Source organism: Ruegeria sp. (assembly GCF_965221235.1).
Taxonomy (GTDB): domain Bacteria; phylum Pseudomonadota; class Alphaproteobacteria; order Rhodobacterales; family Rhodobacteraceae; genus Ruegeria.
The window spans coordinates 57672-173014 of the sequence record NZ_CBDCRS010000004.1; the positions used below are offsets into that span (position 1 = coordinate 57672).

Here is a 115343-nt window from a genome sequence, read left to right on the forward strand (position 1 = left end):
AAAACCGCTGGCGTGCGCAGCGGTATGGCGTGGGGGAAGGGATGATCGACTTTGGCGACCGCTCGATCAAACCGATGCCCGAGCTTATGGGCGAACTGATGGGAATGCTTGCCGAAGATGCCGAAGCGCTGGGTACCATGACCGAATTGGCGCGCCTACAGCAGATCGCGCAGAACGGAACCTCGGCCACCCGCCAACGCCGCGTTCATGCCGAAGCCACCGCGCGGGGCGACGACCCCGGTCAGGCCGTGGTAAAGCACCTGATCGAGGAATATCATCTCGATCTTTAAAGCGTCCGCACCTGATTGCTGGCCGTGCAAAATTTCTGTAAGGATTGCGAAATAAACAGTCGTTCAATTCAATCGGCAGCGTGGGAGGCAGGCCTTGGATTTCGCACTGACAGAAGAGCAAACCGCAATCTTCGACATGGCCTATGACTTCGGTCAGGACAATATCGCCCCATTCGCTCGCCAGTGGGAATCGGATGGCACTATTCCCAAAGACCTCTGGCCGCGTATCGGAGAGCTGGGTTTCGGCGGGCTCTACGTCTCAGAAGACAGCGGCGGATCAGGTCTCAGCCGTCTGGACGCGACATTGGTGTTTGAGGCTTTGTCGATGGCCTGCCCCTCGGTCGCGGCATTTCTGTCGATCCACAACATGTGCGCCAAGATGCTGGACAGCTTTGCTGATGACGACCTGAAATCCCGCATCATGCCGGACGTGCTAAACCTGAACACCGTCCTCAGCTATTGCCTGACAGAACCCGGGTCGGGTTCGGATGCCGCTGCGCTGAAGACCCGCGCGGATCGCACCAATGAAGGATATACGTTGAATGGGACCAAGGCATTCATTTCGGGTGGAGGCTATTCCGACGCCTATGTCTGCATGGTGCGCACTGGTAAGGACGGCCCCAAGGGCATCTCAACCGTCTATGTCGAGGACGGCACCCCTGGACTGAGCTTTGGTGCGTTGGAACAGAAGATGGGTTGGAAAAGCCAACCCACGGCGCAGGTTCAGTTCGATGATTGCCATATACCGGCGGGCAATCTTGTGGGTGCCGAGGGCGACGGGTTCAAATACGCCATGATGGGTCTGGATGGCGGGCGCCTGAACATCGCCTCTTGTTCTTTGGGCGCGGCGCAGACCGGGCTGAACATGACGCTGCAATACATGTCGGAGCGCAAGGCGTTTGGCCAATCCATCGACCAGTTTCAGGCCCTGCAATTCCGACTGGCCGATATGGAGATTGAGTTGCAGGCCGCCCGCATCTTTCTGCGGCAGGCTGCGTGGAAACTGGACCAGGGCGCGCCGGATGCCACTAAATTCTGCGCCATGGCCAAGAAATTCGTGACCGAGACCGGATCGAAAGTTGTAGATCAATGCCTGCAATTGCACGGTGGCTACGGGTATCTGGCCGACTATGACATCGAGAAACTGGTCCGCGACCTGCGTGTCCACCAGATTCTGGAAGGCACTAACGAAATCATGCGGGTCATCGTGGCCCGCCAAATGCTCGCCGATCGCTGAGGGGCCAATGCCAGAAATCGACATCCGCATCACAGGCCGCGCCGGGCGCATCGCCCTAACCCGCCCCAAAGCGCTGAACGCGATGACCTATGACATGTGCATGGCCATCGACACCGCTCTGCGTAACTGGCGCGAAGATGATGCAGTGGATCTGGTCATCATGGATGCCGAGGGTGACAAAGCCTTTTGCGCAGGCGGAGATATTGCCGACCTCTACGCTACAGGTATCAAGGGCGACTACGACTTTGGGCGCGCCTTTTGGCGCGACGAGTACCTGCTGAATGCGCTGATCTTTGAATACCCCAAACCCGTCGTCAGTTTTCTTCAAGGGTTCACCATGGGCGGTGGCGTCGGCATAGGCTGCCACGGTAGTCATCGCATCGTAGGGGAAAGCTCGAAAATCGCCCTACCGGAATGCTCAATCGGTCTGGTCCCGGATGTTGGCAGCACCCTGATGCTGGCGCTTGCTCCCGGTCGTGTGGGCGAATTTCTGGGTACAACCGGCCACCGAATGGGACCCGGAGACGCCATCTTTTCCGGTTTTGCGGATCACTTCATTCCAATTGCGCAATGGCCTGACCTGATCGAGATGCTGGAGGCATCCGGGGATGCCGAGTTGATCGCAAAACACGCCTCGCCGCCTCCGGAAAGTCACCTTGCCGAGCTGCAACCGTTTATCGATGCCCATTTCGCCGGAGAAAGTCTGAGTGATATCCAGAACGCCCTAAGCACTTCGGATCACGCCCAGTCAGACGAAACGCTCAAGTCGATGAGCCGGAATTCACCGCTTTCGATGGCCTGCACGGTGGAAATCTTGCATCGGCTGCGCGGACCAAGCCTGACACAGCGCAAAGCATTGGAACTGGAGTATCGTTTCACCTATCGCGCCATGGAGCATGGGGATTTTCTGGAAGGCATCCGCGCCCAGATCATCGACAAAGACCGCACCCCGCGCTGGCAATTTTCCGATCGTTCCGTACCCGCCGTCGCCGTGTCAAAGATGCTGCAACCGCTGGGTTCGGACATGCTGACATTTGAGGAGAGATAAGATGAAAATCGGGTTTATCGGCCTTGGTAACATGGGCAATCCGATGGCCGCCAATTTGGCGGCAGCCGGTCATGACGTGATGGGTTTTGACATGGTCGATGTCGATATTCCAGGCGTCACCATGGCAGGCTCAGGCGCCGAGGCCGCCGCAGGCGCCGAGATCGTCATCACCATGCTGCCCAATGGTCAAATTCTGCGCAGCGTCGGCTCAGAGATCCTTCCTGCGATGCAGCCCGGCTCGGTCTGGATTGACTGCTCGACTGTGGATGTTGACAGCGCCCGGGCTGTTGCGGATCAGGCGAAACAGGCCGGTGTACTGGCCGTTGATGCCCCTGTTTCGGGCGGGATCGGCGGTGCGGCGGCAGGTACCCTGACCTTCATGGCCGGTGGCAGCGACGACGCGTTTGCCAAGGCCGCGCCTCTGTTCGACATCATGGGCCAAAAGGCCGTGCATTGCGGTGAGTCAGGCGCGGGTCAGGCCGCCAAGATTTGCAATAACATGATCCTCGGCGTCACCATGATCGCCACGTGCGAGGCCTTCGCGTTGGCAGACAAACTGGGTCTGGACCGGCAAAAGATGTTTGATGTGGTCAGCACCTCGTCGGGCTATAGCTGGACGATGAACGCCTACTGCCCCGCCCCCGGCGTTGGCCCGGAAAGCCCGGCCGATAACGACTACCAACCCGGTTTTGCCGCCGAATTGATGCTGAAAGACCTGCGTCTCAGCCAACAGGCCGCAGAAAGCTCGGATGCTGACACCCCGATGGGTCAGGCCGCAACCGCGCTGTATGAACAATTCGTTGAGGCCGAAGGTGGAATGGGCAAAGATTTCTCGGCCATGCTGCCGCGATTTGAAAAGCGCGGACGACAGTAGGCAGCTTCCTGCCCATGGGCTTGACCCTAATTCACCCGGTTGCCATCTATGGGGGAAAGAACCAAGCAATTGGGAAAAACGATGCTGCGCAGTTTGACTGTTACCACGACGATTCTGGCAATCGCCCTGAGTTCAGGCGTTGCCCTGGCCGGGAACGGCAAAGGCAAGGCAGGGCATTGCCCACCGGGGCTGGCCAAGAAATCCATCCCCTGCGTGCCACCCGGTCAGGCCAAAAAGATTTATAGATCCGGCGATTTCATCACACGGGACTATCGTTGGATTGACGATCCCTATCGCTATGGGCTGCGCCGGGATAACTACTATGTTCGGGCCGGGGACTATGTGTACCGCGTCGACCCTGAGACACGCAAAGTGCTGAACCTGATCGGTGCGGTTGCCGATATCCTGAACTGAGACAGTTAAGTCACAGACTGTCAGATTATTCCCCTCGCCTTAGAATTGCGGCAGATATTGCACGCAACCCTAAGTTTATTCCCAAATTTTGACGCAATTTAGCGTCACTACAATCCTTGTTATTGCGAGGATTGCATATGAATAACGATGGCGCGATTTTTCAGTTCCGCGGCCCTTGGAACGTCCCGATTGAATTCAGTCAAAGCCTTATTTTTCTTGTTCTGATCATCGTTGGGTTTAACTTTCATCCCGACGACCTGCCCTATATGCTTGGATTCGTTGCTATTCTTCTGGGCTCAATCCTTCTGCACGAGTTAGGTCACGCTTGGGGATGTCTGGTTCAGGGCGTGCCGGTCAACCGTGTGGTCCTGTGGGCTGGTGGCGGATTTTGTGAACACCGCCGGTCCACTTCATCCTACGAAGACGAGCTGATCGTGGCCATGGGGCCGATCGTTAACCTGACCTTGTGGGCCGTGTGCTCGTTGTTGGAGCCGATGGTCACGTCGCCCAACCTTGGATGGGTTCTGGCGGTGACTGCCGAGTTGAACTTGTGGCTGGCACTATTCAACCTGCTGCCCCTGATGCCACTGGATGGCGGACGTTTGATGCATGCGGGTCTGAACCGTATCGTTTCCCCGGGGACTGCGACCCGCCTTACCGGCCTCATTGGGTTGATCGGAGTGCTATTGTGGCTACCAATGATGGCGTTTGCCTATTTCAATTTTGGCTTTATTTTCCTGTTCTTCCCGCCTGTACTGCGCCATTGGCAGATGTTGCGCTACGCGCAATACTAAGCTCTGTTTGACGGCGGATCCTATTCCGCCGCCACTTTTTCGGGGTTCAGCATCTGTTTCAGGTAACGCCCCGTGTGGCTGCGATCTACGGCGGCCACATCCTCGGGCGTGCCGGTTGCCACGATCTCACCCCCGCCATCCCCACCTTCGGGGCCGATGTCGATGATGTGGTCGGCCGTTTTCACAACGTCTAGATTGTGTTCGATCACCACAACTGTATTGCCCTGATCGACCAGTTCATGCAGTACTTCCAATAGCTTACGCACGTCTTCGAAATGCAGTCCAGTGGTCGGCTCGTCCAGAATATACAGCGTTCGACCGGTAGATCGCTTGGACAATTCTTTCGACAATTTGACCCGCTGGGCCTCGCCGCCTGACAGTGTCGTCGCCTGCTGGCCAACTTTGATATAGCCTAAGCCCACCCGGGCCAACGCGTCCATCTTGTCCCGGATCGACGGCACGGCCTTAAAGAACTCCTGCGCATCTTCTACCGTCATATCAAGAACATCCGCGATGGACTTGCCCTTAAACTTGATCTCTAAAGTCTCGCGATTGTAGCGCGCGCCTTTGCACGTCTCGCAAGTCACATAGACATCGGGCAGGAAGTGCATCTCGATCTTGATGACACCATCGCCCTGACAGGCCTCGCATCGACCGCCCTTGACGTTAAAGCTGAACCGGCCCGGCTTATACCCACGCGCCTTCGCTTCGGGCAGGCCTGCGAACCAATCGCGGATCGGGGTGAAGGCCCCGGTGTAAGTCGCTGGATTTGAACGCGGAGTTCGACCGATGGGGCGCTGGTCAATGTCGATAACCTTGTCCAGATGCTCCAACCCTTTGATCGTCTCACACGGCGCTGGAGTTTGCCGCGCACCGTTCAAACGCATCGAGGCCGTCTTGAACAAAGTCTCAATCGTCAGCGTGGATTTGCCGCCGCCAGACACGCCCGTCACACAAACAAATTTGCCCAATGGGAAGTCGGCTGTGACATTCTTCAGGTTGTTCCCCGTCGCCTTCACAACGGAAACCTTCTTTTTGTTACCCTTTCGGCGCTCAGCTGGGACCGAAATCTCTCGTGTACCTGACAAGTACTGCCCCGTCATTGACGTGGAATCCCCTGCAATCTCGGCTGGTGTACCCTGGCTGACAACCTGCCCGCCATGCACGCCGGCACCCGGGCCTATATCAAAGACATAGTCAGCCTCACGAATGGCTTCCTCGTCATGCTCGACGACAATCACCGTGTTGCCCTGATCCCGAAGATTCTTGAGCGTCCCCAGCAAGCGGTCATTGTCGCGCTGATGCAAACCGATCGAGGGTTCGTCCAGAACGTACAGAACGCCAGTCAGGCCAGACCCGATCTGACTGGCCAGACGAATACGCTGACTTTCCCCGCCGGACAGTGTGCCGCTTGAGCGGGACAGCGTAAGGTACTCCAAACCAACGTTATTCAGAAATCCAAGTCGTTCGCGGATTTCCTTGAGGATCGCACGCGCGATCTCATTCTTTTGGACGCTCAGATGGTTCGGAGCATCTTCGACCCAAGCCAGCGCCTCTTTGATCGACATCTGTACCACCTGCCCCACATGCAGGCCGGCGATCTTGACGGCCAGAGCCTCGGGCCGCAGACGGTAGCCTTCACAAGTCCCACAGGGACGATTGTTCTGGTACCGCTCAAATTCCTCGCGAATCCAGGCGCTGTCGGTTTCGCGATAGCGGCGTTCCATGTTCGGGATAACGCCTTCAAAGCTGCGTGTTACCTGGTAGACGCGCCCACCTTCATCATAGCGGAATTGGATTTCCTCGTCGCCCGACCCGCGCAGAAACACCTGCTGCACCTTCGTGGGTAGATCCTTCCACGGCGTGTTCTTGTCGAACTCGTAATGCCGCGCGATGGCCTCGATGGTTTGCAGGAAATATGGCGACTTCCCCTTGCGCCATGGGGCCAAGGCACCGTCATACAGCTTCAGCGTCTGGTCCGGCACCACGAGGCGTTCGTCAAAGAACAGCTCAACCCCAAGACCGTCGCAATCCGGGCAGGCCCCGAAGGGTGCGTTGAACGAAAACAGTCGGGGTTCGATCTCGGGGATCGTGAAACCACTGACGGGACAGGCAAAATTCTCACTGAACGTAATGCGTTCCGGGTCCCCTTCGCGCGGGGCGGTTTCCAGAATCGCGATTCCATCCGCCAGATCCAGAGCGGTACGCAGGCTATCGGCCAGACGGGTCTCCATCCCTTCGCGGACAACCAAGCGGTCGACCACAACATCAATGTCATGGCGGAATTTCTTGTCCAGCGTCGGCGGTTCGTCCAGTTCATAGAACTCACCATCCACCTTCACTCGCTGAAAACCCTGCTTGCGCAGTTCCAGGAATTCCTTTTTGTACTCGCCCTTCCGGTCGCGAACGATAGGCGCCAGAAGATAGCCGCGCGTCCCCTCCTCCATCGCCATGATCCGGTCTACCATGTCCTGCACCTGCTGTGCTTCGATGGGATGGCCGGTTGCGGGGCTGTAAGGCGTACCCGCGCGCGCGAACAGCAGACGCATGTAGTCGTAGATCTCGGTGACCGTACCAACGGTCGAGCGTGGGTTCTTCGACGTGGTTTTCTGTTCAATCGAAATCGCCGGAGACAAGCCGCTGATGTGATCCACATCCGGCTTTTCCATCATATCGAGGAACTGACGCGCATAGGCCGAGAGGCTTTCAACATAACGGCGCTGACCTTCGGCATAGATCGTATCGAACGCCAAGGACGATTTGCCCGAACCCGACAGACCGGTGATCACCACCAGTTGATCACGCGGGATATCCACGTCGATGCCTTTGAGGTTATGCTCGCGCGCGCCGCGCACCTCGATATTCTTCAGCTCAGCCATTTTGGCCCCCAACACATAAGTGTCCTAGAAATAGGCGAGCGGCCCTGAGTCTCCAACAAAAAAGTTAGAACAAATTGTGAACGAACGGATTATTGCCGACATCTACTGACATCAAGCCCCCGAACTGACGACTGGTCCCGTGATGGGGCTGGAATTCATCGAAAAATTGGGGGAAATGGCGCGGTTGACGGGGCTCGAACCCGCGACCCCCGGCGTGACAGGCCGGTACTCTAACCAACTGAGCTACAACCGCGCATCTATTTCGTGGCCTTTTTCCTGGACCAAGGAGTGCAGCGATGGCGCGGTTGACGGGGCTCGAACCCGCGACCCCCGGCGTGACAGGCCGGTACTCTAACCAACTGAGCTACAACCGCCCGCTGCCCGTTCGTTGCTGAACGTTGGGGTGTATTATGGGTACGCCCCGGCATCGTCAAGCGGCGTTTTGAAGTTTTTTCCAAATTCGCGAATTTTCCCGGATGCAAGGCCGGAAAAGCTGCTGCTAAACCCGCACTGAATTAGCAATCCGCTTTGCACTACGGGCCATGTTGAGGGACACGTTGACTACTGCAACCCAAGAATGTGTCACACACGCAACAGCGCCATGAAATTGCCGCGACTCAATACACATTCCCGGACGAGACGCATAGTGCTGCACCTGCGAAATGGTCTCATAAAGACCCTTCCCCAAACAAAAAAGCATACGGAGCAGAAACGTGAAAAATCTGTTTATTAGCAGCGTATTAGCCACGTCTATTTCGACCGGAGCCGCATATGCGGTAGAAGTGACCGGCGGTTATCTGGATTTGGGATACTCGACCTTTACCGACAGCGACCTTGGTGACGCCTTCAACCTGAACGGGTCCGGTGAACTGGCATTCTCACGCTCGTTCAGCACGCAGTTGGATCTTGGCGGCTATCGTTTTCAGGACGCCGACGAGAATGGGACCAGCTGGACGCTGCACGGCAACTGGCACAGCAGCAGCAACGCCTCGTTCGGTGCCTACTACGGGCGCGACTATGTGGACGGTCCGGACGTTGAGTTCTACGGCATCGAAGCAGGCTTTGACGCAGGTCCAGCCGAAGTTGAGGCCTATCTTGGGCGTCAGCAAGTCGTCGACTTTTCGGACGTAGATGGCGCTCTGTTTGGCCTCGCGGTTTCGACAGAACTCGACGGTCAGTGGCAATTCACGGCCAGTTATGATCTGATCGACAACCTGTATGGCATTCTGGACTACGACCTATTCGCCATCGGTGCAGACTACTATGCTCGCGACAACGCCATCGTCTACGGCAACGTCGGCTTCGCGCACATTTCCTCCCCGATCGTTTCGGGCAGCACCAACGAAGCCTTTATCGCTGTTGGTGTTCGCATGAACTTTGGCAACCAACGCGGAACCACCTTTGGCCGCCGCGGTGTCCTGGACAAATTGCCGGGCCTCTAAAAACGGCTGCCCCGGGGCTTCAATCCCGGGGCAAACCCCCTATTCAACGATTACAGAATCCGTTGAATTCCTGTTGGCTGACCTCTTGCACAGCACATGGACTCTCTGTAAGACGCGTCCTCACGGGTGATTAGCTCAGTGGTAGAGCGCTTCGTTCACATCGAAGATGTCAGGAGTTCAAATCTCTTATCACCCACCATTCCCTTCACACCTCGCGTGACCCCTGTTTTTTCATGATCTGACAAGTGCTTGCCAGAACTTGCCCGGGCTGCGTATCCTGCTTCAACCGGCCGCAATTTCACGCGGCGCTGATGGATTGGATTTGAGCGTGGCCAGATTGAAACGGGACATCGGCCTTGTCGGGCTCACCTTCATCTCCGTCGGCGGTATAATTGGGTCGGGTTGGTTGTTTGGGCCGCTTCTGGCTGTACAACACGCCGGGCCCGCCGCGATTTTCACATGGATCATCGGTGCTACGGCCATGTTCATTCTGGCCATTACCTTTGCCGAGATTTCGGCCATGCTGCCCATCCCCGGCGGCATCGCCCGGGTGCCTCAGTTCTCACACGGCAATATCGTCTCGATGGCGATGGGTTGGACGGCCTGGATCGGCTATAACACCACGGCCCCAATTGAGGTTGAGGCGATGCTCAAATACCTCGCCCCCTACGCCCCTTGGCTTCATGCAGCAGAAACCGGAGACCTGACTGGCGCGGGCATCGCGGTTGCCCTGTTCTTCATGTTGCTGTTCGTTGCGGTCAACGCTCTGGGCGTCAAGTTTTTCACTCGGGTGAATGCCACGCTGACATGGGCCAAGATTGCGATTCCCGTAGTGCTGGCTGCGCTGCTGATCGCCAATCGCTTTGACGTCCAAAACTTCTCGCACCCGGACGGGTTCGCGCCTTACGGGCTGAAAGGAATCATGGCCGCTGTGTCGACCGGCGGTGTGATTTTTTCCTTCATCGGATTCCGCCACGTGGTCGACATGGCAGGCGAAGTCCGAAACCCAAAATTCGCCATCCCGGCCGCGCTTGTCCTATCTATCGTCCTGTGCGCGGCAATCTATCTGGGCCTGCAAATCGCGTTTATCGGGGCTTTGGACCCGGCAATGCTCAGCAACGGCTGGGCAAGTTTGAGCTTCGGAGGTCAAGGCCCGCTGGACGGTGTCATCATCTCGGTCGGTTTCATCTGGTTTCTGAGCGTCTTGAACATCGGATCCGTGATAGGTCCCTTTGGCAATGGGTTGGTTGCTACGGGTTCGAACGCACGGATCGCCATGGCCCTGGCAAAGAACGGGTTTTTGCCTCAGCGCCTGTTGATCCTGTCGTCCTTCGGCGTCCCGTTATGGGCGTTGGCACTGAACTTCCTAATCGGCATCCTTTTCCTGCTGACGGTTCCCTTCACCACAGTCATCGCCCTGAACGGCGCTGCAATTGTCCTGTCCTTTGCAGTTGGCCCCATCGCTGTCGTTTGCCTGCGCAATCTCATGCCAGATCACCCCAGGTCAATCCGCATCCCAGCTGTCAAACTGGTCGCCGGTTCAGCCTTCGCCATCGCAACCCTGGTTGTGTACTGGAGCGGTTGGGACACTGTCTGGCGGCTGGGTATCGCGCTGATCGTCGGAATGCTCCTGCTGCTTGCGCGCTTTCACAACCGACTGGATGAGATGGACGTGACCGAGGCCCTGTGGCTGGTTCCGTACCTCAGCGGTATCGGGTTGATTTCCTATCTGGGACAATTCGGAGACGGCGCGCTGCAACAAATCCCGTTCGGGTGGGACATCGCGCTCTGCGTTCTGTTCTCTGTTGTGATCTTTGGCATTGCAGTCCGCTCGGCCCTGCCCGCGCGGAAATTTGAGGAATATATTGCTGAAGAAGAGATTTTAGATCCGAAGAAACCCGTCATCGGATTGTAAAAAAGGCGGGGTCGCCCCCGCCTTTGATTTGGTTAGTGTGTTGTCGCCGAAGGTCCTGACTTTTCGGTCGATTTGGCCGCGGCGGCCGCCGCCTCTTCCGCCGCTTCGTCCCATTCGATTGGCTCAGGTTCACTGACCAGAGCCTGTTTCAGAACCTCAGACACATGTGTGACCGGGATGATCTCCAACCCTTCTTTCACGTTGTCCGGAATGTCCGCCAAATCCTTTTCGTTCTCTTCCGGGATCAGGACAGTCTTGATGCCACCTCGCAAGGCCGCCAATAGCTTCTCTTTCAGGCCGCCGATGGGCATCGCGTTGCCGCGCAGCGAAACTTCACCCGTCATCGCGATGTCCTTGCGGACCGGAATTCCGGTCAGCACTGACACGATCGACGTCACCATGGCCAGACCTGCCGATGGGCCGTCCTTGGGCGTCGCCCCATCCGGAACGTGGACGTGGATGTCCAGCGTGTCGAATTTCGGCGGTTTCACTCCGATCTGAGGCGAAATTGACCGCACATAAGACGAGGCCGCGTCGATGGATTCCTTCATCACATCGCCCAGCTTACCGGTGGTCTTCATCCGCCCCTTGCCGGGCAGTTTCAGCGCCTCGATATGAAGCAGGTCGCCGCCCACGGACGTCCACGCCAGACCGGTAACGACACCGACCTGATCGTCTTGCTCAGCCAGTCCATAGCGGAACTTGGGAACACCAAGGAAATCGTCCAGATTTTCCGGCGTCACCGTCACGGATTCGGCTTCTTTCTTGATGATCTTGGTCAGCGACTTGCGCGCCACCTTGGCGATCTCACGTTCAAGGTTTCGCACGCCAGCTTCACGAGTGTACGTGCGGATGATCGACTGCAGAGCCTCATCAGTGAGTTCAAATTCCTTGGCTTTTAGGCCATGGTTTTTGACCTGCTTGCTGATCAGGTGCTGCTTGGCGATCTCGCTCTTTTCCTCTTCGGTGTAACCGGCCAGCGGGATGATCTCCATCCGGTCCAGCAGAGGCCCAGGCATGTTGTAGCTGTTCGACGTGGTCAGGAACATCACGTTCGACAGGTCATATTCGACCTCAAGGTAGTGGTCCATGAACGTGCTGTTCTGTTCCGGGTCCAACACTTCCAGCATCGCCGAGGCCGGGTCGCCACGGAAGTCCTGACCCATCTTGTCGATCTCGTCGAGCAGGATGAGCGGGTTCGTGGTCTTCGCCTTTTTCAGCGCCTGAATGATCTTACCGGGCATCGAGCCAATGTAAGTCCGACGGTGACCCCGAATCTCGGATTCGTCGCGCACACCACCCAGCGAGATGCGAATGAACTCGCGCCCCGTGGCTTTGGCTACGGACTTACCCAGAGAGGTCTTACCAACACCCGGAGGGCCGACAAGGCACAGGATCGGGCCTTTCAGCTTCTTCGAGCGCTGCTGAACCGCCAGATACTCAACGATCCGCTCTTTGACCTTCTCAAGCCCATAGTGGTCGGCATCCAGAATGTCCTGCGCCCGACCCAGATCCTTTTTGACGCGGGATTTGGTCCCCCACGGCAGAGACAGGATCCAGTCCAGATAGTTGCGCACAACGGTAGCCTCAGCTGACATCGGGCTCATGTTGCGCAGCTTTTTCAGCTCACCTTCAGCCTTTTCGCGCGCCTCTTTCGAGAGCTTGGTCTCGGCGATCTTCTCTTCCAGCTCAGCAACTTCGTTGCTGCCGTCCTCACCGTCGCCAAGTTCCTTCTGAATGGCCTTCATCTGCTCATTCAGATAATACTCGCGCTGCGTCTTCTCCATCTGAGATTTGACGCGGGTCTTGATCTTTTTCTCGACCTGAAGGACCGACATTTCGCCCCGCATCAGGCCATAGACCTTCTCAAGCCGCTCACTAACCGAAAGCGTCTCAAGCAATTCCTGCTTTTGCTCGACCTCAATGCCCAAGTGGCCCGACACAAGGTCGGCTAGCTTTGCAGGCTCGGCGGTTTCACCGACGGCGGTCAGTGCCTCTTCGGGGATATTCTTGCGCACTTTGGCATAGCGCTCAAACTCATCCGCAACGGTGCGCAGCAGCGCTTCGGTCGTCGTCACGTCGCCGGGGATTTCGGTCAGATATTCTGCACGAGCCTCGAAAAACTCTTCGTTTTCCAGAAATTCGGTGATCTGCACGCGCGCCTGCCCTTCGACCAGCACCTTGACGGTGCCATCGGGCAGTTTCAGCAATTGCAGAACATTGGCCAGAACGCCCGAGCGGTAAATTCCGTCTTCGGCCGGGTCGTCATCGCCCGGATCAATCTGGCTGGACAGCAAAATCTGCTTGTCGTCCTGCATCACCTCTTCCAATGCACGGACGGATTTTTCCCGACCCACGAACAGCGGCACGATCATATGTGGGAACACCACAATATCGCGCAGCGGAAGTACGGGGTATGAGGAATTAAGGGGCTCTTGCATGCTCAATCCTTATCGTTGGCAAGACGGCTCCGGTCCCTTCTTGAGGCAACTCTTGGCCATCTCCTGTCTTGGGCGGTTAAGATGGGGCTGTGAAGGCCCTATTTCAACTGCACCACTTTGCCATGTCACAATGGCGCGAAGGTTTGCTGCCTGCAAGGCGATAAAGCACTCCGAACGGCAAATACCAATCACCCGCTCTATTGCAAAGACTTCAACCGATGCAACGTGGAACATCAACGACACGCCTTGCGTAAATTATGCAAAAGCGCTGCAAACCCGTCAAAATTCCTCCTACTATGGCATCCAAAACAACGAAACCAGAAAACGAATTGAGGCATCAAGCATGGACACGCGTAGCACTCCATCTGCGGCGGATGATGATTATCAGAGTTATTTAGAGGCGCGAGACTCAGATTACGCAAAACTTCTGGCATATGCTGCCAAAAGTTCCGGGCAGTCGGTTTTGCAAGTGCAGCGCGAATTCAGAAAAACGGCCAAACCACCAAGCCGTTTGAATATGGTGGAATTCGTGCGCAACGGTCTTCACCGTTCGGACCGCTATACCGACGCTGAAAAAGCAACTTACATTTCCAACGACCTGCATTGGCCAATTGCGCATAAGTGCAACCATAACGGCTGGAGCAGCGCTGCCGAAGACAAAGTTCTCGCCTCTACGTTACTTGGAGCTGCCAAAGTTCCGGTCCCCGAGACAGTCGCCGTCATTGACCAGTCAAACCGGTTTCACCCCGGCATACCAACGATAAATACGCCTGAGGCGCTGCGCGATTTGGTTCTGGCGCATCTCGATACCGGTCTGTTTGGAAAAATCACGGAAGGTATGGTCAGCTTTGGGGCCTTCCTGATCACAGATGCAGACACAAACACGATCACTTGCGAGGGCCGGGAGCCGGTTTCATTCGAATCCTTTTTGAAGGACGTCGTGGGAAAGAACTCGTATGTTTTGCAGCCTTTGCTCAAGAACCACGTGAGCATTGCACGGTACACGACGCTTCTTGAAACGAGGGGCGAAAAGGATTCGAATTGAAGATTCTTCACTACAAGGATCTTCAGGATGTTCGGATTTCTCCTCACCCCTCTGATGACAACGCTAAGCCCACATTTTGATCTGAGCAAGACGCGATTGGAGACCCTGGCCATAATGCTGATTGGTCTGGCAAACGGTCGAACTGTGAACCTTGGTCATCTGGCGAGTCAGTTCCCCGGCAGCGCTCTTCATGCATCGAGTTATCGCCGCCTTCAGCGCTTCTTCCAGCATGTTCGATTGGATGGAGATGTGGTTGCGCGGTTGATTATCTGCCTGCTTGATCTGAAGGGTCCAAAGCTCCTTGCGCTGGACCGGACCAACTGGAAGTTGGGCAAGACCGATATCAACTTTCTGGTTCTGGCGATCGTGACACGCCGCTTCAAGGTGCCTCTGATGTGGTCGCTTCTGGGTAACAGCGGTAATAGCTCAACGCGGCAACGCAAGAAGTTGATCCGACGATATCTTCGAGTGTTCGGGGCATCTTCCATTGAGGCTCTGCTGGCAGACCGGGAGTTCATTGGGGATAAGTGGTTGGATTTTCTCGCTGAAAACAACGTTCCATTCGTCGTCCGCTTACGCGAAAACATGCACATCCACACCGAAGACGGACGCCGGTTCCAGTTGCGTTCGCTGCTGCGCAAACGCCGCAAGGGCCAATGGAAAGGCTGGCTGGGCGGCATGGCGCACACGCCCAAGAACCTATTTCGCTTTCAGGGGAAACGGATCAAAGGTGGCGAGTTGATTTGGGTCGCAACAAACATCGACGCCCCAAAAAACCCACTCAAACTCTATCGCAAAAGGTGGGGCATTGAATGCCTCTTCGCAGATGCCAAAACTCGTGGCTTCAATATCGAAGACACTCACATCACCGACCCGCACAAGCTTGCGACACTCCTTACGATCGTTGCGCTGGCCATGACCTGGGCATACCGATGCGCAAGTCAGGCGATGGGCCGACAGGGGATCCCGAAAAAAGCCCACAAGCGGCGGGCAACGTCATGGTTCAGGGTCGGGTTCGACGCGCTCCGACGTTGGATCTTATATAACCCGGAAAAGGCTCTTCAGGCCTGGCGACGAACCTGCCCAAAGCGGTCGCTTTCAAGCCCCAAAATGGAGCGCGTTTGGCCATGAGTCGTGTACCATGTGAGCATTGATAAATATGCCTCAGCTCTCGCGACGGTGCGTATGGTCAACCTGGTCAGGGAAAATGACGTTTTCTGTCCAATGGCCGTTATCAAGCTACCTCAGGGTGAGAATATTGCTGATGCGTTCTGGCGCCCCGGCAATATCGCCTGCTCCATAAATGTTGAATCTGGCAAAATCGAAACAGTCACGCGACGCGCAGATATGGAAGTCGAGTTTCTAGAGGACCACCCGGAAACAGATGGTTTGATGGGCTTACAGCTTCCGTTTTGGAAAGAGTTGATTGAAATCAACGATCTTGCTGCACGCACCTTTGCGCCAATCCGCTATCAATCGACAGACATCGCGATAACCGATGCTGGACCGATCATGGTTGAGCTGAACTATGGCGGAGGATTTGATTTGCCACAATATGCAAGCGGTAAAGGAATGCTGACACCTGAAGTAAGGAAATTCTTCGAGGGGTTCGGTTATGATTTTGATGCACAACCCAAAAAGAAAGGCTGGTTCTTTGGCCGCCGATAAAGGCCAATTTTCGATCCTACCTGCCCCTATGGGCGACGAAAAGATGGGCCTAGGTCAAATAGGCTCAATATCGCCCTGCGCGCGCTTGGCGTGGAAGTCGGCCTGCCACGCCTCAAACGTTCCCGCAGCGATTGCATCGCGCATACCCTGCATGATCTCCTGGAAATAATGCAGGTTATGCCATGTCAAAAGCATGCCTGAGATCATTTCGTTGGACCGGAATACATGGTGCAGATACGCGCGAGAGTAGTTTGAGCAAGCCGGGCACGTGCAGTTCTCGTCCAGTGGGCGTGGATCATCGGCATGGCGGGCGTTCTTGATGTTTACCACGCCGTGGCGCGTGAACACCTGCCCTGTGCGACCGGAACGTGACGGCAGCACACAGTCCATCATGTCGATCCCACGCGCAACGGCGCCTACGATGTCGTCGGGTTTACCAACGCCCATCAGATAACGCGGCTTGTCGACCGGCAGGAATTCCGGCGCGTAGTCCAAGCAGCCGAACATGGCCTCCTGCCCCTCTCCCACGGCCAGACCGCCAACGGCATAGCCTTCGAAACCAATCTGCTTGAGAGCTTCGGCGCTTTCCTCGCGCAGGTCTTGCTCCAAGCCACCCTGCATGATGCCAAACAACGCGTGGCCCGGACGATCCCCGAACGCTTCACGCGAGCGCTCGGCCCATCGCATCGACAGACGCATTGACTCGGCAATGCGGTCGCGGTCCGCAGGCAAGGCCGGGCATTCGTCAAAACACATGACAATGTCGGATCCCAGCAGGCGTTGGATCTCCATCGACCGTTCAGGTGTCAATTCGTGTTTTGAGCCGTCTACGTGGGATTTGAACGTCACGCCTTTCTCGGTCAGCTTGCGCAGACCGGCCAGCGACATAACCTGAAACCCGCCAGAATCCGTCAGGATCGGTCGATCCCAGTTCATGAATTTGTGCAGACCACCAAGGCGGTCGATCCGTTCAGCCGTCGGGCGCAGCATAAGGTGATACGTATTGCCCAGCAGAATATCCGCCCCGGTTGCGCGTACGCTTTCGGGCATCATCGCCTTGACCGTCGCCGCCGTACCCACAGGCATAAAGGCAGGCGTGCGCACCTCACCCCGCGGCGTGTGGATCACGCCGGTTCTGGCCTTGCCATCGGTGGCTTTCAGTTCAAAGGAAAAACGCTCGGTCATAAGGTCGCCTCGGGGTCGCTGAACCGGGTGGGATGTGCCTGATCTGCCGGGCCTTTGCAACCCGTCAGGGCAGCGAGGCGACGCGTTCGGTGAACAAGCGTACAACCCCTGCCCCGTCAACATCCCGACAGACCCGGACCGTGGGACGGGACGGATCGGGACGGGTCGCGCCGATTTCCTCGCCTTCTGTTACGACCGTAAGGCCCGTTTCCACCATCTCGAACATGGGTTCATGCGTACAGGCGATCACGGCAGTCGAATCGTGCAGACCACACCCTTCCAGCCCACCGACTTCTTTGTAGAATTTCAGATAAAACCGAGAGATGTCGCGCAGGAAACCACCCATGTGCGGCGATTGCTCGGCCAGCGCCTGAAAATCCGCCGTTTCATACAGCGTTTTCAAAGTCACATCCAAACCCACCAAAATGGTCGGCGGAGGGGCGGCAAAGACCTCATCCGCCGCTTGCGCATCGTGATAGATGTTGGCCTCGGCATGAGGTGTGACGTTTCCCGGGCAGTAGACCGCCCCGCCCATAACCACCAGACGTTTGATGTTTTGCGCAAATTCGGAGTCCAAACGCATTGCGGCGGCGATATTCGTCAAGGGACCAACCGCGCAAACAACCAGCTCTCCCTTATGCTGGCGTGCCATATCCACAAGAAACTCGGCCGCTGGCATTGGATGGTTGCTGCCGATCTCAGGGATATCTGTGACATCGCCAAACCCTTCGGGGCCATGCACATGCTCGGACGGGGCGTGGCACTCTCGCCCAATGGCAGTCGCAGCGCCTTCGGCCACAGGTATATCCAGCCCCAATTTATGCTGCAAAAACCGTGCATTGCGGCTGGATTGGTGTACATGAGTATTGCCGAACACGGCGGTCAGACCAATCAGGTCAATTTCGGGTGCTGCGGCGGCATAGGCGATGGCCATCGCATCGTCGATGCCCGGATCTGTGTCGATGATTAGTTTCATCCCTGCCCGATACCGCAAACACCGAAGGATGCAAAGCAGTCACAATCGGGATTTTCCACGATCCATCCAGACCTTCAAAGATTTGCATCCGGGCCCAAGCGCTGCATACCAGAATTGAAATCAGACGACTCAATTCCCATATGTATACCGTCGTACACAATAAAAGAGGACAGATATGACCGAAGACCAGATTATTGGTTTACTCACATCGAACATAATTTATGTACTGGCGGCGGTACTGATCGTCGTCGTCATTTTCAAAGGCATAAAGATCGTTCCGCAATCCGAGAAATATGTAATCGAACGGTTCGGACGCCTGCACTCGGTGCTTGGCCCCGGGATCAACTTTATCGTTCCTTTTCTGGATGTTGCGCGTCACAAGATATCCATCCTTGAGCGTCAGCTTCCGAATGCAACACAGGACGCCATTACCAAGGACAACGTGTTGGTGCAGATCGACACCTCGGTCTTTTACCGCATTCTGGAACCGGAGAAGACGGTGTACCGTATCCGTGACGTAGACGGTGCGATTGCCACAACTGTGGCCGGTATCGTGCGGGCGGAAATCGGTAAAATGGATCTGGACGAGGTGCAGTCCAACCGCGCGCAGCTGATCACCCGCATTCAGGAAAGCGTCGAAACCGCTGTGGATGATTGGGGCATCGAAGTGACCCGCGCCGAGATTCTGGACGTGAACCTTGATCAGGCCACGCGTGACGCGATGTTGCAGCAGTTGAACGCTGAACGTGCCCGCAGGGCGCAAGTGACCGAGGCCGAGGGCCAGAAACGCGCCGTCGAGCTGAACGCTGATGCTGAATTGTATGCTGCCGAGCAAACTGCAAAAGCGCGCCGTATTCAGGCCGAGGCCGAAGCTTACGCGACCGGTGTGGTTGCCAAGGCCATTCAGGACAATGGCATTGAGGCCGCGCAATATCAGGTTGCGCTGAAACAGGTTGAGGCATTGAACGCGCTGGGCAACGGCAACGGCTCACAAACTATCGTCGTGCCTGCGAACGCTCTGGAAGCTTTCGGAGATGCGTTTAAGATGCTGAAAGGAGGTAAGTAATGGCCGATCCCTTCTGGCTGACCTGGTGGATCTGGCTGGCCGGAGCGCTCGCCGTCGGTATCCTTGAAATCGTGCTACCCGGCTTCATCTTTCTGGGCTTCGCGATTGGGGCCGCAGTCACCGGGCTGTTGCTGGTCATCCCCGGAGTGGCACCTTCGCTGCCGGTACTGCTGCTGATCTTCGCGGCCTTGTCGCTGATCTCGTGGTTAATTCTGCGCCGCGTCTTCGCCCTGCCGCATGGTCAGGTCAAAACGTTCCGGCACGACATTAACGAATAAACATTGCTGGCGCCCTTCTAGGGCGTCATTGCACCTCTGGACGCTACCGCAGGTGTTCCCTATATAATTGCTCAGGAACCAGACCCGAGGCACGAATGACTCATCCGAGTGAACAGTTTGAAGGCACACCGCTGATTGCGCCTTCGACCATTGAGCATCCCCTTTACGAGTCCGTGGTGGAAGCCTGCCGCACGGTCTATGACCCTGAAATCCCAGTGAATATCTACGACCTGGGTCTGATCTACACGATCGACATCTCAGGAGAAAACTCCGTCAAGGTGATCATGACGTTGACCGCGCCGGGCTGTCCGGTTGCTGGTGATATGCCCGGCTGGATCGTCGAAGCCATCGAACCCGTCCCTGGAATCAAAGAGGTTGATGTCGAGCTCACGTGGGAGCCGCCCTGGGGTATGGAGATGATGTCAGACGAAGCGCGGCTTGAGCTTGGCTTTATGTAAGCCAACGCGCACAACCCATTGTCATAAAACATTTATATTTCTGTCACCTCACCGCAGAAAAACCGTTACGGTTCTTGCGAATAGTTCCGGCGTGCTGGCATCCTATCAGGCACAATCGCAGGCTGGGCAAGCATCGCCCCCCAAAAATTCCCGGCCTTACGACACGAATAAGAGACCGCTCTTGCCCGAGAGCGGTCTTTTTTCTGGTGCGCTATTGCAGGCCGCACTTTGTTTTGATTTCCGCTTCCCGCTCTTCCAATGCCTTCACGTAGTCGCCTGATAACATGGACAACCTTTTGTGTTCAGTGCCTGTTACCAGCCCCAAAAGCGCCCCTGCGGGCGTCAGAGCGGCCACGCTTTCAACCTGCTGATCCTGCGCGTGTTTCTTTTCGGCAGCAATCGCCCGAAGATCGCCCTCAGCTGTGGCGCAGTTGACCGGATGGGTCTTTTGCGCTGTGTCAGCCATGGCGGCGGTCGAAACCACTGCAATTACAGATGCGAAAACTATGTTAATGCTTACAAAATTGCGCTTCTTCATTCTGCCTCGCCCCATTTCAAACCAAAAGAATATGTGTGTGATCAGCTAAAGTGACCTGGTTTCAAAAGGCAAGCATCAATGCCCGGGGAACCGAAATGTTAGGTAAGCATGACTGCTATGTCTTGAGCCTGCGCTCTCAGAGCACTAAATTGATATCAACGCGCGACGACGGAGATCACTATGTTCGGCATTCCCGGCAAACAGGCCGTGACGATGACGCCTAAAGCGGCAGAGCAGATTGTGCGCCTGATGACTTCAGGTGGGCATGCCGGCTTGCGCATCGGCATCAAAAAAGGTGGCTGCGCCGGCATGGAGTATACCATGGAGTATGTCGATCAGGCCGAAGCCGACGACGAAGTGGTCGAACAAGACGGCGCACGCATCATGATCGCTCCGATGGCGCAGATGTTCCTGTTCGGAACTGAAATCGACTATGAGGTCTCGCTGCTCGAAGCCGGGTTCAAGTTCCGCAACCCGAACGTCGTTGATGCCTGCGGCTGTGGCGAGTCGATCAAGTTCGACGATAGCCTGTCCTCGCAGGCCTAAAGCCTTCCCCCATTTCATCCCTGCCTGAAACCGGAATTGTCAGTGCGCGCTGGCGGTGCTATCCGGTGCCGACAACTATGAAAAACAGGGAGGTCGGGACATGCGGCGCAAGCTGGCGGCTGGCAATTGGAAGATGAACGGGACCACGGCAGCACTGACTGAGCTTGAGGCTCTGGCACGCGCTTTCCCCTCTCCGACTGTAGACGTATTGATCTGCCCTCCGGCCACGTTGCTGCATCGCGCTGCCGAAACCCTCAGCACCTCTGACATCGCCGTTGGCGGGCAGAATTGCCACGCAGCAACTTCGGGCGCGCATACTGGTGATATCAGCGCGGATATGCTGATCGATACCGGGGCCAACTCGGTCATCCTCGGCCATTCCGAGCGCCGCGAGGATCACGGTGAGCAGAACGATGACGTCCGTGCCAAAGCCCGCGTTGCGATGGATGCTGGTCTGAAGGCCATTATCTGTGTCGGTGAAAGCCTGGAACAGCGCGAGGCCGCCAACACGCTGGACATCATCGGCGGTCAGTTGTCGGGCTCGATCCCGGATCAGTCAACCGGCGAGAACCTGATCGTCGCCTACGAGCCGATCTGGGCTATTGGCACCGGCAAGGTTCCCACTTTGGATGAAATCGGAGAGGTCCACGACTTTATCCGCGCCCGGCTTGAGCGGCGTTTTGGCGAAGGCGTCGGCCGGTCGGTGCGGTTGCTTTATGGTGGGTCGGTCAAACCGGACAATGCCGCTGATATCTTTGCCGTTTCAAATGTCGACGGCGCGTTGGTCGGTGGGGCCAGCCTAAAGGCGCAGGATTTCTCGGGGATTATCGAGGCGCTGCAAAAGGTCTGAGCGAACGCTCAGGCCAGTTTCATTGTTACCAGCCCGGTCACGATCAATACCGCCGCGATGATACGCATGGCGTTGACGGATTCGCCCAACAGCATGATGCCGACCAGAAACGCCCCAACGGCGCCGATTCCGGTCCAGATCACATAGGCCGTACCCAACGGCAGTGTGCGCATCGCCATGGCCAACAGGCCAAACGACCCGATCATGGACACACCCATGATGGCAGTCGGCCAAAGCCGTGTGAACCCTGCTGATTGCTTCATCGCCACGGCCCACACGATTTCAAGCAAGCCGGCGAACAACAGAAATATCCAGGACATCAGAAAACCTCGTATCCGTTCGGGTCGTCCCGAATGATCACCCGTTGTGGTGAGGTCGTCCTCTGCCCTCGATGTGGGAACGCGAAGCGGTTCTTCAAGTGACCGGCAAAGAAAAAGGCCGGGCAGATTGCGCTGCCCGGCCTGAAACAAGGTTTACCCTCGCTAATTCGTAATGATCTCTGGCCCCATAAAGGTGTTGGGCAAGAAGGTCGATATCCAAGGGATATACGTCACCATAATCAGGAAGACGAACAGCACAGCCAGGAACGGCAGAGCCGCCTTGACCACGCCCATCATCGGCATCCCGGCCACGCCCGAAGTCACGAACAAGTTCAGGCCAACCGGAGGTGTAATCATTCCGATCTCCATGTTCACGACCATGATGATGCCAAGATGGATCGGGTCGATGCCCAGCTCTATCGCAATCGGGAAAACCAGCGGTGCGACAATGACCAGCAGACCCGAAGGCTCCATGAACTGACCGCCGATTAGCAGGATGACGTTGACCACGATCAGGAAAGTCACCGGCCCGAGACCCGCCGACAGCATGGCGCTGGCGATATGTTGCGGTACCTGCTCATCGGTCAGCACGTGTTTCAGGATCAACGCGTTGGCGATAACGAACAGAAGCGTAACGGTCAGTTTGCCAGCCTCAAACAGCGTGTGCTTGGTATCCGGGTGGAAGAAGGCCGTGACCAGCGCATAGGGCTTTTTCAACAGCGGCAGGTTCTGCGAGCCCTCCTCGGTGCTGAGTGGCCCCATATCCTTGTAGACAAAGCTGGCGATGAAGAAGGCATAGACAGCCGCCACCGCGGCAGCCTCGGTCGGCGTGAAGATGCCGCCATAGATACCGCCCAGAATGATGACGATCAGGAACAGGCCCCAACCGGCTTCGCGGGCCGAGACGAATATCTCTCCCCAGCCTTTCCAGTCACCTTTGGGCAGGTTCTTGACCTTCGCCATGACGTAGATCGTCACCATCAGCATCAGACCGGCCATCAGGCCCGGAATGACACCGGCAAGGAACATACGCCCGACCGACACCTCAACGGCTGCGGCATAAACAACCATCACAATCGACGGTGGGATAAGGATACCCAGCGTACCGGCGTTACAGATCACACCAGCGGCGAATTCCTTGGAATACCCAACCTGCCGCATTCCGGCGATGACGATGGAACCGATAGCCACAACGGTCGCCGGAGACGACCCGGACAGCGCCGCAAACAGCATACAAGCAAAGACGCCCGCAATCGCCAGACCGCCGGGCAAATGCCCCACGCAGGCAATCGAGAACCGGATGATCCGCCGCGCCACGCCGCCCGTGGTCATGAAGGACGAGGCCAGAATGAAGAACGGGATCGCCAGCAGGGTAAAGTGCCCTTCGAACGCCTCAAACAGCGTCCCCGCGACCGAGGCCAGCGAACTGTCGGAATAGATCAGCAGGAACAAGGTCGAGCTGAGACCCAGAGCCACCGCAATCGGAACCCCGATCAGCAGCAGGCCGATAACCATCGAGAAGAGAAGTACAACGTCCATCAGTTATGCTCCCCTTGCTGAGCGCGAACTTCTTCGATCTCGTCTTCAACCTCATGGCTGGCGACAAGACGGTCGGTTTCACCGCGCCAGATCTGAACGGCGACCTGTGCAAAGCGGATCACAAGCAGCAACATCGACAGTGGCAGGACGAAATACGGAACAACTTTTGGCAGTTTCTCGTAGTATTCGCCGTAATTGATCAGGTCCTCGAGGAACCGCAGCGGGGCCACCATTGGAATGTCGTCGACTTCGTAGAAACTCTGGCTGCGCGCATCGAAATTGAACCCGGTCGGGAACCAGCGACCCGACGTGGGCGGCAGGTCCGCGAACACGGCCCAATAGTCGTAAGACCCTTTCAGCAACAGCAGCGAGAACACCAGACAGCAGGCCACCGAAATCAGCGCCAGTATCCGACGCGGCGCCGGGGCTAGCATGTTCAGGATCGCGTCGACCCCAAGATGCGCGTGCTTCTTGACTGCGTAAGATGCGCCCAGCAGCACCAGCCAGCCGAACATGAACACTGTCAGCTCAAGCGCCCATAGAATGTTGGAATTAAAAAAGAACCGCGCGATCACGTTGGCAAAAGTTACGGCCGTCATCAGGCCCAGCAGCAACGCGATCAGGGTTTCTTCGATATGGTCGACCAGCCCAGCCGGGCCGGAGTTCGCACCAGACATCTCTCTGTCCCCGCATTTTTTGTGATGAGAGTGATAGCGGGCGGGCCTCTGTTTTGGGCCCGCCCGGCCAGCGCGTCGATAACTCCCCAGTCCCTGACGCGCGGCCTGATCCGAGTTTAGAACCCGGCGTTGATGGCCTGTGCGGCGTCGATCTTGTCCTGACCCACGTCGTCAGAGAACTGGTCCCAAACGGGCTTCATCGCATCGACCCAGGCCTGGCGCTGTTCTGGGTTCAGCTCGCGAATGATGCCGCCCGCGTCGGTGATCGAGGCTTTGGCCGCTTCGTTCACCGCAAAGGCTTCTTTGTTCCGGGTCTCGGTCACTTCGCTGAGGATTGTCAGGAACTGATCGCGGACTTCCGGGTCAAGGCTGTCCAGCCAGTCCACAGAGGTCACAACCAGATAGTCGATGATGCCGTGGTTGGTCTCGGTGATTCCGTCCTGCACCTCAAAGAACTTCTTGCCGTAGATGTTCGACCAGGTGTTCTCCTGCCCGTCCACAACGCCCTGTTGCAGAGCGCCGTAGACTTCCGAGAACGCCATTTTCTGCGGGCTTCCACCGATGGCTTCCATCTGCGCCACCAGCACATCCGAGGACTGAACGCGGAACTTCAGACCATCCGCATCCGACGGATCAACCAGAGGCTTGTTGGCCGACATCTGCTTCATACCATTGTGCCAGAAAGCCAATCCTTGCAGGCCACGACGCTGCATGCTGTCCTTCATTGCCTGACCATCAGCCGAGGCTTGGAACGCGTCCACAGCGTCAATGTTCTTGAACATGAACGGTAGGTCGAACAGACGGAACTGCTTGGTGAACTTCTCGAACTTCGACAGCGACGGAGCGGCCAGTTGGACGTCGCCTTGCAACATCGCCTCGAGCACCTTGTCGTCATTGTAAAGCGTCGAGTTCGGATAAACCTCCATGCACATCACGCCCTGCATCTCGTCATTGACGCGCTGCTCCAGCAACGAGGCGGCGATGCCTTTAGGGTGTTTGTCAGTGTTGGTCACGTGCGCAAACTTGACGACAATCTCACCGTCATCACAAGCAGCCATAGCTGCGCCCGCGGTCACGGTCATTGCCAGCGCTGTTGCTGCCGTTGTCAGAAATTTCATTGGTGCTGTCCTCCCAGACTTTATTTTACTTCCCCATGGCACTCGGTCAGTGCCGCATGCGGGGAGTGAACCGAATCACGGCAATTGGCTCAATCATTTGTTGAAATTTCGCAGAAGTTGCATTTTTAGTTTAAAATACAATATGTTAATAGGTTCTGCAAAGATGAGCTCTGTGCACCAGTAAACGCGCTGTGCGGAAATCCGCACACGCATTTCCCCCGCTGTGCGGATTTCCGCACTTTTCCCGAATCAGGCCCGCAGAATCACTCCCTCGCCACCTGCGCCAACCACAGCCCGCACCAGCGGGCTGCTCGGCCCAACGCCTTTAAACGCATGATAATGCGGTAAAAGGGGGCGGGAGAATTTGGGGCTATCTGCGATAATCCTCGGGCCGAATCTGATAACGCGCCAGTTTGTCATAGAAGGTCTTGCGCGGCAGTTTCAGCGCCTTGGCCGCGTCCGAGGCCTTACCGTTATGCCGCCCCAAAGCGGCAATCAGCAAGGATCGCTCAACCCGGGCCATTTGTTCGCTCAGCCCCAGATCGGTTGCCTGTGTGACCTCTTCGGGCATGCCCAGAACAAAGCGCATGGCCGCAGACATCAAAGACCGCGCGTTGCCCGGCCAGTCACTGGCCATCAGCGATGCCAGATGCTCGGATGACACCTCGGGCGCTGCAATTCCTGTCTGCTCGGCCGCCTGCGCCACATAGTGACGAAAGATCACCGGAATATCCTCGGGCCGCTCAGCCAGAGCTGGAATGCGCACACGCATGACATCCAGCCGATAGAACAGGTCCGCATGAAAGCGGCCGTCGGCGGACAACGCAGCCAGATCAGCAGTCGTCCCCGCCAGAATCCGCGCGCCCACGCCGCGTTCCAGCAACTCAAGTGCCGCATATTGCGTGGCTTCGGGCATCGCCGAGATCTCGTCCAGAAACAATGATCCTCCGGCGGCATCTTCGCAAACCAAAGCCAGTTCCTCTGGAGTCAGACCCGATGCGGGTCTTTTCACAAACGGCCCCTGCCCGTTCGGAGACATCAGGTGGACAACTTCAGCCACCTTAGAAATCCCGCTGCCCGCAGGTCCTGTGACCAGAACCTCAGCCCCGGTGGGCGCGACGGTTCGAACCCTTTCCCGCAACGCCTCAGCCTGGGCTGAATGGCCAAACAACAGCCGCGCCGCGGGATCGCCCCGCTCCAGCTCATGCTTCAGGGCACGCTGTTCCAAAACCTGTGCACGAGTGGCAAATGCCTTGCCCAGAACCTCAAGCAGATCGGCGGCGGCACATGGCTTTTCAAGAAAATCGAACGCGCCCTGCCCCATTGCACGCACAGCCATAGGGATATCCCCCTCACCGGTCAGAAGGATGACCGGCAGATCGGGGTCTACCTCATGCGCATAGGTTAAAAGGTGGAACCCGTCCCGGCCGGGCATCCGAATATCCGACACGATGACACCCGGAAAATTGGCGTGGATATGATCTTTGGCAGCCACAAACGACCCTGCCGTGACCGGCTGATAGTCGGCCAATTCCAGCGTCTGCGCCAAGGCTTCGCGCACCGCAGCGTCGTCATCCACCAATAGCACTTTGCGTGTCATGCGACCTCGTGTTCCCGATAGCGTTCAAGTTCGACTGTAAATATCGCACCAGCCTCTGCGTTGGCTCCGCGGATATTGCCACCGAAACTTTGCACAAGACCATACGAGATCGACAAGCCGAGCCCCATTCCCTCGGACGAGCCAACTGCCTTGGTGGTATAGAACGGCTCAAACAATTTTTCGGTATTCTCAATGCCCGGCCCTGTATCCCGAATGGTGACGGCCAGCCGCTCTCCGGCTTCGATGGCAATAGCGATCAGCTTGTCGTCCTGCTGGCTCATTGCGTCAGCCGCATTGTTGATCAGATTAACAAAGACCTGCACCAGCCTGACTTCTCCGCCCCACGCAAAGACCGGCGCGTCGGGCGGCACCCATTCCAGCTGCACATGATCCGCACGCAACCGCGCCTCGGTCAGTTCCACGGCGGTTTCGATGACCTGCACCAGATCAACCTTGCCCATCGGCTCACTTTCATTGCGGGCAAAGGCGCGCAGGTTTTTGATGATCCGAGCCATTCTGGCGGCCATGTCAGAAATGCGTGTCAGGTTCTCACCAGCTTTCTCCTCGCGTCCACGCGATAGAAACGCCGCGCCATTGTCGGCAAATTGCCTGATCGCCATCAGGGGCTGGTTTAGCTCGTGACTGATCCCCGCCGACATTTGCCCCAGCGCGCTGAGTTTTCCAGCCTGAATCAACTCTTCCTGCGCATGTTTCAGCGCAGTTTCTGCCTCTTGCCGCTCGCGCACCTCGCGCCGAAGGGCGGTATTAGCGGTCGTCAGGTCACGGGTTCGCTGCGCAACGCGGCTTTCCAGAATCGCATTCGCCTCGGCCAGGGTGCGCCTGCGCTCTGTGGCAAGAAATAGCAACGCCCCGAAGGCCAGACAGATCGCAGCGACCGTCGCGGCCTGCAATCCGGCCAGCCTGCGGGCCGGAGCGACGTCCACCAGCACCTCGGCTGTCATGTCAATCACCGGCAGTTCAAGCATCAGGTGCAGCGCACGTCCAGGTAGGTAACGGCCCCAGTTCAAGGTCCAAAGCTCGTGCGGACCAACACGGGTCGACCGGAAATCGACCTTTTCCCCACCCGGAGGCGTCAGCCCGCTCTGCCCTTCCTCGCGTTGCCAGAACAACAGGTCGGACCGGTTCGAGATAAAAACCACTCCATCCGCGTCGACAAAAAATACCGCCTCGGTACTGCCGCGCCAGGTTTGTTCCACGTCCTGCACGTCTGCCACCACCATCAGCGCCCCTTTGATGCGTCCCGACGGGCCAAAGGTTGGCGCTACATAGGAATAGATGCGCGCACCGCTGACAGGCGCTACGCCATGAGAGTTCCCCAACGCGCCATGCATCGCCCGTTGAAAGGCCGGATGATCGGCCATGCTGGGATCCGTAACAGACTGCGCCGAAACCAGAACTTGCCCCCTGCGGTCCAGATACATCATATTGACCGCCGCCGTCTTGTCAGTGACGTCCAACAACATTCTCTGCGCGGCCTGACGCTCCTGAGGGGTTTCAAGCGCATCAAAGGCGGGGTGGTTGGCCATCAGAACGGCCAGTTCCTGATACACCTGCATCTGCGTGCTAAGCCGGTCGGCGGCCAGCTCAAGATCGGCCTCAGCCTTTTCGCTGAGTTGCGACAGCGCCTGCCGATAGCCGTAAGACCACACCGCGGACGACAACAGCCCGACGGCAAACAGAAAACCAAGGATCACCCAAACTCTGTGCATAACATAGGGTCTTGCATTCGGCGCGCCGCATGGCAAGTCTGCCGCGCATGAAGTCAGTGATCCAATCCCCGGTCGAACCGGGTTTCGTGCAAAACCCCTATCCCTTTTATGACAAGGCCCGCGCGCATGGGGATCTTGTGTATTGGGAAGACTACAACATGGTCGCTGCGGTTTCGCACGGGGCTGTTCAAGCTCTGCTGAAAGACCGTCGCTTTGGCCGCGAAACGCCTGCCGAATTGAAACGCCCCGGACCCGCGCATCTTGCGGCATGGTTGGTCACCGAAGAAAACTCTTTGCTGGAAACCGAGGCGCCCCGGCACACGCGCATTCGGGCGCTTGTCATGCGGGCCTTCACGTCACGCGCGATTGCAGCGTTGGAACCGTCCATTCACGACCTCAGCCATCAGTTGATCGACCGCTTTCCCAAAGGGCCATTTGATCTGCTGGACGCCTATTGCACTCAGGTTCCGGTAATCACAATCTGCCGCCTTCTGGGCGTCCCTGAAGAAGTCTCACCCGATTTGTTGCATTGGTCGCACGCAATGGTCGCGATGTATCAAGCAGGCCGAACGCGACAGACCGAGGACGCAGCAGAGACCGCCGCGCGGGACTTTACCGCGTTCCTCAGCGCGTATATCGAGCAACGCCGCACTGACCCGCGCGACGATCTGATCACCCGCCTGATCTCCGCAGAGGAGGACGGCGACAAACTCTCACACGAAGAACTTATCGCGATTTGCATTCTGTTGCTGAATGCCGGGCATGAGGCCACGGTTCACTCGCTGGGGAACGGTGTAAAAACCATATTGCAACAGGGACTTGATCCAATGTCTTTCGAACTGGACGGTCTGATCGAAGAAATCCTGCGTTATGACCCGCCCCTGCATATGTTCACGCGCTACGCCTACGAAGATGTTGACTTGTTCGGCCACAGCTTCAAGCGCGGCGACGAAGTTGCGCTGCTGCTGGGTGCCGCGAACCGAGACCCCGAAGTCTGGAGCGACCCCAACCACTTTGACCCAACCCGCCCGATCGTCACAAACACCAGTTTCGGCGGTGGCATTCATTTCTGCGTCGGCGCTCCGCTGGCCCGGTTAGAGATGCGCATTGCGCTAAAGGCTCTGTTCAACCGTTGCCCGCACCTGCGTCTGAGCGCCGAACCTGAGTACTCGGACACATATCATTTTCACGGCCTGACGCGCCTGATGGTTCAGGTCTGAGGCCCTTTAGCCGTCGATGAGTGCATTTAGGGGCAGCATCGTGGTGGACTTGATCTCTTCCATCGACAGCAGCGCGGTCACGTTGTGGACGCGCACCTCAGAAATCAGGGTCTGATAGAATTCATCATACGCACGCGCGTTTTTTACCCGAACCTTGAGGATATAGTCGATGTCCCCGGCCAGCCTGTGCGCCTCTTGCACTTCTGGCCGATCCCGCAGGGCTTTGAGGAACTTGCGCTGCCATTCCGCCTCATGTTCCGAGGTGCGGATCAGCACGAAAAACGTGGCCTCGAACCCCAGTGCCTCTGCGTCCAGCAAAACGGTCTGCTGACCAATGACACCGGCCCCTTTCAGCTTGCGGATACGATTCCAAACCGGGGTCTTGGAACTGCCGACACGGGCTGCTATTTCGTCCAGCGATTGGCTGGCGTCGCGCTGTAGCTCGACCAGAATTTTCCGGTCTGTGTCATCAATCCGCACCGACATTCCAATTTTCCCTTCGATTCGAAACTCTCGTCCCAGATGAGGCCATTGACGGAACGAATGTTCTTATTTATGCGCCCATATGGCGCAATACCGGGAATATTTCCTATATTGCAGGTCAAGTCAAACCAACGGAACGAACCATGCAGCTTACGCATTCATATGATGGCACAGGACATGTCGACTTTGTCGGCGCGGGTCCGGGCGATCCGGAATTGCTGACGCTCAAGGCGCTGAACGCCTTTGAGCGGGCTGACGTCGTTCTGCATGACCGCCTGATCAGCGCTGAGGTTCTAGAATCGGCCGGCAAGACCGCTACTCTGGTTGATGTTGGCAAGGCGGGTTTTGGTCCTTCCTGGAAACAGGAAGACATTGACGCCCTGCTGGTTGAATACGCCCTGAAAGGTCAGCGCGTCGTACGCCTGAAATCTGGCGACCCAACCGTATTTGGCCGTCTGGATGAAGAGATCGAAGCGGTCGAGGCTGCGGGCATCACATGGCAGATCGTACCCGGCATCACAGCGGCGTCCGCTGCTGTTGCGGGGATTGGTCAAAGCCTGACCCGCCGCGGCCGCAACTCTTCGGTCCGTTTCCTGACCGGCCACGATATGAAGGGCTTTGCTGATCACGACTGGAACGCTCTGGCGCGTCCCGGTTCGGTGGCCGCGATCTATATGGGCAAAAAATCCGCCCGTTTCATTCAGGGCCGCCTGATCATGCACGGTGCCGACCGCGACACACCGGTGACTCTGGTCGAAAACGCCTCGCGCCCCGATCAGCGCATTCTGGCCACCAATCTGGACCAGCTGCCCAACGATCTGAACGCCGCCGAAATGGACGGCCCCACCCTGACCTTTTGCGGCCTCGCCCCGCGCCAAGCGGCCAAGGCCCTGACCGAATTCAAGAAGGAGCACGCCTGATGGCCCGCGCTTTTACTCCCAAAGTCGTCACTGCCAACGACCTGTTGGAAGGCGACGTAATCTACCTGACCGCAGATGACCGCTGGTCGCGTGAGCTGTCTGACGCCGAGTTGATCACCGATGAGGCGCACGCGCAGGTTCGCCTGCTGGATGCGTCGCGCCAGGTCGACCAGATCGTCGGTGCCTATTTGGCCGATGCGGTCGCAGGCGACAACGGCCCCGAACCCACCCATTTCCGTGAGGAGTTCCGCCGCACCGGACCCTCGAACTATGCCCATGGCAAGCAGGAAACAGAAACGCAGCCCCGGGCCTGACTTCCGGCCCTCTCTCTCCCCATAAAGGCCCCAAGGTTTCGGGGCTGCAACTAAGGACAGCTAGACATGTATCGCTACTCCGAGTTCGACACAGCATTCCTGGAAGAGCGCAACAAGCAGTTCCGCGCTCAGGTCGAGCGTCGTATTGACGGCTCGCTCACCGAAGATGAGTTCAAACCACTGCGCCTGATGAACGGCCTCTATCTGCAACTGCACGCCTACATGCTGCGCGTCGCAATCCCTTATGGCACGCTGTCCAGCGCGCAGATGCGCCAACTGGCTCTGCTGGCCGAGAAGTGGGACAAAGGCTATGGCCATTTCACCACCCGTCAGAACATCCAATACAACTGGCCGAAACTGAAAGACGTGCCGGATATGCTGGACGCGCTGGCCGAGGTCGGCATGCACGCCATCCAGACCTCGGGCAACACCATTCGCAACGTGACCGCCGACCATTTCGCCGGTGCTGCCGCGGATGAGATCGCTGACCCGCGCCCCTATGCAGAACTGCTGCGCCAGTGGTCGACCGACCACCCGGAATTCCAGTTCATGCCGCGTAAGTTCAAGATTGCCATCACCGGATCCGAAAACGACCGCGCCGTGATCAAGGCACATGACATCGGCCTGCAACTGGTCGAGCGTGACGGCGTTCTGGGTGCCCGCGTCATCGTCGGTGGCGGTCTGGGCCGCACCCCCATGATCGGCAAAGAGCTGTCCGAGTTCGTCGCCTTTGACGACCTGCTGGCCTATCTGGAAGCCACCGTTTCCGTCTGGAACCAGATCGGCCGCCGCGACAACAAGTACAAGGCGCGTATCAAGATCACCGTACACGAAAACGGCATCGACACCATCCGCGCCAAGGTCAACGAGCGCTTCCTGCAGGTCCGCCCGCAGTTCAAGGGTGCCGACATGAACCTGCTTGAAGAGATCAAGGGTCACTTTGCTGCCCCCGCCTTCCGTGAAGGGTCAGTTGCGTCGTTCGAAAGCGCCTATACCAATGATCCGGTCTTCCGCTCGTGGGTCGACACCAACATCGCGCCGCACAAGAACGCGGACCACGCGATTGTCACGATCTCAATCAAGAAGCACGGCGCAACGCCGGGTGATGCGACTGCCGAGCAGATGCGCGTGATGGCCGATCTGGCCGAAGAGTTCGCCTATGACGAGCTGCGCATCAGCCATGAGCAGAACGTGATCCTGCCGCATGTCCACAAATCAGACCTGCCCGCGATCCACGCGAAGCTGAAAGAGTACGAACTCGCCACCGCCAATATCGGCCTGATCAGCGACATCATCGCCTGCCCCGGCATGGACTACTGCGCGTTGGCGACCGCCCGCTCGATCCCGGTGGCGCAGGAAATCGCGACTCGTTTCGACGAGCTGAAGCTTGAGCATGATATTGGCCACCTGAAGATCAAGATCTCGGGCTGCATCAACGCATGTGGTCACCACCACGTGGGCCATATCGGCATTCTGGGTCTGGATCGTGCAGGCGTCGAGAACTACCAGATCACTCTGGGTGGCGACGGCACCGAGAACGCGGCCATTGGCGATCGCACCGGTCCGGGCTTTGCCTATGATGAGATCGTTCCGGCTGTGGAGCGCATCGTCGACACCTATCTGAACCAGCGGGAGAGCGCAGAAGAGACCTTCCTGGAAACTTACCGCCGTGTCGGTATGGCTCCGTTCAAGGCTGCACTCTACCCCGAGGCTCAGGCGAATGCCGCTTGACCTGATCCAGACGGAACTGGGCAAAGACCGCAGCGCACTGACCGAAAAGGTCGAGGCGCTGAACGCCCAGTTCCGCCACCACAGTGCGCATGACGTCATGCACGGCGCCATTGAAGAAATCGACAAGTTGGCTCTTGTATCCAGCTTTGGCGCGGAATCGGTTGTGTTGCTGCATATGGCAGCGGTGGTCGACAAGATGACCCCGGTGCTTTTCGTGGACACTCAGATGCTGTTTACCGAAACGCTGGAATACCAGCAGGAGGTCAGCGAACGCCTTGGGCTGCGCAACGTCCATATCATCCACGCGGATGATGAGGATATTCAGCGCGATGACCCCTATGGCGCGTTGCGCCTGCGGGACACGGATGCGTGCTGTAACCTGCGCAAGACCTTCCCGCTGCAAAAGGCCCTGACGGGCTATTGCGGCTGGATCACCGGGCGCAAACGGTTTCAGTCGGGGACCCGCGCGGCGCTCGACTTCTTCGAGGTCGAAGACGGCACAGGACGGATCAAGGTCAACCCGCTGGCCCACTGGGCGCCCGAAGATGTGCGCGCCTATATGGAAGAAAACAACCTGCCCCGGCACCCGCTGGTGGCCAAAGGATACCCTTCGATCGGTTGTGCGCCATGCACCTCGCCGGTCAAAGAGGGCGAAGACCCCCGCGCCGGACGTTGGCGCGACCAGAACAAGGAAGAATGCGGCATCCATTTTGTCGATGGCAAGATGGTGCCCGCCGGAGAGAAAACATGAACGTAATCGTATCGGATGAGGGGTTCGCCCCCGACGACTGGACCGACGGATTTGTCACGCTGGAAGACGCGGCAAATGATGTGGTCGCGCTGGATGTAGCCTCGGACACAGACCCGGATGAGTTGGTTGACCGTCTGGGCAACGCGCAAATGGTGCGCGTGGACTTTCCGTCTTCGGCAGATGGGCGAGGTTTCACAATCGCCCGGATTCTGCGCCTGAAAGGCTATACCGGCCGTCTGCGCGCCAAGGGTCACGTGCTGGCCGACCAATATGCCATGGCGCGCCGCAGCGGTTTTGACGAAGTTGAAATCGACGATGCGCTGGCCACCCGTCAGCCCGAAGACCAGTGGTTGGCCCGCGCCAACTGGAAAGACCACAGCTACCAGGCTCGCCTGCGCGGCTAAGCCCGCCATCGCCAGCTTGTGAAGAAACGGGGGCAAACTGTCCCCTTTTCTTGCCTTGTAACAATGTTTAAACGGAGATGCCGGTCACGCTGACCGACAGTGAAACCATGACAGAGATGAAGCCCGTGACCGAAGCAACCGCCGTGAAGGCCCCTGTCCTGCCGGACGCTCAGACCGTGACCGATGTGAAGCATTGGACCGACAGCCTGTTCTCGTTCAAAGTGTCGCGCCCTGCTTCACTGCGCTTCCGCTCGGGCGAGTTCGTGATGATCGGCCTGCTGGGCGACAACGGCAAACCGTTGCTGCGCGCCTATTCGATCGCCTCGCCCTCTTGGGACGAAGACCTGGAGTTTTACTCGATCAAGGTGCAGGACGGCCCGCTGACCTCAAAGCTTCAGCACATCAAACCGGGCGACCAGATCATCCTGCGGCCCAAGCCCGTCGGCACGCTGGTCCATGACGCCCTGCTGCCCGGCAAACGCCTGTGGTTCTTCGCAACCGGCACCGGCTTTGCGCCGTTTGCGTCTCTGCTGCGCGAGCCGCAGACCTATGAGGACTACGATGAGGTCATCATTACCCACACCTGCCGCGAAGTGGCAGAGCTGGAATACGGCCGTCAGCTGATTGAAAGCATCCGTAAGGATGAAATGCTGGCCGAGCTGATGGGTGAAGGCTTTGCCGACAAGATCCGCTATTACCCGACCACCACGCGGGAAGAGAGCCCTAAGATGGGCCGCATCACCGACCTGCTGAAAGACGGAACCGTGTTTGCCGATCTGGGCATCGAAGGCGGCATCAAACCGGAAACCGACCGCGCCATGGTCTGTGGGTCGCTGGCCTTTAACCTAGACATCAAAGCCATCCTGGAAGAGTTCAACCTGCGCGAAGGTGCAAACTCTGAACCCAAGGAATTCGTGATCGAAAAGGCTTTTGTCGGCTGATCGACTGGGTTGGCCGGGCCTTTCCTGACCCGGCCAGCCGATTCCCGCGTTATTTCGCGGGTAATTCGCACCTTTAAGCATTTAAGCCGCTTGAAACGCTGCCCTGCCCGGTCTAAATTCCGGGCTCGAAATTCTGCAATCATCAAAGGAATGAACCCATAGCTCGCAGACCCCACAACGCGCCGCCACAGAGAGACACCGGACCGCGCGTCAATGAAAAGATCCGTGCCCCCGAAATTCGCCTGATTGGCGCTGAAGGTGAAAACGTCGGGGTGGTTCATCCCGCCAAAGCCATGCAACTCGCCGCAGATGCCGGCCTTGACCTCGTCGAGATTTCGCCCAACGCGAACCCTCCGGTCTGCAAGATCATGGACTTCGGCAAGTTCAAATACGAACAGCAAAAACGCGAGAGCGAAGCCCGTAAGAAACAAAAAGTCATCGAGGTGAAAGAGGTCAAGTTCCGGCCCAACACCGACACCCATGACTATGACGTCAAGATGAAGAACGTCTTCAAGTTTCTGGAAAAGGGCGACAAGGTCAAAGTCACCCTGCGCTTCCGTGGCCGTGAAATGGCGCACCAGAATCTGGGTCGTGAGCTGCTGGAACGTGTGGCCGAGGACATCAAGGAACTGGGCAAGGTCGAGAACATGCCCAAGATGGAAGGTCGTCAGATGATCATGATGATCGGACCTCTGCCGCAGAAATAAGGTTCCTACAAACTGGAACGATAAAGCCTCCTCAGTTTTGAGGAGGCTTTTTCTTTTGCGGTTGGCCCGATCAGATTACCGACGAGATCGCCTTGCCAAGTTTCTCGACCAGTTCATCAATCTGCGCATCTTCAATGATGAACGGCGGCGCCAGAAGAATGTGATCGCCTAACCGACCGTCGCGCGTACCTGACATGGGGTAACAGATCAGACCTTCGGCCAAAGCGGCCTTTTTGATCTTGCCCGCCACGCCAAGCGCAGGATCGAACGGCGTCTTGGTATCCCGATCCGAGACTAGTTCAATGCCCCGGAACAAGCCCCGGCCCCGAATATCCCCGACATTAGGGTGCTGGCCCAATGCGGCTTCAAGCGCTGATTGCAGCTTGTCGCCCATCACTCCTGCGCGTGCAGGAAGGTCTCGACTAGTCAGTTCACGGACAACGGCCAAGGCCGCCGCCGTTGCCACGGGATGCCCGATGTAGGTGTGACCATGCTGGAAGAAACCCGACCCGTCACGGATCGCATCATATATCTGCCCCGTACACAGCATGGCACCGATCGGCTGATATCCGGCCCCCAACCCTTTGGCTATACACAGAATATCCGGGGCCACGCCGTCATGGTCGCAAGCAAACAGATGTCCCGTCCGCCCCATGCCGCACATCACCTCATCCAGGATCAGCAAAACGCCATACCGGTCACAGATTTCGCGGATACGCTTGAAATACCCCTCGACCGCTGGAACTGCGCCCAGAGTTGCCCCCACAACCGGCTCGGCAATAAAGGCCATTACGGTTTCGGGACCGAGCGTGAGTATCTCTGCCTCCAACTCATTGGCAACGAGCTGACCGTAATCATAGCTGCTCTCACCATCCGGCTTTTCGGCATATTCATAGCACGGCGCGATATGAGTCATGTCGATCAGCATCGGTGCGAATTGCTCCCGCCGCCACGCGTTCCCGCCAGCGGACAATGCGCCCAGAGTATTGCCGTGATAGCTTTGCCGCCGTGCAATCACGTGTCGCCGGTCCGGCTGTCCGATTTCAAGAAAGTACTGACGCGCCAACTTGATCGCGGCCTCGGTCGCCTCGGACCCACCCGAGACGAAATAGACCCGGTCCAGATCCCCCGGCGCATGTTTGATCAGCAAATCCGCCAGCGCCTCGGCCGGTTCTGATGTCATAAAGCCGGTGTGGGCAAAGGCAATTTGCTCGACCTGCTTTTGAACGGCTTCGATCACCGCTGGATTGGAATGCCCCAGACACGACACCGCCGCGTCTCCGCAATCAAGATACCGGCGGCCTTGCGCATCAATCAGGTAACACTCATCTCCGCCTGCGGCGACTGGCAGGTCTGACTTCGTGTGGCGCGGAAATACGTGGCTCATTTGAGTGCCCCCTCCAATTTGGCAACAAGCGCCGACACGGACGCTGCATTATCCTTCCAGACAGATCCGTTTTCATCCGTCAGACTGTTTTCAAAACCGACTCGGACATCCCCGCCCAGATGGGCTGCATACGCCAGGCAATCATGTTCTCGCGACCCAAAGGCACACACCATCCAAGGTGATTTGTCTGTCGGGAACAGATCCAGATCCTGCGGCACGGATTGCTGGCCCGTGGAATATCGCCCCAGCACCAGCAACCGGTCGACTTGCTCGTCCCGAACAGTGCCGTCTATTTGCCACTGCTTCAACAATGCGGCGTCTTCTGCATCATAGAGGATATGCTGAACGCGCGTTCCCTGCTCGGCACAAAGGCCGTAGACCTTTGCAGCCAGTTCGGGCGACCGCGCGATCTCACGCACAGAGACCGAGGCCCAATCGGGTCGCACCTGTTCCAGACACGTAAGTTGAGCGGGTACGTCAAATACTCCCGCCGCCTCGGTCGTGATTTGCAGCTCCAATGAGGGTACTGCCTGCTGCAAGGCCGCCAGCGTCTCCAGATACCGACCCGCGTCTAAGGAGTGCCGCCCTTCGGCATCGCGAACATGCAAATGGAGCCCGTCGGCCCCAGCCCGAAAACAGGACAGAGCGGTATCGACAATCTGATCCAGTGAAACAGGCAGTTCAGGATGATCCAAAGTACCGCGCCGCGCCCCGTTCGGAGCGGCAAGAACATAAGGCCGCCCGGCGGCTATGGTTTCCGATTGCGAATCTGACATGCGCATTCCTCAGGTTAAGCTTGCCTCATCTAATCTTCCCGTATGTGTTTTTTACTTGATAATTTCATAACATTTGTTTTTTTACAGTAATGGAGAATACACCAAACCAAATCACAGACCGCTTGCGCCAGAATATCTCGGGATTGCCTCCGGCACTTCAGGCTGCGGCCAAGTATATTATCGACCACCCTGGCGACTTTGGCCTTAATCCGATCCGTACTTCGGCAAGCCGTATCGGTGTCAGCTCAAACGTTTTGGTCCGGCTGGCTCAGCGCATGGGCTTTGATAGTTTCGAAGCATTTCGCACCCCTTTTCGTTCAGCATTAGTGACAGATCGGGAACATGATCTGGGGCAGGATTGGTTGGCAAATCTGCAATCCCAGGATGCGTTCAGCACTGCACAGGCAAAACTGGCGCAAAACGAACAAAACGTGGTCACAAGGTCGTTGCGTTTGATGAAGCCTGAGAATGTCCGTGACGCGATCCAACACATCATGTCGGCCAAACGGTGTTTCGTGACGGCCACCCGCGCCAGCTATGCACTGGCTTACTACTTTTCCTATACAGGGCGAATGGCGCATCCGGGGATCCAGCTGGTACCGCGCCATGTCGGCTCGGCCACCGACGATCTGCTAGAAGCGAACAGCCAGGACTGCCTTATAGCAATAACCGTGCAGCCCTATTCCGCAGACACCATCCAATCAATGCGCTTTGCCAAAGAACGGGGCCTGCGCCTGATCCTGATCTCGGACAGTGACGTGATCGCGCCCGGTGTCGAACCTGACATCGCTTTCACCATCAGCACCCGCGCATTGCACCCGTTTTCCTGCTTCACCGGTGCCATGGCAGTACTGGAATGCCTGCTGGGCCATCTCTTTGACGCGGGTGGAGACGCCGCCCGGCATCGCAGCGATGCCTACCAAAAAGCGCGCGAGGATACGGGGGCCTATTGGCAACCTTCCAAACCGCCCCGAGTGCGCCGTTTATGAACACACCCGAGGCTTTGCAGGTTCAGTCTACTGACAGGCTTCGACAGCCCGTTTTGTCATGACGCCGACAAGATGCGCCCTGTAGGCTTTGCTGCCATGCAGGTCGCCGATCATATTGGCCGGGTTTATACTCAAACCCATCAGCGCATCGGACCTGAACTCTTTGTTCAGCGCTTCTTCCGCCTCGGACCAACGGAAAACACCGTCTTCACTTGCGCCGGTCACGGCAACGCGCACTCCATCTGCAAACCGCGCCACATAAACTCCAACCAGTGCAAAGCGCGACGCTGGTTGCAGGAACTTTTGATAACTCGCAGCCTGCGGCACCGGGAACCGAACCGAAGTTATAACCTCCCCCTCATCCAGAGCGGTCGAAAACAGACCCTCGAAAAAATCATCCGCAGCAATGTGGCGCGCGTTTGTGACAATCGTTGCACCCGAGCCCAACGCCCCCGCAGGATAGCACGCCGCAGGATCATTGTTGGCTATCGACCCGCCAATCGTCCCGCGATTACGTACCGCCGGGTCGCCGATCTGACCGGCCAGAGCCGCCAGCGCCGGATAGCTGCCCGCGGCCTCAGCTGCCACCGCAGCGTGTGTCGTCGCGCCACCAATCGACACCGAGCCGTCATCCTCGACGCACACGCCCTTCATCTCGGCAATTCCGCTCAGCGACACCAGAGCCGACGGCGCCGCCAACCTCTGCTTTAACGTCGGGATCAGTGTCTGCCCTCCGCCCAAAGCCTGGGCATCTTCCGCGCCCAACGCGGCCACAGCATCGGCAATGGTCGAGGGTTTTTCGAACTCGAAATTGTACATTTCGTCTTCCTTTCCGAAAGGCGCGGATCCGCCCTTCATCTGGCTGTAAATATCTCGGGGGTCCGGGGGCTGGCCCCCAGTCCGCCCTCTCCATTCAGCTGTTCATTGCCGCCCAAACGCGCGACGGGCTCATCGGCATGTCGATGTGATCAACCGACTTACCACCCGAATTCAGCGCATCCAGCACCGCGTTGACGACCGCAGGCGGAGACCCGATCGCCCCGGCCTCACCGCAGCCTTTCACACCCAGTGGATTGTGCGTACAGGGCGTCTGGCTGGAATGATCCACAGCATAAAACGGAACATCATCGGCGCGCGGCATCGCGTAATCCATGAAGGACCCGCTCAGCAATTGACCGTTCTCGTCATAGGCGCAGTTCTCAAGCAGAGCCTGCCCGATGCCCTGACCAATCCCGCCATGGACCTGGCCATCGACGATCATCGGGTTGATGATGTTGCCAAAGTCATCCGCAGCCGTGAACTTTTCGATGCTGACCTGACCGGTATCGGGGTCAACCTCGACCTCACAGGCATAAGCGCCCGCCGGGAAGGTGAAATTGGCCGGGTCATAGAACGCGGTCTCTTCCAGCCCCGGCTCCACTTCCAGCGGGTAGTTGTGCGGCACATAAGCTGTCAGGGTCACATCGCCCCAGGCCACCGACTTGTCGGTACCTGCAACGCTGAACTGACCGTCCTTCAGCTCAATATCCGCCTCGGACGCCTCCAGAAGGTGTGCTGCGATCTTCTTGGCCTTCTCGATCACCTTCTCGGTCGCTTTGACCATGGCCGATCCACACACCGCCAGAGACCGAGACCCATAGGTCCCCATCCCAAACGGGATCTTGGACGTATCGCCATGCACAATCTCGACCATCGACTCGTCGATGCCAATCATGTCGGCCACAACCTGCGGAAAGGCGGTCTCGTGCCCCTGCCCGTGGCTGTGCGCGCCAACCATGACGCTGATCGAGCCGGTGGCGTTCACACGCACCGTCGCCGCATCATAGAGACCCGCGCGAGCCCCCAGCATGCCAACGATATTCGACGGGGCAATCCCGCAAGCCTCGATATAACAGTTGATGCCCAGACCACGCAGCTTGCCGTTGGCCTCGCTAGCAGACCGACGTGCCGCAAAGCCCGACAAATCGGCAGCGGCTTCAAGCTTGTCCATCGTCCCGTTGTAGTCCCCGGTGTCATAGGTCAGTGCAACCGGCGTGTCATAGGGGAACTGAGTAACAAAGTTCTGACGCCGCAACGCAATCGGATCGACCCCCAGTTCGCGTGCAGCCTTGTCAACCACGCGCTCTAGCTGGAACGTCGCCTCGGGACGACCCGCGCCGCGATAGGCATCCACCGGCACCGTGTTGGTGAACATAGCTTTCACATTCACCTGAATGACCGGCGTTTTGTAGTTGCCCGCCATCAGGGTGCCATGCAGCCAGGTCGGAACCGAGCTGGAGAAGGTCGACAAATACGCACCCAGATTGGCAAACGTATTGGTCCGAAGGCCGATAAAGTTGTTATCCGCATCCAAAGCCAGTTCGATGGTGCTGACATGGTCGCGACCATGCGCATCGGACATGAATGCCTCGGTTCGGCTGGACGACCACTTGACCGGGCGGCCACAGGCCTTGGCTGCAAAGGTACAGAACGCCTCTTCGGCGTAGTGGAAGATTTTGGTTCCAAATCCGCCGCCCACATCCGGGGCGACAACGCGGACCTTGTGCTCGGGCAGGCCCAGAACAAAGGCGCACATCAGCAAGCGGATCACGTGCGGGTTTTGCGACGTTGTGTATAGCGTATACTCTTCAGTCGCACGGGCATACTCGGCCACGGCCACGCGAGGTTCCATCGGATTGGCAACCAGTCGGTTGTTGACCAGATCCAGAGTGGTCACATGCGCCGCGTTGGCAAAGACTTCATTGACCTTTGCGTCATCGGCCTCACCCAACTGCCAGTCATAGCAGATGTTATTCTTCAGATCGTCATGGACCAGCGTCGCGCCATCCTGCGCGGCAGCTTTCATGTCCAGAACGGCAGGAAGGACCTCAATGTCGACGTCAATCGCCTCAGCCGCGTCACGAGCTTTTTCCAGACTGTCGGCCACCACGGCAGCAATCGGGTCACCCACGTGGCGGACCTTGCCTTGGGCCAATATCGGGTGCGGCGGCTCTTGCATCGGCGCGCCGTGCTTGTCGGTGACCTCCCAGCCGCAGGGCATCCCGCCCACGCCTTCAAAGTCTTTACCAGTGAAAACCCTGACCACGCCGGGCATGTTTTCCGCTGCCGAGGTGTCTACAGATTTGATCCGGCCATGCGCGATGTCAGACCGCAGGAAATGCACATAGGCCTGGCCATGCACGTTGATGTCGTCGGTATAGTTGCCTGCTCCGGTCAGAAAGCGCACGTCCTCGCGCCGTTTGGAACTGGCTCCGATGCCACTGTCTTTGGGCATTGCTTGTTCTCCTCCCATAAACGGATGCATGCGCATCCAGTCTCAACCCACGGGCGTCCTCCTCACGCCCGCAGTGGCATCATTCGGCAGCGATGCTGCTGACGTCCTGACCGGATGCGGCCATGATCGCCTTGACGATGTTGTGATATCCGGTGCAGCGGCACAGATTGCCTTCCAGGTACTTGCGGATTTCGGCCTCGGTCGGGCGCGGGTTGTCCTTGAGCAGCGCTGCCGCGCTCATCACCATGCCCGGAGTACAGAAGCCGCATTGCAGACCGTGGTGATCCTGAAACGCCTGTTGGATCACGTTCAGCGACCCGTCGGCGTTGGCCTGCCCTTCGATGGTGCCCACATCGGCTCCATCAGCCTCAAGCGCCAGCATGTTGCAGGATTTGACCGCCTCGCCGTTAACATGAACCACACACGCGCCGCATTGCGCGGTGTCGCAGCCCACATGGGTGCCGGTCAGCGACAGGTGATCGCGCAGAAAGCTGGACAGCAAAGTCCGGCCTTCGACATCACCGCTCACGGATTTTCCGTTCACGGTCATTGAGACCTGTGTCATTAGCTCCTCCCTAAATGAAATTCTCCCTGCCCCGAGTTAAACACGGGAATTTTTGTTTGAGAACAAAAATATTTAGCGAATTTACTAGGGTCTGTTGACAATCAGCGTGCGGCGACGAGCATAGCGCAGAGGTGCCAGTTAGCAGCGTAACTGATGTCGGTCTTGTCGTATCGCGTTGCTATACCTCTGAATTCCTTGATCTTTGCGAAGTAATTTTCAATCAGATGACGCCACTTGTACATGTGGGTATCGTAGTCTCTCAGCATTTTTCGGTTCGATTTTGGCGGGATAACAGCAGTAGCGCCGCGCTCATCAAGGTCTTTCAGAAGCCAATCAGAATCGAAGGCTTTGTCGGCCAGCAAAGCTCCGAAGGAGACATCCTGGATCAGGGGAGCAACTCCTTTCATGTCGTGTGCTTGCCCCGGTAGAAGCAGAAAACGGAACAAGTTGCCGAGCGCATCGACCAGGGCCACAATCTTGGTCGTCAGCCCGCCGCGAGAGCGTCCGATGGCTTGATGCTGAGTCCCCCTTTTGCGCCCGACGCCTTCTGATGGACTTGCACAATTGTTCCGTCGATCAGAGCGTATTCGAGGTCGGGCTCTCTGCTTATAGCATTGAAAAGACTCTCAAACACACCGGCTTTGGCCCATCGACGAAAGCGTTTGAAAACCGAATTCCAGTTACCGAAATCCTTGGGTAGGTCACGCCATGGCGCGCCTGTTCGTACGCGCCAAAGTACCGCTTCCATGAACCGTCGATTATCCTGACCCGTCGCCCCCGGGTCACCGGCCTTGCCGGGCAGGAGCAGCGCCATCTTCTCCCAAAGATCATCCGAAATCACAAAACGGTTTTCGTCCATTCAAACCTCCATTTTGGAAACTTGAATCAGAGTTCAGACAAATTGTGAATCCCAAATGTCAACAGACCCTAGCGCCTTACGCGGGCAGTCTTCATAGGTATAGCGCTGACGGAGAAAGGCAAATTATCTCCGGGATGCCCTTGGCTGCGGTCGCGTCGGAATTTCCTTGAGAAGTCCCCCGACGCCCATCCCGGCGATATCCGCCGCGCTTGTACTGATCCCGCAAGCGACACGAGACAGAACCCAGTCCGCCCCGTTCAGCGCCGGAGATCGCGCACATCCCGGCAGGCCGATCACCGGTTTTTGCCCCAGCGACCCGATAAACAAAAGGTTGCCCGGATCGACCGGCATGCCGAACCGGTCCACCTGCCCCCCTGCTGCGCGCACGGCCTCGGGGGCAACATCCTGCACGTCCGACGTGGCTGAACCGGTCAGAATCATCACCACATCGCCCTGCGTTTCTGAAACTGCTTTCGCAAGCGCTTCGGTCTGATGGGGAACAATCCGCACGTCAGGCATTTCCATGCCCAAGGCTTCGACACGGCCCCGAATTGCAGCGATGCCTTTTTCGTTCGGCGGCCCGCCGGGGATATCGGTCACCACAAGTCCGGCCTTGCGATAGACGGGCGCAGCCAAGCACACAGCCCTCTGCGCCAGACGAGAGACCTCCATAACATCCCCGCCCGGAACGGCGTAAGAGATGACTTTGATTGTTGCGACCATGCCGCCGGCGCTCATCTGCTGGTATTGCGGCACAGTGGCGACCGTGATCATCGGGTTGACCTGATTAAAGGCCTCTAACGCTGCGACATCCAGAACAGCTACGCCCGGCCCATCCGCCAACAAGTTAACGCGACCGGTCACCGGTTGCGTCACCCTCAACGCGGCGGCGGCGGGATCAGGCACCAGTGCGTCAGCCAGCATTTGAGCGGCTTTGTCCTCGTGGCAATCGCCCGGCTCTAACCGAGCCACTGTTATGGAACTGTACCCTGCTGAGGCCAGCTGCGCCTGATGTTCAGCCGTCAGTGTGATCCCTTTGCGCAGCTTTCGGTCACCCACTTGCACTGAATGCGCCAGAATGGTTCCGGCGGCCTGATCTACGGGAACTGGGCCGAATTTCACGCTTTGCCCCGCAATACAGCCGTCATTTGCGCCAGAATGGCCACCGCAATTTCTGACGGTCCGGCGGCACCAATATCCAGACCGATAGGGCCATGGATGCGTCCGATCTGATCGTCGGTGAAACCCGCCTCTTTCATCCGTGCCACGCGTTTGGCATGGGTGCGCGTCGATCCCAGCGCGCCGATGTAGAAAACCCCGGCCTGCAAGGCTGCCTGTAACGCCGGATCATCCAGTTTGGGATCATGCGTCAACAGCACAACGGCTGTACGCGCATCCATACCCAGTTTGGCCACCGCTTCGTCCGGCCAGTCGGTCAGGATCGTCTCGCCCGGGAAACGCTCGTTCGAGGCAAACGCCTCACGCGGGTCAACAATAGCCGGGTCATATCCGGCGATCCGTGCCATCGGCACCAGTGCCTGCGCGATATGGACCGCGCCCACGATGATCAAACGCAGCGGAGGGTTGTGGACCGCGACAAAGGTCTGGCCATCCTCCTCAAACCCGGAGCGGTCCATGCGCAGCCGCTCGGCGTAGACGTTGCGGCGCAAGGCCCGGTGGCCAGTTTCAACGTTCACTTCATAGGCGACTGGCTCGCGGTTCGCGCGCGCGGCAACCAGTTCTTGCAGCATAGGTGCAGGCAGCACGGAACCTACAGGTTCAACCAGCACACGGATTGTGCCGCCGCAGGCCAGACCCACGGCAAAGGCGTCTTCATCGCTGACGCCAAATTCCAACAACCGCGCCTCGCCTTCGTCGATCGCCTCCAGCGCTTCGACAACGACAGCGCCCTCGACGCAGCCGCCCGAGACCGAACCCTCGATCCGACCGTCACCACCGATGACCAACTGCGCCCCAACACGGCGGGGTGCGCTGCCCCAGGTCTCGACAACCGTGGCCAAGGCCGTGGGCCTGCCGTCACCATACCAGCGCAGGGCCGTTTCGGGGCTGTTGTCGAATCTGTCCATGGTATTCTCCGGGCGTGTTCCAACCCAACATAGGCAGGTTTGGCGGGATGAAAAGGAACCTGTACGTCTGACGCTTGTACGAACGTGTCCCACACCGATTTTCCGCCAGTCGCGAAAAGGATTGATTGCCAGGAAACCTGATTCCGGCCTAAACGCTTAGTCGCTGCATTCTGATATGCGCATATTTTTGATAGAGGAGACAAAACCTTGAAACGCATTTTTTCACTCGGAATGGCAATTGGCCTGTTGGCGTCAACAGCGGTCAGCGCAGATACGTTCCTGCGTTACGGTGAGGTTGAAGGTTGGAAGGTCTTCATCGACCAAGACAAGAAATCCTGCCTGATCGAGGCTGTGGACGACTCGGAAAACGTTGTGCAGATGGGTCTGACCGAAGATCGCGGTGTCGGCTATGTGGGCGTTTTCACCAAGGCCAAGACCGACATCAAGCGCGGCGAAACAGAGGCCGTGGCGATCCTGTTGGGTGACAACATTTATCTGGGCGAAGCCACCGGCATGAAGGGCAACATCACCAAGGGTTATTCCGGCGGTTACGTCCTGTCGGACGATCCGCAATTCGCGGATGACATCGCCAAGCAGAAAGTCATGGTCGTGTTTCCCGAGAAAGAGTTTGCCTTTACCGTTGATCTGACTGGCACCTACAAAGCCATGGAAATGGCGCGCAAGTGCAACGAAGAACAGTTAAGCTGAGCTTCAGCCCGAAAGCGCGGTCATCAGCCGCGCTTTCTCACCTACGTCGTCGGGCCTTGAGATGACGGCAGCCAGATCTTCGAGCGATGCAATCGAGTGACCGGCGCGGAAGCTGTCCACATGCGGCAGCATCGCAGCGACACCCTGCGCCTTGGGCGCGAAGCCATACCAGCGTAGCAGCGGATTGAGCCAGATCAGACGCCGTGCCGACAGGTGCAACCGCTCTGTCTCTTTCCCAAGTGCTTCGGGATCGCCCCGGTCCAGCCCATCCGAGATCAGCAAAACCACCGCGCCCTGCCCCATGACCCGCCGCGACCAATCGCGGTTGAAGGCGTGCAGGCATTCCCCGATGCGCGTGCCGCCTTCCCAATCCTGCGCTTCAGCTCCGGCGGCGGCCAGCGCGGCGTCGACATCGCGCTGTTGCAGGTGACGAGTGATGTTGGTCAGACGGGTGCCGAAGGTGAAGGCGTGAACCCGCGCCCATCCGGCCCCTTTGGCGTTTGAGACCGCGTGCAGGAAATGCAGGATGATCCGGCTGTATTGGCTCATTGACCCGGAAATATCGCAGAGCACCACCAGATTGGGCCAGCGCGGTTTTGGCTTAAGCCGGGCAATGTCGCGCAACTCGCCGCCTTGTCGCATCGCGGCCCTAAGGGTTCGGGCGCGGTCAATCCGGTGCCCCAGATGACTGGCCTGCCCACGGCGCGAGGCGATGGGTTTTACCGGCAACGAAAGCCGGGCCAGCATTTGTTTGGCCTGCGCGATTTCGTCCGTGCTCATCTGTTCAAAGTCAAGAGAGCGCAGACGCTCTTCGGACGATGCGGTTTGTGAGGCATCAATCTCTAGTTCGGTTTCGCCCGTTTGATCCTCGGTCTCAGGCAGGTCGCGCTCAACACCTTCCAGCAACGCCTCAGCCGCACGTTTTTCCCCCGCGTCTGCTTTGCGCTCTTCCTGCACGCCGCGAATGGCAGGCAGCATCATGGACATCATGTGCTCCAGATACCGAGGGTCGCGCCAATAGAGGCGAAAGACCTGCGCGAACACGGTGCGGTGTTCCGGGCGGTTCACGAAACAGGCATGCAGGGTCCAGTAAAAATCCCGTTTTTCGGTAAACCCTGCCGCCTCAACGGCCCGAATGGCATCGACCACTCTGCCCGTCCCGATGGGTAGGCCCGCCTTGCGCAAGGCCCGCGCAAAATGGGTGATGTTCCGGGCCAGTTTGGGATTGTCAGGGATATCCAGGGGGAGTTGCTCTGACATTAAAAAACATGGGGGCTCTGCCCCCATACCCCCGCCGTATTTGTAACAAGAAGAAGCATCAGGCGGGTTCTAAATCGGCTTTGGCTTCGTCGAGTATCCGCTTTGCCTCGGACCCTTGCAGTTTCTGGATGTCATCCTGGTATTTCAGGATTGCGCCCAGTGTGTCACCGATGACCTCGGGGCTGAGATTGATCACGTCCAACGCCAGCAGGCATTTGGCCCAGTCGATGGTTTCGGCGACGCCGGGTTTCTTGAACAAGTCCTCAGTGCGCAAGCGTTGAACAAAGGCAACCACCTCGCGACTGAGCGCCTCAGCGGCCTCGGGCGCGCGGGCGTGGAGGATTTCGATCTCGCGCTCAAAGTCGGGGTAGTCGACCCAGTGGTATAAGCAGCGCCGCTTCAAGGCGTCATGCACTTCGCGCGTACGGTTAGAGGTAACGATGACGATGGGCGGTTCCGGGGCATGGACGGTGCCCAGTTCGGGGATCGTCACCTGAAAATCGCTGAGCGCCTCAAGCAGGAAGGCCTCGAATGGTTCGTCAGTGCGGTCCAACTCATCAATCAGCAGAACCGGAGCACCGTTTTCGTCGGGGCGCATTGCCTGTAACAGAGGACGCTCGATCAGGTAGTCATCCGAGAACAGTTCGGACTGCAACGCCTGCCGGTCCGCCCCGCCCGAAGCCTCAGCCGTGCGGATCGCCACCATCTGGGCAGGAAAGTTCCATTCATAGACGGCCGACGACGCATCAAGCCCCTCGTAGCATTGCAGTCGGATCAGGCGACGATTCAGACCGGCGGCCAACGCCTTGGCGATCTCGGTTTTGCCAACGCCAGCCTCGCCCTCAAGAAAAAGCGGGCGGCCCAGTTTCAGCGACAGGAACACAACGGTGGCCAAAGCCCGACCGCAGACATAGCCCTGCGCGCCCAGCATTTTTTGAACCGCATCAATGGTATCTGGCTGTGTCATCTTCATTTCTCTCCCTCGCCACAACAGGTCACGACAACGCGCGTGCGTCAAGACCGCTGTCCTTCGGGGACTTACGGCGATCTGGTTCGTTGACAAGGGCTTTCCCGGCCGCGGCCACTGTGCTAGCGGAGGCGCCATGACCGATAGCATCACGATCCGCCGCCCCGACGATTGGCACCTGCATCTGCGCGATGGCGCCATGTTGCAGGCCGTCCTGCCCGAAACCGCGCGCCATTTTGCCCGCGCGATCATCATGCCGAACCTTGTTCCGCCCGTTGTGCGCGGCGATCAGGCCGCCGCCTATCGCGAACGCATCATGGCCGCACTACCGGACGGTATGACCTTCGAGCCGCTGATGACCCTGTATTTGACTGAAGATACCGACGCCGATGACGTGGCCGCCGCCCATGCCAGTGGTTTGGTCAAGGCGGTCAAGCTGTACCCGGCCGGAGCAACGACAAATTCGCATTCTGGCGTTCGGAATTTCGACAATGTGCGCCCGGTACTGGAGAAGATGGCCGAGATCGGCCTGCCTCTGTGCGTGCATGGTGAAGTCACTGATGCCGAGATCGACATTTTCGACCGCGAGGCCGTGTTCATCGACCGTGTGCTGGACCCAATCCGGAAAGCCACGCCGGGTCTGCGCGTGGTAATGGAGCATATCACGACCAAAGATGGCGTTGAGTATGTAAAAGCCAACGAAACCGATCTGGGGGCGACAATCACGGCCCATCACCTGATCATCAACCGCAACCATATTTTGGTCGGCGGGATCAAACCGCACTACTACTGCCTGCCCGTCGCCAAGCGCGAGGAACACCGGCTTGCTCTCCTGGCTGCCGCCACTTCGGGCGATGCGCGGTATTTCCTAGGTACGGACAGCGCGCCGCATACCGATGATAACAAGGAAATGGCCTGCGGATGCGCCGGCTGCTTCACCGCAACCAACACCATGTCTCTGGTTACCGAGATGTTCGACCGCGAAGGCGCATTGGACAAACTGGAAGGGTTTGTATCTCTGAACGGTCCTGCATTCTATGGCCTGCCGGTGAATGAAGAGACGATCACCCTGACCAAAGGCGATCCAGTCGAATACCCCAGCAAAATCGAAACCGACGATGGCCCGGTGACGGTTTTTGATGCGGGCTTTCCACTGCACTGGCGCGTGGTTTAACTCGCCAGCCTTTCAGCCAGATCGCGGGCGCGGCCTCCGGTGCGCAGCATCGACCAGATCGCGTCCGCGTCGTCACCACCAATGAGCTTGGCGGCCTTGCCGCGCACGCGATCCTCGCGGTCCGACAAGGTCATTGGGGCCATCAGATCATGTGTCGCCTCTAATCGTGCCCCGTCACGACGCAGCAGGGTCAGATGCGCCTGTGTTTCGGTCAGCGCATCATCCGCCTCGACCGTGATCCGATCCCGCAGGGACGTCAGGCGTGGGTTGGTGCAGACCTTTTCGCTGTAGCTGTCGGGCAATGCCGTATCATAGCCAAGCGCCTGCATGGCGATGACAGTGCGATAGGAAAACTTGGCCCCCAGCCCGGTGGTCGGGGACGTCTGGTTGCAAACACTCATCCAGCGCGGATGGGTCTTGACCTTGATTTCCGCCACTTCGGGCTCGGCAATGTCCAGATCACGCGCAGCTTCAAGTGCTGCGTGCAGGCCGTGACAACAGGCATGGAATTTGTGGCTGACCGTTTCGAACAGCCATTCATCACCCAACCCGTCCAAAGCAGTTTGGGCATCCCCCTCACCGCTATGGGTTGCTCCGAACCCGTATTGCCCTTCCAGCGTGTTCGGATTGGCCTCAAATCCGCGGGCAATCAGCAAGGCAGCCTCGACCCCGGCCGAAGCCGCAAGCCCCGCGTTATAAGGCTTGCCCATTGTTCCGAACTGCGCCTTTAGCCCCGCCGCGCGTGTCGCCGTCAGGCCCAACAGCATGTGCATCTGATCGGCGTCAAAGCGCAACACACGCCCCGCCGCAACCGCTGCCCCAAACGCGCCCGCAGTCGCCGTTTGATGAAACCCGGCCTGATAATGCGCACGTCCCAGCCAGAGGCCTGCACGGACCGAAACCTCCATCCCAACCAGAGCAGCCTCGAGGAAGTCGACAAGAATGCGGTCGTCCCATTCACTCAGCGCCAAGGCCGCAGGCAACACCGCCACAGATGGATGACCGATATGGGCAAAATGCGTGTCATCATAGTCCAGCGCATGCGACACGGTGCCATTCACCAAAGCCGCCCCGCGCAATGGGGCTGATCCTCCGCCGAACAAATGAGCTTGCGTGGCACCCTCTTCGCTTAGAACAAGGTCACGCACGGCCTTTGACACCGGCTCGTCAACACCGGACCGCCCTACGGCAATCCAGTCCAGAACGGACAGCGAGGTCACGACCCGCGTCTGCAATGTCGTCTCTACAGGCCCTGCGGCAAAGGCGGCCAATGATGTGGAAAAATCGCTCATGGGCGCAGTCTAACGCCCGGCAATCGCGGGTAAAGAGCTAGTCGTACAATTCCGTGGCACGAGTCTCGAACGCGTGAACGATCCGGTGCATGGCCTCGTTGAAGACAACGCCGATGATGCCTTGCAGGATGGCGTTCTTGAACTCGAAATCCACGTGGAACGACACGTCGCAACCGCCTTGGGGGGCGTCTTCAAACTGCCAATCGGATTTCATGTATTTGAACGGGCCGTCCAGATATTCAGTGTCGATCTTCATTTGATCCGGGAACAGCGTCACGCGGCTGCCAAACCGTTCACGGAACACTTTGAACGAAATGACCAGATCCGCTTCCATCACCTGCGCCTCGCCTGCGGCATAGGTTCGGCGGATACGAGCGGCAGCGCACCAAGGCAGAAACTCGGGGTATTTCGCCACATCCGCGATCAGGTCGTACATCTGCTGCGCCGTATACGGCAGGTGGCGAGTTTCCGAATGTGTGGGCATGGCGTCCGGTATTAGCAGGTGACAATAGCGCGTCATGTCGTATGTTGCGCGCCAAAGATCAAGGGGGCTGTGATGAGTGACCGCGCATATGTGATTGATGAGATGATCTCGGCCAAGGCCATTGCCGCCCGGATCGAGGAACTGTGCCGCGAGATTACGACCGAATTCTCAGGCACAGACAAGCTGGTGGTTGTTGGCCTGCTGCGCGGCAGTTTCGTCTTTATCGCCGATCTCGTGCGTGAGCTGGACCTGCCGATCGAGGTCGATTTCCTTGAGGCGTCGTCCTACGGCGACTCGATGGAAAGCAGCCGGGAAGTCCGTATTCTTAAGGACTTGCGCGGCGCAATTGAAGGGCGTGACGTCTTGGTGGTCGAGGATATCGTTGATACCGGCCACACCCTGAACCACGTGACCAACCTGCTGCACAGCCGCCAGCCAGCGCGGCTGAAATCCATCGCCCTGCTGGATAAACCCAGCCGCCGCGAGGTTGATTTTCGGTCCGATTGGATTGGTTTCGAAATTCCGGACGAGTTCGTGGTCGGCTACGGCATCGACTATGCACAGCGCAACCGCAACCTGCCCTTCATCGGCAAAGTTCGCTTTACCGAAGAGTAAGCGGCCCCAACACCTGTTGAATGGCGGCGAGGAAAATTTCGGCTCCCACCGGGATCAGGGCGTCCGGGAAATCGTAGTCCGGGTTGTGAAGTTGCGGCTGATTGGTCCCCGATCCAAGCCAGAACATCGCGGCTTTGGCCCCTTTTCCGAACTGCCCGAAATCTTCCGAGAATTTTTGCGGCCTCGGCACCAGTTCACACGACACACCGGTTTCAGCGCAGGACCTGTCTAAGATATCAACGGCCTCAGGTGCATTCACGCAAGCTTCGAACGCATCTTCATAGCTGATCTGATGCTGCAATCCCTGATCAGACGCAACCTGCGCAACCAGCGCCTCAGCTTCATCTATCAGGTGCTGCATCCGGGCATCGGCGACCGTGCGGAGCGTGACCCAAAGCTCAGCATGTCCCGGGGCGACGCCAAAGGTCGGCTCACCGAGACTGACATGCGTAACCGTCGTAAGCGCAAAATCGGCAGCTAATTCACCGCCCTTACCCAGTTCGGCCAATTGCGGCATCAGGATCGCCAGCGCCCCTGCCGGTGACACCCCATCCTGAGGCGCTGCCGCGTGCGAGGTTTTTCCGGTGAGAACAATTTTCATCCCGCGCGAGGCGCAATTGGCCGGACCTTCGCACAATTGAACTTCACCCAGCGCCAACCCCGGCAAGTTGTGTAGAGAAAAGACAAAATCGGGCGCAATATCAGGGAACTTCGGATCAGCCCGATAGGCAATGGCACCCTGCCCGGTTTCCTCAGCAGGTTGGAAAATCAAAACAACCCGGCCTGTTTCGGGGCGGTTTCGGCTCAGGTGGTCGGCGACCCCCAAAACCATCACCATATGCCCGTCGTGCCCGCACAAATGACCCTTGCCGGGTACACGCGAGGCATGGTCTGCCTCGGATAATTCCTGTATCGGCAACCCATCCAACTCGCAGCGGATGGCAACAGTCGGACCGGTTTGTCCACTGCCATAAACTGCAGCAACGCCGTGACCACCGATGCCGGTCAACACTTGATCCGCGCCGCGGCGACGCAGCTCTTCCACCATCCGGGCAGCCGTCTGCGTTTCTTGCCCTGAGAGTTCCGGTGCCTGATGCAACTCGCGGCGCAAGAGAGTCAGTTGCGCGATTGTCTCGGGCGTCACCCTTGCTGCAACTTCTTCTGGCGTGCCTCGCGCAAACGCGCAAAGTCATCCCCTGCATGGTAGGACGAACGGGTCAGAGGCGTCGCAGAGACCATCAGGAAGCCCTTGCCATAAGCCGCCTTTTCGTATGACGCGAATTCCTCAGGCGTCACAAAGCGGTCAACACCATGGTGCTTCGGGGTCGGTTGCAGGTACTGGCCGATGGTCAGAAAGTCGATGTCAGCGGCGCGCATGTCATCCATGACCTGGCGGACCTGCTGCTCGTCTTCACCCAAGCCAACCATGATGCCGGATTTGGTAAAGATCGACGGGTCCATTTCCTTAACCCGCTGCAACAGGCGCAACGAGTGGAAGTAACGCGCGCCCGGGCGTACTTCGGGGTAAAGGCCGGGAACTGTTTCGAGGTTGTGGTTGAACACGTCCGGTTTGGCCTCGACCACGGTTTCCAGAACCGCCGGATCGCATTTGAGGAAATCCGGTGTCAGAATCTCAATCGTCGTCTTGGGCGAACGATGACGCACGGCGCGGATCGTCTGCGCAAAATGCTCGGCCCCGCCATCGGTCAGGTCATCCCGGTCCACAGATGTAATGACAACGTGGTTCAGACCCAGCTTTTGCACCGCGTGCGCCACGCGTCCGGGTTCAAACGCGTCCAGATCATCCGGGCGGCCGGTAGCGATGTTGCAGAAGGTACAGCCGCGCGTACAAATCTCACCCATGATCATCATGGTGGCGTGGCCCTGGCTCCAGCATTCGCCGACATTCGGGCATCCGGCCTCTTCACAAACCGTGACCAGATTGTTCTCGCGCATGATCTTGTGCGTCTCGGCATAGCCTTTGCCACCCGGAGCCTTCACGCGAATCCATTTGGGTTTTTTTGGCTGCGCATTGTCCTGACGATGCGCCTTTTCGGGATGACGTTGCTCGGGGATCTTGAGATCACGCACGGTTGGCTTTCCTGACTTTGGGTCAAACTTACTGTGGTTTAATATAATTTGCCGTCCTTGGCTACGCCACCCATGCATAGCCGCCATGACGCCGCATTATGCTCGCGCGGAAAAACTCGACAACGACTTCATGGTTAGCATATGAAAAGCGAATATTTTTTCACCATTCAACCTATTTCGCGCACGCGGCAAAATTACCGTTGAAGCGTATTTAGAACTGTTTTAACTCACCGGAAACTCACAAGTGAATCACAGGAACTTGACTATGAAATCCGGTACAAAACTGCCTGACGTAACCTTCCACACGCGCGTGCGCGATGAGGCCGTGGAAGGCCCGAACCCGTTCCGTTGGGAAGACAAAACAACCGCGGATTACTTTGCCGGCAAGCGCGTGATCCTGTTCTCGCTGCCCGGTGCCTTTACGCCCACATGCTCGACCTACCAGCTGCCCGGTTTTGAGAACGGGTTTGCCGAGTTCAAAGCACAGGGCATTGACGAGATTTATTGCATGTCCGTGAATGACAGCTTTGTCATGAACAAATGGGCGCAGGATCAGGGTCTGAAGAACGTCAAGGTGATCCCGGATGGTTCGGGCGAGTTCACCCGCAAGATGGGCATGCTGGTCGACAAAGACAATCTGGGCTTTGGTATGCGCTCGTGGCGCTATGCGGCCATCGTCAACAACGGCGTGGTCGAGGCGTGGTTTGAAGAGCCCGGCCTGATGGACAACTGCCCCGAGGACCCCTATGGCGTCTCTGCCCCGGAAAACCTGAAAAAGCATCTGGACGAAGCAAAAGAGCCTGCACTGGCCTAAGCTTCCGTCACACGCTGATCGTGAAAGACCCGCCATTGGCGGGTCTTTTTGCGTTCAGGTGCGGGTGGCCGTGACGATGTTCTCTCCGACCTGACGGATCACGTTTGCCAGACCATCAAACCAGTCCTCACCTCCGGTTGAGGCCCGCCGCACCAGCCCCACGGTTCGCGCCGGTTGTGGCGCACCGAATCTGCGCAATTGGAGGCCGGGAACCGCAGCTGTTTCGGCCCGTGCGGCCAGTTCGGGCATCAGGGTCAAGCCGAACCCTTCGGCAACAAGCCGGGACAGGGTCGCAAGCGAGGATGCCCCCATATTGATCAACCCGCTGCTGCGATCCTGCCCACAGACCTCAAGCGCCTGATCGGTCAGACAATGTCCGTCATCCAACAGCATCAACTGCGCAGATTGCAGGTCCAAAGGCCGCAAGGCCTCGGGGTTGGTCTCCATCCCTTCCAGCCGCGAGGCGCTTCCGGCCAGAAGAAACCGGTCCTGAAACAGCGGCAACTCAAACAGTTCGCTCCCCCCTGCGGGCAACGCAACAACACCTGCATCGATCTCTCCAGCCCGTAACATAGTCAGCAGGCGCTCGGTCCTGACCTCACGGACCTGAACTCGCAACGACACATCAGACGATCGCAACCCGGCAAGCACGCCAGGCAGCAAGTATGGTGCGATTGTCGGGATAATGCCGATCGACAGCGACCTGTGCCCGCCTGACCGATCCCGTGCAAATTGATCCAAACGGTCCGCTGCCCCCAGCACCTGACGCGCATAATCCAGCACATCGCGCCCCAGCGGAGTCAGCAGAATGTCACGCGCTTGACGCTCAAACAGCGGGCCGCCGAGGCTCTCCTCCAACGCCTTGATCTGCACGGACAAGGCAGGCTGAGACACGTGGCACACCTGCGCAGCCCGGCCAAAGTTTCGTTGCTCAGCAACTGCGTTGAAGTACTGAAGTTGTCTAAGGGTAAAATTCATAACCCTTGACTATCACTTGACCCCGCATTCGCAACAAAAACATATCATCCGATCATGCGATTACGTTCCGACTGACATTCGTAATGCCGCTTTAGCCGCTGCAAGGCGATGCGCAGCACGATTTTACCGGACCGGGCCGACCATCCCATGCGTTTTTCGGCCAGCTCGAGCCCCTCCAGATAGCAACAACACCGCAGAGCCACGTCGCTCAGCCCCGGCCCGAGGTCGGACAGGGCGTTCTCGACCCGGTCCCGTGCGCCGGAGGACCCGCGCCCACCATGCGCCTCGCTGCCGAAACTGCCCCGTCCGCCTGCGGTTAGAAAATGATCCCAGTTCTGGGCGACCTGAGGTCCAATCTGGGCCAGTTCGAAATCCTCGCGCAGCCGCTCACCTGCGGCTACAAGCGCTTCGTCCAGAAACGGTTTACCATCCCGGTCGCGCCGGCGGGCCAACGCGACCAACGGGCTTTCTGCCGCGCTGTAGCGAATGCGTCTTGGACGGCTGGAACCGCCCTCTGTCCCACTTGCCGCCTGAAACGGGGTTTGCGCCTCGGCCATTCCGAATTCGCTGCGGGTCCGCGCCTTGTTTTCCGCATCGGCCACCAGTTGGCTCAGCGCTGTTCGGCCCGACGACGAAATCCGATAGCGTGAGATGCGCCCCGGATTGTCACATGAGATCCAGTCATTCAACGCCAAGGCCTGCGCAATCCTACATTCAACCACCGCTGTCCGTGTGGCGCCCCCATCGCCCGAGTCGCGAACCACGACGGCCTTATCCATCTCTTCCGCGACCGCCAGAACCGAACCCGTTTCGCAAAGGCGACGCAGAATCCGCAAAGCCTCGCGCTGGAACTCCTCCTCCTGCGCTGCGGCGCTGTCTTCTTGTGCGGCCCCAAACGAATTGGCCGCCTCGGCAACCGGATCGCCAAAATGCGTTTCGGCCAGCGATTGCAGCGCCGCATCCACCAAAGGATCGTCGCGGCGCATTTCGATACGCCTGATCTGTCTGAGTATGGTCGAAGCATGGCACCCCGCTGATCGCGCGATGTCGCGGATCGACTGGCCGGTTTCGGTGTGGGCAAGGTATCGCTGCGCCCCCTCAGGTACCCAAGCCGGAATGGTGAAAGCCATGTTGTTTTCCATATTTACTTGCCCTTGTTGACACAACAATCTGTTTCCTATCGCCCCCGACAAATTCGTTAACCAATTCTAACTAGAGGTGCTTTCGTTACTCGTTCGTTAATCCGCGAGGACAAGAAGCAGATTTGATTCAAAATCATAAACACTCATGAAGTCAGAGTTCGGCGCGATCCCATTCAAGGCAACACCCGCTTAGGTTGTGCGAGAAATTCACGGAGTTTCAATCGAGCAAAGGACCCCAGGAATGCAGGACCTGATGACCATGATTACCACCCTCCGCCGCCCTCGTCTGTTGGCACGGGCTGCAAAGCACGGGGCGCAGGACTATGACCGGGACCGGCATCTGCAACGTATCCTGGGTTATGGCACATTGCCCGGCACCGGCTCGGCGCTGGTGCGGTTGATGGAAATGGAACGAGAGATTAACGCGCAGCGGCTGGAAGAGGACGCGGCCTATTCGCTGGTCCGGCATCTGGACCTGCTGATTGCCCTGCTGGGCGAGGCGCAGCTGTTTCAGGCCAGCCGCGCCGCGCAGTATCAATGATCAGGCAAAGGCATCCGGCATGGACGCCTTCTTATTCGCCACGTATTCGTTCAACGCGGCATGGATACCCGGGTCGAGTTGCGGCTGCTGGTAGTTGGCCAGCAGATACTCGACCCGCGACGAGGCCAGTTGCTGCGTATCGCGCGCGCCCTCGTCTTCCCAGGTTTCATAGGGTTTGTAGTCCAGCAGGTCTGACTTCCAGAATGCTTCCTTGAAGTTGGCCTGCGTGTGCGCGCAACCCAGATAGTGACCGCCCGGCCCCACTTCGCGGATGGCATCCATGGCTTGGGCGTTTTCATCATAGGCAACACCTTTGGCCAGCCCGTGCAAAGCACCCAATTGGTCGGCATCCATGACAAACTTTTCAAAGTCAGCCACCAGGCCTCCTTCGAGCCAGCCGCACGAGTGCAGCATGAAGTTCACGCCAGACATCAGACCCATATTCAGCGAGTTCGCAGTCTCATATGCCGCCTGCGCGTCAGGCAGTTTTGAGCCACAGAACGAGCCCGCCGAGCGATACGGCAGGTTCAGACGACGGGCCAGCTGTCCAGCACCATAGGTGACCAAGGACGCCTCCGGCGTACCAAAGGTAGGCGCGCCCGAGTTCATGTCGATCGAAGACACAAAGGCACCAAAGATCGCAGGCGCACCCGGACGGATGATCTGGCTATAGGCGACCCCTGCCAGAACTTCGGCCAGAACCTGCGTCAACGTTCCCGCAACCGACACCGGTGCCATCGCACCGCCGACGATAAAGGGCGAGATGATGCAGGCCTGATTGTTCTTGGCGTAAACCTCAAGCGAGCCCATCATCACGTCGTCGAAAGTCATCGGCGAGTTAATATTGGTTAGCGAGGTCATGACGGTGTTGTTCTGCACGAAGTCCTTGCCGAACAGAATCTCGCACATCTCAATCGAGTCCTGCGCCCGGCTGGGATCTGTGACCGAGCCCATGAACGGTTTGTCGGACAGGGTCATATGCGCCATCAGCATATCCAGGTGACGCTTGTTAACCGGCACATCGGTCGGCTCACACACGGTCCCGCCCGAATGGTGCAGCCACTTGGACATATAGGCCAGTTTCACGAACTTATTGAAATCGTCCATGGTCGCATAGCGACGCCCACCTTGCGCATCACGCACAAACGGGGGGCCATAAACCGGGGCCAACACGAGGTTGCGGCCACCAATAACCACCGACTTCTCGGGGTTGCGGGCGTGTTGGGTAAACTCGCTGGGCGCGGTCTTGATCAGTTCGCGCGCCAACCCACGCGGAATGCGCACACGCTCGCCATCCACATCGGCACCGGCATCTTTCCAGCGCTGCAACGCGCCGGGATTGTCAATAAAGTTGACGCCGACCTCAGCCAGAACGGTTTCAGCGTTGGTCTCGATGATCTCCAGCGCTTCTTCGTTCAGAACCTCGAAGTTCGGAATGTTCCGTTCGATGTACTTTGCTGTTTCGATACGAACTGCCGTGCGCTCGGCCCGGCGGGCGGCACCGCCACCGCCTCTGGCTCTGCGTCGGGTGTTTGCCTCTGCCATGAGAATATCCCGTTAGTCATGTTCACGTTGCAATTTGTGTTATCGGAACCGCGGATCACACCAGACGTGGATTACGGCGCTCTAGGTGTAAAAGCGACATGAGCATCAATTCGAAATTGCTTTGACCGCTTTTTTTGTGACCTTCATTATGGGGCTATGGAACCAAAATCGCAAAAGACGCCTGTTCCGGCGGTCGAGCGCAAGACACTTGATGCCGCCGAAATTGGTGCTGTGGCTCATCTGTATCGCGGTGAGGTGTACCGCAGCACCATCTGGCGCACGCGGCTGGACACGACAACAAATTGGGCCGTCGTTACCCTTGGGGTCGCATTGTCGATCTCGTTTTCCTCGCCGGACGCATCGCCCCTGCCGCTTGTTCTTGTCGGTGTTCTGATCATCCTGTTTCTGATGCTCGAAGCCCGCCGGTATCGCTATTTCAACGTTTGGCGTGCGCGGGCCAGATGGTTAGAGACGCATTTCTACGCCCCTCTCCTCTATGACGGTGACCTTCACATGGAGGAGAACTGGCAAAAGGTTCTGGCCGAGGATTATCTGCGCCCGCGCTATCACGTTAGCCTGATGATCGCGATTGGCCGCCGAATCCGCAGGAACTATCTATGGATATTGCTGATCCAGAGCCTCGCATTCGGTGTCAAACTCTCGGTTCACCCTTCGCCGGTTGAAGATTTCAAACAAGCCATTGACCGCGCTGATGTTGGCCCCATCCCCGGCGAGGTACTGATTGTCACCGGCGTTCTCTATATTCTCTGCTGGTCACTGATTGCGATTTGGAGTTATCGGATGGACGGACGACGCGCATCGCACCGTGGAAGCGAAAAATCCGAGTCCATGGGCTAGGCGCAAGACTATAGTTCCTTGATCATGGCAACCGAATTCCCGGCAACCTCAGTTTCGCGCCATCCCAGATGAGCATAAATCGCGCGTGTGTCTTGCATTTGGCGATGCGTCCTTAATTCCATATGTGTGCATTCAGCCTGGCGGGCAGCATCCTCAGCCCGTTTCAGCAATTTCCCCGCAATGCCCTGCCCCTGCGCTTTGGGCGAGACAGCAAGGTTGATAACTTTCATAGCCCCGTTGGATTGAGCATAGATGATCACCCCGCCAAGATCGGCCCCAGTCCATGCCAGAACCACCTGATTTTCGGCAATCTCTTGCGGAATGCCTGCCGTAACGTCCGGAAGATCGTCGATAGATTCGCGCACTTTTGAATAGGCAGCCGCGATGCAGTCCTTGATCGCCCGTGCATCTGCCGGAACCGCATTGGCAAACCGAATTGCAGTCATTGATCCCTCCTCTCTCTGCCTTTGGCCGAAAAGCCTGTCATAACGCTTGCACATAGCCGCCGCGCGACCTAAGAGCCACTCATGAGCCAGACATCCCATGACCGCCTTCTGATCATCGACTTCGGCAGCCAGGTGACGCAGCTGATCGCACGCCGCCTGCGCGAGTTGAATGTCTATTGCGAAATCCACCCTTACCAGAAAGTGACGATGGACTTTGTGCGCGAAATGGCGCCCAAGGCTGTGATCTTCTCGGGCGGGCCGGACAGCGTGACGCGCGAGGGGTCGCCCCGCGCCCCGCAAGAGATTTTCGACTATGGCGTGCCTATTCTGGGCATCTGCTATGGCCAGCAAGTTATGATGCAACAACTGGGCGGCAAAGTCGAAAGCGGCCACGGCACCGCCGAGTTCGGTCGCGCCTTTGTCACTCCGAAAGGGCAGCTGGACATTCTGGCGGATTGGTTCGCGGACGGCGATGAGCAGGTCTGGATGAGCCACGGCGACCATGTCAGTGAAATCGCTCCGGGTTTTGAGGTTTATGGCACCTCGCCGAATGCGCCCTATGCGATCACCGCAGATACCAATCGTCACTTCTATGCGGTTCAGTTCCACCCTGAGGTGCACCACACCCCCAAGGGCGCAAAGCTGTACGAGAACTTCGTCAAACTGGCCGGGTTCAGCGGTGACTGGACCATGGGTGCCTATCGCGAGCAGATGATCGAAAAGATCCGCGAGCAGGTTGGTGACAAAAAGGTCATCTGCGGCCTGTCTGGCGGCGTCGACAGCTCGGTCGCCGCGATCCTGATCCATGAGGCCATCGGCGATCAGCTGACCTGTGTGTTCGTCGATCATGGCCTGTTGCGCAAGAACGAGGCCGAAGAAGTCGTCGGCATGTTCCGCGACAACTATAATATTCAGTTGATCCATGCTGATGAAAGCGACCTGTTCTTGGGCGAGTTGGATGGCCAGTCCGACCCCGAGACCAAGCGCAAGATCATTGGCAAGCTGTTCATCGACGTGTTCCAGAAACATGCCGACACCATTGAAGGGGCCGAGTTCCTTGCCCAAGGCACGCTCTACCCCGATGTGATCGAGTCGGTTTCCTTCTCTGGCGGCCCATCCGTCACCATCAAGTCGCACCACAATGTCGGTGGCCTGCCCGAGAAAATGGGCCTGAAACTGGTCGAACCCTTGCGCGAACTGTTCAAGGACGAGGTCCGCGCATTGGGCCGCGAACTTGGCCTGCCCGCCAGCTTCATTGGCCGCCACCCCTTCCCCGGACCGGGTCTGGCGATCCGCTGCCCCGGCGAGATCACCCGCGAAAAGTTGGAGATCCTGCGTGAAGCGGACGCGATCTATATCGACCAGATTCGCAAGCACGGCCTTTACGACGATATCTGGCAGGCCTTTGTCGCAATCCTTCCTGTTCGCACGGTCGGCGTGATGGGTGATGGTCGCACCTATGACTATGCCTGCGCGCTGCGTGCCGTGACATCGGTGGATGGCATGACCGCCGATTACTACCCGTTCAGCCACGAGTTCCTCGGTGAAACCGCCACGCGGATCATCAACGAGGTGAAGGGCATCAACAGATGCACCTACGACATAACCTCGAAACCCCCGGGAACAATCGAGTGGGAATAAAGAAAAGCCGGGCACTGTCCCGGCTTTTTTGTTCATGTCCTGCCAGAAACCCATAGGTTTCGTATGGGAAGTTCACGATTCGCGAAGGCAGGATCATGCAAAGCAGCAAACCACAAATCGGCAAAGCCGCGCTTTGGATGACCGGGGCAATCGCGTCGTTTTCCTCGATGGCCGTGGCCGGACGCGAGCTGAGCGCCACACATGATACGTTTGAAATCATGTTCTACCGCAGTCTTGTCGGTGTTTGCGTGGTTGCCCTGGTTCTGACGCTCACGGGCAAGTGGCATCAGGTCTCTGCCAAAAGACTGGACTTGCACGTATCGCGGAACTTCGTTCACTTCATCGGGCAAAATCTGTGGTTTTACGCTGTAACGGTCGTCCCATTGGCGCAGGTTTTTGCGCTTGAGTTCACCCAACCCATCTGGGTGATCCTGCTGTCTCCGCTGCTACTGGGCGAGCGTTTGACGTCCATTCGCATCATTTCCGCCCTGATCGGATTCGCCGGAATTCTGATCGTCGCCCGGCCCGGCGCCGTCCCCATGAGCGTCGGCGTCCTGAGTGCGGCGCTGACCGCCGTATTCTTTGCATTGACTACGATTTTCACGAAAAAGCTGACGCGGGTCGCCACGATCGGGTGCATCATGTTCTGGCTGACCGTCATACAGGCCATTCTCGGCTTTCTCGCCTCTGGATTAGACGGCCAGATCACCCTGCCAACCGCCAACACGGTTCCGTTCCTGTTATTGGTCGGTCTGGCGGGACTGCTGGCCCACTATTGCATCACGAACGCACTGGCGATTGCTCCGGCAACGGTGGTGGTGCCGTTCGACTTTGCCCGACTGCCCACAATCGCTGTGGTTGGCATGATCCTTTACCACGAACCAGTGGACCACTGGACGCTACTTGGGGCCCTTGTGATCTTTTCAGGTATCTTTCTGAATGTTCACGCCGAGAATCGTAACAGTTTGGCAACAGTTTCGCATCACACTCGCCAAGAATAACGCACCGTCACTGCTTGACGGTAAGATAAGCCTCAAGAAAGTATCGAGCACCACAAAACAGATCGGTCTTCATCACTCAGAATGTCGGTCTGACTATGCAGGACACCTTTAGGGAGGACACAATGAAAAAAGCGCTATTGCAGGCGTGCGCCCTTTGCGTCGGAGCGACAGGAGCTTATGCAGGCGGCCTTGACCGAAGCGGCCAGGGCATCAACCTGATCTTTGAGGAAGGATCAGTTGTGCAGTTTCGTCTGGGCTACACCAACCCGGATGTAAGCGGAACTTTGGGCGGAGTGGACTCTGGAAACGTTGCCAACAGCTTTTTCACTCCGCATCTCGGATATAAAAGAGCGCTGACCGATCAGCTGGATTTCGCAATTATGTATGATCAGCCGTTTGGCGCTGATGTCGAATACGGCGCGAACTACCCGCTGTCGGTCAACCCGACTTCACCGGTTGGCGGACGCAGCGGGGTGCTTGAAGCATCGGCACGAACAGATGCGATCACTGCCCTGTTGCGTTACAAAATCAATAACGGTTTCAGTGCAATTGGTGGTCTTCGGGTCCAGCGCCTGACCGGCGATGTAACGGTCCCGGCCGCTGCTGGCTATCAGACAGATATCGACGCGGATATTGATTATGGCTACGTGATCGGTGTTGCATGGGAAAAACCCGAAATTGCCGCCCGCGTATCACTGACCTACAACTCAAAAGTCACTCACAGCATTTCGCAAACCGAGTCTGCGAACCAGGTCCCCCCCATTCCCGCTGGATTGGTTGTTGTTGATACAGACACCGAGGTCGTTACGCCGCAGTCTGTCAACCTCGACTTCCAGACCGGCGTTGCCCCAAAGACGCTGTTGTTTGGTTCGGTGCGGTGGGTGGATTGGCCGCAATCCGTTTACGCGCCGCCGCTTTATGTTGGGATCACCAACGACAATCTGCTGGACTACGACGACGACACCTTCACCTACTCGCTGGGCTTGGGTTATCAGTTCACCGAAGAATTCGCGGGTGCGATTACAGTTGGATACGAAACCTCAACAGGATCGACCGTTTCGGATCTCGGACCAACAGACGGGTTTTGGAGCGTCGGCCTCGGTGGAACATACTCCATCGAAAAGGCGCAGATTTCTGGAGGCGTCCAATACACAGATATTGGTGATGCCACGACCAACCAAGGCGCTCAGTTCTCGGGCAACAGCGCCTGGAGCGTCGGGTTTCAGGTCACTTACGCGCTGGACTAATCCGAGCGCATTGCCAAAAAACAAACCCCGCCACTTCGGCGGGGTTTTTTCTTTTCGCAAGTTCCGGGTCGAACCGGCCAGCAAGCAATGCGAAAACCAGATATGGCTGATCAAAAACACCTTTCATCGCGCGCATGGGCCGAGCTTCTTCTTCTCGGTCTGATCTGGGGCGCATCTTTTGTGTCGATCCGTATCGCGCTGGACACAATCCCCGTAATGACTTCGGTGCTGCACCGGGTATTCTGGGCGATGCTTGTGCTGTGGCTTGTCGTGCGCTTTCAAAGGCTGGAGGTCCCGCGCGACCCGCGTATCTGGCTGGCGTTTCTGGTCATGGGGCTTCTGAACAACGCCATTCCCTTTACGCTTATGGCCTGGGGGCAGCTCTATATCGAAACTGGGCTAACCTCGATCCTGAATGCGATGACCGCCATTTTCGGAGTTATCACGGCGGCTATATTCTTTAGCGACGAACGCCTGACCCGCGCCCGCGCGATTGGGGTTGGGTTGGGTTTTCTTGGCGTTGCAACTGCTATTGGGCTGCGCAATTTCACCAGCTTTGACCTGCAAAGCATGGCTCAACTCGCCATCATTGCCGGTACAATCTCATACGCACTGGCAGGGGCTTGGGCGCGTGTCACGCTGTCCCAACTTTCTCCTGTTGTTGCGGCAGCCGGGATGCTAACCGGATCAACCGTTTTGATCCTGCCGATCACCCTGATGGTCGACGGCATTCCAACCCTTGTGCTGCCGCCAATCACCTGGGCCGCAATCGCTTTTTACGCTTTGGCTGCAACGGCCGGCGCCTATCTGCTCTATTACCGAATTCTGGCGATGGCCGGAGCTGGCAACCTGATGCTGGTCACGCTGATCATCCCTCCGGTCGCTATTGTCCTGGGCACAGTAATGAGGGACGAAGCCCTGCCCCCGCACGCCTATATAGGCTTTGCAATCCTTGCCTTCGGGCTTTTGATCCTCAACCGGTCTGGCCCACGTGATTGACGCCGCCCGCCGCCCGTTTTAGCTAGGTCGGAAAAAGGGATAGCGGACGATGATCTACGGCTCGGCAAAAGACTGGCGCGAAGCGGCGCGAAAAAAGGTGCTGTTCTTCGGCATGTCAGGTCTGGGCAAGACCTATGTGTCGAACGTCCTGCGCGATTCCGGCGACTGGTTCCACTACTCGATAGATTACCGCATCGGCACGCGCTACATGGGTGAATACATCACCGACAACGCCAAGGCCGAGGCGATGAAGGTGCCATTTCTGCGCGAGCTTTTGCTGACGGATTCGATCTTTATCGGCTCGAATATCTCGTTCGAGAACCTGACTCCGGTCTCCACCTATCTGGGCAAACCCGGCAACCCTGCCTTGGGCGGGTTGGATTTGACGGAATACCGACGTCGGCAGGAACAGTTCAAACAAGCCGAAATTCATGCCTTGTTGGATACGGAATACTTCATCGACCGCGCGCAACGGCTGTACCAGTACCCGCATTTCATCTGCGATACGGGCGGTTCAATCTGTGAATGGGTAGATCCGAATGATCCAACCGACTACGTTCTGTCCGAGCTGGCGCGTCAGACTTTGATGATCTGGATTCAGGGCGATGAGGATCACACCGCAGAACTGATCCGCCGCTTTGACAAGGCGCCAAAACCGATGTCCTATCAACCCGAATTCCTGACCCGAGTGTGGGACGATTACCTGGCCCAGCACGATTGCCGGGCCGAGGACGTGGACCCCAACGCGTTCATCCGCTGGACGTATGCGCAGGCTCTGGCCCACCGGCAGCCGCGCTATCAGGCGATGGCTGAGAATTGGGGCGTAACTGTCACCGCCGACGACATGCACAAGGTCCGCGATGCCGGTGATTTCGATGAGTTGATCGAACGCACCCTTGAGACCCGATGATTCCGCGCTTAATTACCGCCTCTACACTGTAACTCCAAAGGCTTTTGCACCTGATGCCGATCAAGATTCCCTCCGACCTGCCCGCATTTGACGTTCTCGCGAAAGAGGGCGTCATGGTCATGGCCGAGGATCAGGCAATGCGTCAGGACATTCGTCCCCTGCGGATAGGGTTGCTGAATCTGATGCCCAAGAAGATTCAGACCGAAAACCAGTTCGCACGTCTGATCGGGGCGACGCCGTTGCAGATCGACTTGTCGCTGATCCGCATGACCGAGCATCGCACCAAGAACACCGCAGCCGAGCATATGGCCGAGTTCTACCGCCCTTTTCAGGAGGTGAAGGACGAAAAATTCGACGGTCTGATCATCACCGGTGCTCCGATCGAACATCTGGACTTTGATGCCGTTACATATTGGGAAGAGCTGCGCGAGGTATTCGCGTGGACCCAGACCAATGTGCATTCCACCTTTGGTGTGTGCTGGGGCGGGATGGCGATGATCAATCACTTCCACGGTGTCAAAAAGCACATGCTGGATGCCAAGGCTTTTGGCTGTTTCCGTCACACAAACCTTGATCCAGCCTCGCCGTTCCTGCGCGGATTTTCAGACGATTGCGTCATACCGGTCAGCCGTTGGACCGAAATGAAGCAGGATGAGATCGACGCGGCGGAGGGGTTGGTGACATTGCTGGGCAGTGATGACTCCGGGCCTTGCCTGGTTGAGGACCCGGCGCATCGGGCGCTCTATATCTTCAACCATTTCGAGTATGACAGCGATACACTGAAACAGGAATACGACCGTGACATCGCAAATGGGACGCCGATCAACGTTCCGATGAACTATTACCCGGACGATGATCCCAGCCAAACACCCCAGAACCGGTGGCGCAGCCATGCGCATCTGCTCTATGGGAACTGGATCAGCGAGATTTACGGCACCACCCCCTATGACATCAATCGCATCGGTGTCGACAGAACCGATCTGAGGGCCTGATCCGATGATGCGCGTCGGCATCATAGTACTGACCCTACTGGTCATGCTCTGGGCCGTTTCGCTATGGCGCGCTTCAAGGAACGAGTCCCGAACCGAGGTCGACTTTCCCCCGGAAGGTCAGTTTGTCGATGTCGATGGCATTGCGGTTCACGCCGTAGTGATGGGTGAAGGCCCGGACGTCGTTCTGATCCACGGGTCCAGCGGCAACACGCGGGATATGACTTTTGCGCTGGCGCCGATACTGGCCAAAAACTACCGCGTCATCGTCTTTGACCGACCCGGACTGGGCTATAGCGATAGCTTCAACCCGGACGGAGAAACCATTGAACAGCAAGCGGAAATCCTGCAAAAAGCCGCCGCTAAGCTGGGGGCAGAAAAACCAATTGTTGCCGGCCAAAGCTATGGCGGGTCTGTGTCGCTGGCTTGGGCTGTCACCCGCCCCGATAACATCTCGGGCCTCGTCCTGATCGCGCCTGCCGCAATTCCATGGGAAACGCCTTTGGATCAGTTCAACAGCATGGCCGCGACGCCCATAGGCAATGCCACGGCCCTGCCCCTGATCACCGCGTTTGTGCCGGGTTGGTACGTGGAAAAAGCGCTGGATCGTGTCTTTGCGCCGCAAACGGCCCCCGAAGGCTATGCCGAACATTTCGGCCCAGGGCTGAGTATTCGACGCAGCTCGATGCACGCAAATGCCAAACAACGCGCCAACTTGCTTGAAGAGGTCCGCGCCCTTCAGCCCAAATACAAGGACATCGACGTCCCGACTGAAATCGTCCACGGCACGGCGGATGACACAGTGGGGCTTGGATGGCACTCGCATCGGCTGATCGAACAGATACCCGGTGCGAAGTTGATCGAATTGCCGGGAATCGGCCATATGCCACAGGTCGTCGCTGCACCCGAAGTTGCCGCCGCAATCGACCGCGCCGCACAACGCGCGGGTTTGCGTTAAGCCTGTCGCTAATCCATAGTAGGATATGGATTTTATGGCGAGGTGATCATGGCCCGGTCCGAAAAAGGCGCGATCGAAACCTATTTCAAGAAAGACGCCCCGAAAGAGGTACGCTCAGCCATCGAGAAGTCTGAAAAGGACGATATTCTGAACCCGACCTACCCTTACGACGAACGCATGAAGCGTAAGGATTATGAAAAGGAAATGGAGCTGCTGCAGATCGAACTGGTCAAGATGCAGTCATGGATCAAGGAAACCGATCAGCGCGTAGCTTTGATTTTCGAGGGTCGGGACGCAGCCGGAAAAGGCGGGACAATCAAGCGGTTCCGGGAAAACCTAAACCCCCGGGGCGCCCGCAACGTAGCGCTTAGCAAACCGTCGGACACAGAACGCAGCCAATGGTATTTCCAACGCTATATCACCCACCTGCCAGCAGCTGGTGAAATCGTCTTTTTTGACCGCAGCTGGTACAATCGCGGCGTTGTTGAAAACGTCTTTGGCTTTTGCACCTCTGAGGAACGCGAGCGGTTTTTCCGTCAGGTTCTTCCGCTTGAGACCGGCCTGGTGAATGACGGGATCAAGCTTTTCAAGTTCTGGCTGAACGTTGGGCGGGCCGAACAGTTGAACCGTTTTCTGGCGCGTGAGACTGACCCATTGAAACAATGGAAGCTCAGCCCGATTGACGTGGCAGGCCTGAACAAATGGGATGAATACAGCGAGTCGATCTCGGAAACTCTGACGCGCACACATTCCGAACACAGCCCCTGGACCATTGTGCGGTCGGATGACAAGAAACGCGCGCGGCTGGCGGCCATTCGCACGGTTCTGCACGCGCTGGACTATGATGAAAAGGATGAGGACGCCATCGGCTCGAACGATCCCCAAATATGTGGCGGACCAGAGATCTGGGACTCCTGACAGGTTGTGGACGAAACCTTCGTCGCGAATTATGTCATGACGTCCAAGATTTAAACAACAAAGGCAACTGAAGCAGGAATGACAAAACGCGGGTATCACCACGGGAACCTGAAACAGGCTCTGATCGAGGCTGCCCTGTCTCTGATCGAAGAGAAAGGCCCGACCGGATTCACCCTGTCAGAAGCCGCGAAAACCGCGGGTGTGACCCCCGCGGCTGTCTATAGGCATTTTCAGGGTCGCGAGGATCTGATCGCCGAGGCCGCCCGTCAGGGGTTCGAGATGTTCGCCGACCTGATGCAATACGCCTATGACAAGGGCCAGCCTTCGGCTCTGGCCGCGTTTGAGGCAACGGGCCGCGCATATCTGGCCTTTGCGCGTAAACATCCCGGTCACTACATCGCCATGTTTGAAAGCGGGATTTCGATTAACCGGACCCCAGAACTTTCATTGGCGGCAAACCGCGCCAAAGCAGTGCTTGAAAAGGCTGCCGCCGATTTGTCGCAGCATATCCCGCCAGAAAAACGTCCGCCTGCATCAATGTTCAGCGCCCATATCTGGGCCATGAGCCACGGGGTGGTCGAACTGTTTGCCCGCAATACGGGCGCAAGTTCTCCCTTCCCGCCCGAAGACCTGCTGGAAACCGGTATCGGTATTTACCTGCGCGGTCTGGGGCTGGTGCCGCAGGATGACTGACCCCTAGAACACCGGCCGGGACTGGGGTGCGCGCAGGCTTGAGGTGACGTTGATCAAGTCCATCTCACCCATGCCTTTTACATCGACGCGACCAAGGTCCGAGACCTGAAACTCGTCGATCAGCGCGTATTTCATCTCTTCGGGCGCGACAATATTCATTGGGTTTGCAAAGACTTGCAGCCTTGACGCAAGGTTTACCGCAGGCCCGAATACGTCATAAACATATTTCTGGATGCCCACGACCGACCCAACAGCAGGCCCCATACCAAGACCGATACGCGCCTGCCATTTATGCGGATGGCTTTCATTTCTACGCTCAAGATAGCGCAGGAACCGAACGGCGCAGTGGGCGACGGCTGTTGCATGATCCGGTGTTGCGTCAGGCATCCCGGACACCGCAAGATAGGCATCCCCGATGGTTTTGATCCGCTCACACCCGAACTGTTCGACGATCCGGTCAAAGGCTGTGAAAATGTCATTCAACTCGCTCAGCGTTACTGTCGGGTCCGTTTTGGCGGCAAAGTCCGTGAACCCCACGAAGTCCAGCATGACCACCGAAACCTGATCGTACAGCTGCGGAGTGACGACACCAAATGTCTTGAACTCTTCGTAGACCGCGCGCGGCATGAGGTTCAGCAACAGACGCTCGACCCGCTCTTTTTCGCGCTCCAACTCGCGCGTGTTACGCTCTACCATGGTCGAGTAGCTGTCGATCATGCTCTCCAGCTCTCGGATTCGGGTGATATTCTGGCATTCGATGACCAAGACCTGCTCGGACAGACCATTGGCCAGCGATATCGCCATCGCAAAAATTAGTGTCCTGCGCTTTGGTTTGATCTGAAGCTCGACCGAATAGCGCAGACCGGACTGTTTCACGTCCTCAAGCTCACGCAGGTCCAGGTTCGGAAACACATCCAGCAACGTCTGCCCTTCGGTCGGAGTACCGAACCATTCCGCAAACGGTCCGTTGTGGAACACGAAGCTCAGGTCCGAAGCGCGCACGACCGCAACACCAACTCCGATAGCCCTAAGAAGTTGTTCATTTATCGCCGAAATACTCATGCAGCATCTCGCGCAACGATGATTGAGCGTTTGGATTCAATGGCATCCAGCGCGATCTTGATATGGCCGTCCTCCATACCATGAATCGCCAGGGCCTCGCTAAAGAGATCGGCCATCTCATCAAAATCCGCGTGCGAGATATTCAGGTGCCGATGCACCGCTTCGATCCGCTCGTCACTGAACGACGCCGGGCCGCCAACCAGAGAGGAAACGAACTTGGTCTGATGGTCGATCAGACGCGGCATATCTATGTCTTCGAAATGCCCGCCTATCTGATCAGAGTCCAAGGCCATTTCGTAAAAGGTCATCACGATCCGGCTGATCGTTTTGAACCCACCATATCTTTCGTAAATTGTCTGCCCCACACCAAACACCCAAGCATTAACCACACACAATACGGACAGATTATATCAAATTGACAGTTTTGTTAACGCTGATGCGGGGGAACCTGTTTCCGGGGCCACGGCCAGCCATCTCTGAGCAGCGTGAAACCGGACTTGCACCTTTGGGACGCCATACGCAGAGTTGAACGCAGCACTATGTATACAGACCTGCGCATCCCGCTTAAGCTGCTTTGAACCAATAAGAAACGGAACCTTCATCATGTCATCTCACGGGTATTCAAGCGGGCGGTTGAATCTGCCTTTCGTCGGCATCTCGACCTTCGGGAAGTCACCTTACGTCGAAGATTGGGACCAGATTGACGCGGATGTTGCGGTCATGGGTGCGCCCTTTGATTTCGGCACACAATGGCGGTCCGGCGCGCGGTTCGGTCCCCGCGCGGTGCGCGAAGCGTCGACCCTGTTCAGCTTCGGTCACGCCGGAGCCTATGATCACGAGGATGACGCGACCTATCTGGATTCATCGGTTCGGATGGTTGATATCGGTGACGCCGACATCATCCATACCAAGACCGAGGAAAGTCACGCCAACATTCAGCTTGGCGTAGAAAAGATACTGGAGGCTGGCGCCCTGCCCGTCACAATTGGCGGCGACCACTCGGTCAACATCCCCTGCATTAATGCGTTCGAAAATGATTGTGCTCAGAACGGACCGGTCCATGTGGTTCAGATCGATGCCCATCTGGACTTTGTTGACGAACGGCACGGTGTGACCGCCGGACATGGCAACCCGATGCGTCGGGCGATAGAAAAATCCTACGTCTCGGGGATGACCCAACTGGGTATCCGCAACGTGTCCTCGACCGCGAAAGAGGGCTACGACGATGCCCGCACCCGCGGTTCAGATATCCTGTCGGTGCGGCAAGTGCGGAAACTCGGAACTGATGGCGTTTTGGCCCGCATTCCTGAAGGCGCGCGGTACTATGTGACCATTGATATTGATGCCTTCTGCCCTTCGATCGCATCCGGGACAGGCACCCCAAGCCATGGGGGATTTCAGTATTACGACGTGCTGGAAATCCTTCAGGGTTTGTCCAAGCGCGGTGATGTGGTCGGCATTGATCTGGTCGAGGTCGCCCCGAATTATGACCCCACTGAAAGCACTCAGATCCTGGCGGCACAACTACTTCTGAACTTTATCGGCTTCATCTTCCATGAAAGAGGCAAGAAGGGCTGAGCGCCCTTCCTGCCAATTCGATCAGGCACTGATCGTGTTGTGTTCCGGACCATAGGGGAAACCGGTGATGTTCTCAGCACCGGTTTCTTCGACAACCAGAATGTCATGCTCACGATAGCCACCCGCGCCGGGCTGGCCTTCGGGAATCCAGACCATTGGCTCGATGGACACGACCATGCCGGGCTCCAACACTGTGTCGATGTCTTCACGCAGCTCCAAGCCGGCCTCACGACCGTAATAGTGGCTGAGAATGCCGAAAGAATGGCCATAACCGAATGAGCGATATTGCAGCAGGCCCTCATCGGCGAAGAAACGGTTGATCTCTTCACAGATGCCCGAGCATGTTGCACCGGGTTTGATCAGGCTCAGACCCAGCTCATGCGCGGCGACGTTGGCCTTCCAGATGCGCAGGCTATCGGCGTCTGGTTCACCAAGGAAAAGGGTCCGTTCCAGCGCGGTGTAGTAGCCCGAGATCATCGGGAACGTGTTCAGCGACAGAATATCGCCCTTTTGCAGTGCTCGCTTGGTGACCGGATTATGTGCGCCGTCGGTGTTCAGGCCCGACTGGAACCAGACCCAAGTGTCACGATATTCGGCATCCGGATAGGCCCGCGCAATCTCAGCTTCCATCGCATCGCGCCCGGCCATGGCGATTTCGATCTCTGTCGCGCCTTCGCTGATGGCGGCGTGAATGGCTGCACCGCCTACGTCAGCTGTTCGTGCGCCGGCCTTGATAAGCTCGATCTCTTCCGCAGATTTGACCATCCGCGCGGCCATCGTATCGGGAGCGATATCCACAAGTTCGGGCCTGCCCAGCATGTCCAGCGCAGTGTCTCGCATCGCAAGCGTCAGGTGATCGCCTTCAATGCCAACCCGACGGGCCGAACCAATCAACTTGGCAACCGCACGCCAAAAGTTGTTCCGCTGCCAGTCGGTGTAGATGACGTTCTCTTCAACCGAGCGGCGCCATGGCTGACCTCCGTCGATATTCGCCGACACAGTGGTGCAAGCATCCTGCGTCACAACGCAGCCATACGGACGACCAAAGGCGCAATACAGAAAACCCGAGAAATAGGCGATGTTGTGCATCGACGTCAGCAGGACCGCCGGGATATCGCGGGCAGCCATTGTCGCACGCAGGCTGGCCAGACGCCGGTCGTATTCGGCCTTGCTGAAGGGCAAAGGCGCTTTGTCGCCATTGTGGCTGGTGAAGAACTCTGGGCGATTGTTCAGGTCAAACATTTGGTCTCTCCTCAATGCCGGACAGGCAAGGCCCGGCCACAAGCCCCGGCGTTCAGGGCAAGCGGCCTCGGGAACCGAGAGCCATGCACCCCGCGTTTCGTCACGACGCCATCGCGACCGGGGTGCACAGTGAAATCGCTAAATCAGCTTTTGAGTCGCGTCAAGCCGGGCTGAGACCGCGCAGCCGTTCCGACCGCCGCCGTAGTAGTTCGACCGTGGTCAGCAATGCGATCGAAATCACCACAAGGATCGTCGCAACCGCCAGAATGGTCGGGCTGATCTGTTCCCGCAGGCCGGTGAACATCTGCCATGGCAGAGTTTTCTGACTGGCCGAACCGACGAACAGCACAACCACCACCTCATCAAACGAAGTGATGAAGGCAAACAGACCACCCGAGATCACACCTGGCAGGATCAGTGGCATCTGAATCTTAAAGAACGTCCGCACTGGTCCTGCGCCCATATTCGCTGCTGCACGGGTCAGCGACTGATCAAACCCGACCAAAGTCGCCGTCACGGTGATGATGACGAACGGAATGCCAAGAACGGCATGAGCCAGAATAACTTTGATGTAGCCAACAAAGTTCTTGTCCATGCCCAGTGTCCCTTCGAGGAAACGTCCGATGTCGCTGTAGAAAAAGAACATACCCGTGGCCGAGATGATCAGCGGCACGATCATGGGCGAAATCAGGATGCCCATGATGGCCCGCCGCCCCGGTACGTGGCTCTGGCTTAGGCCGATGGCGGCCAGCGTTCCCAACGACACTGAAATGACAGTCGCAATCGGCGCAATGATCAGCGAGTTCTTGAAGCTCCGCTGCCATTCATTGTTGGTGAAGAAGTCGCGGTAATGTTTCAGCGAGTACCCTTCTGGGTCCAGACGCAACATTTCGGGCGTAAAGGTAAAGAAGTCCTGAGCGTTGAACGACAGCGGCAAAACCACAAGGATCGGTGTGATCAGGAAGACGAAGATCGCTCCGCAGATCACCCGGAAGGCATAGTGCCAGAACACCTGCTGGCCGGTCATATAGGGCAATAGTTTTCGCCGATACCGCCCTTCGTAAAGCCAGAAGATGAAGAAGGCAAAGAACCACCCGGCCAGAAGACCGATGATCAGCCCCGAGAACCCGGCGAAGAGAAACCCAACCGCGCCCAGTCCGAGGATCGTGATCCAGCGGGCCACACGTTCATTGTCAAGAACGGTGATGTAGAGCCATGCCAGACCGGCCATCAGGGCGGCGCCGATCAGAATGCCCAGCAGGACACTGCCCTGCCCGGCCCCGACGAACATGCCCAGGAAACCTCCGGCGATTGCGACCGACGGCAGGACCATCGACAACGGCTTGCGGGATATTGGTGTAAGTGCTGCCATGATCTTTATCCCAGTTTGACGTTATCGATGCCCACGATCTTGTCGTAGACCCAGTAGAGAAGAAGAACGACCGCCAGCAGGATCGTCCCCAGCGCCGCAGCAAGCCCCCAGTTCAGTGAGGACGAGATGTGGTAGGCAATCCGGTTCGAGATGAAGACACCCTTGGTGCCGCCGACGATTTCGGGCGTGATGTAGTAGCCGATCGCCAGAATGAACACGAGGATCGAGCCCGCACCGATACCCGGAATGGACTGGGGGAAGTAGATCCTCCAGAACGTGGTCCAGTTCGTTGCCCCCATCGACTTGGCCGCGCGTGTGTAGGATGGCGGTATTGTCTGCATCACCGAGTACATCGGCAGGATCATGAACGGCAGCAGAATATGCGTCATTGCGATGATCGTACCGATTTGGTTGTTGATGATCACAAGCCGCGCATCGTCCGCCACAAGCCCCAGCCAGACCAACGTGTCGTTGATCACGCCCTGCTGCTGCAACATCACCTTCCATGCAGAAGTTCGCACCAAAAGTGAGGTCCAGAACGGCAACAGCACCAGGATCATCAGAAGGTTCGAGACCCGCATCGGCAAGTTCGCCAGCAAATACGAAATTGGATAGGCCAACAGGATACACGAGCCCGTAATCACCAGCGACATGAACAATGTGCGCCCAAACAGCTTGATGAGGATTTGCTTGTCTTCCGGCTGCGCCTGAGCGCCCTCGGGTGTGCGCTGCATATCAATGGCATTCAGGAAGTAGCCATTGGTGATCGGCACAGCGTGCGTCTTGATGGTGCGCCACGTGTCTACGTCGCCCCAACCGTCGTGAATATCAATCAGCTTCTCTTTGAACGGCGCATCAGCTTCGACGTCCAACCGTTTGATCTTACGGCCGGATTGGCGGAACATTGATGACATGCCCGTCTGTTCATAGTTCAATCGGCTACCAAGCCTGGTATGGGCCTTCGCTTCAACGGCGGCGACCATATCCTTGGCAAAAGCTGCGTAGAGAGCTTCGTCTGGCAGTTCTCCGCTCTGGGCATCCCAGTTCTTCAGCTCAACCACCGTCAGTGGGAGCGTTTCGGCCACGATGCCGTTTTCGACCGACCGGAACAGCATCGAGACGATCGGGATCACGAAGGACAGCAAAACAAACAGTAGAAGGGGCGCAACAAGAGCCAGTGCCCGAAGTTTGCGGCGGCGTAGTGACCGCGCGAGTGATTTCTTCAGCGGCGTGCCGTCGGCGGCCAGCATCGGACCTGATTGAGTAGCGTCAGTCATCTGCGTCCCTTGGTCTTTGGTGGGTCGGGGCCAATGGCGGCCCCGACCGTGTCTTTCAAAACCGGCTTATTGTGCCAGCCACGCCTGGAATTTCGCGTCGATATCGTCGCGATAGTCAGCCCAGAACTCGTAATTATACAGGAACGTGTTCTTGGCGTTTTCCGGGTCGGTCGGCATGTGCGGTGCCATGTCGATGCCCAGATCGGCGTGCTGACCAACCAGCGGAGCCGACGAAGCACGGGCCGGGCCGTACGAGATCCACTTGGCCTGATCCGCCAGACGCTGGGTGTCGGTTGCGAACATGATATAGTCCAGCGCGCGCTGCTGACGCTCTTCGCTCAGACCGGCAGGAATGATCCAGCCGTCCAGATCGAACACCTGCGCGTCCCACAGCATAGCAACGGGCTGCTTCTGCTCTTCGATCACGCTGAACAGACGGCCGTTATAGGTCGAACCCATAATGACTTCGCCGTCAGCCAACAGCTGAGGCGTATCGGCACCGGCGGACCACCAGACAACGCTATCCTTGATGGTGTCCAGCTTGGCCAGAGCTTGGTCCTGACCTTCCGCAGTCGCTAGAACGTCATAAACGTCGTCCTTTGCAACGCCGTCACAGATCAATGCCCATTCCATGTTGTTGATCGGACGTTTTTCAAGCGAGCGTTTGCCCGGATAGGTTTCGAGATCGAAAACCGCGCAAACATCGGAGGGCGGCGTGTCACCCACCAGATCGGTGCGATAGCCGAATGTGGTCGAATAGACGATCTGCGGGATAAAGCAGTCGCTGACCAGCAAGTCGCCAAAGTCCTCGGACGCAGGCGTGCCATCGGGCGCAGCGGCCAGATGAACGTCAGGATCAATTTCCATCGCCAGACCTTCATCGCACAGACGGATCGCGTCGGCGGCAACAACATCGACCACATCCCAGGTGATGTTGCCCGCTTCGTTCATGGCGCGCAGTTTGGCAACCGCCTCGGCCGAGCTGTCATCGTTCAGGATGGTGACGCCGGTCTTTTCGGAATAGGGCTCGTGATAAGCTTTCAACTGCGACTTGGAATAGGCACCGCCCCATGAGACGATGGTCATCTCTTGGGCCATAGCGCCACCAGCAACAGCGGCAACCGCACTCGCCAAAAGAGTGGTTTTGGTAACTTTCATAGTTAACTCCCTGTTATACCCGTTACTTTTTGACTCAAAGACCGGATCACGGGGTAACCCGGCCATCCTTTTCCCTGCGCACTCGGGCAGACCACGCAGGTATTCTGTTAGGCGTCCAGCGCTCGGCAGTCGTGGGCAAGCCAGCCGATCTCGACCTCTTGGCCAGGCTGTAGCTTGACGGCGTCCGGTGCGTTCCGGGTTTTGATGATAAAATCATCATTGCCGGCAACCGACAGGCGGAAGCGGAACACGTCGCCCATGTAGATGAACTCTTTGACCGTCGCCTTCAGCGTATGCGCATCGGCGTGCAGGCGGTCTTTGTTGAACTCAACACGCTCAGGCCGGATCGACACCTTGGTACGCTCACCCGCATTGTGAACATTGACCGGCATCGCATCAATTTCGGACCCATCATCCAAAGCCACCACGCAAGAGTCACCGTCGATGGATTTAACAACGCCTTCCAACGTGTTGTTTTCACCGATGAACTGGGCAACGAAACTGTTCTCGGGCTCTTCATACAGCAGGTCTGGCGGGGCCAATTGCTGAATGCGGCCATCATCGAACACCGCAACGCGATCCGACATCGTCAACGCTTCGGTCTGGTCGTGTGTCACGTAAACAGTGGTAATTCCCAGCTCGTGCGCCAGGCGGGTGATTTCAAACTGCATATGTTCGCGCAGCTGCTTATCGAGCGCGCCCAAAGGTTCGTCCATCAGAACCAGTTCCGGCTCAAACACAAGCGCACGGGCCAGAGCGATCCTCTGCTGCTGCCCGCCCGACAACTGTGCCGGTCGACGGCTGCCAAAGGCGCCCATCTGAACCATATCCAGCGCGCGCTTGACCTTCGCTTCGCGCTCATCCTTGCCCAACTTCCGCACTTCCAGCGGGAATGAGAGGTTCTCGGCCACGGTCATGTGCGGAAACAGTGCGTAATTCTGGAACACCATCCCGATACCGCGCTTGTGCGGTGGGATGTTGTTGATCGGACGCCCGTCCAACATGATTTCGCCATGTGTGGCGGTTTCGAACCCCGCCAGCATCATCAGGCAAGTCGTCTTGCCAGACCCTGACGGCCCCAGCATTGTCAGAAACTCACCTTTTGGCATTGAGAGGTTTAGATCTTTTACAACGAGTATTTCGCCATCATAGGACTTTTGCACACGTTGAAATTCGACGAACGCTGCGTCATTGGACATATACCGACTTGGCTCCCTGTGCGGTCTGTTGGTCGCCCGGTTCATCCGGATCTCAAGGACCTGTAGGCCTCATTAAAGGCCAAGCCATGCGCGTCGCGCAACTAAAAATATGAAAAATGGATCACAATGGGATTTCGAATGCGTGATCGTCAGCGCCGGTTTAATTCCCGCATGTGCCACGCAAGGCTTTGATTGCTGGACAAAACCGGCTTTCCAAGACGCTTCTGAATTTCGGCAATTGCATCAAAAGTCCTTAAATTTGTGCAACTTATGAAGACAGCTTCAACCGCCGAATCGGCGCCTAGCTTCATGGCTGCATCTACAACGGACTGTTGCGAGATTCGAACGACCTTCGATTCTTCGGCCTCGCCGAATGAGCCAAAAACATCCATTGAAATTCCGTTTTCAGCAAAGGCGCGGCGCAGAGGATTGTTCACTTCTTCGATATAAGGGGACAATAATGCGAATTTCGCAACACCCAAACTGGCCGCACAAGCCGACGCCGCACGCAGGGGATTCGTGACCACCGCAGCATCACAAGTCCGCTGAACCATGCTCTCAACAACCTCGGATCCGATGACGGAACTGGCGGACGTACACCCGTATCCAACCACACGATATGGCCGGGCTTTGGGCAGCAAATCCGCCGCCATCGGCAAGGCATTTTCCATCTGCGCGAGGGTGTCTTTAGACACCTCTGCCCCGCTTGGGATGCGCGAGACATAGATCGGGCAAGACCGATCCGCGAAATAGGTGTTGAATTCCGGCTCGATGGTTTCGTCGGTTTGTAAGACGATCAGCCCCATCGGTGTGGCGTCGGGATCATCCTTATCCAGAGTGTAAGGCAAATAGCTCATATCTCGGGTAACTCCGCTGGGGCTTTAGGGCTTATAAAGCGCGGAGCATCATTGGTGATGACGATGTTCTCTTCGTGAACCAATATTTTATCAGCCACGGCAATGCCCGGTTCCAGCGTCAGAACCATCCCCGGCTCAAGAACTGTATGATCGGACGGGATCAGGGAAGGCCACTCTGTCAGCGACATGCCCACGCCATGCCCCAGACGTCCGGCTCCGGTGTCCCCGCTGTGACGGGAAAGAACCTGGTTCATCGCATGAAAAAGGTCGGCGGCTGTCGCGCCGGGATGGGCGATATTGAATGCTGCGTCTGAGGCCTCAATTAATACGGCATGCGCATCGCGCACGTTGGACGAGGCCGCACCGATTGACCAGTTCCGGTCAAAATCACAGAAATAGCCATCCCAGACCAAGCCGGTATCCAGCATCAGAACATCCCCTGACCGCAGCGGGATCGGGCGCGCCGGAGAAATCACATCTGTATAGCCGCCCCGCTCGGCCCCTCCGGCCAAGTAGGGCACCCAGTCCGCGCCCTCTTCAAGACACAACATCTGAAACCGGCGGAACACCTCATCCAGTGTTACGCCCTCATTCGCAATCTCAGAGACGCGATGAAAGGCCCGCCCGGCGATGGCACAGGCGGTTTCGATCTTTTCGATTTCGGCCGGGGATTTGATCATCCGCAAGGCCCGCAATATTCCGTTATCACTGCCCAGCCGCCGATTTCCCAATCCGTCCTGCACCCGCTTGAGGTCAGCCAGCGGCATTCGAACGTGAGTTTCATGCCCATCCGGCACACCGATCAGGGTCCCATCGGGACACACGTCCCGCAGGGTCTCAGCCAGCAGGCTGACGCCGTCATCGGCTAAATCCGGTGCGCTCCAGGTGCGGATGTCCTCAATCCACGTTTGGCCCATCAAGGCAGCCCCGATCGACGGGATGACCGCAACCGGCTTGCCCGAGGCTGGCACGATCAGAAACCATGGTCGCGTCGGGCTTTCCCAGAACCGGGTCAGGTAGCCGGTGAAATAACGCAGTTCAGGTTCCGTTGTCAGCAACAAGGCTGCCAGACCGGCCTTGTCCATCAGGCTCTGCGCGCGTTCCGTGCGTGATTGGAACTCAGAGTCGTCAAACCCCCTCATTCCGCGATCTCGGACAGGAAACACAGCACCCGAGCGTCTGGTCCGATGCCTAAGGCGCTGCGGACCTCTGGGGTCATGACAGCAGCGACCCCTGCCCCACCAGATGCCGTGGTCGCGATACCAGCGGCGTCCATCGCGGCAAGATGGTCGATGACCTGTTGGTCGGACAGGGTGAGAAAGGCATCGGCATCGCGCGCCAAACCGTTCAACGCGATCAGGGAAGGTTCTTTGCAATCAAGCCGCCCCATAACGCTGTCGGGACCATCAGCAAAGACGCAGGCCCCTGCCTCGATACTGGCTTGCAACGCCGGAGCCGCTTCGGGTTCGACCACGATGATCCGCGGCGCGTCACCCCAGACCTGCCGAGCATAGGCCGCGACAGCACCCGCAAGTCCGCCGACGCCTGCTTGCAGCATGATATGTGTGGGTGCTTGGGGGCATTGTCGTGCGGCCTCGGCAGCCATTTGCAAATACCCTTCCATCAATATGTAAGGCAGATCGAAATACCCGTCCCAAGAACTGTCCGAGAGCAATGTCCAGCCGTTCTCGTCCGCGGCTTTGCTGGCACCCTCCATGCTGGCTGCGTAACCGGCACCATGCCGCACGACCTGCGCATTTTGTGCGCGCAACCGATCAGCAAAGCTCTCAGGGACGGTATCTGCAATGTAAACAACCGCTTTCGCGCCGAAGATTCGGGTACCTGCAGCTACGCTCATCCCGTGATTGCCCGCACTTGCCGTGACATAAGTACGGCCGGACAACGTATCCTTTCCCGGGCGCGCATTCAGGTCAGCCGCGTGGCGTGCGATGACATAAGCCGCGCCCAATGCCTTGAATGAGCCGAGGTTCATCCTGCCTCGCTCATCCTTTACCCACAGTGCGTTAACGTCGGCCAATCCTTCGACCGTCAGCAATGGCGTCTCAGCGGCTGCCGGGCAGAGCTGTAGCAGATCGGCCACCCGTTTGGCGTCTGTAGACGGGAATGGCGCAGCTTCGATCAGCTTCGGGCCGCCGCGATGAGGGTTGGATGTGATTTTCAAATGAGTGTCTTTCCTGAGTTGCCCATTGACGTGATCGGATTCGTCAAGTTCTGTCAACAAAACTCGGTCCTCACAGGAGCAGCCCATGGCACACGCCAACCCGGCCTTCAGCCCCACTGAATATGATCGCCGACTGGCAAAAACGCGCGCCGCGATGGCCGCCGCCGGATTGGAGGCGCTGTTTGTCGAGGACCCGTCGAACATGGCGTGGCTGACCGGTTATGAGGGCTGGTCCTTTTATGTGCATCAGGGCGTTCTGGTCCTGCATGATCGTGACCCGATCTGGTGGGGGCGCAGTCAGGATGCCAACGGCGCACGGCGCACGGTCTGGATGGCAGATGACTGCATCTATGGCTACGCGGATCACTATGTGCAATCGACGGTTCGCCATCCAATGCAGGATCTTGCCGCCCTGATCCGTGATATCGGGCTGGCGACGGGCCGGATCGGCGTTGAGCTGGACAACTATTATTACTCTGCCAAGGCCCATCTGACTTTGGTGGCAGAGTTGCCGCAGGCCGAACTGGTTGACGCAAACGCGCTGGTGAATTGGCAGAGAGCAGTAAAATCCGATGAGGAGATCGCCTTGATGCGCAAGGCCGCGCGGATCTCTGAACATGTGATCGACGGTGTGCTGGACCGGGTTGAGCCTGGGGTGCGCAAGAATGAACTGGTTGCACAGATTTATCACGATGCCGTTTCGGGTGTCGGCGAAGACTGGGGGGATTATGCGGCCATTGTGCCCCTGCTGCCCTCTGGCCCCGAAGCGTCGGCCCCACATCTGACATGGGACGGTGCGCCCTTCAAATCCGGTGAGTGTACGTTCTTTGAATTGTCCGGCTGCTATCGCCGCTATCACACCCCATTCTGCCGGTCCGTCTTCCTCGGCCAGCCGCCCGACCACTTGTTACGGGCCGAGGCCGCCTTGGTCGAGGGGCTTGAGGCCGGTCTCGACGCCGCCCGCGCGGGCAATCAGGCGCGCGATATCGCACTGGCACTGGCCGCCCCGCTGGAACGCGCCGGGATCGAACGCGGCGCGCGGTGTGGGTATCCGGTGGGCCTCAGCTATCCGCCGGACTGGGGTGAGCGCACCATATCGTTGCGCCCCGAGGACGAGACGGTTCTTGAACCCGGCATGACCTTTCATTTCATGCCCGGCCTCTGGATGGATGACTGGGGCCTTGAGATCACCGAATCCATTCTGATCACCGAAACCGGACCCGCTGAGTGTTTCTGCAACCGGCCCCGCAAACTGTTCGTGAAACCATGACCCTGCTCAGAACCAAAGACATCCTCGCAGACCTGATCGCTTTTGAAACGGTGTCCGCCGACAGCAACCTTGAGATCATCCGCTATCTGACCGAACGGCTTGAGGCGTTGGGCGCGCGGTGCATAGAAACGCGGGACGCGACCGGAGCCAAGGCCAACGTTTTTGCTACGCTGGGGCCTGACATGCCCGGCGGCATCTTGCTGTCCGGCCATACAGACGTGGTTCCCGTAGCCGATCAGGACTGGACCACCGATCCGTTTCAAATGAACGAGCAGGACGGAAAGCTCTACGGTCGCGGTACCTGCGACATGAAGGGCTTCATCGCCGCGTCGCTGGCTTTTGCCGAAACGCTGGATGTCAGCAAACTGACTCAACCGTTGCATTTTGCCTTTACATATGATGAGGAAACCGGCTGTTTGGGGGCGCAAAATTTGGTTAACGACCTGTCCGAACGCGGCATTGTCCCGGATATCGCCATCATCGGTGAACCCACCGAGATGCGTGTGATCGAAGGACACAAGGGTTGCTTTGAGTACACCACCAGCTTTGTGGGCCTCGAAGGACACAGCTCAGCCCCCGACGACGGCGTGAACGCGGCGGAATACGCTGCGCGCTATATCAGCAAGCTACTGGAACTGCGCCATATCCTGAAATCCCGCGCCCCGAAAGGCAGCGCGTTTGAACCCCCTTGGACCACGGTCAATGTCGGTCGAATTTCGGGTGGCGTCGCTCATAACGTAATCGCAAGCAAAGCCGAGGTCGCGTGGGAAATGCGCCCGGTTCAGTCCAGCGACGCTGATCTGGTACGCGATACCCTGACGGACTATGTGAAACACACCCTGCTGCCCGAGATGCAGGCTGTTCACCCCGAAGCCAGCATCACTCAGGAAGCGGTGGCCGAGGTTGAGGGCCTTGAGCCTATGGACGAAAACGCCGCTCGTGAGCTTGTGGCCGAACTGACAGGGGCCAACGGCACCGGGGTGGTCGCCTTCGCGACCGAGGCCGGATTGTTCCAGCAACTGGGTGTTCACGCGATTGTCTGTGGGCCCGGTTCGATCACGCAGGCCCACAAGGCGGATGAGTATGTCGAGATCGAGCAGCTTGATCTGTGTTGCCGGATGCTGGACCGGTTGGGCCGCCGTTTGATCGCCTAACCGGTTCCGTGCGTGCGATCGTAGGCCGAGCGTGCGGGCTCAACATGCGCTGCGCGCGCTGCCTCGCCGGGATCATAGACCTCCATCATCAGCGGATAACAAGCGGCAACGTCCGAGGAGTGCTCGGACGAACAGTCCCCTCCGGGACAGGCGGATAGGCCAACGATCAGATCAATCTCTGCATAGAATTCGAGGTAGTCGCCGGGACGTACTGGGCTGGCCTTCATAAAGTACTGCCCGGTGTCGCGGGTGAACCCGGTGCACATGAAAACGTTTAGCACGTCATGCACCAGCATCTCGGCCTCATGCAGCGGCAGGTCACAGTGGCTGGCGAGCGCTCGGGTCAGGTTGGAGTGGCAGCAATAATGATAGTCACCACCCGTCAGCAAACGCCCGGTATAAGGATCGCAGCGCGTCCCGATCACGTCATGGACCGAGCCGCCGAAATCGTCGAACCCGTACCAGTCAAGTGTATCATCAACCACGGTCGCCATCGGGCGCATGTTGGGAAAGCTGGACCACATGCGGTCCCCGGTCGACAGATGAGTGCCGTGCAGCGCGCGGGTTTTGCCAGAATAGAACCGCTCGGACAGGTCATGCTTGTTCCACATATTCAGATCCCCGACCTGCGGACCATCAACGGAAGTGACACGAATGAAGGCACCGGCCGGTACGTCGATGCAGGCCGCATCACGCGGTGCCGCCACAGCCTCGGCGATTTTTACTGCGTTCTTCCGCAACTGTGTCAGAGCGGTCAGGTCAGGCTGGTCCAAAGTCTCAGGCGGGTAGCAAATAACCGGCGTTACCGCCTTGCGATCTTCTCCATCTTCAGGCGCCGCGAAATTCGGATGTTTCAGTTTCATGCTCGCTCTCCCTCCCTGCGTCCCAACACGCTTAGCGCATTGTGAACGGGCGCGCCATTGGCTCTTATCAGGGTGCGGGATCGGACTGAGAAGCAGGCCCAAAGTCTGATTCAGACAAGTCCATGTCGCATCTGAGGATATCAAAACGCCTTCATTTGGTGAATTGTTCCGAAAAAAGGTCTGAGTCATGCGATATTCCGGCTTCCGAGTCATCAAAGAGGCGCTCACCGGCCACAAAGGGTGGAAACCGGTCTGGCGCGAGCCTGAACCTAAGGCTCATTACGACGTCGTTATCATTGGCGGTGGTGGCCATGGGCTTGCCACGGCGCATTACCTGTCCAAGGTCTATGGTCAGCGTAACGTGGCCGTTGTCGAAAAAGGCTGGATCGGTGGCGGCAATGTGGGGCGGAACACGACGATTGTCCGCTCGAACTACATGCTGGACGGAAATGAACCGTTCTACGAATTCTCGATGAAACTGTGGGAAGGGTTGGAGCAGGACCTGAACTACAACGCGATGATGAGCCAGCGTGGGATCATCAACCTGTTCCACACCGACGGCCAGCGCGATGCCTATACGCGGCGTGGTAATGCGATGATTCTGAACGGCGCGGACGCTGAATTGCTAGACGCCGATCAGGTGCGCAAGGAACATCCCTATCTGAACTTCGACGACGCCCGCTTTCCGATTAAGGGCGGGTTGGTGCAGCGCCGCGGAGGCACAGCCCGGCACGACGCGGTGGCCTGGGGCTATGCGCGCTCGGCGGACTTGCACGGCGTCGACATCATTCAGAACTGCGAGGTCACTGGCCTGCGGATTGAGAATGGCAAATGTCTGGGCGTTGAGACCTCCAAAGGCTTTATCGGCGCCACCAAGGTCGGCTGCGCGGTCGCGGGTAATTCCGGACGTGTGATGGGGATGGCTGGAATGCGGTTGCCCATCGAAAGCCACGTATTGCAGGCATTCGTTTCTGAAGGTCTGAAGCCCGTCCTGCCCAGCGTCATCACCTTTGGCGCAGGCCATTTTTATGTCAGCCAGTCCGACAAAGGCGGCCTTGTCTTTGGCGGCGACATTGACGGCTATAACACCTATGCGCAACGCGGCAACCTGCCCGTGGTTGAGGATGTCTGCGAAGGCGGCATGGCCCTGATGCCCATGATCGGCCGCGCCCGTCTGCTGCGGATGTGGGGCGGCGTGATGGACATGTCGATGGACGGCTCGCCCATCATCGACCGTACGCCGGTTGACGGGCTCTATTTCAATGGCGGCTGGTGTTACGGCGGGTTCAAGGCGACCCCGGCCTCGGGCCATTGCTTTGCGCATCTGCTTGCCAAGAATGAGCCGCACCCGGTCGCCACGGCCTATCGCTTTGACCGGTTCCAGAAGGGCCAGATGATCGACGAAAAAGGCGTGGGCAACCAGCCCAACCTGCACTGAGGGGGACCGTTCAATGATTATCAACCATCCCCTTTTGGGTCCGCGCGATGCCTCGGAATTCACCTACCTAGGTGACGCGTCGCTGATCGACCGCCCCGACTGGCAGGCCGAGAACGCGGCCGAGGCGTTTTATGAATACGGCTACCTGCGCGACAACCCCGCGGGTGAGCATCAAGAGCTGTGGTATCACGAGGCCGGAGACCGATCCTGGCTGGTCGTCACGCGCAACACGTTGACGCATGAGATTTCAAAGGTGGAACTGGCCCGCGACGTGGCCCGCGCACGGGGGCGATCCAAATGACACAAAGCAACCGGCTTGATGGTGGTCAGATCGACCGCAATACCTCTGTTTCCTTCCGGTTCGACGGGCGCAGCTATACCGCGCATCCGGGCGATACTCTGGCCTCGGCCCTGCTGGCCAACGACGTGCGTCTGATTGGGCGGTCGTTCAAGTATCACCGCCCACGCGGCCTTTTGACCGCCGGGTCCGAAGAGCCCAACGGTATGGTCGAACTGCGCACTGGCACGCGTAAGGAACCCAACACTCGCGCCACGACGATCGAGATGTTTGACGGGCTCGAGGCCCGCTCGCAGAACCGCTGGCCCAGTCTGAAATTCGATGCGCTGGCGGTAAACGACCTGTTCTCGAATTTCCTGTCGGCGGGGTTCTACTATAAAACCTTCATGTGGCCTGCCGCGTTTTGGGAAAAGCTCTATGAGCCGATGATCCGCCGCGCCGCCGGGCTGGGTTCTCTGTCGATGGAGGCCGACCCCGATGAATATGACAAGGGGTTCCGTCACTGCGATCTGCTGATCATCGGTGCCGGTCCTGCCGGTCTGATGGCTGCCCTGACCGCTGGGCGTGCCGGGTCGGATGTCATTCTGGCAGATGAGGATTTCGCGCTTGGAGGTCGCCTGAACAGCGAGACCTTTGCAATGGGCGATCTCAGCGCTGCGGACTGGGTCACGCAGGCGGTGGCTGAACTGTCGTCGATGCCCAATGTCCGGCTGATGTCGCGCACGACCGTGATCGGCGCGTTTGACCATGGCATTTACGGCGCGGTCGAACGCACCGGCGACCACCTGCCCACCCTGCCCGCTGGCAAGCCGCGCCAAATCCTATGGCGCATCTACACCCAGAAAGCTCTGCTGTGTGCCGGAGCCACCGAGCGCCCGATTGCGTTTGAGAACAACGACCGCCCCGGCGTGATGATGGCCAGTGCGTTGCGCACCTATGCCAACCGGTTCGCGGTCACGGCGTCTCAGCGTGTGGCGATCTTTACCAACAACGATGACGGCCACCGGACAGCCGCCGATCTACACGCCAAGGGCGTCAAAATCGCCGCCGTTGTCGATGTGCGAGACGATGCGCCGACCAGCTATGACTATGAGGTCCTGAAGGGCGGCCAAGTTGTCGATACCAAAGGACGCCTTGGCCTGAGCTTTGTTGAAGTCGCGATGCCGGACGGCTCAACCCGAACGCTGGATTGCGGCGCGCTGGGCGTGTCGGGCGGATGGAATCCGAACGTTCACCTGACCTGCCATCAACGCGGGCGCCCGGTCTGGAACGAGGCAATGGCAGCCTTTGTCCCCGGTGCCGAACTGCCTGCGGGCATGTCGGTTGCCGGTGCGGCGAACGGGATCATGTCGACCCGCGGTGCGCTTCAATCCGGTGCCGAAGGCGCGGCCAAGGCGCTGGATCTCACCAGCGCCTTGCCCGACCTGCCCGAGGCCGAGGATGCTCCGGTCGCTCAAAAGCCGTTCTGGTACGTTCAGGGTTGCAAACGCGCCTGGGTGGACCAACAGAACGACGTGACCGTTAAGGACGTGAAGCTGAGCTATCAGGAAGGCTTCCGCTCGGTCGAGCATCTGAAGCGCTATACTACGCTGGGTATGGCGACGGATCAGGGTAAGACCTCGAACATCGCCGGGTTGGCGATCATGGCCGAAGTCGCGGGCAAGTCGATCCCCGAGGTCGGCACCACCATCTTTCGCCCGCCCTATACGCCGGTTGCAATCGGCACCTTTGCAGGCCGTATGAAAGGGCAGGAATTCCACCCCACCCGACTGACGCCCTCGCACTACTGGGCCAAGGAACGCGGCGCGGTGTTTGTCGAGGTCGGCAACTGGCTGCGCGCGCAGTGGTTCCCGCAACCCGGTGAGACTCATTGGCGGCAATCTGTGGACCGCGAAGTGCGCCAGACCCGCGCCTCGGTCGGAGTGTGCGACTGTACCACACTGGGCAAAATCGACGTTCAGGGTGCAGACGCAGCCGAGTTTCTAAACCGCATTTACGCCAACGGCTTTGCCAAGTTGGCCGTGGGCAAAACCCGCTATGGCCTGATGCTGCGCGAAGACGGGATGGTGATGGATGACGGCACCGCCGCGCGGATGGCCGAAGATCACTTCGTCGTCACCACAACCACGGCAAACGCTGTCAGCGTCTATCGCCACATGGAGTTTGTGCGCCAATGCCTGTTCCCCGACATGGACGTGCAACTGATTTCAACGACCGAGGCCTGGGCGCAATACGCTGTGGCCGGTCCAAACTCGCGGAAACTGCTGCAAAAGATTGTGGACCCCGAGTTCGACCTGTCGAACGAAGGTTTTCCCTTCATGGCTTGCCGCAACGTCACAGTCTGTGGCGGGTTGCGGGCGCGGCTGTTCCGCATTTCGTTCTCGGGAGAGTTGGCCTATGAGATCGCCGTTCCGTCGCGCTATGGCGACGCCCTCATGCGGCGTCTGATGGCTGAGGGCGAAGAATTCGACGTAACCCCCTATGGCACCGAGGCACTCGGCGTGATGCGGGTCGAAAAGGGCCACGCAGCTGGCAATGAGTTGAACGGCACCACCACAGCGCTGAACCTTGGGCTGGGCAAAATGGTGTCAAAGAAGAAAGACAGCATCGGTTCTACCCTGTCCGAGCGTGAGGCGCTGGTGGAACCCGATGTTCTGCGGCTTGTCGGCATCAAACCATTGCAACCCGAGGACAAAATTACTGCGGGCGGGCATCTGATGAGCGCCGACGGCCCGGTGGATGCCGCCCATGATCAGGGCTATGTCACATCCGCCGTTTATTCGCCGATCTTGAACAGCAATATCGGTCTGGGCCTTGTGAAGAACGGAGCTGAGCGGTTGGGCGAAAAGATGCGCCTGGTCTCGCCGTTGACCGACCTGACTGTAGAGGTGGAACTTGTCTCGGCCCATTTCGTCGACCCCGAAGGAGAACGTCTGCGTGCATGATCTTGTAGCGATAACCGCCCTTGGCGGAACTGAGCCACGTGTAGACACCGTCGCGGGCGTCACCTGTACCGAAGTGCCGGGCGTCGCGCTTGCCTCTGTCGCCGCGCGGATGGGGCAGGAAAGTAAAGCGGCCAAGGCACTGTCTGGTTTCATCGACGCGCCCTCACCCGAAATCGGCGCATGGGCCGGGTCGACAATCAGCGCATTCTGGGCCGGGCCGGACCAGTGGATGGTCGAGGCCCCGTTTGACACCCATGAGGACATTGCCAGCCAGGCGAAGGCCGTGATGGGTGACGCGGCCTCAGTGACCGAACAAACCGACTCCTGGACCCGTTTCGACCTTGCCGGAGATGGGATTCTGGCCGTTCTGGAGCTGCTGTCGCAGCTGGATCCGCGCAAGATGAACGAGGGTAGCGCGGCACGGTGTTCGATCCACCATGTCGGTTGTTTCCTGCTGCGTCGGTCGCCTGATTTGATCAGCATCTATGGCCCACGCTCTTCGGCCGGTTCGCTGCATCACGCAATCGTCGCTGCGATGCGCTCGGCGCTTTAGCGACCGCGTAGCCCTGCTGAAATCAGGTGTCATTACAGGAGAAGGCAGGTTGGTGAATACCGTCCTGCCTTTTGCTTTGAGCGTCGGCTCTAGCGGATTCTGCAAGAACGACGAAACCCTGATGCCAGAACCGAGGGGAACCAATTTTAGAGTGGTGTGGCGGTACTGCCAGACAAATTCGAACGGGTCTCAGGCAGTCGAGTTCGTTTGCAAGAACCGTCCACCCGACCTTAGTGGCGTGAACCACGCTCTTTCAAAGCTATTCTCGACAATGCTCATCCTTCCACCAAGTTTTTGAAGGCGCTTGTCGAAAAAGGCCGATGTTCCCTTTGCCTAAACTTTGTCCTTAGTGGTTTGCCTCAGAACCAAGCGCGTAGAGGTTCGCGTGTGTCGCGCTGGCGCGACACCATCTTGCAGCCACAGCAAAACAGTGTCCGCTACTTGTTTTCCAAATCCGGAAACTCCGCAATGTACAGTAGACAGAGCAGGCCAACATTCCGAGGCTTCCTTGATGTCGTCGAAACCAACGATCTGAAACTCTTGGCCAACCTTAACATGCGTTTCATGGCAGGCATTGATCATCCCAAATGCGACAAGATCATTAAAGCAAACCGCAGCGTTGCATTCCGGATGTTCTCTAAAAAGATCAATGGTGGCCTCGTGCCCAAACGAACGGCTGGATTTCCCGGTTCTAACAATAGGTTGTAAGCCGTTATCTTTCATTGCTGCAATATAACCGGACAGCCTTTCCTGAGTGACTTCGGCACCATCCAAGCCACCAATGAAGGCGATGTGCCGCGAACCCGTTTCTATTAGGTGTTGCGTTGCCGCCCGTCCGCCATCTGCATAATCCGGGGCGATGAAGGGAAACCTCGCCGTTTCGCTTTCAACGTGCCGCAAGACCTGCATCAAAGGGATGCCGGCGCGCTCAACCGCGGATATGGTGTTTGAAACATCGCCATAAGCTGGCGACAGGATCAAGGCAGAAACCCCGTGCTCCAGCATCGCGCCCACAACCTGATCCTGAAGCTCGGGGTCTTCGTTTGTATTGGCCACTACGACCGCATAGCCTCGGGACCCCAGTGCCATCTGTAATGACGTTGCAAACTCGGTGAAAAATGGGTTCGTCAGGTCGTTGATTACCAAACCGATGAGCGCAGTCCCGGACGACCGCAGATTTGCCGCCGATCGGTTATAAACATACCCGATCTCTTTCATCGCTTCATGAACCAGCTTGCGCGTTTCTTGCTTAACTTGCGGGCTACCCTGCAACACAAGGCTTACCGTCGACTTTGAAACGCCCGCCGAGTTGGCGACATCTATGATCGTGGGTCTGCGCATTCAGGCTATTGTTCAACTCCATGCAGGCTGAGAAGCGTGGTCATACGTGCTTTAGCCAGTTCCGGGTCCGAGAGCAAACCGGCCTGATCCGCCAGCCTGAACACCTGCGCGTAATGACATATGTCTCGGCTGGATTGGAACCCACCCGGCATGATGAAATGCGACTGCGACCCGTTCAGCCAAGCCAGATAGGCGATCCCTGCTTTGTAGAACCGCGTTGGGGCACGAAAAATCTCGCGGCTGAGCGGCACGGTCGGCGCGAACAGCGCGTTGTAGCGCTCCATGTCGTTCATCGCGAGAGCCTCAAGCGCTTGGCTGGCGGCCGGAGCAATCGCCGCGAAAATCCCAAGCAGAGCATGAGAAAAATGCGCACCATCTCCGGCAATCAGGGCGGCATAGTTGAAATCGTCACCGGTGTAGAGACGCACCCCGTCGGGCAATCGCGCCCGGAAGGCTTCTTCATGTGTCTGATCCAAAAGGGATATTTTAATCCCATCGACCTTGGCCGGGTTTTCGTTGATCAGGGACAACACAAAGTCGCTGGCCGCATCAACATCTGTGCTACCCCAATAGCCGGTCAGAGCAGGATCGAACATGTCCCCGAGCCAGTGCAGAATTACGGGCTCCGCAGCCCCATCTATCAGCGCGCGATAAACATCGTGATAAGTGTCCGGACCCGCATTAATCGCTGGAAAGGCGCGTGACGCCATCAGGATCAGTTGCCCTCCGGCGGCTTCAATCGCTTCGGCCTGATGTTCGTAGGCCGACAGGATTTCACCTGCTGTGTTCAACGCGCTCAACGGCAGATGATCGGTCCCTGCCCCACAAGCCACCCGAGGCGACAACGGGTGTGCCTGCGCAGCCTTCATAGTGCGCTGGATCAATTCCAATGCAGTTTCCCAGTCAACGCCCATACCCCGCTGCGCAGTGTCCATGGCCTCGGCCAGCCCCAGTCCCTGATCCCAAAGCCCCTGACGAAAACGCAAGGTCGCGTCCCAATCTACCGCAGGGCGCGTATCCCAGGGGTTACGTTCCGCAAGCGGGTCTGAAACCACATGCGCCGCAGCAAAAGCGGTGCGCGTCAAAGGTACTTTCGGAGCACGCGGCACCAACGGCGTGCCGGTCAGGGCATAGGGCTCAAGCTGCCCCTGGGGATTTGGCAAAATCAGTTGCATCGTCTCAGACCTCCAAATCCAGAACCAGTATACCGTCGATCCCGCCAACGGCGTTCTCGACAAGCTGAGCGCCCAGTGCCTTGTGCGTTTCGTTGTTTTGATAGGTGTCCAATGCGGTCCAGTCTTTGAAATCGATCACGAACCCATGCATATATCCACGCTCTATCTGCTCAGGACTTTCACTGCGGCCTCCGGTGAACCCGCTGGCGCCCGGAAGGGCCTCGGACACGTCCGCGAGGCCTTTATAGATGCGCTCTATGGTCTCTTCGGTCACATCGGGGCGGAATTTGGTCAGTACGATATGGCGGATCATTGCGAGATACCCTGATCTTGTTTGATCATGTCAGCGGCCTTCTCACCGATCATGATTGTTGGTGCGTTTGTATTCGAGGAGTTAACTGTCGGCATGATCGACGCGTCCGCGACGCGCAATCGTTCGATCCCATTGAAGCGCAGGCGTGGGTCCAGGACGGCATCGGCATCACTGCCCATCCGGCAAGTCCCAGCGCAATGGTGCGATGTTTTGGAATGGACGCAGATGAAGTCGAAATACTCCTGCTCGGTCTTTACGTCCGGACCCGGCAGGCGTTCTGCCAGAATGTATGGCTTCAGAGCATCCTGCGCGAGAATGTTCTGAACCAGCTTCAGACCGCGAATGGACATCTCGCGATCATACGGATCAGCTAGATAGTTGGGGTCGATCAGCGGCATCGCCGCAGGATCGGAGCTTTTCAACCGGACCGTCCCCCGGGACCGCGGGCGCAGGAAACAGGCATTGAGTGTGACACCACCGTTGGGCATGGCTTCGACCCCGGCTTCGATGCCGGTGCCAAGCCCCAAATGCATTTGGAGGTCTGGCGAGCGCACCTCCGGGTCTGCGTACCAGAACCCGCCAGTTTCAAACAGGCTGGACGCCACCGGCCCCTTGCGGGTGAACATGTATTGCAGGGCTGCAAAGGCCGATAGGTGCAGCTTGGCAAAACGGTCATAGGTATGCGGGCCAGTCACTTCGCAGATGGAATACAGATCCAGATGATCCTGCAAATTCGCACCCACCTGAGGCTGATGAAAAATCGCTTCGATTCCAAGACTGTCCAAATGGTCCGCCGGACCAATACCCGACAATTGCAACAGGCGCGGTGAGCCGATGGCCCCGGAAGACAGAATAACCTCTTTGGACGCGGTGATCTTGTCACCGTTCATCATTTCGACACCGGTCGCCTGACCTTTGTCTTCCATGATCCGCCGTACCTGAGCCCCAGTGCGTACCGTCAGATTCGGGCGGCTGCGGTTGGGCGCTATGAACGCCATCGCGGCAGAAGATCGTCGCGCATTTCGCTGGGTCAGTTGATAGTATCCCGCGCCGTCCTGTTTCGCGCCATTCACATCACGCGTTTCAGGAATACCCACCTGCCCGGCGGCCTTGATGTACGCGTCGCAGATCGGTAGAGGCGCTGCGGGCATGGACACGCCCAGCGGTCCACCCTTGCCATGAAACTCATCGTCATAGGTGTCGTTGTCTTCGGACTTTTTGAAATAGGGTAGTACATCAGAATAACCCCACCCCTCGCATCCCATTTGCCGCCAGTCATCGTAGTCTTGCGCAGCACCACGCGTATAGATTTGCGCATTGATCGCTGATCCACCGCCGATCACCTTGGCCTGTGTATAGTTGAAGACCTTGTTCTGCATGTGTTTTTGCGGAACCGTGGACCATCCCCAACTGCCAATACCTTTAGTCATCTTTGCGAAGCCGGCGGGCAGGTGAAAGAACGGGTGGCGGTCGGATGAACCGGCCTCAAGCAACAGTACCTTAGCTGATGGCTCTTCCGACAAGCGCGCAGCAATGACCGAGCCTGCTGAACCACCTCCGATGACAATGAAATCAAATCCTTCAGACATTCTGATGCGCCCTAGCTTACAGACGTGAAATCGACAGACCGCCATCCACCGGGATGGCGGCGCCGTTGGCAAAATGCATCTGCCCCTGAACCAGCGGGACAACGACCGACCCAATATCCTCGGGCTCACCCCAGCGTGCTGCGGGGACAAGACCGCCTTGGATACGGTCGGTGTACTTATCACGCACGCCTGCCGTCATCTCGGTTGCGATGATGCCCGGTCGTAGCTCAAAAACGCCGATGTCATGAGGGGCCATACGCACCGCGAACAGTTGAGCCATCATCGCCGCAGCCGCTTTGGACACGCAGTATTCTGCGCGTTCAATCGACACCATCGTCGCGCTGACCGAGGTTACAAAGGTGATCGAACGATAGGTGTCTTGCGGCTGCTGCAACATGCGCCGTGCCACCTCTTGCGCCAGAAAAAACGCACCGCGCAGGTTGATGTTCTGAACGAAGTCCCAGTTTTCAGGCGTCAGATCCAGCATGTCGCCACGTACCGGTGCGCCGACACCGGCATTGTTGATCAAGGCTGTGATCGGGCCAAACTCGGACTCGACCTGATCCAGTAGTGTCGGCACGTAATCAATGTCGGACACGTCGTGCTGCACATAGATCGCATTTTGACCAAGCTGGGCCAATGCCGCTTGCACGGCCGGTTTGTCAGGTGCCGAGCGAGAGGCCACAGCGACCTTGTACCCCGCCGCGATCAAGGCGCGCGCAATCCCAAGGCCAATGCCTTGTTGTCCTCCGGTCACCAATGCTGTTCCGGTCATTCGGAAAACTCCGTTTCAATGATGTGACGCCCCGTCCTGAGCGCGAGTGCAGCTATCGTCAGGGCCGGGTTAACCGCCGCAGAGGTCGGCAGAACCGACGCATCGACAATGAACAGGTTCCGGTGGTCGTGGCTGCGGCAATACGTGTCGACGACGCTTCGAGCCGGATCGTTTCCCATTCGAGCCGTGCCGCATTGGTGCGACGGCGTGCGCCGGTCAAATGGCCGTGACAGCAACACCGGGAAACCCGCTTGTTTCAGATGCGCCTTCAACTTAGCCACAAGGGCCTCATGCGCCGCCCAATTCGATCGTTTCCAGTCCAGCCTGATCTGATCACCTTCGACCGTCACGCGGCTATCTGGGTTGGGCAGGTCCTCGGACATCGCGTAGAAATCGAAGCTTCGATTGGCGATCAGTGCAGCAATCGGTCCCGGCAGTGGCGTCTGCGACGCAAGGATCGGTCCGGTGATCTTGCCCAGCATCTGAATGTTGCCCAAGGGCATGCCGCCCTGCCCGTCGCCGTTGTAATAGTCGTTGAACATCAACGTCTTTTGATAGACGGCCCTGTTTCGGCGCAGAGGATGCAAGGCCAGCACAGCCGAACAATTGTGGTTCATGAAATTTCGACCGACCTGATCGGACCGGTTGCCAAGACCGGTTGGACAATTTTCGTTCGCAGATTGCAGCAGCAACACCGACGATTGAACCGCACCCGCTGCGAGCACGATGACCGGCGCGAGGAGCGTACCGTGACCGTCAACTTCGACACTTGTAACGCGGCCCTCATTGCTGGCGGTGATTTTTCGAACGCGCGCGCCGGTCAACAGCTCGACATTCCCATGCTTCAACGCCTTGGCGAGCGCACTGGTTTCGGCATCCATTTTTCCATTGCACGTATTGGGAAACGCGTCCCAAGTCGTTTGCCCTGCCTCCAGCCATGTGTCGATATCCACGCCCAAAGGCACCGAGGACGGCGTAAGACCCGTGTGGCTTAACCGTTCCCTAAGGTCGGCGATGTCCACCTCATCTGGTACGGGTGAGTGCGGGTAGCTTCTGCTGTGCTGCGGTTCAGTGGGGTCTTCTTCGATGGTTCCATGCACGTCATACAGCTGTTCCGCCCTGGTGTAGTCTGCCTCCAACTCTTCGTAAGACATGGGCCAACCTGGCGAATGCCCCCCATATGCTGACGCGGCTCAAAGTCCTCTTGCCGATAGCGTATCAAAGCTGCTCCGTAGAACTTTGAGTTGCCGCCCACGCAGTAATAGTTTCCGGGATTGAAAGGATTATCCGCTCCGTCCAGCCAAGTTTCGTCGGGGCGAAAGTGTCCATTGGCAAAGATCGCCTCTGGATCTCGATCCTGCTGCGAGGGTTGCAGCCGCTCACCCCTTTCAAGGATCAGAATGCGGCGACCCGACGGCGCCAACGCCGCAGCCAACGTTGACCCCCCGATACCCGATCCAATAATTATGACATCAGCCCGTGTCATGGAAGAATTCGCATCTCGCTTTCCGGATCAAAAGCCACGGCCTTTTCCATGTTCACCGCAAAGTTGAAGTCCTGACCAGGCGCGACCTCGGCATCCGAGCGCATCCGCGCGATCACATCGCGACCACCCAGCTGCATCGAGACAAAGGTGTCCGACCCGGCGGGTTCCGTCACTACGATCCGGTTGGCCATCTGTGCGATGTTCGAGGATTTTCGATCCGCCCCGTCCATGTCGGTGATGGTTTCAGGGCGGATACCCAACAGAATCTCGCGCCCATCCCAAGCGGCCAAGTTGTCCTGACTGAATGGAAGTTGCGCCATTGATCCATCGTGTACAGCGACCTCTGCATGAGGACGGCCGTTCAGGACCGCGACCTTTGCCGGCACCACGTTCATTGCGGGCGAGCCCATGAAGGTCGCCACAAAAATATTTGCGGGCGTGTCATAGATCTCTTGCGGCGTACCCAATTGCTGCACATAACCGCCGTTCATCACCGCGATACGGCTGGAAAGCGTCATCGCCTCAATCTGGTCATGAGTTACGTAGACGATGGTGGTTCCGAGGTTCTGATGCAGCTTCTTGATTTCGGTCCGCATGTCTACCCGCAGTTTCGCATCGAGGTTTGAAAGCGGCTCATCGAACAAGAAAACATCGGGATTCCGCACCAGCGCGCGTCCCATGGCAACCCGCTGTCGCTGACCACCGGAAAGCTGACCGGGCTTGCGGTCCAGCAGTTGCTCGATCTGCAACAGCTTGGCGACCTCGGCCATCGCCTTTTCCCGCTCGGGCTTGGGAACACCATGCATCTCAAGCCCAAAGGTGATGTTCTGCCCGACCGTCATGTTCGGGTACAAAGCATAGCTTTGGAAGACCATGGCGATGTTGCGGTTCGACGGATGCACCCCGTTCATCACCTGATCCTTGATGCGAATCTCGCCGCTGGTGATCTCTTCCAGCCCCGCGATCATGTTCAGAAGGGTCGACTTGCCACAGCCCGACGGGCCGACAAGTACAAGGAACTCACCTTCCTGCACCGAGATGTCGACCTTGTGCAGCACCTCGACCGTCCCGTAGGATTTGGTCGCGTTGTCTATGTCCAGAAATCCCATGGGACTTTATCCTTTCACCGAACCCGCCATCAGGCCGCGGACGAAGTATCGACCGGCCACGATGTAGACGAGCAGAGTTGGCATGGCGGCCAGAATGGCGCCAGCGAAATGAACGTTGTATTCCTTCACACCGGTTGACGACTGCACCAGATTGTTCAGCGCCACGGTCATCGGTTGGCTGTTGGCGTCGGCGAAGGAGGCACCAAACAAGAAGTCATTCCAGATGTTGGTGAACTGCCAAATGATCGACACCACAGCGATCGGCCCAGAACTGGGCAGAAGGATGCGCCAGAAGATCTGAAAGAACCCGGCCCCGTCGATCTGCGCCGCCCGGATCAGCTCGGTCGGGAACACGGCATAATAGTTGCGGAAATACAGCGTAGTGAAGCCGATCCCATAGACCACATGCACCAGCGCCAGACCCCATGTGGTACCGGCCAGACCAATGATCCCCAGCATCCGCGCCATCGGGATCAGCACGATTTGGAACGGGATGAAGCAGGCAAAAAGCATCAGACCGAACAGGATCGTGTCATATTTGAAGCGCCATTTGGTCAGCACATACCCGTTCAGCGCGCCAAGGATGGTCGAGACGATCACCGCCGGAACCACCATCTTGATCGAATTCCAGAAGTAGGGCTTCAGACCCGTCGGATCGACGCCGATCTGGGCCGAGGACCATGCCTTCAGCCACGGCTCAATCGTAAAGACCTGCGGCAGGTTCATCATGCCGCCGCCCGTGATCTCTTCCAGTGGTTTGACCGAGTTTACCAGCATGACATAGAGCGGCAGCAGGTAGAACAGCCCGAACAGCAGTAGCACCAGATAGATCAGCGTGCGCGTGACGCGGCCGGTGCGGATTGCGGTATCCTGAGTTGCTTGGGACATCAGCGTTTCTCCCGCAATTCGGCGTAGAGATAGGGGATCATGATCGCCGCAATGGTCATCAGCATGATCGTGGCCGAGGCCGCGCCGATCCCCATCTGGTTCCGCGTGAACGTGTAGGAATACATGAAGGTTGCGGGCAGTTCGGTTGCACGGCCCGGCCCCCCTCCGGTCAGGGCGATCACAAGGTCAAAGGTCTTGATCGCAAGGTGGCTGAGGATCACGAAGGCCGACAGAAACGCAGGGCGCAGCTGCGGGATGATGATCCGACGATAGAGGTTCCAGTTCGAGGCCCCATCCATCTGCGCCGCGCGCAGAATTTCGTTGTCGATGCCACGCAGACCGGCCAGAAACATCGCCATCACAAACCCGCTGGTTTGCCAAACCGCGGCCAGTACCACCGTATAGATGGCATAGTCTCGGTTCTTGATCCAATCGAACTCGAAACTGGTCCAACCCCAGGAATGCATGACATTTTCCAGACCGATGCCGGGGTCGAGGAACCATTTCCACGCGGTTCCGGTGACGATGAAGCTCAGCGCCATCGGGTATAGGTAGATCGGGCGCAACAGACCTTCGCCGCGGATTTTCTGATCGAGGAAGATTGCCAGACCCAACCCAAGGCAAGTGCAGATCACGATATAGAGGCTCGCGTAGATCCCCATATTGATCAGCGAGGTTTCCCAATGGCTCAGCCGCCATAGTTTGTCATAGTTCTCCCAGCCGACCCATCCAAAGGTCGGCAGAATGCGGCTGTCGGTAAAGGACAGATAGACCGAGAACAGAATGAACCCGTAAACAAAAACCGTCATCATCGCGATTGATGGAGACAGGACCAGTTTAGGGATCCAGTTCTGAAGGCGAGTCTTGAAATCCGCGTCGGCTGAAACAGCCATGGCGCGCCCTCCTGCGAGTAGAAACTTAGGCGTTGAACACCCTGTTGGGACAGGGCGACCCTAAAGCCGCCCCATCGGGAGGATCACTGGATCACTTGGCGATAGACACAGCGTCGACCAGTTCAACCACGGCAGTTTCGCTGTCATATTCACCGTTGAAATGCGCCGTGACGACGTCATAGACCGCGTTCTTGACCGAAGCGGGCGCCGCGTGGCCGTGTGCCATCGACCCGAACAGATTTCCGGAAGATGCCGCAGCCGCCAGGTCTTTCATGCCTTGCTGGCCACATGCGTCCAACTCGCTGCCATCCACATCCGTGCGCGCAGGGACAGAGCCCTTCACCTTGTTGAAGGCAATCTGGAAGGACGGCGACAGGATGGCGCTGGCAAGCGCGGCCTGTTCAGCCGAAACCGCACCGCCCTGATCGAACATCATGAATTGGTCAGCATTGAAGGTGACCTGATCCTGAGTGCCGGGGAAGCGGAAGCAAAGGAAGTCCTCACCCGGTACCTTGCCCGCGTTCAGGAATTCGCCCTTGGCCCAATCGCCCATCATCTGGAAGCCGGCCTCGCCGTTGATGACCATTGCCGTCGCCAAGTTCCAGTCGCGACCCGAGAAGTTCTCGTCAACGTTATCGCGAATAAAGGCCATACGATCAAACGCTTCTTTCATGGCGTCACCACCAAGCGCCTCTTCATTCAGGTCAACGAAGGCCGCTTTGTAACCGTCCGGTCCAAGGGTCGACATTGCGATGGCATCGAACACGGTTGCGTCCTGCCAAGCCTGACCGCCATGCGCGATCGGGGTCACACCAGCCGCTTTCAGTGCTTCAACAGCGGCGACAAACTCATCCCAGTTGGTGGGCTGTGCAATGCCGTTGGCGTCCAACACCGCTTTGTTTGCCCAAACCCAGTTGGTCGAGTGAACATTCACCGGCGCCGAAACCCACTTGCCATCGTATTTTGCAAACGCCTTCAAAGCGTCTGGCACCACGTCGTCCCAGCCTTCCTGAGCGGCGACGTCGTTCAGGTCCGCCAATGCACCCTGAGCGGCCCAATCCTGAATGTCGAAACCAAGGCCCTGAACAGCTGTCGGCGCGTTGCCTGCCGTTACGCGAGCGCGCAGGACGGTCATCGCCTGCTCGCCGCCGCCACCTGCAACCGGCATGTCAGTCCAGCCTACGCCTTGGCCGGACAGGTCATCCTTCAGAACGTTCAGCGCTGCGGCTTCACCGCCAGAAGTCCACCAGTGCAGAACCTCAACTTCTTCGGCCTGCGCCAGGCTGGATGTACACAGCAGCCCGGCCACAATTACCGACTTTGTTCTCAGCATTTTACGCATTGTTGTTTCCTCCCTAAATGCGATCTTCTTGAATGGAGCACCTAACGGCGCACCGCTCAGTCTTGCGACACCCATGGTGACCGGCTGTTACCGATCCGCATGACTACCGATTTAACCTCGAAAAATTCCTCGAACCCGTAACGTCCGATTTCCCGCCCCTGCCCGGATTGTTTGACGCCCCCAAAGGCGACCTCGGGGAACCCGTCCATCCAGGTGTTGGTCCAGACCGTGCCCGCTTCTGCGCGTCGGGCGAATTCAAGACAGGTGTGGACGTTTGTGCTCCAGACCCCTGCCGACAGACCGTAAGCGCTATCATTGGTGAGCGCGATGGCTTCGTCCAGTGTTTTGAAAGTCAAAACGGACAGAACCGGCCCGAATACCTCATCACGGGCAATGGGCATGTCGGGCGAGACGTCAGAAATCACCGTCGGCTGATAGAACTGAGCACCGAGGCCTTCGACCTCCAGCGGCTCACCACCCAGATCAATAGTCGCACCGGACGCCTGTGCCTGTTTGACATACGCGTCGATTTTTAAGTTGTGCTCAGGTGTTACGATAGCTCCAACCTGCGTCGTCGGGTCCAAAGGATCGCCGAATTTGACATTGCGCGACAAGGCAACGACACGCTCACGGAAATCGTCGGCGATATCTTCGTGCACAATGATGCGACTGCTTGAATTGCAGCACTGGCCGACATTGAAATAGACGCCGAAAACAACGGCATCCGCCGCTGCATCCAGATCGGCATCGGGAAAGATGACCTGAGGGTTCTTACCCCCAAGCTCAAGCGCGACCTTTTTGAGCGTATCCGATGCTACTGCGCTGATCTTCTTGCCTACCGCGGTCGAACCGGTAAAGCTGATCATATCCACGCTGTCATGGCTCGACATCACGCTGCCAACCGGAACTCCGTAGCCCAAAACGACATTGCAGACACCTGAGGGTAAACCGGCTTCGACCAACAGCTCGGCAAGCATCAAGGTTGTTGACGGTGTCATCTCAGACGGCTTCACAACAACAGTGCAACCAGCGGCCAATGCAAAGGGCAGTTTCTGGCTCAGGATCCAGAACGGGAAGTTCCATGGCGTAATGATGGACACGACACCGATGGGCTCCTTCAGCACGACACCCATCATGTCTGCGCCGAGAGTGCTATGACTGTCGCCGTGCGTACTGCGCGCCAATGAAGCTGCATAACGCCAAAGGTCTGCAGCACCGCTCACCTCGCCCTTGGATTGGCTGATCGGCTTGCCGCTCTCCAGCGTTTCGATCAGGGCAATGCGGTCGACGTTCTGCTCGATCAGGTCTGCAACTTTCAGAAGAACCGCTGCCCGTTCTTTGCCGGATGCGCGGCTCCAGATACCGCTGTCGAAAGCCTTGCGTGCAGCTTGAATGGCAGCTTCGGTCTCGACCTCTCCGCCCATTGCAGAACGGCTTACAATGTGACCATGTGACGGGGACCGACGCTCAAACGTCTCACCCGAAGCACTATCATGCCATTTTCCGTCAATGAAGTGCCGACCCTCAAACATAGGTGGCAGCTCGAACGGGATAGCAGGGTTGATGGTTATATCTTTCATTTCGTCAAAGGCCCGAAAATGTAGGGTTTCGTTTTTCCATGAACGCCACGACGCCTTCTTCGCGGTCTGCCGAGGCTGCGATTGCCGCACTGCCGAGGGCTTCGACCACGGCATGCGCGTCTTCACCGACCGCTGCATGGATCATGTTTTTCGAGATTTCGGTGGCCCGAGGCGACAGCTCACCCAGATCGGACGTGATCTCAAGCGCGCGTGCCACGACGTCATCGCTCACCTCGGTCGCGTAACCTACGGCCAGCGCGCGATCTGCGTTGATGCGGCGTCCGAACAATGCCATTTCCTTCACCGCTGCTTCGGGCATCAAACGGGTCAACCGCTGCGTTCCGGACCAGCCCGGCACGATCCCGACCCGTGCTTCAGGCAAGGCCAGTGTTGCCCGAGGGGTCATCAGGCGCAGGTCGCAGCAGCTTGCTAATTCCAGCCCGCCGCCGAAGGCGTGACCGTTGATCGCGGCAATCGTCGGTTTGCCGATCCGCGCCAGACGGTCAAAGATGCGATGCCCGTCACGGACCCAATGACGCGCGAATTCGGCGGGGCTCAGCCCACCCCAAGCGCGGATATCGGCTCCGCAACAGAACGCTTTTTCACCCGCGCCAGTCAGAATGAGGGAACGAATTGATGGATCACGCTCGACCTCTTGCAAGCGACCCTCAAGCGCCTCGAGCATTTCCACCGTCAACGCGTTCAACTTAGCCACGTTGTCCAAGGTCAAGACAGCGGTCGAACCTTCGATATGAAATCCGAGATTGCTCACAAGGACATCCCCATTGGGCCTTCTGAGAACAGCGATTTGGGCATTTGAACCGCGTTTTCGGCGACTTTGACGCGGCCGCCCGAAGCTTCGACAATGTCGCGCTGCGCCGCGATACCGGGCATGATTTCCGTTGCGACCAGCCCCTGTTCGGTCAGGCGAATAACGCAGCGTTCTGTCACATAAAGCACATCCTGACCGGTTTCGCGGGCGCGGCGGCCCGAGAATGTGACATGCTCGACCTGATCCACCATTTTGGTGAACTTTCCGGGGGCATTCACGCGAATACCGTCATCCGTCAGGTCGATCTTGGCACCGGCTTCGAACCAGCCCGAGAACACGATCTTTTTGGCCCGCGCCGTGATATCGACAAAGCCGCCACATCCTGCGGTCAGATAGGGTTTCTTACCCAATTTGGAGACGTTGACATTGCCTTCAACATCGACCTCAAGGAACGAAAGGAACGACATGTCGAACCCACCACCCTGAAAGTAAATGAACTGCTGCGGTGACGGCACGAAAGCATGTGCATTGGATGCGCAGCCAAAGGCAAACCCGGTCAATGGGACACCGCCAACCGCCCCCTGCTCAATCGCCCAAGTAACGGCCTGAGGGTGCCCTTCCTCCAACAAAATACGCGGCACCATGGCGCTGATGCCGAAGCCCAGATTGGCACTCATGCCTGTGCGCAACTCTTGAGCAGCACGGCGCGCGATGACCTTTTCAACACCATGCTCAGCCAGCGAAAAGCTGTCCCAAGGACGCATGATCTGGCCTGAGATGGCAGGATCATAGGGCGTTTCGGTTGTTTGCATCTGCCCGGGGTCTTCGATGATCAGGTCAACCAAATGCCCCGGAACGCGAACATCATGCGGGCGCAGGCTGCCTGCCGCGGTAACCCGCTGAACCTGTGCAATCACCAACCCACCGTGGTTTCGAACACAGATCGCCTGTTCCAACCCGCCCAGATAAGCCCCTTCGTGTTCATAAGTCAGGTTGCCGAACTCATCCGCCGTTGTTGCGCGCAGAACGCAAACATTCGGATTGATGTTTGGAAAGTGCAGCCAGGTCTGCCCGTCGAACTCTCTTCTCGCGACGATGGGTGCGGCTGCACCACGCGCGTTCATCGCGCATCCCTCGCGCACAGGGTCGACGAATGTCTCAAGCCCGACTTGCGTCAGAACACCGGGGCGGTGCGCTGCGGCTTCGCGATGCATATCGAACAGGATCCCAGACGGCACGTTATAAGCGGCCACCCGATCCTCGACGATCATCTTCCAGATTTCCGGCATCTCGAGGCTGGAGGGACCCGACGGGTAAGAACCGGCCAGAACACGGTCGAGCAAACCATCCTGCGCCAGATACTCCATGCCCTTCACACCATACATGTCGCCGGCGGCAATCGGGTGAAGCGTTGTGATATTGCGAGGATGTCCTTCCGAACGAAACCGCTCTCCCAGTGCTTTGAGAACAAGGTCGGGGCAGCCCAGAGCCGAAGACGATGACACAGTGACGACTGCATTGTCCGGGATGCGAGAAACCGCCTCGGAAACAGAAACGAGCTTAGTCATCAGAAGCCACCATAATCTACATTGATGCGCTGGCCCGAGGCGGCGGCTTCACGCACGCAAAGCGCAACGGACAGCGATTTCACGCCATCGGGTCCGTCAGCCACCGGGCGACCTTCGCCGGCGGTCGCGGCGACAAATTCTGATACGCCCTGAACGTAGAGAGAATGATCCGAAAACGGGATCTCTTCGCTTCCGGCTTCAGTCACCAGATTGATCGACCCAACCGGGCGCTGCGTCATGACGCCATCCGCAAAAATCGAACCCTTGGTTCCGTGTACTTGAAGCCCCGATCCGGCAAACGGATGCGTAAAGCTTTCATGCGTCATGACCATTGCGCCCGAGGGCATCGTCCAGACAGACATACAGGAGTCTTCGACGCCCTGCCCCATCCCGGAACTGGCCATTTGCGCGACGACCGACACCGGGTCTTCATTGAGCAGGAAGCGGGTGACATCCGCGTCATGAACAACGATATCAGGGATTACTCCGCCACCAGCATCGGCAGAGTTGATACGCCACCCTTGCAAGTTGCCCGGCAAATGCACTGCATGATGGATACGCAGCGAGAGAACGTCTCCGACGCGCCCGGCTGCAATTAGGTCACGAATTGCGCGGTGGCTTCCAGAGCATCGCAGGTGGTGATTGGTTCCGAATGCTACGCCTGACTTTTCGGCGGCCCGCACCATTTCGACGGCTTCTGCCTGAGTCATTCCAAGCGGCTTTTCACATAGAACATGCTTACCAGCCGCGATGGCAGCCATCGCCTGACCATGGTGCTTCTCATTTGTGGAGGAAATGTAGACGGCTTTCACGCCATCGTCAGACAGCGCCGCGTTCAGGTCCGTGGTTGCATTGGGAATACCGTGTTCTTTAGCCCAGGTTTGCACTCGGTCAGGGGAATTGCTGACGACCCAGGTCACGTCGTTGCCTGCCTGCTGACGCACCGCGTCCAACATATATTGCGAAGCTATCGTACTCGCTCCGACAAATGCCCAGTTCATTTGTTTTCCCCACTATCGTCGTCCGCACAATTGGAACGTTCCAAATCATTTACTGGAACGTTCCAACTTTAACAAGCAAAAACTCTGCACGTGCTTTGAAGGCAAGAAAACATGGCCTAAATCGCGACGCCCGATGCCTCGTCCGAACCGATCACAGGGAATCGAAGGGTTTCACGGCATGGCGGTACTCCGACTGAGTCGCAGAAGTTCGCCGCGCGCCACTTACATCATTACGTCAGTCCGACCCCTTCCACCGTTACCCTGTGCATAAGGCGACGAAACCCATGGTAGTCGTTGATCGCCTTGTGCCACGTCGCTCTGTTATCCCAAATGGCGATGTCCCCTTCCTGCCAACGCAGGCGGCATTGGAATTCGGGCTGCTTACAATGATCATAAATCATAGCCAGCACCGCGGCAGACTCATCCGCGCTCAAGCCTTTGATTTCGGTCGTGAACACAGGATTGACGAACAACCCTCGCCGACCGCTGAGCGGATGCGTGATGACAACGGGATGCAAAGCGTCTTGCGTGGCGGATTCGGCATTACCCAACCGGCCGCTTGTTGCGGCTTCTGTGTCCATGATGCTGGCTCCAAAGACATGGCGAGAGGAATGCACCGCCCACAAACCATCTAGGAAACCACGCATCGTGGGCGACAAAGCTTCGTAGGCGGCAGCCATCGACACAAACAACGTGTCACCGCCATGGGGCGGTACCTCTAGGGCGTGCAGGATTGAGCCCATGGCAGGCTCCTGATCATAAGAGTGATCCGTATGCCACCCCTCTCCCACAGCCTCTTTCTGATCCTTCTCTTTCAACACCGTGGCGATCTCGGGATGGCCATCCACCGGCTTGAAAAAGCGGTTAACGTTGATTGGGCCGAACCTTCGCGCAAAGGTCAGATGCTCTTGCGGGCTAACGCATTGGCCTCTCAGGACGACAACGGAATACTCTGCGAAGGCTGACTTAATCGCGTCGAATTGATCTTCACGCCGGGCGTCCGCCCCGAAGATTTCCGCACCCAACCCACCGGTGAGAGGTTTTACTTCCATGCGCCTTCCTCCCTGCTTCGCTCAGCCTAAAGAACGGGAAATATTACTTCAACGCAATCGGCGCGGCTTCATACAATTCCAATGGAAGGTCGTCTGGATCACTGAAAAAGGTAAACCGACGTCCGGTATATTCATCGACACGGACGTCTTCGACCGGAACACCCTTCTGTTCCAGATTGTCTTTCAACGCCTCGATATTATCTACAACAAACGCAAGATGCCGCAGACCCAGCGCTTCGGGCCGGGATACGCGTTTGGGCGGGTTGGGAAAGGAAAACAGCTCAATCTGGGAACCATCTGGCAGCGCCAAATCCAGCTTCCAGGATTGCCGCTCGGCCCGGTAATTCTCCGCAATTATCTCCAACCCAAGCGTTTCTGAATAAAAGGCCTTGGACCGCTCATAGTTCGAACAAATGACTGCGGCATGATGGATTGCTTTCAAACTGCTCACAGACTCGTTTCCTCATATTATCGGATTGTTCAGTCTAACTCTTGAGGCAATTTTTCGCTCCACTTTCGAAGCTCTTCAAGAAAACCAAGAGCTGTCCGCCCAAATTCAGTAACCGAATACTGCACGGAAACAGGAGCGGTATCCATTACCTGCCGGTGAACCAGACCCTGCGCTTCAAGTTGACGAAGTCTTTCAGTGATCATTTTCTTACTGGCACCCCCGATCATGCGCGACAGATCGTTGAAGCGCACTGGGCCATCTTTAAGGTGCCACAAGATCGATCCCGTCCACTTTCCGCCAATGATCCGCATACCGCGTTCGATTGCACATGGCTCCTGACAGGCCTCTGAGACTTGTCGGCGCCCTTTGGCATCCTCTTCGATCCGTGCGCGCATCGTCATCCTTCCGCTCAGACAACTAGGTTACCAAAAGTATACTAGTTGATTTCCCTTACCTACACTCTCAAATGCTATCCGAACCCGATGTGAGTCAAGGGTTCAAAGATTGCACATATAGGATATGGACATGAGTAAAATCCTGATCGTGAACGGTACCCAGCCCTACGAATTCGCCCCCGGACAGTTGAACGCCAGTCTCGCCGAACGCGCACGTGGCATGCTGACCGCAATGGGTCACGACGTGCGCGTGACCACCGTCGCCGACGGCTATGATGCAAATGCTGAGGTCGATGCGCACCTGTGGGCCGATACAATCATCATGCAGTTCCCGGTGAATTGGATGGGTGTTCCGTGGATCTTCAAGAAATACGTAGATGAGGTTTACACGGCGGGCATGGATGGCCGCATGAGCGCAGGTGATGGTCGAACAACTGATGCGCCCAAAGCCAATTACGGTACCGGCGGCACGCTACACGATAAGAAATACATGCTGTCGGTTACGTTCAACGCCCCGAAAGAAGCGTTCGATGATGCGTCCGAGCCTTTCTTTGCGGGCGCGAGCGTTGACGACCTGCTGGCGCCGATGCACCTGAACGCAAAGTTCTTTGCCATGCAGCCCCTTCCGACTTTTGCTGCATTCGATGTTATGAAGAACCCGGAAATCGAGGCCGATTTCGCTCGATTTGACGCGCATCTGAAAACCACATTCGCCGAGGTCGAACATGTCCCAGCCTGATATTCATCTCTACACCGCTGGAACGATGAACGGTTACAAGCCGGTCATCTTCTTAGAAGAGGCAGGTGTCCCTTATGAACTGACACACATCAATTTTTCCAAACAGGAACAAAAGGCGCCGGATTATCTGGCGCTGAACCCCAACGGAAAGATTCCGACAATTGAGGATCGTTCGGAGGGGCGCGCCATCTTCGAATCCGGTGCGATCCTCTGGCATCTGGCCGAGAAATACGGAAAATTCCTGCCTTCGGATCAGGTCAAACGGTCCGAGGTCATGCAATGGGTTCTGTTTCAGGTCGGCCATGTAGGCCCGATGATGGGACAGGCGATGTATTTTCAGCACATTGCGGCGCCCAATGGCCACGAAGAGCCCTTTTCAATCCGCCGATACGTGGACGAAAGCCGCCGCTTGATGGAGGTGATGAATACACGTTTGAACGGACGTGAGTGGATCGCTGCAGACGAATACACCATTGCCGATATGATGCTGTACCCGTGGGCGCGTGCTTATGTCTGGGCACGGGTGGATGTGTCGGATCTGCCGCATCTGAATGCTTGGTTCGACCGCATTGACGCGCGACCTGCCGTGCAGCGAGCGCTGACCATTCCCAAGGCCAATCCCCAATTCTGGGACGCCGACGCAGATGCCAGCGACTTTGCCAAGGAAAACGCAGCGCGCTTTTCAAGCGATGTTGAAGGAAGCTGAACCACGTGGACGCCCGAATTAAGTTGTAAATGAAAGAACGCGCTGCGCTGTCAGACAAATTCGAACTCGTCTCAGCCAGGCCAATATAACTGCCCTTTATGCCGCACCAAGTTCGCCCCACTCGGCATGAGCGGCGGTGCGTTTCAGCTTGAAGGCATCTCTGCTGGCGAGCAATCTCTCTAGATTGACGTGGCTGCAGACAAAGGAATGGACGGACGCGAATTTCTATAGACTTCGCATACGCCTGAAACGCTGCATTGCGCGTTCGCTTCGTAGTAGCGAGAGGTGCGGATTCTCAACGCGGTTGTTGAGCGACCTGCCCGTACAATTTCTCACGATGAATTGGGTGGGTGGCGGAGAGACAGGGATTCGAACCCTGGAGACGGTTTCCCGCCTACACACTTTCCAGGCGTGCGCCTTCGACCACTCGGCCACCTCTCCGTGCGGGCGATATTTGGACCATCGCCGGGGGATTTGCAAGGGGCGAATGACGGGAAAATTCAACCTTTCCCGACCCGTCTCCTACACCGTTACAATTCGTCCCCGTCTCCGTCGGAAAGGTCAGCCTCAGTCATGTCCGTGGGTTTTGACGAAGGCTGTATCTTTTCCGGCGCAGGGCCGGATTTCGGTTTCTCGGCAGCTGGCGGAACACGCAGAGTTTCGGGGTTGCGAAGCCACACATCGCGCTGCGCAAAGGGAATCTCGATACCCTCTTCAACAAAGCGTCGGTTGATTTCATGGTTCATGTCCGACTTCACCGACAAGACCCAGTTCACATCCCGCAGAATGGCCCGAATTTCAAAATCCAGCGAGTCCGCGCCAAAGCCCTGAAACACCACGCTGGGTGCGGGATTGGCCAGAACCATCGGATGCGCATTTGCAATTTCACCCAGGATTTTCTCGACCAAACGAGTATCAGTGCCATAGGCCACGCCCACCGGAACGATCACCCGCCCGACCGTGTTCCCGCGGGTGTAGTTCGTCACCACCCCACTGATCAGGTCCGAGTTCGGGACAATCACGTCGGACCTGTCAAAAGTCTCGATCCGGGTCGAGCGAACCGAGATGTCGCGCACGTACCCCATCATCCCGTTCACGTCGATCCAGTCACCCTTTGAGATCGGGCGTTCGACCAGCAGGATAATCCCGGACACGAAATTCGACACGATGGTTTGCAGGCCAAAACCGATCCCGACCGACAACGCACCGGCGACAATGGCCAGCGAGGAAAGATCGAAGCCCGCCACCATAATAGCAACCAACGCCGCCAGGAAAATCCCGACATAGCCGGTGCCTGCCGCAATGGCGTTCTGGCCACCCAGGTCGATGCTGGTTTTGGGTAGCAACGAGTTCCGCAGCCCGCTCTGCAACAGCCGTGTCAGGCCATAGCCGATGGCAAACACAACAAGGAACGTAAAGAAGTTGCTGGGCGAAATGGTGACGCCACCAATATCGAACCCCAGCAACAGACGGGACCAGACCTCAAGCAGGTCGGTCTCGCGCGCGCCCCAGTACAGTGCCAGAACCGGCAGTGTAAGAACTGCGATGATAAACCCGGCCAGCACAGAAAACAGAGAATCCCGCGCCGCCTCACCCTGCCCGCTGAGCCAGCCGTAGACCGACGTGATAAAGCGGTGAAAAATCGCAAGTGCCGCGAACAGTACCAGCGTCTTGACCGCCGGGAAGACAATTGCCTCAGCGGCGTTTGTGTAACCCACAGCCGCCAGAACCGGGCTGACCATGCCCAGCAGGAACACAGCCCTGCGCAGAAAATTCATAATCTGCGTCAGACCCGAGCTTCGCGCGGTCTCTGCGGTCTCTCCGTCTGCGGGGGCGGGTTCACTTGTGTTTATCCGGCGTATGCGCAGCAAGACCAGCGCGGTGCCAACAACAACCGGAAAGCTGATGACTGCACGGGTCGCGTCCGAGATGTTTTCGATCTGGTCGAACAGCAACCCGAACTCATAAGCGATCAGGAAAATCGCCAGCACATCCAGATAGACCCTCAGCTGGGTAACACTTTTGCGGGACAGACGACTGAAATTCTGGGCCGCCTGCGAGACATGCACCTGCCTGCCAATCCAGTCGTAATAGAAAATAAGCGCAGCCCAATAAGGCACATTCTGGATCAGCAGCGTCCCACGCAGCCCCAACACGCCGGTCATGACAATGGCCTGCACCAGCAGCCATACGCCCAGCCATGGCAATACGATGCGCAGCAGCGACACCAGAAAGGACCAGACGCCCATTCCGCGACCGCCCAGACCGCGCATGTATTCCCCTGCCCGCTCCGACCAATACCGGCCGTACAGCAGCAAAATACCCGCAGCGACGGTCAAAGCCAGGATGCCCAAACCACGATTGCTAAGCCGGTCTTTGACGATATTGGATTTGAGGTTGTGCGAGGATTCAGCGGCCAGCCCTCGCACCGCTTCGACAAGATCGAACCACGCGGGGCCCCAATAAACAGGGTTCAGAGGGGATGGCCCGCGCTCTAGCAGCTCTTTCTTCTGCCGGTCGCGCAGCAGTTGGTCAATTTCACTGATCAGACCGTTGGCCCGACTAAAAGCCTCTTCCGAGATGATCTGCGGAACCTGAAGGCTGCTGAGTTGCGTTTCCAGATGCTTGCGGAGATCCGCAATCTCTTTGGGTTCCGTCGCATCGCCTTCTGGCGCAGGCCCCAGTGCCTTGATCTGTGCGTCCAGCGTCTGAATGCGGTCTGTATTCGCACTGCGGGCGCGATTGAAATCGTCCCGGTACGTGTGAATTTCAGATCGCAGGTTTTCCAGCGCCGCGTTTGACGTCCGGTCCGCCTCGATCTCAGCCTCTGCACGATCCGCCGTATCCAACCAGTCCTGGTAGTATTCGCTTTGCCTATCGTTCAGTTGAGCGGCAGCAGGACCGCCCAACAGAGCAAAACAAACCAGAAAGAGCGATAGAAACAGGCGGACCTGCCGAAACATCACACGTCCTCGAAAACGCCGGGGATGCTGCGCGGGGCTTCGGTCATCCAATCCGGCACCGGCAGTTCTTTTTCGCGCAGGAATTCCGGATTGAACAGTTTGGACTGATAGCGCGTACCGTAGTCGCACAGGATGGTCACAATGGTGTGGCCCGGCCCCAGATCCTTGGCCAGACGCACCGCGCCCGCCATGTTGATCGCAGTTGAACCGCCCATGACCAGACCTTCTTCGCGCAGCAGATCAAAAATGTAAGGCAGCGCTTCGTTATCGGTCATCTGATACGAGAAGTCCGGTTTGAACCCTTCGAGGTTCTTGGTGATGCGCACCTGACCGATACCTTCTGCGATCGAGCTGCCCTCCATCGCGATCTCACCGGTTGTGTAATAGGAATAAAGCCCTGCGCCCATCGGATCGACCAGACCGATCTTGACGCCTTTGGGCTGCAACGCATCGGCCACACCGGCCAGTGTACCGCCCGAGCCCACGGCGCAGACAAAGCCATCGACCTTGCCGCCGGTCTGCTCCCAAATCTCAGGGCCCGTGGTTTCGACATGCGCCTGACGGTTGGCAACGTTGTCGAACTGGTTCGCCCAAATCGCGCCGTTCGGTTCGGTCTGCGCCAGTTCCTCGGCCAGACGGCGCGAGTAATGCACAAAGTTGTTGGGGTTGCGATAGGGTGCCGCCGGAACCTGCACCAACTGCGCCCCCGCAAGGCGCAGCATGTCCTTCTTTTCTTCGGACTGGGTTTCCGGGATCACGATCACCGTTTTGAACCCCATAGACGCACCGACCAGCGCCAGGCCGATCCCGGTGTTGCCCGCCGTACCCTCGACAATGGTGCCGCCGGGTTTCAACTGACCCCGCGCAATGGCGTCCTTGATGATATACAGCGCCGCGCGATCCTTGACCGATTGACCGGGGTTCATGAACTCGGCCTTGCCGAGGATCTCGCATCCGGTCTCTTCACTGATGCGCTTCAGCCGGATCAGCGGTGTTTTCCCGACTGCGTCGGCAAGGTCTCGTGCAATGCGCATGGCGCCCTCATTTCTTTACATATCAACGAAGATTTACAGATGCCGTGCGGCAACCACAAGCGGCGATCCTCATGCGCGCAGCCGGTCCCGGTGACGTGCCAGCCAATGGGCCAAAGTCAACAGGGGTAAATCCTTGAAATCATTGCCATCCACGCGCTCCATAAAGGCCTCGAAGGGCAGGATTTCGGTCCGAATATCTTCGCCTTCCGAGGCCAGCCCGCCAGTGGTGGTGGTTTCCGTCAGATCACCAAGCCCGACATACAGACACATATAGCCCGTGGAAGACCCGCCGCTGCTATAGGCCCCACCAGCATATTCGAGGGCCTTCAGGCTGACACCGGCCTCTTCCATGACCTCGCGATGGGCCGCGTGCTCGGGTGTTTCGCCGGGGTCAATCATCCCTGCGACGGCTTCCCACAACCACGGCTCGGGGTCGTCGATCAGAAAGACCGGAGGCCGGAATTGCTCGACAATCAGGACCCTGTCCCGAACCGGATCATACGGCAGAACGGCTACGGCGCTGCCTTGCAACAGGCTGGCGCGGTGCAGAACCGGCCCCATGGTGCCATCGTGTTGCCGGTGTTGAAGGTCGATCTCCTCCATCCCAAAATAGTCAACATAGGCCCGCTTGTGGCGATGCACGATAACGTCCTTGTCGATGTCCCTCGGCTCACCTGTTCTGCGTTTACGGGCCAACAGCTTGGCCCAGGCCCGGGTTTGAATGGCACGTGTACTGCGGAGCATCACCTCAGGCGCAATGCGACCGAAATAAGCCATCTCTTCCTCAGCCGCCAAGGTCACGATGTCACCCCAACCCTCGACCCAATCGGTCAGAGACCATTCTTCGCCCGGCACCCATTTTCCCGGCTCGGGGAAGAATACCTGCGATTGAACGAATGCGCCTTCACGCGTCGTGACCATCCGGTTTTGCAGGCCGTAGTCAAAGCCACCTTCATAGTAAGCCAACCGCTCCAGATCGACATCGGAAAGGCCCTGCACCAACAGACCGTCAGCTGAGCTGCCTGTTTCCGGCTGTATCATCGGGAAAATCTCGCCCTGCACAGCTCGCACAGAGTGATCTGCCAACGCAGCATCGGACACTTTCAACGTGTCGGC

The 115343-nt window shown here is 57.8% G+C and carries 110 protein-coding genes, 4 tRNA genes and 2 pseudogenes (2 of these 116 cut by a window edge); 50 read left to right on the forward strand and 66 right to left on the reverse strand.

Annotated features, from left to right (window positions below):
• The 6 genes from ACOQOY_RS03325 to ACOQOY_RS03350 all read left to right on the forward strand — a co-directional run.
• Positions 1 to 290: the final stretch of a carboxylate-amine ligase gene (locus ACOQOY_RS03325; protein WP_420584074.1), read on the forward strand. 826 nt of this gene lie to the left of the window's left edge; the window shows 290 of its 1116 coding nt (coding positions 827–1116); the start codon falls outside the window, past its left edge; its stop codon occupies positions 288 to 290.
• A gap of 94 nt (positions 291 to 384) precedes the next feature.
• A complete protein-coding gene (locus ACOQOY_RS03330; RefSeq protein ID WP_420584075.1) occupies positions 385 to 1527 on the forward strand; it encodes an acyl-CoA dehydrogenase family protein in 1143 nt (380 codons plus the stop codon).
• 7 nt (positions 1528 to 1534) lie between these two features.
• Positions 1535 to 2575 (forward strand): enoyl-CoA hydratase/isomerase family protein, encoded by a 1041-nt coding sequence (locus ACOQOY_RS03335; RefSeq protein WP_420584076.1) that lies wholly within the window; start codon positions 1535 to 1537, stop codon positions 2573 to 2575.
• Position 2576: 1 nt separating this feature from the next.
• Entirely contained in the window at positions 2577 to 3449 is an 873-nt protein-coding gene (mmsB, locus tag ACOQOY_RS03340; RefSeq protein ID WP_420584077.1) for a 3-hydroxyisobutyrate dehydrogenase, read from the forward strand.
• Between the two features lie 81 nt (positions 3450 to 3530).
• Positions 3531 to 3863, forward strand: coding sequence for a hypothetical protein (locus ACOQOY_RS03345; RefSeq protein WP_420584078.1), 333 nt, complete (start codon positions 3531 to 3533; stop codon positions 3861 to 3863).
• Between the two features lie 137 nt (positions 3864 to 4000).
• A complete protein-coding gene (locus ACOQOY_RS03350) occupies positions 4001 to 4657 on the forward strand; it encodes a site-2 protease family protein (RefSeq protein WP_420584079.1) in 657 nt (218 codons plus the stop codon).
• 20 nt (positions 4658 to 4677) lie between these two features.
• Here the strand turns inward: ACOQOY_RS03350 and uvrA are convergent, their stop codons facing one another.
• The 3 genes from uvrA to ACOQOY_RS03365 form a co-directional block, all read right to left on the reverse strand.
• Complete coding sequence (gene uvrA, locus ACOQOY_RS03355) at positions 4678 to 7536, reverse strand: excinuclease ABC subunit UvrA (RefSeq protein ID WP_420584080.1); 2859 nt, start codon at positions 7534 to 7536, stop codon at positions 4678 to 4680.
• A 176-nt stretch (positions 7537 to 7712) separates the two neighbouring features.
• Positions 7713 to 7789 (reverse strand) — tRNA-Asp (locus ACOQOY_RS03360).
• A gap of 44 nt (positions 7790 to 7833) precedes the next feature.
• Positions 7834 to 7910: transfer RNA gene (locus ACOQOY_RS03365), tRNA-Asp, on the reverse strand.
• A 339-nt stretch (positions 7911 to 8249) separates the two neighbouring features.
• Between ACOQOY_RS03365 and ACOQOY_RS03370 the strand changes: the two genes are divergently transcribed.
• The 3 genes from ACOQOY_RS03370 (at position 8250) to ACOQOY_RS03380 (ending at position 10893) form a co-directional block, all read left to right on the forward strand.
• Positions 8250 to 8978 (forward strand): hypothetical protein, encoded by a 729-nt coding sequence (locus tag ACOQOY_RS03370; RefSeq protein WP_420584081.1) that lies wholly within the window; start codon positions 8250 to 8252, stop codon positions 8976 to 8978.
• Positions 8979 to 9102: 124 nt separating this feature from the next.
• Positions 9103 to 9177, forward strand: a tRNA-Val gene (locus ACOQOY_RS03375).
• 129 nt (positions 9178 to 9306) lie between these two features.
• Positions 9307 to 10893 carry an APC family permease gene (locus ACOQOY_RS03380; RefSeq protein WP_420584082.1) on the forward strand — a complete coding sequence of 529 codons (1587 nt, stop codon included), beginning with the start codon at positions 9307 to 9309 and terminating at the stop codon, positions 10891 to 10893.
• A gap of 32 nt (positions 10894 to 10925) precedes the next feature.
• Here the strand turns inward: ACOQOY_RS03380 and lon are convergent, their stop codons facing one another.
• Positions 10926 to 13334, reverse strand: coding sequence for an endopeptidase La (gene lon / locus ACOQOY_RS03385; RefSeq protein WP_420584083.1), 2409 nt, complete (start codon positions 13332 to 13334; stop codon positions 10926 to 10928).
• Here lon and ACOQOY_RS03390 point away from each other — a divergent pair.
• From ACOQOY_RS03390 to ACOQOY_RS03400, 3 genes are read left to right on the forward strand one after another with little or no spacing between them, the layout of a single operon-like run.
• Positions 13333 to 14379 (forward strand): hypothetical protein, encoded by a 1047-nt coding sequence (locus ACOQOY_RS03390; RefSeq protein ID WP_420584084.1) that lies wholly within the window; start codon positions 13333 to 13335, stop codon positions 14377 to 14379. The genes lon and ACOQOY_RS03390 overlap by 2 nt on opposite strands.
• A gap of 27 nt (positions 14380 to 14406) precedes the next feature.
• On the forward strand, positions 14407 to 15510 hold the full coding sequence (locus ACOQOY_RS03395; RefSeq protein WP_420583443.1) for an IS4 family transposase: 1104 nt from the start codon (positions 14407 to 14409) through the stop codon (positions 15508 to 15510).
• Positions 15511 to 15522: 12 nt separating this feature from the next.
• Positions 15523 to 16047 carry a sugar-transfer associated ATP-grasp domain-containing protein gene (locus ACOQOY_RS03400; RefSeq protein ID WP_420584085.1) on the forward strand — a complete coding sequence of 175 codons (525 nt, stop codon included), beginning with the start codon at positions 15523 to 15525 and terminating at the stop codon, positions 16045 to 16047.
• A 54-nt stretch (positions 16048 to 16101) separates the two neighbouring features.
• Here the strand turns inward: ACOQOY_RS03400 and tgt are convergent, their stop codons facing one another.
• Positions 16102 to 17232: a tRNA guanosine(34) transglycosylase Tgt gene (tgt, locus tag ACOQOY_RS03405; protein WP_420584086.1), complete on the reverse strand. Its 1131-nt coding sequence runs from the start codon at positions 17230 to 17232 to the stop codon at positions 16102 to 16104.
• Positions 17233 to 17296: 64 nt separating this feature from the next.
• Positions 17297 to 18208 (reverse strand): nucleoside hydrolase, encoded by a 912-nt coding sequence (locus tag ACOQOY_RS03410; RefSeq protein ID WP_420584087.1) that lies wholly within the window; start codon positions 18206 to 18208, stop codon positions 17297 to 17299.
• 175 nt (positions 18209 to 18383) lie between these two features.
• Between ACOQOY_RS03410 and ACOQOY_RS03415 the strand changes: the two genes are divergently transcribed.
• From ACOQOY_RS03415 to ACOQOY_RS03425, 3 genes are all read left to right on the forward strand, one after another.
• Positions 18384 to 19274, forward strand: a complete 891-nt coding sequence (locus ACOQOY_RS03415) for an SPFH domain-containing protein (RefSeq protein ID WP_420584088.1) — start codon at positions 18384 to 18386, stop codon at positions 19272 to 19274.
• Positions 19274 to 19552: an NfeD family protein gene (locus ACOQOY_RS03420; RefSeq protein WP_420584089.1), complete on the forward strand. Its 279-nt coding sequence runs from the start codon at positions 19274 to 19276 to the stop codon at positions 19550 to 19552. Before ACOQOY_RS03415 ends, ACOQOY_RS03420 begins: the two co-directional genes overlap by 1 nt.
• Positions 19553 to 19647: 95 nt before the next feature.
• A complete protein-coding gene (locus ACOQOY_RS03425; protein ID WP_420584090.1) occupies positions 19648 to 20010 on the forward strand; it encodes an SUF system Fe-S cluster assembly protein in 363 nt (120 codons plus the stop codon).
• A gap of 211 nt (positions 20011 to 20221) precedes the next feature.
• Here the strand turns inward: ACOQOY_RS03425 and ACOQOY_RS03430 are convergent, their stop codons facing one another.
• Entirely contained in the window at positions 20222 to 20476 is a 255-nt protein-coding gene (locus tag ACOQOY_RS03430; protein WP_420584091.1) for a hypothetical protein, read from the reverse strand.
• Positions 20477 to 20728: 252 nt separating this feature from the next.
• Between ACOQOY_RS03430 and ACOQOY_RS03435 the strand changes: the two genes are divergently transcribed.
• Both ACOQOY_RS03435 and tpiA read left to right on the forward strand, forming a co-directional pair.
• Positions 20729 to 21094: a HesB/IscA family protein gene (locus tag ACOQOY_RS03435; RefSeq protein ID WP_420584092.1), complete on the forward strand. Its 366-nt coding sequence runs from the start codon at positions 20729 to 20731 to the stop codon at positions 21092 to 21094.
• Positions 21095 to 21194: 100 nt separating this feature from the next.
• Positions 21195 to 21944, forward strand: coding sequence for a triose-phosphate isomerase (tpiA, locus tag ACOQOY_RS03440; protein ID WP_420584093.1), 750 nt, complete (start codon positions 21195 to 21197; stop codon positions 21942 to 21944).
• 8 nt (positions 21945 to 21952) lie between these two features.
• Here tpiA and ACOQOY_RS03445 read toward each other — a convergent pair whose 3' ends face one another.
• The 6 genes from ACOQOY_RS03445 to ACOQOY_RS03470 form a co-directional block, all read right to left on the reverse strand.
• The gene (locus ACOQOY_RS03445) at positions 21953 to 22264 is read right to left on the reverse strand and encodes a DMT family transporter (protein ID WP_420584094.1); all 312 of its coding nucleotides are present in this window, start codon (positions 22262 to 22264) and stop codon (positions 21953 to 21955) included.
• Between the two features lie 162 nt (positions 22265 to 22426).
• Complete coding sequence (locus ACOQOY_RS03450) at positions 22427 to 23803, reverse strand: TRAP transporter large permease (protein ID WP_420584095.1); 1377 nt, start codon at positions 23801 to 23803, stop codon at positions 22427 to 22429.
• The gene (locus ACOQOY_RS03455) at positions 23803 to 24480 is read right to left on the reverse strand and encodes a TRAP transporter small permease (protein WP_420584096.1); all 678 of its coding nucleotides are present in this window, start codon (positions 24478 to 24480) and stop codon (positions 23803 to 23805) included. Before ACOQOY_RS03455 ends, ACOQOY_RS03450 begins: the two co-directional genes overlap by 1 nt.
• Before the next feature lie 116 nt (positions 24481 to 24596).
• Entirely contained in the window at positions 24597 to 25598 is a 1002-nt protein-coding gene (locus ACOQOY_RS03460; RefSeq protein ID WP_420584097.1) for a DctP family TRAP transporter solute-binding subunit, read from the reverse strand.
• Between the two features lie 370 nt (positions 25599 to 25968).
• The gene (locus ACOQOY_RS03465) at positions 25969 to 27198 is read right to left on the reverse strand and encodes a sigma-54-dependent transcriptional regulator (RefSeq protein ID WP_420584098.1); all 1230 of its coding nucleotides are present in this window, start codon (positions 27196 to 27198) and stop codon (positions 25969 to 25971) included.
• Entirely contained in the window at positions 27195 to 28928 is a 1734-nt protein-coding gene (locus ACOQOY_RS03470; RefSeq protein WP_420584099.1) for a sensor histidine kinase, read from the reverse strand. The genes ACOQOY_RS03465 and ACOQOY_RS03470 overlap by 4 nt, the downstream gene beginning before the upstream one ends.
• 47 nt (positions 28929 to 28975) lie before the next feature.
• Between ACOQOY_RS03470 and ACOQOY_RS03475 the strand changes: the two genes are divergently transcribed.
• A complete protein-coding gene (locus ACOQOY_RS03475; protein WP_420587201.1) occupies positions 28976 to 30148 on the forward strand; it encodes a cytochrome P450 in 1173 nt (390 codons plus the stop codon).
• 6 nt (positions 30149 to 30154) lie between these two features.
• On the opposite strand, the gene ACOQOY_RS03480 is transcribed toward ACOQOY_RS03475, so the two are convergent.
• Positions 30155 to 30634, reverse strand: coding sequence for an Lrp/AsnC family transcriptional regulator (locus ACOQOY_RS03480; RefSeq protein ID WP_420584100.1), 480 nt, complete (start codon positions 30632 to 30634; stop codon positions 30155 to 30157).
• 140 nt (positions 30635 to 30774) lie between these two features.
• Between ACOQOY_RS03480 and cobA the strand changes: the two genes are divergently transcribed.
• The 7 genes from cobA to infC all read left to right on the forward strand — a co-directional run bounded on the left by cobA (position 30775) and on the right by infC (position 36399).
• Positions 30775 to 31551: a uroporphyrinogen-III C-methyltransferase gene (gene cobA / locus ACOQOY_RS03485; protein WP_420584101.1), complete on the forward strand. Its 777-nt coding sequence runs from the start codon at positions 30775 to 30777 to the stop codon at positions 31549 to 31551.
• On the forward strand, positions 31551 to 31865 hold the full coding sequence (locus tag ACOQOY_RS03490) for a DUF2849 domain-containing protein (RefSeq protein WP_420584102.1): 315 nt from the start codon (positions 31551 to 31553) through the stop codon (positions 31863 to 31865). The genes cobA and ACOQOY_RS03490 overlap by 1 nt, the downstream gene beginning before the upstream one ends.
• Positions 31866 to 31931: 66 nt before the next feature.
• Positions 31932 to 33596, forward strand: coding sequence for a nitrite/sulfite reductase (locus ACOQOY_RS03495; RefSeq protein WP_420584103.1), 1665 nt, complete (start codon positions 31932 to 31934; stop codon positions 33594 to 33596).
• Positions 33586 to 34347, forward strand: coding sequence for a phosphoadenylyl-sulfate reductase (locus ACOQOY_RS03500; protein ID WP_420584104.1), 762 nt, complete (start codon positions 33586 to 33588; stop codon positions 34345 to 34347). The genes ACOQOY_RS03495 and ACOQOY_RS03500 overlap by 11 nt, the downstream gene beginning before the upstream one ends.
• A complete protein-coding gene (locus tag ACOQOY_RS03505; RefSeq protein WP_420584105.1) occupies positions 34344 to 34751 on the forward strand; it encodes a DUF934 domain-containing protein in 408 nt (135 codons plus the stop codon). Before ACOQOY_RS03500 ends, ACOQOY_RS03505 begins: the two co-directional genes overlap by 4 nt.
• A 107-nt stretch (positions 34752 to 34858) precedes the next feature.
• Entirely contained in the window at positions 34859 to 35692 is an 834-nt protein-coding gene (locus ACOQOY_RS03510; RefSeq protein WP_420584106.1) for a ferredoxin--NADP reductase, read from the forward strand.
• A 158-nt stretch (positions 35693 to 35850) separates the two neighbouring features.
• Entirely contained in the window at positions 35851 to 36399 is a 549-nt protein-coding gene (gene infC / locus ACOQOY_RS03515) for a translation initiation factor IF-3 (protein WP_420587202.1), read from the forward strand.
• Between the two features lie 70 nt (positions 36400 to 36469).
• Here the strand turns inward: infC and ACOQOY_RS03520 are convergent, their stop codons facing one another.
• Entirely contained in the window at positions 36470 to 37786 is a 1317-nt protein-coding gene (locus ACOQOY_RS03520) for an aspartate aminotransferase family protein (RefSeq protein WP_420584107.1), read from the reverse strand.
• Positions 37783 to 38562, reverse strand: coding sequence for a 3-keto-5-aminohexanoate cleavage protein (locus tag ACOQOY_RS03525; RefSeq protein WP_420584108.1), 780 nt, complete (start codon positions 38560 to 38562; stop codon positions 37783 to 37785). Before ACOQOY_RS03525 ends, ACOQOY_RS03520 begins: the two co-directional genes overlap by 4 nt.
• 122 nt (positions 38563 to 38684) lie before the next feature.
• Here ACOQOY_RS03525 and ACOQOY_RS03530 point away from each other — a divergent pair, with 122 nt between their 5' ends.
• A complete protein-coding gene (locus tag ACOQOY_RS03530; RefSeq protein ID WP_420584109.1) occupies positions 38685 to 39551 on the forward strand; it encodes a MurR/RpiR family transcriptional regulator in 867 nt (288 codons plus the stop codon).
• Between the two features lie 27 nt (positions 39552 to 39578).
• Here the strand turns inward: ACOQOY_RS03530 and ACOQOY_RS03535 are convergent, their stop codons facing one another.
• The 6 genes from ACOQOY_RS03535 to ACOQOY_RS03560 form a co-directional block, all read right to left on the reverse strand.
• Complete coding sequence (locus ACOQOY_RS03535) at positions 39579 to 40370, reverse strand: FAD binding domain-containing protein (RefSeq protein WP_420584110.1); 792 nt, start codon at positions 40368 to 40370, stop codon at positions 39579 to 39581.
• A 94-nt stretch (positions 40371 to 40464) separates the two neighbouring features.
• On the reverse strand, positions 40465 to 42825 hold the full coding sequence (locus tag ACOQOY_RS03540) for a xanthine dehydrogenase family protein molybdopterin-binding subunit (RefSeq protein ID WP_420584111.1): 2361 nt from the start codon (positions 42823 to 42825) through the stop codon (positions 40465 to 40467).
• A 79-nt stretch (positions 42826 to 42904) separates the two neighbouring features.
• Complete coding sequence (locus ACOQOY_RS03545; RefSeq protein ID WP_420584112.1) at positions 42905 to 43390, reverse strand: (2Fe-2S)-binding protein; 486 nt, start codon at positions 43388 to 43390, stop codon at positions 42905 to 42907.
• 101 nt (positions 43391 to 43491) lie between these two features.
• A protein-coding gene (locus ACOQOY_RS03550) for an IS5 family transposase (RefSeq protein WP_420583776.1) occupies positions 43492 to 44249 on the reverse strand; the annotation gives its coding sequence in 2 pieces (ribosomal slippage) (positions 43492 to 43913 and positions 43913 to 44249; 759 coding nt in all).
• Between the two features lie 123 nt (positions 44250 to 44372).
• Entirely contained in the window at positions 44373 to 45371 is a 999-nt protein-coding gene (locus ACOQOY_RS03555; RefSeq protein ID WP_420584113.1) for a molybdopterin-binding protein, read from the reverse strand.
• Positions 45368 to 46336, reverse strand: coding sequence for an XdhC family protein (locus tag ACOQOY_RS03560; RefSeq protein WP_420584114.1), 969 nt, complete (start codon positions 46334 to 46336; stop codon positions 45368 to 45370). Before ACOQOY_RS03560 ends, ACOQOY_RS03555 begins: the two co-directional genes overlap by 4 nt.
• Before the next feature lie 207 nt (positions 46337 to 46543).
• On the opposite strand from ACOQOY_RS03560, the gene ACOQOY_RS03565 reads away from it, so the two are divergent.
• Positions 46544 to 47044 (forward strand): hypothetical protein, encoded by a 501-nt coding sequence (locus ACOQOY_RS03565; RefSeq protein ID WP_420584115.1) that lies wholly within the window; start codon positions 46544 to 46546, stop codon positions 47042 to 47044.
• A 3-nt stretch (positions 47045 to 47047) separates the two neighbouring features.
• On the opposite strand, the gene ACOQOY_RS03570 is transcribed toward ACOQOY_RS03565, so the two are convergent.
• Both ACOQOY_RS03570 and ACOQOY_RS03575 read right to left on the reverse strand, forming a co-directional pair.
• Entirely contained in the window at positions 47048 to 48304 is a 1257-nt protein-coding gene (locus ACOQOY_RS03570; RefSeq protein ID WP_420584116.1) for a vWA domain-containing protein, read from the reverse strand.
• A 58-nt stretch (positions 48305 to 48362) separates the two neighbouring features.
• Entirely contained in the window at positions 48363 to 49271 is a 909-nt protein-coding gene (locus ACOQOY_RS03575) for an AAA family ATPase (RefSeq protein WP_420584117.1), read from the reverse strand.
• Positions 49272 to 49407: 136 nt separating this feature from the next.
• Between ACOQOY_RS03575 and pyrC the strand changes: the two genes are divergently transcribed.
• Positions 49408 to 50445, forward strand: coding sequence for a dihydroorotase (gene pyrC, locus ACOQOY_RS03580; protein ID WP_420584118.1), 1038 nt, complete (start codon positions 49408 to 49410; stop codon positions 50443 to 50445).
• Here the strand turns inward: pyrC and ACOQOY_RS03585 are convergent.
• Together ACOQOY_RS03585 and ACOQOY_RS03590 are read right to left on the reverse strand one after the other, a co-directional pair.
• On the reverse strand, positions 50442 to 51737 hold the full coding sequence (locus ACOQOY_RS03585) for an MmgE/PrpD family protein (RefSeq protein ID WP_420584119.1): 1296 nt from the start codon (positions 51735 to 51737) through the stop codon (positions 50442 to 50444). The genes pyrC and ACOQOY_RS03585 overlap by 4 nt on opposite strands.
• A 37-nt stretch (positions 51738 to 51774) precedes the next feature.
• Entirely contained in the window at positions 51775 to 52221 is a 447-nt protein-coding gene (locus ACOQOY_RS03590) for a type II toxin-antitoxin system RatA family toxin (protein ID WP_420584120.1), read from the reverse strand.
• Between the two features lie 72 nt (positions 52222 to 52293).
• Here ACOQOY_RS03590 and hpt point away from each other — a divergent pair, with 72 nt between their 5' ends.
• The gene (hpt, locus tag ACOQOY_RS03595) at positions 52294 to 52836 is read left to right on the forward strand and encodes a hypoxanthine phosphoribosyltransferase (protein WP_420584121.1); all 543 of its coding nucleotides are present in this window, start codon (positions 52294 to 52296) and stop codon (positions 52834 to 52836) included.
• Here hpt and ACOQOY_RS03600 read toward each other — a convergent pair.
• Together ACOQOY_RS03600 and lipA are read right to left on the reverse strand one after the other, a co-directional pair.
• Positions 52823 to 53980: an amidohydrolase gene (locus tag ACOQOY_RS03600; RefSeq protein WP_420584122.1), complete on the reverse strand. Its 1158-nt coding sequence runs from the start codon at positions 53978 to 53980 to the stop codon at positions 52823 to 52825. The two genes, hpt and ACOQOY_RS03600, sit on opposite strands and share 14 nt — an antisense overlap.
• On the reverse strand, positions 53977 to 54927 hold the full coding sequence (gene lipA, locus ACOQOY_RS03605; protein ID WP_420584123.1) for a lipoyl synthase: 951 nt from the start codon (positions 54925 to 54927) through the stop codon (positions 53977 to 53979). Before lipA ends, ACOQOY_RS03600 begins: the two co-directional genes overlap by 4 nt.
• Before the next feature lie 265 nt (positions 54928 to 55192).
• Between lipA and ACOQOY_RS03610 the strand changes: the two genes are divergently transcribed.
• Entirely contained in the window at positions 55193 to 55741 is a 549-nt protein-coding gene (locus tag ACOQOY_RS03610) for a peroxiredoxin (protein ID WP_420584124.1), read from the forward strand.
• Positions 55742 to 55795: 54 nt separating this feature from the next.
• On the opposite strand, the gene ACOQOY_RS03615 is transcribed toward ACOQOY_RS03610, so the two are convergent.
• Together ACOQOY_RS03615 and ACOQOY_RS03620 are read right to left on the reverse strand one after the other, a co-directional pair.
• Positions 55796 to 56719 carry a LysR substrate-binding domain-containing protein gene (locus tag ACOQOY_RS03615; protein WP_420584125.1) on the reverse strand — a complete coding sequence of 308 codons (924 nt, stop codon included), beginning with the start codon at positions 56717 to 56719 and terminating at the stop codon, positions 55796 to 55798.
• Between the two features lie 44 nt (positions 56720 to 56763).
• Positions 56764 to 57861: a DUF6456 domain-containing protein gene (locus ACOQOY_RS03620; RefSeq protein WP_420584126.1), complete on the reverse strand. Its 1098-nt coding sequence runs from the start codon at positions 57859 to 57861 to the stop codon at positions 56764 to 56766.
• A 241-nt stretch (positions 57862 to 58102) separates the two neighbouring features.
• Between ACOQOY_RS03620 and ACOQOY_RS03625 the strand changes: the two genes are divergently transcribed.
• A complete protein-coding gene (locus ACOQOY_RS03625; RefSeq protein ID WP_420584127.1) occupies positions 58103 to 58402 on the forward strand; it encodes a DUF6477 family protein in 300 nt (99 codons plus the stop codon).
• Here the strand turns inward: ACOQOY_RS03625 and ACOQOY_RS03630 are convergent, their stop codons facing one another.
• Positions 58403 to 59947: a trimethylamine methyltransferase family protein gene (locus tag ACOQOY_RS03630; RefSeq protein WP_420584128.1), complete on the reverse strand. Its 1545-nt coding sequence runs from the start codon at positions 59945 to 59947 to the stop codon at positions 58403 to 58405. It lies immediately after the preceding gene.
• A gap of 156 nt (positions 59948 to 60103) precedes the next feature.
• Here ACOQOY_RS03630 and ACOQOY_RS03635 point away from each other — a divergent pair, with 156 nt between their 5' ends.
• On the forward strand, positions 60104 to 60805 hold the full coding sequence (locus tag ACOQOY_RS03635) for a DUF2270 domain-containing protein (RefSeq protein WP_420584129.1): 702 nt from the start codon (positions 60104 to 60106) through the stop codon (positions 60803 to 60805).
• An 8-nt stretch (positions 60806 to 60813) separates the two neighbouring features.
• Here the strand turns inward: ACOQOY_RS03635 and ACOQOY_RS03640 are convergent, their stop codons facing one another.
• Positions 60814 to 61251 carry a GNAT family N-acetyltransferase gene (locus ACOQOY_RS03640; RefSeq protein ID WP_420584130.1) on the reverse strand — a complete coding sequence of 146 codons (438 nt, stop codon included), beginning with the start codon at positions 61249 to 61251 and terminating at the stop codon, positions 60814 to 60816.
• A gap of 81 nt (positions 61252 to 61332) precedes the next feature.
• Between ACOQOY_RS03640 and guaA the strand changes: the two genes are divergently transcribed.
• From guaA to ACOQOY_RS03685, 9 genes are all read left to right on the forward strand, one after another.
• Positions 61333 to 62892, forward strand: coding sequence for a glutamine-hydrolyzing GMP synthase (guaA, locus tag ACOQOY_RS03645; RefSeq protein ID WP_420584131.1), 1560 nt, complete (start codon positions 61333 to 61335; stop codon positions 62890 to 62892).
• Between the two features lie 95 nt (positions 62893 to 62987).
• The gene (locus tag ACOQOY_RS03650) at positions 62988 to 63893 is read left to right on the forward strand and encodes a DMT family transporter (protein ID WP_420584132.1); all 906 of its coding nucleotides are present in this window, start codon (positions 62988 to 62990) and stop codon (positions 63891 to 63893) included.
• Between the two features lie 122 nt (positions 63894 to 64015).
• Complete coding sequence (locus tag ACOQOY_RS03655) at positions 64016 to 65140, forward strand: OmpP1/FadL family transporter (protein ID WP_420584133.1); 1125 nt, start codon at positions 64016 to 64018, stop codon at positions 65138 to 65140.
• Positions 65141 to 65242: 102 nt separating this feature from the next.
• Positions 65243 to 66139 (forward strand): DMT family transporter, encoded by an 897-nt coding sequence (locus tag ACOQOY_RS03660; RefSeq protein WP_420584134.1) that lies wholly within the window; start codon positions 65243 to 65245, stop codon positions 66137 to 66139.
• A 49-nt stretch (positions 66140 to 66188) separates the two neighbouring features.
• Entirely contained in the window at positions 66189 to 67049 is an 861-nt protein-coding gene (locus ACOQOY_RS03665) for an ATPase (RefSeq protein ID WP_420584135.1), read from the forward strand.
• A gap of 53 nt (positions 67050 to 67102) precedes the next feature.
• The gene (metA, locus tag ACOQOY_RS03670) at positions 67103 to 68041 is read left to right on the forward strand and encodes a homoserine O-acetyltransferase MetA (protein ID WP_420584136.1); all 939 of its coding nucleotides are present in this window, start codon (positions 67103 to 67105) and stop codon (positions 68039 to 68041) included.
• Between the two features lie 4 nt (positions 68042 to 68045).
• Positions 68046 to 68996, forward strand: coding sequence for an alpha/beta fold hydrolase (locus ACOQOY_RS03675; RefSeq protein ID WP_420584137.1), 951 nt, complete (start codon positions 68046 to 68048; stop codon positions 68994 to 68996).
• A gap of 48 nt (positions 68997 to 69044) precedes the next feature.
• On the forward strand, positions 69045 to 69914 hold the full coding sequence (ppk2, locus tag ACOQOY_RS03680; protein ID WP_420584138.1) for a polyphosphate kinase 2: 870 nt from the start codon (positions 69045 to 69047) through the stop codon (positions 69912 to 69914).
• Between the two features lie 78 nt (positions 69915 to 69992).
• A complete protein-coding gene (locus ACOQOY_RS03685) occupies positions 69993 to 70607 on the forward strand; it encodes a TetR/AcrR family transcriptional regulator (protein WP_420584139.1) in 615 nt (204 codons plus the stop codon).
• Between the two features lie 3 nt (positions 70608 to 70610).
• Here the strand turns inward: ACOQOY_RS03685 and ACOQOY_RS03690 are convergent, their stop codons facing one another.
• The gene (locus tag ACOQOY_RS03690; RefSeq protein WP_420584140.1) at positions 70611 to 71669 is read right to left on the reverse strand and encodes an adenylate/guanylate cyclase domain-containing protein; all 1059 of its coding nucleotides are present in this window, start codon (positions 71667 to 71669) and stop codon (positions 70611 to 70613) included.
• Positions 71666 to 72034: a group I truncated hemoglobin gene (locus ACOQOY_RS03695; protein ID WP_420584141.1), complete on the reverse strand. Its 369-nt coding sequence runs from the start codon at positions 72032 to 72034 to the stop codon at positions 71666 to 71668. The genes ACOQOY_RS03690 and ACOQOY_RS03695 overlap by 4 nt, the downstream gene beginning before the upstream one ends.
• Before the next feature lie 238 nt (positions 72035 to 72272).
• On the opposite strand from ACOQOY_RS03695, the gene speB reads away from it, so the two are divergent.
• Positions 72273 to 73247: an agmatinase gene (gene speB, locus ACOQOY_RS03700; RefSeq protein WP_420584142.1), complete on the forward strand. Its 975-nt coding sequence runs from the start codon at positions 72273 to 72275 to the stop codon at positions 73245 to 73247.
• Positions 73248 to 73268: 21 nt separating this feature from the next.
• Here speB and ACOQOY_RS03705 read toward each other — a convergent pair whose 3' ends face one another.
• The 8 genes from ACOQOY_RS03705 to ACOQOY_RS03740 form a co-directional block, all read right to left on the reverse strand.
• Complete coding sequence (locus tag ACOQOY_RS03705; protein WP_420584143.1) at positions 73269 to 74489, reverse strand: aminopeptidase P family protein; 1221 nt, start codon at positions 74487 to 74489, stop codon at positions 73269 to 73271.
• 160 nt (positions 74490 to 74649) lie between these two features.
• Positions 74650 to 75861 (reverse strand): ABC transporter permease subunit, encoded by a 1212-nt coding sequence (locus tag ACOQOY_RS03710; RefSeq protein ID WP_420584144.1) that lies wholly within the window; start codon positions 75859 to 75861, stop codon positions 74650 to 74652.
• 5 nt (positions 75862 to 75866) lie between these two features.
• The gene (locus ACOQOY_RS03715; protein ID WP_420584145.1) at positions 75867 to 77138 is read right to left on the reverse strand and encodes an ABC transporter permease; all 1272 of its coding nucleotides are present in this window, start codon (positions 77136 to 77138) and stop codon (positions 75867 to 75869) included.
• 66 nt (positions 77139 to 77204) lie between these two features.
• A complete protein-coding gene (locus tag ACOQOY_RS03720) occupies positions 77205 to 78296 on the reverse strand; it encodes an extracellular solute-binding protein (protein WP_420584146.1) in 1092 nt (363 codons plus the stop codon).
• Positions 78297 to 78403: 107 nt separating this feature from the next.
• On the reverse strand, positions 78404 to 79495 hold the full coding sequence (locus ACOQOY_RS03725) for an ABC transporter ATP-binding protein (protein WP_420584147.1): 1092 nt from the start codon (positions 79493 to 79495) through the stop codon (positions 78404 to 78406).
• A 149-nt stretch (positions 79496 to 79644) separates the two neighbouring features.
• Positions 79645 to 80301, reverse strand: a complete 657-nt coding sequence (locus ACOQOY_RS03730) for a maleate cis-trans isomerase family protein (protein ID WP_420584148.1) — start codon at positions 80299 to 80301, stop codon at positions 79645 to 79647.
• A 47-nt stretch (positions 80302 to 80348) separates the two neighbouring features.
• Positions 80349 to 81494: a M24 family metallopeptidase gene (locus tag ACOQOY_RS03735; protein ID WP_420584149.1), complete on the reverse strand. Its 1146-nt coding sequence runs from the start codon at positions 81492 to 81494 to the stop codon at positions 80349 to 80351.
• Positions 81491 to 82534: a pyridoxal-phosphate dependent enzyme gene (locus ACOQOY_RS03740; RefSeq protein WP_420587203.1), complete on the reverse strand. Its 1044-nt coding sequence runs from the start codon at positions 82532 to 82534 to the stop codon at positions 81491 to 81493. Before ACOQOY_RS03740 ends, ACOQOY_RS03735 begins: the two co-directional genes overlap by 4 nt.
• 85 nt (positions 82535 to 82619) lie before the next feature.
• Here ACOQOY_RS03740 and ACOQOY_RS03745 point away from each other — a divergent pair, with 85 nt between their 5' ends.
• The gene (locus ACOQOY_RS03745) at positions 82620 to 83804 is read left to right on the forward strand and encodes a M24 family metallopeptidase (RefSeq protein WP_420584150.1); all 1185 of its coding nucleotides are present in this window, start codon (positions 82620 to 82622) and stop codon (positions 83802 to 83804) included.
• The gene (argE, locus tag ACOQOY_RS03750; RefSeq protein WP_420587204.1) at positions 83801 to 84958 is read left to right on the forward strand and encodes an acetylornithine deacetylase; all 1158 of its coding nucleotides are present in this window, start codon (positions 83801 to 83803) and stop codon (positions 84956 to 84958) included. Before ACOQOY_RS03745 ends, argE begins: the two co-directional genes overlap by 4 nt.
• On the opposite strand, the gene ACOQOY_RS03755 is transcribed toward argE, so the two are convergent.
• Entirely contained in the window at positions 84955 to 85821 is an 867-nt protein-coding gene (locus ACOQOY_RS03755) for an urea carboxylase-associated family protein (RefSeq protein WP_420584151.1), read from the reverse strand. The two genes, argE and ACOQOY_RS03755, sit on opposite strands and share 4 nt — an antisense overlap.
• Before the next feature lie 187 nt (positions 85822 to 86008).
• Here ACOQOY_RS03755 and ACOQOY_RS03760 point away from each other — a divergent pair, with 187 nt between their 5' ends.
• The 4 genes from ACOQOY_RS03760 to ACOQOY_RS03775 are packed head-to-tail and all read left to right on the forward strand — an operon-like array spanning position 86009 to position 91055.
• Entirely contained in the window at positions 86009 to 87259 is a 1251-nt protein-coding gene (locus ACOQOY_RS03760) for a sarcosine oxidase subunit beta family protein (RefSeq protein WP_420584152.1), read from the forward strand.
• Between the two features lie 13 nt (positions 87260 to 87272).
• Positions 87273 to 87560 (forward strand): sarcosine oxidase subunit delta, encoded by a 288-nt coding sequence (locus tag ACOQOY_RS03765; protein ID WP_420584153.1) that lies wholly within the window; start codon positions 87273 to 87275, stop codon positions 87558 to 87560.
• Positions 87557 to 90502, forward strand: a complete 2946-nt coding sequence (locus tag ACOQOY_RS03770; RefSeq protein ID WP_420584154.1) for a sarcosine oxidase subunit alpha family protein — start codon at positions 87557 to 87559, stop codon at positions 90500 to 90502. The genes ACOQOY_RS03765 and ACOQOY_RS03770 overlap by 4 nt, the downstream gene beginning before the upstream one ends.
• Positions 90495 to 91055, forward strand: a complete 561-nt coding sequence (locus tag ACOQOY_RS03775; RefSeq protein ID WP_420584155.1) for a sarcosine oxidase subunit gamma — start codon at positions 90495 to 90497, stop codon at positions 91053 to 91055. Before ACOQOY_RS03770 ends, ACOQOY_RS03775 begins: the two co-directional genes overlap by 8 nt.
• 333 nt (positions 91056 to 91388) lie before the next feature.
• Here the strand turns inward: ACOQOY_RS03775 and ACOQOY_RS03780 are convergent, their stop codons facing one another.
• The 18 genes and pseudogenes from ACOQOY_RS03780 to ACOQOY_RS03865 all read right to left on the reverse strand — a co-directional run bounded on the left by ACOQOY_RS03780 (position 91389) and on the right by ACOQOY_RS03865 (position 108791).
• A complete protein-coding gene (locus tag ACOQOY_RS03780) occupies positions 91389 to 92396 on the reverse strand; it encodes a LacI family DNA-binding transcriptional regulator (protein ID WP_420584156.1) in 1008 nt (335 codons plus the stop codon).
• Positions 92397 to 92401: 5 nt separating this feature from the next.
• A complete protein-coding gene (locus ACOQOY_RS03785) occupies positions 92402 to 93571 on the reverse strand; it encodes a dihydrodipicolinate synthase family protein (RefSeq protein WP_420584157.1) in 1170 nt (389 codons plus the stop codon).
• 4 nt (positions 93572 to 93575) lie between these two features.
• On the reverse strand, positions 93576 to 93884 hold the full coding sequence (locus tag ACOQOY_RS03790) for a Dabb family protein (RefSeq protein ID WP_420584158.1): 309 nt from the start codon (positions 93882 to 93884) through the stop codon (positions 93576 to 93578).
• Positions 93881 to 95473, reverse strand: a complete 1593-nt coding sequence (locus ACOQOY_RS03795; protein WP_420584159.1) for a GMC family oxidoreductase — start codon at positions 95471 to 95473, stop codon at positions 93881 to 93883. Before ACOQOY_RS03795 ends, ACOQOY_RS03790 begins: the two co-directional genes overlap by 4 nt.
• Positions 95474 to 95489: 16 nt before the next feature.
• On the reverse strand, positions 95490 to 96248 hold the full coding sequence (locus ACOQOY_RS03800; protein WP_420584160.1) for a 3-ketoacyl-ACP reductase: 759 nt from the start codon (positions 96246 to 96248) through the stop codon (positions 95490 to 95492).
• On the reverse strand, positions 96245 to 97402 hold the full coding sequence (locus tag ACOQOY_RS03805; RefSeq protein WP_420584161.1) for a GMC oxidoreductase: 1158 nt from the start codon (positions 97400 to 97402) through the stop codon (positions 96245 to 96247). The genes ACOQOY_RS03800 and ACOQOY_RS03805 overlap by 4 nt, the downstream gene beginning before the upstream one ends.
• 260 nt (positions 97403 to 97662) lie before the next feature.
• Positions 97663 to 97734 (reverse strand): annotated as a pseudogene (locus tag ACOQOY_RS03810) (hypothetical protein); the annotation flags it as partial.
• Positions 97731 to 98843, reverse strand: coding sequence for an ABC transporter ATP-binding protein (locus tag ACOQOY_RS03815; RefSeq protein ID WP_420584162.1), 1113 nt, complete (start codon positions 98841 to 98843; stop codon positions 97731 to 97733). The pseudogene ACOQOY_RS03810 and the gene ACOQOY_RS03815, both read right to left, overlap by 4 nt.
• 6 nt (positions 98844 to 98849) lie before the next feature.
• Positions 98850 to 99731 (reverse strand): carbohydrate ABC transporter permease, encoded by an 882-nt coding sequence (locus ACOQOY_RS03820; RefSeq protein WP_068340098.1) that lies wholly within the window; start codon positions 99729 to 99731, stop codon positions 98850 to 98852.
• Entirely contained in the window at positions 99731 to 100624 is an 894-nt protein-coding gene (locus tag ACOQOY_RS03825; RefSeq protein ID WP_420584163.1) for a carbohydrate ABC transporter permease, read from the reverse strand. The genes ACOQOY_RS03820 and ACOQOY_RS03825 overlap by 1 nt, the downstream gene beginning before the upstream one ends.
• A gap of 91 nt (positions 100625 to 100715) precedes the next feature.
• A complete protein-coding gene (locus ACOQOY_RS03830; RefSeq protein WP_420584164.1) occupies positions 100716 to 101966 on the reverse strand; it encodes an ABC transporter substrate-binding protein in 1251 nt (416 codons plus the stop codon).
• Positions 101967 to 102022: 56 nt separating this feature from the next.
• Entirely contained in the window at positions 102023 to 103546 is a 1524-nt protein-coding gene (locus ACOQOY_RS03835) for an aldehyde dehydrogenase family protein (protein WP_420584165.1), read from the reverse strand.
• A gap of 4 nt (positions 103547 to 103550) precedes the next feature.
• Positions 103551 to 104318 carry an enoyl-CoA hydratase/isomerase family protein gene (locus tag ACOQOY_RS03840; RefSeq protein WP_420584166.1) on the reverse strand — a complete coding sequence of 256 codons (768 nt, stop codon included), beginning with the start codon at positions 104316 to 104318 and terminating at the stop codon, positions 103551 to 103553.
• Positions 104315 to 105886 carry an acyl CoA:acetate/3-ketoacid CoA transferase gene (locus ACOQOY_RS03845; RefSeq protein WP_420584167.1) on the reverse strand — a complete coding sequence of 524 codons (1572 nt, stop codon included), beginning with the start codon at positions 105884 to 105886 and terminating at the stop codon, positions 104315 to 104317. Before ACOQOY_RS03845 ends, ACOQOY_RS03840 begins: the two co-directional genes overlap by 4 nt.
• The gene (locus ACOQOY_RS03850; protein ID WP_420584168.1) at positions 105886 to 106887 is read right to left on the reverse strand and encodes a Gfo/Idh/MocA family protein; all 1002 of its coding nucleotides are present in this window, start codon (positions 106885 to 106887) and stop codon (positions 105886 to 105888) included. Before ACOQOY_RS03850 ends, ACOQOY_RS03845 begins: the two co-directional genes overlap by 1 nt.
• A gap of 230 nt (positions 106888 to 107117) precedes the next feature.
• Positions 107118 to 107939: a TauD/TfdA dioxygenase family protein gene (locus ACOQOY_RS03855; protein WP_420584169.1), complete on the reverse strand. Its 822-nt coding sequence runs from the start codon at positions 107937 to 107939 to the stop codon at positions 107118 to 107120.
• Between the two features lie 43 nt (positions 107940 to 107982).
• Complete coding sequence (locus ACOQOY_RS03860; protein WP_420584170.1) at positions 107983 to 108390, reverse strand: VOC family protein; 408 nt, start codon at positions 108388 to 108390, stop codon at positions 107983 to 107985.
• A gap of 29 nt (positions 108391 to 108419) precedes the next feature.
• The gene (locus tag ACOQOY_RS03865) at positions 108420 to 108791 is read right to left on the reverse strand and encodes a winged helix-turn-helix transcriptional regulator (RefSeq protein WP_420584171.1); all 372 of its coding nucleotides are present in this window, start codon (positions 108789 to 108791) and stop codon (positions 108420 to 108422) included.
• A gap of 124 nt (positions 108792 to 108915) precedes the next feature.
• On the opposite strand from ACOQOY_RS03865, the gene ACOQOY_RS03870 reads away from it, so the two are divergent.
• Positions 108916 to 109524: an NAD(P)H-dependent oxidoreductase gene (locus ACOQOY_RS03870; RefSeq protein ID WP_420584172.1), complete on the forward strand. Its 609-nt coding sequence runs from the start codon at positions 108916 to 108918 to the stop codon at positions 109522 to 109524.
• Positions 109511 to 110230, forward strand: coding sequence for a glutathione S-transferase family protein (locus ACOQOY_RS03875; protein WP_420584173.1), 720 nt, complete (start codon positions 109511 to 109513; stop codon positions 110228 to 110230). The genes ACOQOY_RS03870 and ACOQOY_RS03875 overlap by 14 nt, the downstream gene beginning before the upstream one ends.
• 96 nt (positions 110231 to 110326) lie before the next feature.
• On the opposite strand, the pseudogene ACOQOY_RS03880 reads toward ACOQOY_RS03875, so the two are convergent.
• The 5 genes and pseudogenes from ACOQOY_RS03880 to ACOQOY_RS03900 all read right to left on the reverse strand — a co-directional run.
• Positions 110327 to 110554 (reverse strand): annotated as a pseudogene (locus ACOQOY_RS03880) (IS6 family transposase); the annotation flags it as partial.
• A 27-nt stretch (positions 110555 to 110581) separates the two neighbouring features.
• A tRNA-Ser gene (locus ACOQOY_RS03885) sits at positions 110582 to 110671 on the reverse strand.
• Positions 110672 to 110760: 89 nt separating this feature from the next.
• Positions 110761 to 113193 carry a DUF3772 domain-containing protein gene (locus tag ACOQOY_RS03890; protein WP_420584174.1) on the reverse strand — a complete coding sequence of 811 codons (2433 nt, stop codon included), beginning with the start codon at positions 113191 to 113193 and terminating at the stop codon, positions 110761 to 110763.
• Positions 113193 to 114227, reverse strand: a complete 1035-nt coding sequence (locus ACOQOY_RS03895; RefSeq protein WP_420584175.1) for a cysteine synthase A — start codon at positions 114225 to 114227, stop codon at positions 113193 to 113195. The genes ACOQOY_RS03890 and ACOQOY_RS03895 overlap by 1 nt, the downstream gene beginning before the upstream one ends.
• 69 nt (positions 114228 to 114296) lie before the next feature.
• Positions 114297 to 115343: the 3' portion of an NUDIX domain-containing protein gene (locus ACOQOY_RS03900; RefSeq protein ID WP_420584176.1), read on the reverse strand. Its footprint extends 69 nt past the window's final position; only the last 1047 of its 1116 coding nucleotides appear in the window; the start codon falls outside the window, past its right edge — the gene reads right to left on this strand; it ends in the stop codon at positions 114297 to 114299.

Coding starts and splice junctions, on each gene's coding strand:
- ACOQOY_RS03335 (WP_420584076.1), top strand. CDS start 1,535: ATGCCAGAAATCGACATCCGCATCACAGGCCGCGCCGGGCGCATCGCC.
- mmsB (WP_420584077.1), top strand. CDS start 2,577: ATGAAAATCGGGTTTATCGGCCTTGGTAACATGGGCAATCCGATGGCC.
- ACOQOY_RS03345 (WP_420584078.1), top strand. CDS start 3,531: ATGCTGCGCAGTTTGACTGTTACCACGACGATTCTGGCAATCGCCCTG.
- ACOQOY_RS03350 (WP_420584079.1), top strand. CDS start 4,001: ATGAATAACGATGGCGCGATTTTTCAGTTCCGCGGCCCTTGGAACGTC.
- uvrA (WP_420584080.1), bottom strand. CDS start 7,536: ATGGCTGAGCTGAAGAATATCGAGGTGCGCGGCGCGCGCGAGCATAAC.
- ACOQOY_RS03390 (WP_420584084.1), top strand. CDS start 13,333: ATGCTCAATCCTTATCGTTGGCAAGACGGCTCCGGTCCCTTCTTGAGG.
- lon (WP_420584083.1), bottom strand. CDS start 13,334: ATGCAAGAGCCCCTTAATTCCTCATACCCCGTACTTCCGCTGCGCGAT.
- ACOQOY_RS03395 (WP_420583443.1), top strand. CDS start 14,407: ATGTTCGGATTTCTCCTCACCCCTCTGATGACAACGCTAAGCCCACAT.
- tgt (WP_420584086.1), bottom strand. CDS start 17,232: ATGACCGAGCGTTTTTCCTTTGAACTGAAAGCCACCGATGGCAAGGCC.
- ACOQOY_RS03410 (WP_420584087.1), bottom strand. CDS start 18,208: ATGAAACTAATCATCGACACAGATCCGGGCATCGACGATGCGATGGCC.
- ACOQOY_RS03415 (WP_420584088.1), top strand. CDS start 18,384: ATGACCGAAGACCAGATTATTGGTTTACTCACATCGAACATAATTTAT.
- ACOQOY_RS03420 (WP_420584089.1), top strand. CDS start 19,274: ATGGCCGATCCCTTCTGGCTGACCTGGTGGATCTGGCTGGCCGGAGCG.
- ACOQOY_RS03425 (WP_420584090.1), top strand. CDS start 19,648: ATGACTCATCCGAGTGAACAGTTTGAAGGCACACCGCTGATTGCGCCT.
- ACOQOY_RS03430 (WP_420584091.1), bottom strand. CDS start 20,476: ATGGCTGACACAGCGCAAAAGACCCATCCGGTCAACTGCGCCACAGCT.
- ACOQOY_RS03435 (WP_420584092.1), top strand. CDS start 20,729: ATGTTCGGCATTCCCGGCAAACAGGCCGTGACGATGACGCCTAAAGCG.
- tpiA (WP_420584093.1), top strand. CDS start 21,195: ATGCGGCGCAAGCTGGCGGCTGGCAATTGGAAGATGAACGGGACCACG.
- ACOQOY_RS03445 (WP_420584094.1), bottom strand. CDS start 22,264: ATGTCCTGGATATTTCTGTTGTTCGCCGGCTTGCTTGAAATCGTGTGG.
- ACOQOY_RS03450 (WP_420584095.1), bottom strand. CDS start 23,803: ATGGACGTTGTACTTCTCTTCTCGATGGTTATCGGCCTGCTGCTGATC.
- ACOQOY_RS03455 (WP_420584096.1), bottom strand. CDS start 24,480: ATGTCTGGTGCGAACTCCGGCCCGGCTGGGCTGGTCGACCATATCGAA.
- ACOQOY_RS03460 (WP_420584097.1), bottom strand. CDS start 25,598: ATGAAATTTCTGACAACGGCAGCAACAGCGCTGGCAATGACCGTGACC.
- ACOQOY_RS03465 (WP_420584098.1), bottom strand. CDS start 27,198: ATGACACGCAAAGTGCTATTGGTGGATGACGACGCTGCGGTGCGCGAA.
- ACOQOY_RS03470 (WP_420584099.1), bottom strand. CDS start 28,928: ATGCACAGAGTTTGGGTGATCCTTGGTTTTCTGTTTGCCGTCGGGCTG.
- ACOQOY_RS03475 (WP_420587201.1), top strand. CDS start 28,976: ATGAAGTCAGTGATCCAATCCCCGGTCGAACCGGGTTTCGTGCAAAAC.
- ACOQOY_RS03480 (WP_420584100.1), bottom strand. CDS start 30,634: ATGTCGGTGCGGATTGATGACACAGACCGGAAAATTCTGGTCGAGCTA.
- cobA (WP_420584101.1), top strand. CDS start 30,775: ATGCAGCTTACGCATTCATATGATGGCACAGGACATGTCGACTTTGTC.
- ACOQOY_RS03490 (WP_420584102.1), top strand. CDS start 31,551: ATGGCCCGCGCTTTTACTCCCAAAGTCGTCACTGCCAACGACCTGTTG.
- ACOQOY_RS03495 (WP_420584103.1), top strand. CDS start 31,932: ATGTATCGCTACTCCGAGTTCGACACAGCATTCCTGGAAGAGCGCAAC.
- ACOQOY_RS03500 (WP_420584104.1), top strand. CDS start 33,586: ATGCCGCTTGACCTGATCCAGACGGAACTGGGCAAAGACCGCAGCGCA.
- ACOQOY_RS03505 (WP_420584105.1), top strand. CDS start 34,344: ATGAACGTAATCGTATCGGATGAGGGGTTCGCCCCCGACGACTGGACC.
- ACOQOY_RS03510 (WP_420584106.1), top strand. CDS start 34,859: ATGACAGAGATGAAGCCCGTGACCGAAGCAACCGCCGTGAAGGCCCCT.
- ACOQOY_RS03520 (WP_420584107.1), bottom strand. CDS start 37,786: ATGAGCCACGTATTTCCGCGCCACACGAAGTCAGACCTGCCAGTCGCC.
- ACOQOY_RS03525 (WP_420584108.1), bottom strand. CDS start 38,562: ATGTCAGATTCGCAATCGGAAACCATAGCCGCCGGGCGGCCTTATGTT.
- ACOQOY_RS03535 (WP_420584110.1), bottom strand. CDS start 40,370: ATGTACAATTTCGAGTTCGAAAAACCCTCGACCATTGCCGATGCTGTG.
- ACOQOY_RS03540 (WP_420584111.1), bottom strand. CDS start 42,825: ATGCCCAAAGACAGTGGCATCGGAGCCAGTTCCAAACGGCGCGAGGAC.
- ACOQOY_RS03545 (WP_420584112.1), bottom strand. CDS start 43,390: ATGACACAGGTCTCAATGACCGTGAACGGAAAATCCGTGAGCGGTGAT.
- ACOQOY_RS03560 (WP_420584114.1), bottom strand. CDS start 46,336: ATGGACAGATTCGACAACAGCCCCGAAACGGCCCTGCGCTGGTATGGT.
- ACOQOY_RS03570 (WP_420584116.1), bottom strand. CDS start 48,304: ATGTCAGAGCAACTCCCCCTGGATATCCCTGACAATCCCAAACTGGCC.
- ACOQOY_RS03575 (WP_420584117.1), bottom strand. CDS start 49,271: ATGACACAGCCAGATACCATTGATGCGGTTCAAAAAATGCTGGGCGCG.
- pyrC (WP_420584118.1), top strand. CDS start 49,408: ATGACCGATAGCATCACGATCCGCCGCCCCGACGATTGGCACCTGCAT.
- ACOQOY_RS03585 (WP_420584119.1), bottom strand. CDS start 51,737: ATGAGCGATTTTTCCACATCATTGGCCGCCTTTGCCGCAGGGCCTGTA.
- ACOQOY_RS03590 (WP_420584120.1), bottom strand. CDS start 52,221: ATGCCCACACATTCGGAAACTCGCCACCTGCCGTATACGGCGCAGCAG.
- hpt (WP_420584121.1), top strand. CDS start 52,294: ATGAGTGACCGCGCATATGTGATTGATGAGATGATCTCGGCCAAGGCC.
- ACOQOY_RS03610 (WP_420584124.1), top strand. CDS start 55,193: ATGAAATCCGGTACAAAACTGCCTGACGTAACCTTCCACACGCGCGTG.
- ACOQOY_RS03615 (WP_420584125.1), bottom strand. CDS start 56,719: ATGAATTTTACCCTTAGACAACTTCAGTACTTCAACGCAGTTGCTGAG.
- ACOQOY_RS03620 (WP_420584126.1), bottom strand. CDS start 57,861: ATGGAAAACAACATGGCTTTCACCATTCCGGCTTGGGTACCTGAGGGG.
- ACOQOY_RS03625 (WP_420584127.1), top strand. CDS start 58,103: ATGCAGGACCTGATGACCATGATTACCACCCTCCGCCGCCCTCGTCTG.
- ACOQOY_RS03630 (WP_420584128.1), bottom strand. CDS start 59,947: ATGGCAGAGGCAAACACCCGACGCAGAGCCAGAGGCGGTGGCGGTGCC.
- ACOQOY_RS03635 (WP_420584129.1), top strand. CDS start 60,104: ATGGAACCAAAATCGCAAAAGACGCCTGTTCCGGCGGTCGAGCGCAAG.
- ACOQOY_RS03640 (WP_420584130.1), bottom strand. CDS start 61,251: ATGACTGCAATTCGGTTTGCCAATGCGGTTCCGGCAGATGCACGGGCG.
- guaA (WP_420584131.1), top strand. CDS start 61,333: ATGAGCCAGACATCCCATGACCGCCTTCTGATCATCGACTTCGGCAGC.
- ACOQOY_RS03650 (WP_420584132.1), top strand. CDS start 62,988: ATGCAAAGCAGCAAACCACAAATCGGCAAAGCCGCGCTTTGGATGACC.
- ACOQOY_RS03655 (WP_420584133.1), top strand. CDS start 64,016: ATGAAAAAAGCGCTATTGCAGGCGTGCGCCCTTTGCGTCGGAGCGACA.
- ACOQOY_RS03660 (WP_420584134.1), top strand. CDS start 65,243: ATGGCTGATCAAAAACACCTTTCATCGCGCGCATGGGCCGAGCTTCTT.
- ACOQOY_RS03665 (WP_420584135.1), top strand. CDS start 66,189: ATGATCTACGGCTCGGCAAAAGACTGGCGCGAAGCGGCGCGAAAAAAG.
- metA (WP_420584136.1), top strand. CDS start 67,103: ATGCCGATCAAGATTCCCTCCGACCTGCCCGCATTTGACGTTCTCGCG.
- ACOQOY_RS03675 (WP_420584137.1), top strand. CDS start 68,046: ATGATGCGCGTCGGCATCATAGTACTGACCCTACTGGTCATGCTCTGG.
- ppk2 (WP_420584138.1), top strand. CDS start 69,045: ATGGCCCGGTCCGAAAAAGGCGCGATCGAAACCTATTTCAAGAAAGAC.
- ACOQOY_RS03685 (WP_420584139.1), top strand. CDS start 69,993: ATGACAAAACGCGGGTATCACCACGGGAACCTGAAACAGGCTCTGATC.
- ACOQOY_RS03690 (WP_420584140.1), bottom strand. CDS start 71,669: ATGAGTATTTCGGCGATAAATGAACAACTTCTTAGGGCTATCGGAGTT.
- speB (WP_420584142.1), top strand. CDS start 72,273: ATGTCATCTCACGGGTATTCAAGCGGGCGGTTGAATCTGCCTTTCGTC.
- ACOQOY_RS03705 (WP_420584143.1), bottom strand. CDS start 74,489: ATGTTTGACCTGAACAATCGCCCAGAGTTCTTCACCAGCCACAATGGC.
- ACOQOY_RS03710 (WP_420584144.1), bottom strand. CDS start 75,861: ATGGCAGCACTTACACCAATATCCCGCAAGCCGTTGTCGATGGTCCTG.
- ACOQOY_RS03715 (WP_420584145.1), bottom strand. CDS start 77,138: ATGACTGACGCTACTCAATCAGGTCCGATGCTGGCCGCCGACGGCACG.
- ACOQOY_RS03720 (WP_420584146.1), bottom strand. CDS start 78,296: ATGAAAGTTACCAAAACCACTCTTTTGGCGAGTGCGGTTGCCGCTGTT.
- ACOQOY_RS03725 (WP_420584147.1), bottom strand. CDS start 79,495: ATGTCCAATGACGCAGCGTTCGTCGAATTTCAACGTGTGCAAAAGTCC.
- ACOQOY_RS03730 (WP_420584148.1), bottom strand. CDS start 80,301: ATGGGGCTGATCGTCTTACAAACCGACGAAACCATCGAGCCGGAATTC.
- ACOQOY_RS03735 (WP_420584149.1), bottom strand. CDS start 81,494: ATGAGGGGGTTTGACGACTCTGAGTTCCAATCACGCACGGAACGCGCG.
- ACOQOY_RS03745 (WP_420584150.1), top strand. CDS start 82,620: ATGGCACACGCCAACCCGGCCTTCAGCCCCACTGAATATGATCGCCGA.
- argE (WP_420587204.1), top strand. CDS start 83,801: ATGACCCTGCTCAGAACCAAAGACATCCTCGCAGACCTGATCGCTTTT.
- ACOQOY_RS03755 (WP_420584151.1), bottom strand. CDS start 85,821: ATGAAACTGAAACATCCGAATTTCGCGGCGCCTGAAGATGGAGAAGAT.
- ACOQOY_RS03760 (WP_420584152.1), top strand. CDS start 86,009: ATGCGATATTCCGGCTTCCGAGTCATCAAAGAGGCGCTCACCGGCCAC.
- ACOQOY_RS03765 (WP_420584153.1), top strand. CDS start 87,273: ATGATTATCAACCATCCCCTTTTGGGTCCGCGCGATGCCTCGGAATTC.
- ACOQOY_RS03770 (WP_420584154.1), top strand. CDS start 87,557: ATGACACAAAGCAACCGGCTTGATGGTGGTCAGATCGACCGCAATACC.
- ACOQOY_RS03780 (WP_420584156.1), bottom strand. CDS start 92,396: ATGCGCAGACCCACGATCATAGATGTCGCCAACTCGGCGGGCGTTTCA.
- ACOQOY_RS03785 (WP_420584157.1), bottom strand. CDS start 93,571: ATGCAACTGATTTTGCCAAATCCCCAGGGGCAGCTTGAGCCCTATGCC.
- ACOQOY_RS03790 (WP_420584158.1), bottom strand. CDS start 93,884: ATGATCCGCCATATCGTACTGACCAAATTCCGCCCCGATGTGACCGAA.
- ACOQOY_RS03795 (WP_420584159.1), bottom strand. CDS start 95,473: ATGTCTGAAGGATTTGATTTCATTGTCATCGGAGGTGGTTCAGCAGGC.
- ACOQOY_RS03800 (WP_420584160.1), bottom strand. CDS start 96,248: ATGACCGGAACAGCATTGGTGACCGGAGGACAACAAGGCATTGGCCTT.
- ACOQOY_RS03805 (WP_420584161.1), bottom strand. CDS start 97,402: ATGTCTTACGAAGAGTTGGAGGCAGACTACACCAGGGCGGAACAGCTG.
- ACOQOY_RS03815 (WP_420584162.1), bottom strand. CDS start 98,843: ATGGGATTTCTGGACATAGACAACGCGACCAAATCCTACGGGACGGTC.
- ACOQOY_RS03820 (WP_068340098.1), bottom strand. CDS start 99,731: ATGTCCCAAGCAACTCAGGATACCGCAATCCGCACCGGCCGCGTCACG.
- ACOQOY_RS03825 (WP_420584163.1), bottom strand. CDS start 100,624: ATGGCTGTTTCAGCCGACGCGGATTTCAAGACTCGCCTTCAGAACTGG.
- ACOQOY_RS03830 (WP_420584164.1), bottom strand. CDS start 101,966: ATGCGTAAAATGCTGAGAACAAAGTCGGTAATTGTGGCCGGGCTGCTG.
- ACOQOY_RS03835 (WP_420584165.1), bottom strand. CDS start 103,546: ATGAAAGATATAACCATCAACCCTGCTATCCCGTTCGAGCTGCCACCT.
- ACOQOY_RS03845 (WP_420584167.1), bottom strand. CDS start 105,886: ATGACTAAGCTCGTTTCTGTTTCCGAGGCGGTTTCTCGCATCCCGGAC.
- ACOQOY_RS03850 (WP_420584168.1), bottom strand. CDS start 106,887: ATGAACTGGGCATTTGTCGGAGCGAGTACGATAGCTTCGCAATATATG.
- ACOQOY_RS03855 (WP_420584169.1), bottom strand. CDS start 107,939: ATGGAAGTAAAACCTCTCACCGGTGGGTTGGGTGCGGAAATCTTCGGG.
- ACOQOY_RS03865 (WP_420584171.1), bottom strand. CDS start 108,791: ATGACGATGCGCGCACGGATCGAAGAGGATGCCAAAGGGCGCCGACAA.
- ACOQOY_RS03870 (WP_420584172.1), top strand. CDS start 108,916: ATGAGTAAAATCCTGATCGTGAACGGTACCCAGCCCTACGAATTCGCC.
- ACOQOY_RS03875 (WP_420584173.1), top strand. CDS start 109,511: ATGTCCCAGCCTGATATTCATCTCTACACCGCTGGAACGATGAACGGT.
- ACOQOY_RS03890 (WP_420584174.1), bottom strand. CDS start 113,193: ATGTTTCGGCAGGTCCGCCTGTTTCTATCGCTCTTTCTGGTTTGTTTT.
- ACOQOY_RS03895 (WP_420584175.1), bottom strand. CDS start 114,227: ATGCGCATTGCACGAGACCTTGCCGACGCAGTCGGGAAAACACCGCTG.